This window comes from Pseudomonas sp. HMSC076A11 (genome assembly GCF_001810205.1).
In the GTDB taxonomy this organism is placed as follows: Bacteria; Pseudomonadota; Gammaproteobacteria; order Pseudomonadales; family Pseudomonadaceae; genus Pseudomonas; species Pseudomonas aeruginosa.
In genome coordinates this window covers 39,699-150,798 of record NZ_KV800269.1, presented here as the reverse complement: position 1 = coordinate 150,798, position 111,100 = coordinate 39,699, and the positions used below count along the sequence as shown (strand labels likewise).

103 protein-coding genes and 2 pseudogenes (1 of these 105 running past the window's edge) are annotated in these 111,100 nt (G+C 67.5%); 54 read left to right on the top strand and 51 right to left on the bottom strand.

Annotated features, from left to right (window positions below; translation table 11 throughout):
- From ahcY to HMPREF2716_RS03795, 5 genes and pseudogenes are all read left to right on the top strand, one after another.
- Positions 1-1,171, top strand: the 3' portion of a protein-coding gene (gene ahcY / locus HMPREF2716_RS03815) for an adenosylhomocysteinase (RefSeq protein ID WP_003099900.1). It extends 239 nt beyond the left edge of the window; the window shows 1,171 of its 1,410 coding nt (coding positions 240-1,410); its start codon lies beyond the left edge, outside the window; the stop codon is at positions 1,169-1,171.
- A gap of 40 nt (positions 1,172-1,211) precedes the next feature.
- On the top strand, positions 1,212-1,766 hold the full coding sequence (locus HMPREF2716_RS03810; protein WP_049859607.1) for an HD domain-containing protein: 555 nt from the start codon (positions 1,212-1,214) through the stop codon (positions 1,764-1,766).
- A 66-nt stretch (positions 1,767-1,832) separates the two neighbouring features.
- Positions 1,833-2,681: pseudogene (gene metF, locus HMPREF2716_RS03805) on the top strand (methylenetetrahydrofolate reductase [NAD(P)H]).
- Positions 2,682-2,750: 69 nt separating this feature from the next.
- Positions 2,751-3,821 carry a hypothetical protein gene (locus tag HMPREF2716_RS03800; RefSeq protein WP_003084637.1) on the top strand — a complete coding sequence of 357 codons (1,071 nt, stop codon included), beginning with the start codon at positions 2,751-2,753 and terminating at the stop codon, positions 3,819-3,821.
- Between the two features lie 250 nt (positions 3,822-4,071).
- Positions 4,072-5,985, top strand: a complete 1,914-nt coding sequence (locus HMPREF2716_RS03795) for an RNA helicase RhlE2 (protein ID WP_017001581.1) — start codon at positions 4,072-4,074, stop codon at positions 5,983-5,985.
- A gap of 95 nt (positions 5,986-6,080) precedes the next feature.
- Here the strand turns inward: HMPREF2716_RS03795 and oprM are convergent, their stop codons facing one another.
- From oprM to mexA, 3 genes are read right to left on the bottom strand one after another with little or no spacing between them, the layout of a single operon-like run.
- On the bottom strand, positions 6,081-7,538 hold the full coding sequence (gene oprM, locus HMPREF2716_RS03790) for a multidrug efflux RND transporter outer membrane channel subunit OprM (protein ID WP_003084633.1): 1,458 nt from the start codon (positions 7,536-7,538) through the stop codon (positions 6,081-6,083).
- Between the two features lies 1 nt (position 7,539).
- Complete coding sequence (gene mexB / locus HMPREF2716_RS03785) at positions 7,540-10,680, bottom strand: multidrug efflux RND transporter permease subunit MexB (protein ID WP_003107312.1); 3,141 nt, start codon at positions 10,678-10,680, stop codon at positions 7,540-7,542.
- A 15-nt stretch (positions 10,681-10,695) separates the two neighbouring features.
- The gene (gene mexA / locus HMPREF2716_RS03780) at positions 10,696-11,847 is read right to left on the bottom strand and encodes a multidrug efflux RND transporter periplasmic adaptor subunit MexA (protein ID WP_070621817.1); all 1,152 of its coding nucleotides are present in this window, start codon (positions 11,845-11,847) and stop codon (positions 10,696-10,698) included.
- A 274-nt stretch (positions 11,848-12,121) separates the two neighbouring features.
- Between mexA and mexR the strand changes: the two genes are divergently transcribed.
- Positions 12,122-12,565 (top strand): effux pump transcriptional repressor MexR, encoded by a 444-nt coding sequence (mexR, locus tag HMPREF2716_RS03775; RefSeq protein ID WP_003114897.1) that lies wholly within the window; start codon positions 12,122-12,124, stop codon positions 12,563-12,565.
- 68 nt (positions 12,566-12,633) lie between these two features.
- Here mexR and HMPREF2716_RS03770 read toward each other — a convergent pair whose 3' ends face one another.
- From HMPREF2716_RS03770 to HMPREF2716_RS03760, 3 genes are all read right to left on the bottom strand, one after another.
- A complete protein-coding gene (locus HMPREF2716_RS03770) occupies positions 12,634-13,209 on the bottom strand; it encodes a YceI family protein (protein ID WP_003084626.1) in 576 nt (191 codons plus the stop codon).
- An 11-nt stretch (positions 13,210-13,220) separates the two neighbouring features.
- Positions 13,221-13,790: a cytochrome b gene (locus HMPREF2716_RS03765; RefSeq protein WP_003106133.1), complete on the bottom strand. Its 570-nt coding sequence runs from the start codon at positions 13,788-13,790 to the stop codon at positions 13,221-13,223.
- Between the two features lie 180 nt (positions 13,791-13,970).
- Entirely contained in the window at positions 13,971-15,461 is a 1,491-nt protein-coding gene (locus tag HMPREF2716_RS03760; RefSeq protein ID WP_003118815.1) for a flavin monoamine oxidase family protein, read from the bottom strand.
- 173 nt (positions 15,462-15,634) lie between these two features.
- Between HMPREF2716_RS03760 and HMPREF2716_RS03755 the strand changes: the two genes are divergently transcribed.
- From HMPREF2716_RS03755 to HMPREF2716_RS03745, 3 genes are all read left to right on the top strand, one after another.
- On the top strand, positions 15,635-17,038 hold the full coding sequence (locus HMPREF2716_RS03755) for an adenosylmethionine--8-amino-7-oxononanoate transaminase (RefSeq protein WP_003117900.1): 1,404 nt from the start codon (positions 15,635-15,637) through the stop codon (positions 17,036-17,038).
- A gap of 92 nt (positions 17,039-17,130) precedes the next feature.
- On the top strand, positions 17,131-17,853 hold the full coding sequence (locus tag HMPREF2716_RS03750) for a 16S rRNA (uracil(1498)-N(3))-methyltransferase (RefSeq protein ID WP_023518292.1): 723 nt from the start codon (positions 17,131-17,133) through the stop codon (positions 17,851-17,853).
- Between the two features lie 34 nt (positions 17,854-17,887).
- Complete coding sequence (locus tag HMPREF2716_RS03745) at positions 17,888-19,303, top strand: hypothetical protein (RefSeq protein WP_003121759.1); 1,416 nt, start codon at positions 17,888-17,890, stop codon at positions 19,301-19,303.
- A 7-nt stretch (positions 19,304-19,310) separates the two neighbouring features.
- On the opposite strand, the gene HMPREF2716_RS03740 is transcribed toward HMPREF2716_RS03745, so the two are convergent.
- From HMPREF2716_RS03740 to pilG, 10 genes and pseudogenes are all read right to left on the bottom strand, one after another.
- Positions 19,311-19,922, bottom strand: coding sequence for a LysE family translocator (locus HMPREF2716_RS03740; RefSeq protein ID WP_003084610.1), 612 nt, complete (start codon positions 19,920-19,922; stop codon positions 19,311-19,313).
- 75 nt (positions 19,923-19,997) lie between these two features.
- Positions 19,998-20,792, bottom strand: coding sequence for an AraC family transcriptional regulator (locus tag HMPREF2716_RS03735; RefSeq protein ID WP_023085699.1), 795 nt, complete (start codon positions 20,790-20,792; stop codon positions 19,998-20,000).
- Between the two features lie 7 nt (positions 20,793-20,799).
- The gene (locus tag HMPREF2716_RS03730; RefSeq protein WP_003106119.1) at positions 20,800-21,306 is read right to left on the bottom strand and encodes a chemotaxis protein CheW; all 507 of its coding nucleotides are present in this window, start codon (positions 21,304-21,306) and stop codon (positions 20,800-20,802) included.
- Complete coding sequence (locus HMPREF2716_RS03725; protein ID WP_003084598.1) at positions 21,303-22,334, bottom strand: chemotaxis protein CheB; 1,032 nt, start codon at positions 22,332-22,334, stop codon at positions 21,303-21,305. Before HMPREF2716_RS03725 ends, HMPREF2716_RS03730 begins: the two co-directional genes overlap by 4 nt.
- Positions 22,327-29,745: pseudogene (gene chpA, locus HMPREF2716_RS03720) on the bottom strand (chemotaxis signal transduction system protein ChpA). Before chpA ends, HMPREF2716_RS03725 begins: the two are co-directional and overlap by 8 nt.
- A gap of 11 nt (positions 29,746-29,756) precedes the next feature.
- Positions 29,757-30,632 carry a type 4 fimbrial methyltransferase PilK gene (gene pilK, locus HMPREF2716_RS03715; RefSeq protein ID WP_003084594.1) on the bottom strand — a complete coding sequence of 292 codons (876 nt, stop codon included), beginning with the start codon at positions 30,630-30,632 and terminating at the stop codon, positions 29,757-29,759.
- 60 nt (positions 30,633-30,692) lie between these two features.
- Positions 30,693-32,741 (bottom strand): chemotaxis chemoreceptor PilJ, encoded by a 2,049-nt coding sequence (gene pilJ, locus HMPREF2716_RS03710; protein WP_003084592.1) that lies wholly within the window; start codon positions 32,739-32,741, stop codon positions 30,693-30,695.
- A gap of 84 nt (positions 32,742-32,825) precedes the next feature.
- Positions 32,826-33,362 (bottom strand): chemotaxis protein CheW, encoded by a 537-nt coding sequence (locus HMPREF2716_RS03705; protein WP_003084590.1) that lies wholly within the window; start codon positions 33,360-33,362, stop codon positions 32,826-32,828.
- Between the two features lie 50 nt (positions 33,363-33,412).
- Positions 33,413-33,778: a twitching motility response regulator PilH gene (pilH, locus tag HMPREF2716_RS03700; RefSeq protein ID WP_003084587.1), complete on the bottom strand. Its 366-nt coding sequence runs from the start codon at positions 33,776-33,778 to the stop codon at positions 33,413-33,415.
- Positions 33,779-33,824: 46 nt separating this feature from the next.
- Positions 33,825-34,232: a twitching motility response regulator PilG gene (gene pilG, locus HMPREF2716_RS03695; RefSeq protein WP_003084583.1), complete on the bottom strand. Its 408-nt coding sequence runs from the start codon at positions 34,230-34,232 to the stop codon at positions 33,825-33,827.
- Between the two features lie 254 nt (positions 34,233-34,486).
- Here pilG and gshB point away from each other — a divergent pair, with 254 nt between their 5' ends.
- The 7 genes from gshB (at position 34,487) to HMPREF2716_RS03660 (ending at position 40,452) form a co-directional block, all read left to right on the top strand.
- On the top strand, positions 34,487-35,440 hold the full coding sequence (gene gshB / locus HMPREF2716_RS03690) for a glutathione synthase (protein ID WP_023518290.1): 954 nt from the start codon (positions 34,487-34,489) through the stop codon (positions 35,438-35,440).
- Positions 35,441-35,586: 146 nt separating this feature from the next.
- Entirely contained in the window at positions 35,587-36,480 is an 894-nt protein-coding gene (locus HMPREF2716_RS03685; RefSeq protein ID WP_023518289.1) for an energy transducer TonB, read from the top strand.
- Positions 36,481-36,528: 48 nt separating this feature from the next.
- The gene (locus HMPREF2716_RS03680) at positions 36,529-37,098 is read left to right on the top strand and encodes a YqgE/AlgH family protein (protein ID WP_003100947.1); all 570 of its coding nucleotides are present in this window, start codon (positions 36,529-36,531) and stop codon (positions 37,096-37,098) included.
- Entirely contained in the window at positions 37,098-37,532 is a 435-nt protein-coding gene (gene ruvX / locus HMPREF2716_RS03675; RefSeq protein WP_003084575.1) for a Holliday junction resolvase RuvX, read from the top strand. The genes HMPREF2716_RS03680 and ruvX overlap by 1 nt, the downstream gene beginning before the upstream one ends.
- 111 nt (positions 37,533-37,643) lie before the next feature.
- Positions 37,644-38,156, top strand: coding sequence for a bifunctional pyr operon transcriptional regulator/uracil phosphoribosyltransferase PyrR (pyrR, locus tag HMPREF2716_RS03670; protein WP_003084574.1), 513 nt, complete (start codon positions 37,644-37,646; stop codon positions 38,154-38,156).
- Positions 38,157-38,179: 23 nt separating this feature from the next.
- Complete coding sequence (locus HMPREF2716_RS03665) at positions 38,180-39,184, top strand: aspartate carbamoyltransferase catalytic subunit (protein WP_003084569.1); 1,005 nt, start codon at positions 38,180-38,182, stop codon at positions 39,182-39,184.
- Positions 39,181-40,452: a dihydroorotase gene (locus HMPREF2716_RS03660; protein WP_003128956.1), complete on the top strand. Its 1,272-nt coding sequence runs from the start codon at positions 39,181-39,183 to the stop codon at positions 40,450-40,452. Before HMPREF2716_RS03665 ends, HMPREF2716_RS03660 begins: the two co-directional genes overlap by 4 nt.
- Positions 40,453-40,678: 226 nt before the next feature.
- On the opposite strand, the gene HMPREF2716_RS03655 is transcribed toward HMPREF2716_RS03660, so the two are convergent.
- The 3 genes from HMPREF2716_RS03655 to HMPREF2716_RS03645 all read right to left on the bottom strand — a co-directional run bounded on the left by HMPREF2716_RS03655 (position 40,679) and on the right by HMPREF2716_RS03645 (position 43,880).
- On the bottom strand, positions 40,679-41,863 hold the full coding sequence (locus tag HMPREF2716_RS03655; RefSeq protein ID WP_053870615.1) for a cystathionine gamma-synthase: 1,185 nt from the start codon (positions 41,861-41,863) through the stop codon (positions 40,679-40,681).
- Entirely contained in the window at positions 41,860-43,233 is a 1,374-nt protein-coding gene (locus HMPREF2716_RS03650) for a pyridoxal-phosphate dependent enzyme (protein WP_003100955.1), read from the bottom strand. The genes HMPREF2716_RS03655 and HMPREF2716_RS03650 overlap by 4 nt, the downstream gene beginning before the upstream one ends.
- Positions 43,234-43,475: 242 nt before the next feature.
- Complete coding sequence (locus tag HMPREF2716_RS03645) at positions 43,476-43,880, bottom strand: NINE protein (RefSeq protein WP_003084560.1); 405 nt, start codon at positions 43,878-43,880, stop codon at positions 43,476-43,478.
- Between the two features lie 153 nt (positions 43,881-44,033).
- Here HMPREF2716_RS03645 and czcD point away from each other — a divergent pair, with 153 nt between their 5' ends.
- The gene (czcD, locus tag HMPREF2716_RS03640) at positions 44,034-44,933 is read left to right on the top strand and encodes a CDF family zinc transporter CzcD (RefSeq protein ID WP_003100957.1); all 900 of its coding nucleotides are present in this window, start codon (positions 44,034-44,036) and stop codon (positions 44,931-44,933) included.
- A 7-nt stretch (positions 44,934-44,940) separates the two neighbouring features.
- Here the strand turns inward: czcD and pilU are convergent, their stop codons facing one another.
- Both pilU and pilT read right to left on the bottom strand, forming a co-directional pair.
- Positions 44,941-46,089 carry a type IV pilus ATPase PilU gene (gene pilU, locus HMPREF2716_RS03635; protein ID WP_003100959.1) on the bottom strand — a complete coding sequence of 383 codons (1,149 nt, stop codon included), beginning with the start codon at positions 46,087-46,089 and terminating at the stop codon, positions 44,941-44,943.
- 177 nt (positions 46,090-46,266) lie between these two features.
- The gene (gene pilT / locus HMPREF2716_RS03630) at positions 46,267-47,301 is read right to left on the bottom strand and encodes a type IV pilus twitching motility protein PilT (RefSeq protein WP_003084552.1); all 1,035 of its coding nucleotides are present in this window, start codon (positions 47,299-47,301) and stop codon (positions 46,267-46,269) included.
- Positions 47,302-47,515: 214 nt separating this feature from the next.
- Here pilT and HMPREF2716_RS03625 point away from each other — a divergent pair, with 214 nt between their 5' ends.
- The 12 genes from HMPREF2716_RS03625 (at position 47,516) to HMPREF2716_RS03570 (ending at position 57,008) form a co-directional block, all read left to right on the top strand.
- Entirely contained in the window at positions 47,516-48,208 is a 693-nt protein-coding gene (locus HMPREF2716_RS03625; protein ID WP_003084549.1) for a YggS family pyridoxal phosphate-dependent enzyme, read from the top strand.
- Between the two features lie 11 nt (positions 48,209-48,219).
- Positions 48,220-49,041 carry a pyrroline-5-carboxylate reductase gene (gene proC, locus HMPREF2716_RS03620; RefSeq protein ID WP_003084546.1) on the top strand — a complete coding sequence of 274 codons (822 nt, stop codon included), beginning with the start codon at positions 48,220-48,222 and terminating at the stop codon, positions 49,039-49,041.
- A 10-nt stretch (positions 49,042-49,051) separates the two neighbouring features.
- Positions 49,052-49,645 (top strand): YggT family protein, encoded by a 594-nt coding sequence (locus HMPREF2716_RS03615; RefSeq protein WP_003084544.1) that lies wholly within the window; start codon positions 49,052-49,054, stop codon positions 49,643-49,645.
- A complete protein-coding gene (locus HMPREF2716_RS03610; RefSeq protein ID WP_031628111.1) occupies positions 49,642-49,938 on the top strand; it encodes a DUF167 domain-containing protein in 297 nt (98 codons plus the stop codon). The genes HMPREF2716_RS03615 and HMPREF2716_RS03610 overlap by 4 nt, the downstream gene beginning before the upstream one ends.
- 107 nt (positions 49,939-50,045) lie before the next feature.
- Positions 50,046-52,013, top strand: a complete 1,968-nt coding sequence (locus HMPREF2716_RS03605) for a dynamin-like GTPase family protein (protein WP_003084539.1) — start codon at positions 50,046-50,048, stop codon at positions 52,011-52,013.
- Positions 52,014-52,101: 88 nt separating this feature from the next.
- Positions 52,102-53,241 (top strand): homoserine O-succinyltransferase MetX, encoded by a 1,140-nt coding sequence (locus tag HMPREF2716_RS03600; protein WP_003084535.1) that lies wholly within the window; start codon positions 52,102-52,104, stop codon positions 53,239-53,241.
- A gap of 7 nt (positions 53,242-53,248) precedes the next feature.
- Positions 53,249-53,869 carry a methionine biosynthesis protein MetW gene (metW, locus tag HMPREF2716_RS03595; RefSeq protein WP_003084530.1) on the top strand — a complete coding sequence of 207 codons (621 nt, stop codon included), beginning with the start codon at positions 53,249-53,251 and terminating at the stop codon, positions 53,867-53,869.
- 131 nt (positions 53,870-54,000) lie between these two features.
- A complete protein-coding gene (locus HMPREF2716_RS03590) occupies positions 54,001-54,420 on the top strand; it encodes a DUF4426 domain-containing protein (RefSeq protein ID WP_003100965.1) in 420 nt (139 codons plus the stop codon).
- Positions 54,417-55,010 (top strand): RdgB/HAM1 family non-canonical purine NTP pyrophosphatase, encoded by a 594-nt coding sequence (gene rdgB, locus HMPREF2716_RS03585; RefSeq protein WP_003084527.1) that lies wholly within the window; start codon positions 54,417-54,419, stop codon positions 55,008-55,010. The genes HMPREF2716_RS03590 and rdgB overlap by 4 nt, the downstream gene beginning before the upstream one ends.
- Positions 55,011-55,130: 120 nt before the next feature.
- Positions 55,131-56,285: a radical SAM family heme chaperone HemW gene (gene hemW, locus HMPREF2716_RS03580; RefSeq protein ID WP_003117893.1), complete on the top strand. Its 1,155-nt coding sequence runs from the start codon at positions 55,131-55,133 to the stop codon at positions 56,283-56,285.
- 80 nt (positions 56,286-56,365) lie between these two features.
- A complete protein-coding gene (locus tag HMPREF2716_RS03575; RefSeq protein ID WP_003084525.1) occupies positions 56,366-56,689 on the top strand; it encodes a DUF3392 domain-containing protein in 324 nt (107 codons plus the stop codon).
- A gap of 61 nt (positions 56,690-56,750) precedes the next feature.
- On the top strand, positions 56,751-57,008 hold the full coding sequence (locus HMPREF2716_RS03570) for a hypothetical protein (RefSeq protein ID WP_003084524.1): 258 nt from the start codon (positions 56,751-56,753) through the stop codon (positions 57,006-57,008).
- Positions 57,009-57,020: 12 nt separating this feature from the next.
- On the opposite strand, the gene HMPREF2716_RS03565 is transcribed toward HMPREF2716_RS03570, so the two are convergent.
- The 5 genes from HMPREF2716_RS03565 to HMPREF2716_RS03545 all read right to left on the bottom strand — a co-directional run bounded on the left by HMPREF2716_RS03565 (position 57,021) and on the right by HMPREF2716_RS03545 (position 60,891).
- Positions 57,021-58,367: a DUF1329 domain-containing protein gene (locus HMPREF2716_RS03565; protein ID WP_070621816.1), complete on the bottom strand. Its 1,347-nt coding sequence runs from the start codon at positions 58,365-58,367 to the stop codon at positions 57,021-57,023.
- Between the two features lie 162 nt (positions 58,368-58,529).
- Positions 58,530-59,201, bottom strand: coding sequence for a tRNA (guanosine(46)-N7)-methyltransferase TrmB (gene trmB / locus HMPREF2716_RS03560; RefSeq protein WP_003118800.1), 672 nt, complete (start codon positions 59,199-59,201; stop codon positions 58,530-58,532).
- Positions 59,202-59,354: 153 nt separating this feature from the next.
- The gene (locus HMPREF2716_RS03555; RefSeq protein WP_003084517.1) at positions 59,355-60,152 is read right to left on the bottom strand and encodes a thiazole synthase; all 798 of its coding nucleotides are present in this window, start codon (positions 60,150-60,152) and stop codon (positions 59,355-59,357) included.
- Between the two features lie 58 nt (positions 60,153-60,210).
- Positions 60,211-60,411 (bottom strand): sulfur carrier protein ThiS, encoded by a 201-nt coding sequence (thiS, locus tag HMPREF2716_RS03550; protein ID WP_003084514.1) that lies wholly within the window; start codon positions 60,409-60,411, stop codon positions 60,211-60,213.
- A 102-nt stretch (positions 60,412-60,513) separates the two neighbouring features.
- A complete protein-coding gene (locus HMPREF2716_RS03545; protein ID WP_003084513.1) occupies positions 60,514-60,891 on the bottom strand; it encodes a DUF423 domain-containing protein in 378 nt (125 codons plus the stop codon).
- A 36-nt stretch (positions 60,892-60,927) separates the two neighbouring features.
- On the opposite strand from HMPREF2716_RS03545, the gene mtgA reads away from it, so the two are divergent.
- Positions 60,928-61,659, top strand: a complete 732-nt coding sequence (gene mtgA / locus HMPREF2716_RS03540) for a monofunctional biosynthetic peptidoglycan transglycosylase (RefSeq protein ID WP_003100972.1) — start codon at positions 60,928-60,930, stop codon at positions 61,657-61,659.
- 4 nt (positions 61,660-61,663) lie between these two features.
- Here the strand turns inward: mtgA and HMPREF2716_RS03535 are convergent, their stop codons facing one another.
- The 5 genes from HMPREF2716_RS03535 to ftsY form a co-directional block, all read right to left on the bottom strand.
- Positions 61,664-62,269, bottom strand: a complete 606-nt coding sequence (locus tag HMPREF2716_RS03535; protein WP_003084511.1) for a hypothetical protein — start codon at positions 62,267-62,269, stop codon at positions 61,664-61,666.
- 64 nt (positions 62,270-62,333) lie between these two features.
- Positions 62,334-63,188, bottom strand: a complete 855-nt coding sequence (gene rpoH, locus HMPREF2716_RS03530) for an RNA polymerase sigma factor RpoH (protein WP_003084510.1) — start codon at positions 63,186-63,188, stop codon at positions 62,334-62,336.
- A 113-nt stretch (positions 63,189-63,301) separates the two neighbouring features.
- The gene (gene ftsX, locus HMPREF2716_RS03525) at positions 63,302-64,309 is read right to left on the bottom strand and encodes a permease-like cell division protein FtsX (RefSeq protein ID WP_003084508.1); all 1,008 of its coding nucleotides are present in this window, start codon (positions 64,307-64,309) and stop codon (positions 63,302-63,304) included.
- On the bottom strand, positions 64,309-64,980 hold the full coding sequence (gene ftsE, locus HMPREF2716_RS03520) for a cell division ATP-binding protein FtsE (protein WP_003084505.1): 672 nt from the start codon (positions 64,978-64,980) through the stop codon (positions 64,309-64,311). Before ftsE ends, ftsX begins: the two co-directional genes overlap by 1 nt.
- Positions 64,977-66,317: a signal recognition particle-docking protein FtsY gene (gene ftsY, locus HMPREF2716_RS03515; protein WP_017001594.1), complete on the bottom strand. Its 1,341-nt coding sequence runs from the start codon at positions 66,315-66,317 to the stop codon at positions 64,977-64,979. The genes ftsE and ftsY overlap by 4 nt, the downstream gene beginning before the upstream one ends.
- Before the next feature lie 120 nt (positions 66,318-66,437).
- On the opposite strand from ftsY, the gene HMPREF2716_RS03510 reads away from it, so the two are divergent.
- The 6 genes from HMPREF2716_RS03510 to HMPREF2716_RS03485 all read left to right on the top strand — a co-directional run bounded on the left by HMPREF2716_RS03510 (position 66,438) and on the right by HMPREF2716_RS03485 (position 71,988).
- Positions 66,438-67,835 (top strand): M16 family metallopeptidase, encoded by a 1,398-nt coding sequence (locus tag HMPREF2716_RS03510; RefSeq protein WP_003084498.1) that lies wholly within the window; start codon positions 66,438-66,440, stop codon positions 67,833-67,835.
- The gene (locus HMPREF2716_RS03505; protein WP_003110404.1) at positions 67,828-69,315 is read left to right on the top strand and encodes a M16 family metallopeptidase; all 1,488 of its coding nucleotides are present in this window, start codon (positions 67,828-67,830) and stop codon (positions 69,313-69,315) included. Before HMPREF2716_RS03510 ends, HMPREF2716_RS03505 begins: the two co-directional genes overlap by 8 nt.
- Positions 69,315-69,911: a 16S rRNA (guanine(966)-N(2))-methyltransferase RsmD gene (gene rsmD / locus HMPREF2716_RS03500; protein ID WP_003102864.1), complete on the top strand. Its 597-nt coding sequence runs from the start codon at positions 69,315-69,317 to the stop codon at positions 69,909-69,911. The genes HMPREF2716_RS03505 and rsmD overlap by 1 nt, the downstream gene beginning before the upstream one ends.
- Positions 69,912-69,913: 2 nt before the next feature.
- Complete coding sequence (locus HMPREF2716_RS03495; RefSeq protein WP_003084491.1) at positions 69,914-70,480, top strand: hypothetical protein; 567 nt, start codon at positions 69,914-69,916, stop codon at positions 70,478-70,480.
- Positions 70,481-70,516: 36 nt separating this feature from the next.
- Entirely contained in the window at positions 70,517-71,515 is a 999-nt protein-coding gene (locus HMPREF2716_RS03490) for a hydrolase (RefSeq protein WP_003084490.1), read from the top strand.
- Between the two features lie 62 nt (positions 71,516-71,577).
- Entirely contained in the window at positions 71,578-71,988 is a 411-nt protein-coding gene (locus tag HMPREF2716_RS03485) for a GNAT family N-acetyltransferase (RefSeq protein WP_003102866.1), read from the top strand.
- Here HMPREF2716_RS03485 and HMPREF2716_RS03480 read toward each other — a convergent pair.
- Positions 71,973-72,620 (bottom strand): TetR/AcrR family transcriptional regulator, encoded by a 648-nt coding sequence (locus HMPREF2716_RS03480; RefSeq protein ID WP_003084488.1) that lies wholly within the window; start codon positions 72,618-72,620, stop codon positions 71,973-71,975. The genes HMPREF2716_RS03485 and HMPREF2716_RS03480 overlap by 16 nt on opposite strands.
- Before the next feature lie 288 nt (positions 72,621-72,908).
- Between HMPREF2716_RS03480 and HMPREF2716_RS03475 the strand changes: the two genes are divergently transcribed.
- The 6 genes from HMPREF2716_RS03475 (at position 72,909) to ggt (ending at position 79,457) form a co-directional block, all read left to right on the top strand.
- Positions 72,909-74,339 (top strand): coniferyl aldehyde dehydrogenase, encoded by a 1,431-nt coding sequence (locus HMPREF2716_RS03475; RefSeq protein ID WP_070621815.1) that lies wholly within the window; start codon positions 72,909-72,911, stop codon positions 74,337-74,339.
- A 54-nt stretch (positions 74,340-74,393) separates the two neighbouring features.
- The gene (locus HMPREF2716_RS03470; RefSeq protein ID WP_003084486.1) at positions 74,394-74,942 is read left to right on the top strand and encodes a hypothetical protein; all 549 of its coding nucleotides are present in this window, start codon (positions 74,394-74,396) and stop codon (positions 74,940-74,942) included.
- Positions 74,943-74,997: 55 nt separating this feature from the next.
- Positions 74,998-76,593, top strand: coding sequence for a GMC family oxidoreductase (locus HMPREF2716_RS03465; protein WP_023115994.1), 1,596 nt, complete (start codon positions 74,998-75,000; stop codon positions 76,591-76,593).
- Between the two features lie 151 nt (positions 76,594-76,744).
- A complete protein-coding gene (gene coaD, locus HMPREF2716_RS03460) occupies positions 76,745-77,224 on the top strand; it encodes a pantetheine-phosphate adenylyltransferase (protein WP_003084466.1) in 480 nt (159 codons plus the stop codon).
- A 120-nt stretch (positions 77,225-77,344) separates the two neighbouring features.
- The gene (locus HMPREF2716_RS03455) at positions 77,345-77,596 is read left to right on the top strand and encodes a YfhL family 4Fe-4S dicluster ferredoxin (protein ID WP_003084462.1); all 252 of its coding nucleotides are present in this window, start codon (positions 77,345-77,347) and stop codon (positions 77,594-77,596) included.
- A 127-nt stretch (positions 77,597-77,723) separates the two neighbouring features.
- Entirely contained in the window at positions 77,724-79,457 is a 1,734-nt protein-coding gene (gene ggt / locus HMPREF2716_RS03450; RefSeq protein ID WP_070621814.1) for a gamma-glutamyltransferase, read from the top strand.
- Between the two features lie 104 nt (positions 79,458-79,561).
- On the opposite strand, the gene HMPREF2716_RS03445 is transcribed toward ggt, so the two are convergent.
- The 5 genes from HMPREF2716_RS03445 to HMPREF2716_RS03425 form a co-directional block, all read right to left on the bottom strand.
- Positions 79,562-80,548, bottom strand: coding sequence for a tetratricopeptide repeat protein (locus HMPREF2716_RS03445; RefSeq protein ID WP_003102873.1), 987 nt, complete (start codon positions 80,546-80,548; stop codon positions 79,562-79,564).
- A 269-nt stretch (positions 80,549-80,817) separates the two neighbouring features.
- Positions 80,818-81,162, bottom strand: coding sequence for a hypothetical protein (locus tag HMPREF2716_RS03440; RefSeq protein ID WP_003084452.1), 345 nt, complete (start codon positions 81,160-81,162; stop codon positions 80,818-80,820).
- Positions 81,163-81,244: 82 nt separating this feature from the next.
- Positions 81,245-81,823 (bottom strand): lysophospholipid acyltransferase family protein, encoded by a 579-nt coding sequence (locus HMPREF2716_RS03435; protein WP_003084450.1) that lies wholly within the window; start codon positions 81,821-81,823, stop codon positions 81,245-81,247.
- A 76-nt stretch (positions 81,824-81,899) separates the two neighbouring features.
- Positions 81,900-82,712 carry a bifunctional DNA-formamidopyrimidine glycosylase/DNA-(apurinic or apyrimidinic site) lyase gene (mutM, locus tag HMPREF2716_RS03430; protein ID WP_003102876.1) on the bottom strand — a complete coding sequence of 271 codons (813 nt, stop codon included), beginning with the start codon at positions 82,710-82,712 and terminating at the stop codon, positions 81,900-81,902.
- 58 nt (positions 82,713-82,770) lie between these two features.
- Positions 82,771-83,595, bottom strand: coding sequence for an HDOD domain-containing protein (locus HMPREF2716_RS03425; protein WP_003118789.1), 825 nt, complete (start codon positions 83,593-83,595; stop codon positions 82,771-82,773).
- A gap of 215 nt (positions 83,596-83,810) precedes the next feature.
- On the opposite strand from HMPREF2716_RS03425, the gene pfpI reads away from it, so the two are divergent.
- The 5 genes from pfpI to HMPREF2716_RS03400 all read left to right on the top strand — a co-directional run bounded on the left by pfpI (position 83,811) and on the right by HMPREF2716_RS03400 (position 90,012).
- Positions 83,811-84,350, top strand: coding sequence for a protease PfpI (gene pfpI / locus HMPREF2716_RS03420; RefSeq protein ID WP_003102879.1), 540 nt, complete (start codon positions 83,811-83,813; stop codon positions 84,348-84,350).
- Between the two features lie 72 nt (positions 84,351-84,422).
- Positions 84,423-85,619, top strand: a complete 1,197-nt coding sequence (locus HMPREF2716_RS03415; RefSeq protein WP_031801206.1) for a class I SAM-dependent rRNA methyltransferase — start codon at positions 84,423-84,425, stop codon at positions 85,617-85,619.
- A 327-nt stretch (positions 85,620-85,946) separates the two neighbouring features.
- Positions 85,947-87,785, top strand: coding sequence for a dihydroxy-acid dehydratase (ilvD, locus tag HMPREF2716_RS03410; RefSeq protein WP_003084436.1), 1,839 nt, complete (start codon positions 85,947-85,949; stop codon positions 87,783-87,785).
- Positions 87,786-88,014: 229 nt separating this feature from the next.
- Entirely contained in the window at positions 88,015-89,400 is a 1,386-nt protein-coding gene (locus HMPREF2716_RS03405; protein ID WP_031800098.1) for a nucleobase:cation symporter-2 family protein, read from the top strand.
- Positions 89,401-89,538: 138 nt separating this feature from the next.
- On the top strand, positions 89,539-90,012 hold the full coding sequence (locus HMPREF2716_RS03400; protein WP_003102894.1) for a metallophosphoesterase family protein: 474 nt from the start codon (positions 89,539-89,541) through the stop codon (positions 90,010-90,012).
- 15 nt (positions 90,013-90,027) lie between these two features.
- On the opposite strand, the gene HMPREF2716_RS03395 is transcribed toward HMPREF2716_RS03400, so the two are convergent.
- The 3 genes from HMPREF2716_RS03395 to HMPREF2716_RS03385 all read right to left on the bottom strand — a co-directional run bounded on the left by HMPREF2716_RS03395 (position 90,028) and on the right by HMPREF2716_RS03385 (position 92,748).
- Positions 90,028-90,534: a dihydrofolate reductase gene (locus HMPREF2716_RS03395; RefSeq protein ID WP_003084430.1), complete on the bottom strand. Its 507-nt coding sequence runs from the start codon at positions 90,532-90,534 to the stop codon at positions 90,028-90,030.
- A gap of 82 nt (positions 90,535-90,616) precedes the next feature.
- The gene (locus HMPREF2716_RS03390; RefSeq protein WP_023120154.1) at positions 90,617-91,657 is read right to left on the bottom strand and encodes a hypothetical protein; all 1,041 of its coding nucleotides are present in this window, start codon (positions 91,655-91,657) and stop codon (positions 90,617-90,619) included.
- Complete coding sequence (locus tag HMPREF2716_RS03385) at positions 91,654-92,748, bottom strand: hypothetical protein (RefSeq protein WP_083318184.1); 1,095 nt, start codon at positions 92,746-92,748, stop codon at positions 91,654-91,656. Before HMPREF2716_RS03385 ends, HMPREF2716_RS03390 begins: the two co-directional genes overlap by 4 nt.
- Before the next feature lie 209 nt (positions 92,749-92,957).
- On the opposite strand from HMPREF2716_RS03385, the gene HMPREF2716_RS03380 reads away from it, so the two are divergent.
- The gene (locus tag HMPREF2716_RS03380; RefSeq protein ID WP_003102904.1) at positions 92,958-94,109 is read left to right on the top strand and encodes a glycerophosphodiester phosphodiesterase; all 1,152 of its coding nucleotides are present in this window, start codon (positions 92,958-92,960) and stop codon (positions 94,107-94,109) included.
- Between the two features lie 36 nt (positions 94,110-94,145).
- On the opposite strand, the gene HMPREF2716_RS03375 is transcribed toward HMPREF2716_RS03380, so the two are convergent.
- On the bottom strand, positions 94,146-94,508 hold the full coding sequence (locus HMPREF2716_RS03375) for a hypothetical protein (RefSeq protein WP_003102907.1): 363 nt from the start codon (positions 94,506-94,508) through the stop codon (positions 94,146-94,148).
- Positions 94,509-94,699: 191 nt separating this feature from the next.
- On the opposite strand from HMPREF2716_RS03375, the gene HMPREF2716_RS03370 reads away from it, so the two are divergent.
- Genes HMPREF2716_RS03370 through HMPREF2716_RS03360 form a run of 3 tightly spaced genes read left to right on the top strand, consistent with a single transcriptional unit; the run spans position 94,700 to position 98,289 of the window.
- Positions 94,700-96,085, top strand: coding sequence for a DUF2868 domain-containing protein (locus tag HMPREF2716_RS03370; RefSeq protein ID WP_070621813.1), 1,386 nt, complete (start codon positions 94,700-94,702; stop codon positions 96,083-96,085).
- Positions 96,078-97,457 carry a GTPase/DUF3482 domain-containing protein gene (locus HMPREF2716_RS03365; protein ID WP_003117881.1) on the top strand — a complete coding sequence of 460 codons (1,380 nt, stop codon included), beginning with the start codon at positions 96,078-96,080 and terminating at the stop codon, positions 97,455-97,457. Before HMPREF2716_RS03370 ends, HMPREF2716_RS03365 begins: the two co-directional genes overlap by 8 nt.
- A 34-nt stretch (positions 97,458-97,491) precedes the next feature.
- Positions 97,492-98,289 (top strand): FkbM family methyltransferase, encoded by a 798-nt coding sequence (locus tag HMPREF2716_RS03360; protein ID WP_031799850.1) that lies wholly within the window; start codon positions 97,492-97,494, stop codon positions 98,287-98,289.
- Positions 98,290-98,315: 26 nt separating this feature from the next.
- On the opposite strand, the gene HMPREF2716_RS03355 is transcribed toward HMPREF2716_RS03360, so the two are convergent.
- The 3 genes from HMPREF2716_RS03355 to HMPREF2716_RS03345 all read right to left on the bottom strand — a co-directional run bounded on the left by HMPREF2716_RS03355 (position 98,316) and on the right by HMPREF2716_RS03345 (position 100,932).
- Positions 98,316-99,110, bottom strand: coding sequence for a thymidylate synthase (locus tag HMPREF2716_RS03355; protein WP_003110588.1), 795 nt, complete (start codon positions 99,108-99,110; stop codon positions 98,316-98,318).
- A 208-nt stretch (positions 99,111-99,318) separates the two neighbouring features.
- A complete protein-coding gene (lgt, locus tag HMPREF2716_RS03350) occupies positions 99,319-100,119 on the bottom strand; it encodes a prolipoprotein diacylglyceryl transferase (RefSeq protein WP_003112963.1) in 801 nt (266 codons plus the stop codon).
- A gap of 9 nt (positions 100,120-100,128) precedes the next feature.
- A complete protein-coding gene (locus HMPREF2716_RS03345) occupies positions 100,129-100,932 on the bottom strand; it encodes a sulfite exporter TauE/SafE family protein (RefSeq protein ID WP_003110587.1) in 804 nt (267 codons plus the stop codon).
- A 121-nt stretch (positions 100,933-101,053) separates the two neighbouring features.
- Between HMPREF2716_RS03345 and HMPREF2716_RS03340 the strand changes: the two genes are divergently transcribed.
- Complete coding sequence (locus HMPREF2716_RS03340; RefSeq protein ID WP_003112962.1) at positions 101,054-101,809, top strand: NRDE family protein; 756 nt, start codon at positions 101,054-101,056, stop codon at positions 101,807-101,809.
- Between the two features lie 3 nt (positions 101,810-101,812).
- On the opposite strand, the gene HMPREF2716_RS03335 is transcribed toward HMPREF2716_RS03340, so the two are convergent.
- The 3 genes from HMPREF2716_RS03335 to HMPREF2716_RS03325 form a co-directional block, all read right to left on the bottom strand.
- Complete coding sequence (locus HMPREF2716_RS03335) at positions 101,813-102,850, bottom strand: sensor domain-containing diguanylate cyclase (protein ID WP_003084406.1); 1,038 nt, start codon at positions 102,848-102,850, stop codon at positions 101,813-101,815.
- A 118-nt stretch (positions 102,851-102,968) separates the two neighbouring features.
- Positions 102,969-105,248, bottom strand: a complete 2,280-nt coding sequence (gene ptsP, locus HMPREF2716_RS03330; protein WP_045107930.1) for a phosphoenolpyruvate--protein phosphotransferase — start codon at positions 105,246-105,248, stop codon at positions 102,969-102,971.
- 22 nt (positions 105,249-105,270) lie between these two features.
- On the bottom strand, positions 105,271-105,750 hold the full coding sequence (locus HMPREF2716_RS03325) for an RNA pyrophosphohydrolase (RefSeq protein WP_003084400.1): 480 nt from the start codon (positions 105,748-105,750) through the stop codon (positions 105,271-105,273).
- Between the two features lie 203 nt (positions 105,751-105,953).
- Between HMPREF2716_RS03325 and HMPREF2716_RS03320 the strand changes: the two genes are divergently transcribed.
- A complete protein-coding gene (locus HMPREF2716_RS03320) occupies positions 105,954-106,607 on the top strand; it encodes a histidinol-phosphatase (RefSeq protein ID WP_003110585.1) in 654 nt (217 codons plus the stop codon).
- A gap of 49 nt (positions 106,608-106,656) precedes the next feature.
- Positions 106,657-107,898, top strand: coding sequence for an MFS transporter (locus HMPREF2716_RS03315; protein ID WP_031643146.1), 1,242 nt, complete (start codon positions 106,657-106,659; stop codon positions 107,896-107,898).
- Here HMPREF2716_RS03315 and HMPREF2716_RS03310 read toward each other — a convergent pair.
- From HMPREF2716_RS03310 to ilvA, 4 genes are all read right to left on the bottom strand, one after another.
- The gene (locus tag HMPREF2716_RS03310) at positions 107,871-108,338 is read right to left on the bottom strand and encodes a DUF2269 family protein (RefSeq protein WP_003158448.1); all 468 of its coding nucleotides are present in this window, start codon (positions 108,336-108,338) and stop codon (positions 107,871-107,873) included. The two genes, HMPREF2716_RS03315 and HMPREF2716_RS03310, sit on opposite strands and share 28 nt — an antisense overlap.
- Positions 108,335-109,606: an SDR family oxidoreductase gene (locus HMPREF2716_RS03305; protein ID WP_003158447.1), complete on the bottom strand. Its 1,272-nt coding sequence runs from the start codon at positions 109,604-109,606 to the stop codon at positions 108,335-108,337. The genes HMPREF2716_RS03310 and HMPREF2716_RS03305 overlap by 4 nt, the downstream gene beginning before the upstream one ends.
- Positions 109,607-109,656: 50 nt before the next feature.
- Positions 109,657-110,124 carry a DUF2269 domain-containing protein gene (locus HMPREF2716_RS03300; RefSeq protein WP_003112958.1) on the bottom strand — a complete coding sequence of 156 codons (468 nt, stop codon included), beginning with the start codon at positions 110,122-110,124 and terminating at the stop codon, positions 109,657-109,659.
- A 119-nt stretch (positions 110,125-110,243) separates the two neighbouring features.
- Positions 110,244-111,100, bottom strand: an 857-nt coding sequence (gene ilvA / locus HMPREF2716_RS03295; RefSeq protein WP_070621812.1) for a threonine ammonia-lyase, biosynthetic, incomplete at its 5' end; no start/stop codon positions are given.

Genomic DNA, 111,100 nt, shown 5'->3' with positions numbered 1-111,100 from the left:
CCGCTGGTCGAGCTGCAACATCTTCTCCACCCAGGACCAGGCCGCCGCCGCCATCGCCGCAGCCGGCATCCCGGTGTTCGCCTGGAAGGGCGAGACCGAGGAAGAGTACGAATGGTGCATCGAGCAGACCATCCTCAAGGACGGCCAGCCGTGGGACGCCAACATGGTGCTGGACGACGGCGGTGACCTGACCGAGATCCTGCACAAGAAATACCCGCAGATGCTCGAGCGCATCCACGGCATCACCGAAGAGACCACCACCGGGGTCCACCGCCTGCTCGACATGCTCAAGAACGGCACCCTGAAAGTCCCGGCGATCAACGTCAACGACTCGGTGACCAAGAGCAAGAACGACAACAAGTACGGCTGCCGCCATAGCCTCAACGACGCCATCAAGCGCGGCACCGACCACCTGCTGTCGGGCAAGCAGGCCCTGGTGATCGGCTACGGCGACGTGGGCAAGGGCTCCTCGCAGTCGCTGCGCCAGGAAGGCATGATCGTCAAGGTCGCGGAAGTCGACCCGATCTGCGCCATGCAGGCCTGCATGGACGGCTTCGAAGTCGTCTCGCCGTACAAGAACGGCATCAACGACGGAACCGAGGCCAGCATCGACGCCGCGCTGCTGGGCAAGATCGACCTGATCGTCACCACCACCGGCAACGTCAACGTCTGCGACGCCAACATGCTCAAGGCGCTGAAGAAACGCGCGGTGGTCTGCAACATCGGCCACTTCGACAACGAGATCGACACCGCCTTCATGCGCAAGAACTGGGCCTGGGAAGAGGTCAAGCCGCAGGTGCACAAGATCCACCGCACCGGCAAGGATGGTTTCGACGCGCACAACGACGACTACCTGATCCTTCTCGCTGAGGGCCGCCTGGTCAACCTGGGCAACGCAACCGGCCATCCGAGCCGGATCATGGACGGTTCCTTCGCCAACCAGGTGCTGGCGCAGATCCACCTGTTCGAGCAGAAGTACGCCGACCTGCCGGCCGCCGAGAAGGCCAAGCGCCTGAGCGTCGAAGTGCTGCCGAAGAAGCTCGACGAGGAAGTGGCCCTGGAGATGGTCAAGGGCTTCGGCGGCGTGGTCACCCAGCTGACCCCGAAACAGGCCGAGTACATCGGCGTGAGCGTGGAAGGCCCGTTCAAGCCGGACACCTATCGCTACTAAGCGGACCACGGGGCAGGCGCCATGCGCCTGCCCCGTTCGCATGAGCGCTCCCACGATGTCCACGCACCTCGCCGATCGCTACAACCAGGCCTGGCTGTTCGCCGCCCGCGCCCACCGCAACCAGACCCTCAGCGGCTCGCCGCTGCCTTATCTGGTGCACCTGGGCATGGTCGCCAACGAGCTGCTGGCCGCCGATCGCGACGGTGCCATCGAACGGCTCGGGGAAACCCTGCAGATCGCGGTCCTGCACGACACCCTGGAAGACACGGTGACCTCACCCGAGGAGCTGCGGCAACAGTTCGGCGAGTTCGTCTGTGCCGGCGTGCAGGCCCTGAGCAAGCGCGTCGGCGACGGCCCCAAGCGTTCCCTCGACGACTATCTCCAGGCGCTTGCCGAGGGCCCGGCGCAGTACGCCCTGGTCAAGCTGTGCGACCGCATCACCAACCTGCAGCCACCGCCGCAGACCTGGAACCAGGACAAGATCGCGAACTACCACCAGGAGTCGCAGCTGATCCTCGCTCGCCTCGGCCATGCCCACGCCGCGACGGCCCGACGCCTGCGGGAAAAAATCGAGCACTACCGCCAGTACTACTGAAGTACCCGGCGCTAGTCGGAATCAACAAGAAGAGGCGCGGCCGTGGTCGCGTCCAAGGAACCGATCATGAGTCAGAGCGAACGCCGTTTCAGCTTCGAGTTCTTCCCGGCGAAGACCGAGGCCGGCCATGAAAAGCTGTTGGCCACCGCCCGCAACCTGGCGGGCTACAAGCCCGACTTCTTCTCCTGCACCTACGGCGCCGGCGGATCCACCCGCGACCGCACGTTGAGTACCGTGCTGCAACTGGACGGCGAGGTGAAGGTGCCGACCGCGCCCCACCTGTCCTGTGTCGGCGACTCGAAAGCCGAGTTGCGCGAACTGCTCGGCCGCTAGCGCGAGGCCGGCATCCGCCGCATCGTCGCCCTGCGCGGCGACCTGCCGTCGGGCATGGGCATGGCCAGCGGCGAACTGCGCTACGCCAACGAACTGGTGGACTTCATCCGCACCGAGACCGGCGACCACTTCCACATCGAGGTCGCCGCCTATCCGGAGGTCCACCCCCAGGCGCGCAGCTTCGAGGATGACCTGGCGAACTTCGTGCGCAAGGTGAAGGCCGGCGCCAGCAGCGCCATCACCCAGTACTTCTTCAACGCCGATGCCTATTTCTACTTCGTCGAGCGGGTCGCCAAGCTCGGCGTGGACATCCCGGTGGTCCCCGGCATCATGCCGATCACCAACTACTCCAAGCTGGCGCGCTTCTCCGACGCCTGCGGCGCCGAACTGCCGCGCTGGATCCGCAAGCAACTGGAAGCCTACGGCGACGACAGCCGCAGCATCCAGGCCTTCGGCGAGCAGGTCATCAGCGAGATGTGCGAACGCCTGCTGGAGGGCGGCGCACCGGGACTGCATTTCTATACTTTGAACCAGGCCGATCCGAGCCTGGCGATCTGGAAGAATCTCCAGCTGCCACGCTGATACCGCCTACGCGGTTCGGCCCGGCAGCGTATACCGGCAGGGAAGCCTCTCACGCGATCCACGACAGACATGGCCAACTCACGCAAGCATCTGATCTACCTGGTCTACGGGCGACAGACCTACCACCAGGAAGCCCTGTTCAGCATCGCCAGCGCCTTCGCCCACCTCCGCGACGGGGCGGCGCATGGCCTGACGGTCAGGGTCTATACCGACGACCCCAGTCCCTACGCCGGCCTGCCGGTGCAGGTCCGCGAAGTGACGGCCGAGGAGCTGGTCGCCTGGTGCCAACCGCACGGCTATCACTTCCGCGCCAAGCACGTGGCCCTGCGCGACGCCCTGGAAGACGCCGACCAGGCATTGCTGATCGACACCGATACCTTCTTCCACAGTTCGCCCCTGCGCCTGTTCGACCGCATCCAGCCCGGCAGCCTGCTGTGCAACGCGATCGGCGCGCGCTATGGCGAACACCGTAACTTCCCGCTCTACCGCGACCTCTCGCCCTACCTGTTCGAGCGCGGCTGGGCCGACGACGAGATGCACCAGCTCAACTCCGGCGTCATCGGCCTGCCTCGGGAAGAGGCGAAAATACTCGACCGTTCGTTGGAATTAATGGATGAACTCTATCCAATTGCCAACGGTGCCTATACTCTTGAAGAATTCGTCCTGGCCGTCGCCGCCCACAAGCGGCTGGAGCTGGTGGGTTGTACCGACCTGATCCACCATTACTGGAGCCGGAAACAGCTGTTCCGCGCGAAGATCCAGGCCTGGTTGTGCAAGCACGGTTCCTCCCTTCTCAGCGCTGCAGCCCTCGACGACACCCTCAAGGTGACCGATCGACTGCCACGCCCACCGCGTGCCAAGCGTCTGCTGTACAAGCTGGGAACCCTGCCGTTGCCGGCTCCGATGCGCCAGTTCAGTATCGAACTGCTCTACGGTTGCCACGAATACAGTAACGAGTTCGACCGGGCCTGCGGCCCCGTCTGGTGGGAGAAAGCCGCGACCAATGCCATCGAACGCTATCCGCAGGAACCGATTGCGGAACAAATCGAGGATTGGCTGAATCACAGCTTGCTGCGCAACCTCCTTGGCTCCCGGGCCAACGAGATCCGCCAGCATTTGCGCCAGCGTGACCTGCTCTGACCGCAGCCCTCCGTTGACGCTGCCCCCGGCCCCCCCACCCAGGGCCGGGAGCGAACCGGCCAGCGCCCCCGACCAGGTGCGCGGCCATGCCCGCGAGGGCACCCGTTCGACACCGGCCACCGAGCGCATACGCAGCGCCGCGGCCAGACCTTCCGCCCTGGCCGACAGGGCCCGAAGGTAGACAGGAGTTCGCAGAACTTGGTGATTTCACAGCAGCCGGCCTCGCCCCGGCCCATATAGGAAAACCCGCATGTCCTTTTCTTCCCTCGGACTCTCCGAGGCGCTTGCCCGCGCTGTGGAGGCTGCGGGCTACAGCCAGCCCACTCCCGTGCAACAGCGGGCGATTCCCGCCGTGTTGCAAGGTCGCGACCTGATGGTTGCGGCACAGACCGGCACCGGCAAGACCGGTGGTTTCGCCCTGCCGGTACTGGAGCGCCTGTTCCCCGCCGGTCATCCCGACCGCGAACACCGCCACGGCCCGCGCCAGGCGCGCGTGCTGGTACTGACCCCGACCCGTGAGCTGGCCGCCCAGGTGCATGACAGCTTCAAGGTCTACGCCCGCGACCTGCCGCTGAACAGCACCTGCATCTTCGGCGGCGTTGGCATGAACCCGCAGATCCAGGCCCTGGCCAAGGGCGTCGACGTACTCGTCGCCTGCCCCGGCCGCCTGCTCGACCTGGCCGGGCAGAACAAGGTCGACCTGTCCCACGTGGAAATCCTCGTCCTCGACGAAGCCGACCGCATGCTCGACATGGGCTTCATCCACGATGTGAAGAAGGTTCTCGCCAAGCTGCCGCCCAAGCGCCAGAACCTGCTGTTCTCGGCTACCTTCTCGAAAGACATCGTCGACCTCGCCAACAAGCTCCTGCACAACCCGGAACGCATCGAGGTAACGCCGCCGAACACCACGGTCGAGCGCATCGAGCAACGCGTGTTCCGCCTGCCGGCGCCGCAGAAGCGCGCCCTGCTGGCGCACCTGGTGACCGTCGGCGCCTGGGAACAGGTGCTGGTCTTCACCCGTACCAAGCACGGCGCCAACCGTCTCGCCGAGTACCTGACCAAGCACGGCCTGCCGGCCGCCGCGATCCATGGCAACAAGAGCCAGAACGCGCGGACCAAGGCGCTGGCCGACTTCAAGGCCAACGACGTGCGCATCCTGGTGGCGACCGACATCGCCGCCCGCGGCCTGGATATCGACCAGTTGCCCCATGTGGTCAACTACGAGCTGCCCAACGTCGAGGAAGACTACGTCCACCGCATCGGCCGTACCGGCCGAGCCGGACGCAGCGGCGAGGCGATCTCGCTGGTGGCGCCGGACGAAGAGAAGCTGCTCAAGGCCATCGAGAAGATGACCAGACAGCGTATTCCCGATGGCGATGCCCAGGGTTTCGACCCCGAGGCCGTGCTGCCCGAGGTGGCCCAGCCGGAGCCCCGCGAAGCGCCGCAGAAGCAGCCGCGCCGCGACAAGGAACGGCGCAGCAGCCGCGAGCGCAAGCCGAAAGACGCCCAGGCGAGCAACCCCGACAGCAATGTCGCTGCGGCCCAGGACGGTACCGAGAAGCCGGCTGGAAAGCGCCGCCGTCGCGGTGGCAAGAACAAGGAAAACCGCGAGGCCGGCCAAGCGCAGCAGCCGCGGCAGAGCCGCGAAGCGCGTCCGGCCAAGCCCAATCGGCCGCCGGAAGTCGACGGTAATCGCGATCCGGAAGAGTTCCTCGACGACGACTTCGACAATTTCGGCAACCGCGCCGACTACGTCAGCCCCTACCAGGGCCAGGAAAACAAGGGACGCGGACGCCGCGGTGGCCAGCAGAAACCCCAGGGCGGCACCGGCCAGCAGGGTCGTGGCCAGGGCCAAGCTCGCGGCAAGAGCCAGGGCGCCGCTCAAGGCGGCGCTCGCGGTCAGGGTGCCGGCCAGGGCAAGGCGAAGAAACCGCGCGCCGGCAAGCCGCGCGGCCAGGGTCGCGAGAATGCCTCGCGGATGAGCGACGCGCCGCTGCGCGAGCCGTCCGAGTATGGCACCGGCAAGCAGCCGAGCCGCCAGCCGGTGGTGATCAACAAGCGCGACCTGGTGCGCATGGATCGCTTCCCCACCGCCGAGCAGCTCGACGAGCTGGAACCGCGGCGCAAGGGCGAGCGCCCCGCACTGCTGACCCGCAACCGCTAAGGCCGAGCGGGTCCGTGACGCGGACCCGCCGACTTCCGCGAGGATAAAAAAACGCCGACCCTAGGGTCGGCGTTCTTGCATGGCGCGGAAGGCGATCAAGCCTGGGGATCTTCCTTCTTCGCGGTCTGCTGCTGGGTCACGGTCTGCTGGTTCCAGCCGCCGCCAAGGGCCTTGTACAGGTTGACCTCGCTGGTCAGCTGATTGAGGCGGTCGGTGATCAGTTGCTGCTGCGCGGTGAACAGCGAGCGTTGCGCGTCGAGCAGGGTCAGGTAGTTGTCCACCCCCGTGCGATAGCGCTTGTCGGCGAGCTGGTAGTACTCGTCGCTGGCCTTGACCAGATCGCGCTGCGCCTGCAACTGCTCGGTGAAGGTACCGCGCGCGGCCAGGCCGTCGGCGACTTCCTGGAACGCCGTCTGGATCGCCTTCTCGTACTGCGCGACGTTGATGTCCTTCTGGATCTTCGCGTAGTCCAGGCTGGCACGCAGGCTGCCGGCGGTGAAGATCGGCAGGTTGATCGACGGCTGGAACAACCAGGAACCCGAACCGGCGTCGAACAGGCCGGACAGTTGGCGGCTCATGGTGCCGGCGTTGGCGGTCAGGCTGATGCTCGGGAAGAACGCCGCGCGCGCGGCGCCGATGCTGGCGTTGGCAGCCATGAGCTGGTGCTCGGCCTCGAGGATGTCCGGGCGCCGTTGCAGCAGGTCCGACGGCAGACCCGCCGGCACTTCGGTCAGCAGGGTCTGGTCCAGGCCCAGGCCTTGCGGCAGGTTCGCCGGGATCCCGGAACCCAGCAGCAGGACCAGTGCATTCTGGTCCTGGGCTACCAGGCGGGTGTACTGCGCCAGGGTCGCGCGGGCGCCTTCCACGGCGGTCTGCGCCTGGCGCAGGTCGAGCGCGGAGGCGACGCCGACGTCGTAGCTGCGCTGGGTCAGGTCGAAACTCTTCTGGTAGGTGCCCAAGGTGTCCTTGGTCAGCTGCAACTGCGCCTGGTCGGCCTTCAGCGTCAGGTAGGCGGTCGCCACGCTGGCCACCAGGGTGGTCTGCGCGCTGCGCTGCGCCTGTTCGGTCGCCAGGTACTGCTCCAGGGCCTGGTCGCGCAGGCTGCGCAGGCGGCCGAAGAGATCGAGTTCCCAGGCGGTAGTGCCCAGGGTCACCCCGTACTGGCTGGAAATCGCCGGACTGCCGGTGGTCGACAGGTCGCCCGGCAAACGCTGGCGGGTGCCGCTACCGTCCACGCCGATCCGCGGGAACAGGTCGGCCCGCTGGATGCGGTACTGCGCCCGGAAGGCCTCGACGTTCAGCGCGGCGACCCGCAGGTCGCGGTTGTTTTCCAGCGCCACGCCGATCAGTTGCTGCAACTGCGGGTCGCGGAAGAACTCGCGCCAGCCGATGTCGGCGGCCGGAACGGCCGCCGCGCCGGTGTTCTGCCCGTAGGCCTGCCCTTGCGGGTAGGCCGCGGCTACCGGCGCCTCGGGGCGCTGGTAGTCGGGGATCAGCGAGCAGCCGGACAGAACGACAGCGGCTACCGCCAGGGAAAGGAAGGACCGTTTCATATCATTGCCCCTTTTCGACGGACGCTTGCTGCTTGGACGCCTCGTCCTTGAACAGCGTGCTGACCGCCACGTAGAACAGCGGTACCCAGAAGATCGCCAGGACGGTCGCAGTGACCATGCCGCCGATCACGCCGGTACCGATCGCATGCTGGCTGCCCGAGCCGGCGCCGGTGGAGATCGCCAGCGGGACCACGCCGAGGATGAACGCCAGGGAGGTCATCACGATCGGCCGCAGACGCATGCGGCAGGCTTCGATGGCCGCCTCGACGATGCCCTTGCCCTGCTCGTGCAGCTCCTTGGCGAACTCCACGATGAGAATGGCGTTCTTCGCCGACAGGCCGATGGTCGTCAACAGGCCCACCTGGAAGAACACGTCGTTGGACAGGCCGCGCATGGACGTCGCCAGCAGCGCGCCGATCACGCCCAACGGCACCACCAGCATCACCGAGAACGGAATCGACCAGCTTTCGTACAGGGCCGCCAGGCAGAGGAACACCACCAGCAGCGACAGCGCATACAGCGCCGGCGCCTGCGAGCCGGACAAGCGCTCCTCGTAGGACAGGCCGGTCCAGGAGTAGCCAACGCCTTTCGGCAATTGCTTGACGATCTCCTCGACCGCCGCCATGGCGTCACCGGAACTCAGGCCGGGCGCCGGCTCGCCGAGGATCTCCATCGCCGGCACGCCATTGTAGCGCTCCAGCTTCGGCGAACCGTATTCCCACTTGCCGGTGGCGAAGGCGTTGAACGGCACCATCTCGCCCTTGTCGTTGCGCACGTACCACTTGCTCAGGTCGTCCGGGTTCATCCGCGCGTCCGGCCTGCCCTGCAGGTAGACCCGCTTGACCCGGCCACGGTCGATGAAGTCGTTGACGTAGCTGGAACCCCAGGCGATGGACACGGTGCTGTTGATGTCGGCAAGGGACACGCCGAGGGCGCTGGCCTTCTCGTCGTCGATCTCCAGCTTGTACTGCGGTTCGTCGCTCATGCCGTTGGGGCGCACGCGTTGCAGCGCCGGGTTCTGCGCGGCGAGCATGAGGAACTTGTTGCGCGCCTGGAGCAGGACTTCGTGGCCGACGCCCGCCTGGTCCTGGAGGAACAGGTCGAAGCCGGTGGCGTTACCCAGTTCCAGTACCGACGGCGGCGCGAAGGCGAACACCATCGCGTCCTTGAAGCTGAAGAAGTGCATCTGCGCGCGCTTGGCCAGTTCGAACACGCTGTTCTCGCCACCGGGACGCTCTTCCCAGGGCTTGAGCATGATGAACGCCATGCCCGAACTCTGGCCGCGGCCGGCGAAGTTGAAGCCGGTCACGGTGAACACCGAGCTGACCGAAGAGCTTTCCTTCTCCAGCAGGTATTCGCGCATCGAGTCCACCACCACCTGGGTACGCTCGGCACTGGAGCCCGGCGGGGTCTGTACCTGGGCGAACAGTACGCCCTGGTCCTCGTCGGGGAGGAACGCGGTGGGAATGCGGGTGAACATCCAGATCATCCCGGCCACGATCACCACGTAGATCAGCAGGTACGGCGCGCGATGCTTGAGGATCGACGCCACGCCCCGCTCGTAGCCGTGGGTGGTGGAAAGGAACATCCGGTTGAACCAGCCGAAGAAGCCGCCCTTGTGCTCGCCATGGTCGCCTTTCTCGATCGGCTTGAGCATGGTCGCGCAGAGCGCCGGGGTGAGGATCAGCGCCACGATCACCGAGAGGGCCATGGCCGACACGATGGTGATGGAGAACTGCCGGTAGATCACCCCGGTGGAGCCGCCGAAGAACGCCATCGGCAGGAATACCGCCGAGAGCACCATGGCGATACCGACCAGCGCGCCCTGGATCTGGCCCATGGACTTGCGCGCCGCCTCCCTTGGCGACAGGCCTTCCTCGGCCATCACCCGCTCGACGTTCTCCACCACCACGATGGCGTCGTCCACCAGCAAGCCGATGGCCAGCACCATGCCGAACATGGTCAGGGTGTTGATCGAGAAGCCGAACGCGGCGAGCACGCCGAAGGTCCCCAGCAGCACCACCGGTACGGCGATGGTCGGGATCAGCGTGGCGCGGAAGTTCTGCAGGAACAGGTACATCACCAGGAACACGAGGAGGATCGCCTCGCCGAGGGTCTTCACTACCTCATGGATCGAGGCCGAGACCACCGGGGTGGTGTCGTACGGGTAGACCACCTTCATGCCCTGCGGCATGAACGGTTCCAGGTTGGCGATGGTCTGGCGGATCGCCTTGGCGGTATCCAGCGCGTTGGCGCCGGTGGCCAGCTTGATCGCGATACCGGACGCCGGGCTGCCGTTGAACTGCGCGTTGATGCTGTAGTCCTGGCCGCCCAGGCCTACATCGGCGACGTCCTTCAGGCGCACCTGGGAACCGTCGGGATTGACCTTGAGCAGGATGTTCTCGAATTGCTCCGCGGTCTGCAGGCGGGTCTTGCCGATGATGGTGGCGTTGAGCTGCTGGCCCTTGACCGCCGGCAAGCCGCCGAGCTGGCCGGAGGAAATCTGCACGTTCTGCGCCTGGATCGCGCTGCTCACGTCGCCGGGGGTCAGCTGGTAGCTGTTCAGCTTGGCCGGGTCGAGCCAGATGCGCATCGAGTACTGCGAGCCGAACACCTGGAAGTCACCGACGCCCTTGGTCCGCGAGAGCGGGTCCTGGATGTTGGAAACGATGTAGTTCGACAGGTCTTCCTTGGTCATGCTGCCGTCGGTGGAAACCACACCGACCACCATGAGGAAGTTCTTCACCGCCTTGGTCACCCGGATCCCCTGGCGCTGCACTTCCTGCGGCAGTAGCGGGGTGGCCAGTTGCAGCTTGTTCTGCACCTGGACCTGGGCGATGTCGGGGTCGGTGCCCTGTTCGAAGGTCACGGTGATGGTCATGCTGCCGTCGGAGTTACTCTCCGAGGAGATGTAGCGCAGATTGTCGATCCCGTTCATCTGCTGCTCGATCACCTGGACCACGGTGTCCTGCACCGTCTCGGCCGAGGCGCCCGGGTAGCTCACCTGCACGGCGATGGCCGGCGGGGCGATGGCCGGGTACTGGTTGACCGGCAGACTGAGGATCGACAGGCCGCCCGCGAGCATGATCACCAAGGCGATCACCCACGCGAAAATGGGCCTATCAATGAAAAACTTCGACATTACGAATCCCCTTGATCAGCCCTTGCTGTCGGTTTTCGCCGGAGCGGCGTCGGCCTTCTGCGCGGACGCGACATTCTTCGCCGGCACGGTCTTCACCTCGACACCCGGCTGCACGAACTGCAGGCCTTCGGTAATGATCTTGTCGCCGGCGTTCAGGCCTTCGGTAACCAGCCACTTGTCGCCGATCACCCGGTCGGCCTTGATCACCCGCAGCTCGACCTTGTTCTGCGCGTTCACCACCAGCGCGGTAGCCTGGCCCTTGAGGTCGCGGGTCACGCCTTGCTGCGGAGCGAGGATGGCCTTCTGCTTGACGCCTTCCTGCAACTGCGCGTGAACGAACATGCCGGGCAGCAGCTCGTTGTTCGGGTTGGGGAACACGGCGCGGATGGTGACCGAGCCGGTGCCTTCGTCGACGGAAACCTCGGAGAATTCGAGGCGACCTTCCAGCGGGTATTGGCTACCGTCCTCCAGCTTCAGGGAGACCTTCGCCGCGTTGTCGCCGGCGCGCTCCAACTGGCCGCTGGCCAGTTCGCGGCGCAGGCGCAGCAGGGCGGTGGACGGCTGGGTGACGTCGACGTAGATCGGGTCGAGCTGTTGCACGGTGGCCATCGCGTTGGCCTGGCCGTTGGTCACCAGGGCGCCTTCGGTCACCGCGGAACGGCCGATGCGGCCGGAGATCGGCGACAGCACCTTGGTGTAGCGCAGGTTGATCCGCGCCTGCTCCACCGCCGCCTTGGACTGCAGGTAGGCGGCATTGGCGTCGGCGTACTGCTGCTTGCTCACGGCCTGGTCGGCGACCAGCAGCTTGTAGCGCTGGGCCTGCTCCTGGGTCGAAGCCAGGTTGGCCTGGGCGCTCTGGTAGTCGGCCTCGTAGGTGGCGGGGTCGATCTGGTAGAGCTGCTGCCCGGCCTTGACGTCGCTGCCTTCCTTGAACAGGCGCTTGAGGATGATGCCGTTCACCTGGGGACGCACCTCGGCGATGCGGAACGCATTGGTCCGGCCCGGCAGCTCGGTATTCAGGGTCACCGTCTGCACTTCCAGGGTCACGATCCCGACCTCCGGCGTTTGCGCCGGCGGCGGCGCCTCGCTTTTTCCGCACCCGGAAAGGGCCGAAATCGCGACCAGCAGGGCCGGAACCAGTACACGCATGGCTGGCGTTCGTTGCATAGCGTTGTCCTCATGAGCGAAAGCGGCCGATGCAGCGTGAAGGCGCTGCACCGGCTCGAAGAAGGCAGGCAAAATACTTACATTCATAGGTGTTTGTAAACGTCCGAAAGCCTCGCGTGAAAACACCTGAAACGTTTTAGCTCGATGGCCGGTTATCCACCCGGCGCCATGGCCCATATTCAGAACCTGAAACAAGGTTGATAAGGTCAACTAAAATAAGCAAAATAGTTGACTGGATCAACCACATTTACATTAGGTTTACTCGGCCAAACCAATGAACTACCCCGTGAATCCCGACCTGATGCCCGCGCTGATGGCGGTCTTCCAGCATGTGCGGACGCGCATCCAGAGCGAGCTCGATTGCCAGCGACTCGACCTGACCCCGCCCGACGTCCATGTATTGAAGCTTATCGACGAACAACGCGGGCTGAACCTGCAGGACCTGGGACGCCAGATGTGCCGCGACAAGGCACTGATCACCCGGAAGATCCGCGAGCTGGAGGGAAGAAACCTGGTCCGCCGCGAGCGCAACCCCAGCGACCAGCGCAGCTTCCAGCTCTTCCTCACCGACGAGGGGCTGGCCATCCACCAGCATGCGGAGGCCATCATGTCACGCGTGCATGACGAGTTGTTTGCCCCGCTCACCCCGGTGGAACAGGCCACCCTGGTGCATCTCCTCGACCAGTGCCTGGCCGCGCAACCGCTTGAGGATATTTAAGAACATTCTTTTCGAAGCACAATGAAAAACGCCGGCGATCGCCGGCGTTTTTCGTTTCAGGTATCCGCTTACTGGCGAATGCCTTCGACGGAGAGCAGCAGCTCGACTTCCTGGGATGCCGGGCCGAGGTCCATCTTGATGCCGAAGTCTTTCAGCTTCAGGGTGGCGCTGCCTTCGAAGCCGGCACGGTAGCCGCCCCACGGGTCGTCGCCCTGGCCGATCAGCTTGGCCTTGATGGTGACCGGCTTGGTCACGCCGTTCAGGGTCAGGTTGCCGGTGATGTCGGCGCTGTCGCCGTTGGCCTTCACTTCGGTGGATTCGAAGGTAGCGGTCGGGTTCTTGCTGACGTTGAGGAAATCACCGCTGCGCAGGTGCTTGTCACGCTCGGCATGGTTGGTGTCCACGCTGTTGGTGTTGATGGTCACCTTGACCTTGTCGGCCGACGGGTTCTTCTCGTCGAAGGTGAAGCTGCCGTCGAAGTCGTTGAAGCGGCCGTACAGCCAGCTATAGCCCAGGTGCTTGATGCGGAACTCGATGAAGGCGTGCTGGCCTTCCTTGTCGATCTTGTAGTCCGCGGCCATTGCCTGGCCGGCGGTGAACAGTGCGGAGCCGAGCGCCAGCGCGGCAAGGGTCTTCTTCAGCATGGACATTCTCCTTAACGTGGTTGTTGATCATTCGACGAGCGACCGAGCATGCGCTTTAGGGTCGGGTCGCGGTCGACGAAGTGATGCTTGAGGGCGGCCAGGGCATGGAGGACGGCGAAGACCACCAGCGCCCAGGCCAGGTAGAGATGGATTTCACCCGCGACGTCCGCCTGGTCGGGCAGCCCGCTGAGGGTTGCCGGCACGGAGAACCAGCCGAACACGCTGATCGGTTCGCCGTCGGCGGTGGAAATCAGATAGCCCGCGACGATCACCGCCAGCAGCAGCCCGTACAGCGCGAGGTGGCCAAGCTTGCTCGCTACCCGCGTGAGCGGACCGTGGTTGGCCGGCGCCGGCGGCGGCGGGCTGACGAAACGCCAGACGATCCGCACCAGCAGGGCAATGGCCAGCAGGATGCCGATGCTTTTATGCAGGGCCGGCGCGGGGTGGTACCAGGGGTCGTAATAGCTCAGTTCGCGCATCCACAGGCCCAGGCCGAACAGGCCGAAGACCACCAGCGCGCTGCCCCAGTGCAGGAACAGGCTGAATACGCCGTAACGGGATGAGGTATTGCGCCACTGCATGAAAAACTTCCTTGAAAAGCGAAGCCTCAAGACTAGCGGCAAATCCATCGAGTTAAAGCAGAAAATTCTGCTTTGAAACATCGATTCACAAGATAGGTTCGCAGGCTAAGAAAAAACCCCGGATTGCGCTGCGAACCGGGAAGCGCAAGGCGCCGGAGCTTCCGGCGCCGGCGAAGGGGATCAATCGAACAGGCGGGTGAACCAGGCGAACGGGTTCTTCTTCTCGCCGCCGGTCGTCGGTGCGGCCACCTTCTCGGCCTTCGCCACCATCGGCGCGCCCTCGATCACCGGCGTCTTGCCGGCATACAGGTCGCGCACCTGGCTGGCCGCGCGCTTGCCGCTACGCAGCGCGCCCTCGATGGTGCCGGGGTACAGCGCATCGGTGTGCTCGCCGGCGAAGGCGACCCGCGACAGCGGCTGTTCCCAGATCCGCCAGAAACGCGTCACCTGGCCCGGACCGTAGGCCAGGTAGGAACCACCGGTACCCGGATCGGCGCTGTAGCGACGAATTTCGTAGCCGGCGAAGGCACCGCGCATCTTCGGATAGAACTTGTTCATGCGGATCAGCACCTGATCGACCATCTGCCGGTCGCCGAAAGCCTGCAGCACGCGGGCGTTGTCGCCGGACAGGTTGATCAGCACGTTGGCGCCGCCTTTCAGCGCCGGCTCGACCCAGATCATGCCCAGGCCCTGGTCGCTGAAGATCTCGCCGGAGAGGCGCGACTTGTCGTCCCACACCGGACGCTTGAACTTCAGCAGGATCTGGTCGCGCCAGCCATAGTTGGTGCCCTTCAGCGCGGACATCTGGGTACCGCTCAGGGACGGGGTCATCTGGATCTGGCCGAGCGCCTTCAGCGGCACGGCGAGAACCACGTAGTCGGCCTTGTAGGTCTCGCTGCCGGCCTTGACGGCGACGCCGTCCTTGGCCTGGACGATGCTCGACACCTTGGATTTGGTCTTGATCGTCTTGATCTGCTTGACGAAGGCTTCCGCCAGCACCTGGCTGCCGCCGGGCAGGCGCGCCGCGCGCAGGTCGCGGTCGTCGACGCCACGGTAGGCGCGGCCCTGCTGGGCGAGGTAGAGCAGCGACAGGCGCGACGGTTCGTCGTAGCGCGAACGGATACGCTGGTTGACCAGCAGGCGCGCGGTCGGCGACAGGTTCAGCTTGTCCAGCCAGCGCGCGGCGTTCATCTGGTCGAGGGCGAACAGGGTATTGCTCGAGGCAGGGTTGAGCGGGTCGGAGATCGATGCCGAGAGATCGTCCAGGGTCGACTCGAAGCGCTTGAGGTCGGCGGCGACGTTCGGCTGCTTGAGCGCGAGATCGCTGCTGCTGTAGTACAGGCCGTCGATCAGGTAGCTGGGGGTGCGGACGAAGTCCGGTGCCGGCACCGGCTTCAGCTTGAAGGTGTCCAGGTAGGCATTGAGCGTGGGCTGGACCTTCTGGTTGCCGACCCATTCGCTGGTGGCCAGGCCGGAACGCCCGCCCACCTGCGGCCGCGCTTCGAGCACCGTGACCTGCCAGCCGTCCTTCTGCAATTCGTAGGCCGCGCTCAGGCCTGCCAGGCCCGCGCCGACGACGATCGCCGTAGGCTGTTTATCCTTGCCCAGCGCCACCGCGCTGAACACCCCCAACATGAGAAACGCCGCGGCGCGCAGCCACCTTAACGACATACCGGACTCCCCAGGAAAAAAGCAAAGACGCAACGGCGCGCAGCATACGCCAGAGCCGTTTGGGCCACCATAGGAGTCCGTCGGCGGCTGCTGTCGGATGTGTCCCAACCCGCCGGGTTGTTCATCTCACCCCCATTGCATAGGCTTTGCCGATCGATCCGAGGAGACAGCCCATGGGCCTTAACGCCGACTGGATGCAGCGCGACCTGAACGTACTCTGGCATCCCTGTACCCAGATGAAAGACCACGAACGCCTGCCGGTGATCCCGATCCGCCGCGGCGAAGGCGTCTGGCTGGAGGATTTCGAAGGCAAGCGCTACATCGACGCGGTCAGTTCCTGGTGGGTCAATGTGTTCGGCCACGCCAACCCGCGCATCAACCAGCGCATCAAGGACCAGGTCGACCAGTTGGAGCACGTGATCCTCGCCGGATTCAGCCACCAGCCGGTGATCGAGCTGTCGGAGCGACTGGTGAAGATCACCCCGCCGGGGCTCGACCGGGTGTTCTACGCCGACAGCGGCTCGGCGGGCATCGAGGTCGCGCTGAAGATGAGCTACCACTTCTGGCTCAATAGCGGCAGGCCGCGCAAGAAGCGCTTCGTCACCCTGACCAACAGCTACCACGGCGAAACCATCGCGGCGATGTCGGTGGGCGACGTGGCGCTGTTCACCGAAACCTACAAGTCGCTGCTGCTCGACACCATCAAGGTGCCCAGCCCGGACTGCTTCCTGCGTCCGGACGGCATGTGCTGGGAAGAACATTCGCGGAACATGTTCGCCCACATGGAGCGCACCCTGGCCGAAGGGCACGACGAGATCGCCGCGGTCATCGTCGAACCGCTGATCCAGGGCGCCGGCGGCATGCGCATGTACCACCCGGTCTACCTCAAGCTGCTGCGCGAAGCCTGCGACCGCTATGGCGTGCACCTGATCCACGACGAAATCGCGGTGGGCTTCGGCCGCACCGGGACGATGTTCGCCTGCGAGCAGGCCGGCATCGCCCCGGATTTCCTCTGTCTGTCCAAAGCCCTCACCGGTGGCTACCTGCCGATGTCCGCGGTGCTGACCAGCGAGACCGTCTACCGGGGCTTCTACGACGACTACCAGACCCTGCGCGCCTTCCTCCACTCGCACACCTATACCGGCAACCCGCTGGCCTGCGCCGCCGCCCTGGCGACCCTGGACATCTTCGAGGAAGACAAGGTGATCGAGGCCAACCGCGCGCTGTCCACCCACATGGCCAGGGCCACCGCGCACCTGGCCGACCACCCGCATGTCGCCGAGGTGCGCCAGACCGGGATGGTCCTGGCCATCGAAATGGTCCAGGACAAGGCGTCCAGGACGCCCTACCCCTGGCAGGAGCGCCGCGGCCTGAAGGTCTTCCAGCATGGCCTGGAGCGCGGCGCGCTGCTGCGCCCGCTGGGAAGCGTGGTGTATTTCCTGCCGCCCTACGTGATTACCCCGGAGCAGATCGACTTCCTCGCCGAGGTGGCCAGCGAAGGCATCGACATCGCCACCCGCGACGCGGTCAGCGTGGCGGTCAGCGACTTCCACCCGGACCACCGCGATCCGGGCTGAACATCGCCGCCCCTTCGTCCCGAGGGGGCCGGTTCCAGCGCCCCGCGGCAGGCAGTAAACTGCGCGCCTGTCGCCACTACCCTCGAATCGCCATGCGCCTGTCCCGCTTCTTCGTCGACCAGCCCCTCGCCCTCGGCCAGCACGACCTGCCCGAGACCCAGGCCCACTACATCGGCCGCGTGCTGCGGCACGCCACGGGCGACGCCGTGCAACTGTTCGACGGCAGCGGCCGGGAATACCTCGGCGAGCTGGTCGAGGTCGGCAAGAAGAATGTCCGCGTCGAACTCCGCGAGCAGTTCGCCGGCCAGCCCGACTCGCCCCTGCGTATCCACCTGGGGCAAGGCCTGTCGCGCGGCGAGCGGATGGACTGGGCGATCCAGAAGGCCACCGAGCTGGGGGTGGCGGAAATCACCCCGATCGTCAGCGAGCGTTGCGAAGTGCGCCTAAAGGACGAGCGCGCCGACAAGCGCCTGCAACACTGGCGCCAGGTGGCGATCAGCGCCTGCGAGCAGTGCGGCCGTTCGAGCCTGCCGCTGATCCATTCGCCGCTGGCCCTGGAGGACTGGCTGCGCGGGCGGGACGATGACCTCAGGCTGGTCCTGCACCCAGTAGCCGCCCCCCTGGTCAGCCATGCGCCGCCGTCGCGCCTGGCCTTCCTGGTGGGTCCCGAAGGCGGCCTGAGCGATGCCGAGGTGGAGCAGGCTCAGGCGGCCGGTTTCCACTCCGCGCGCCTCGGCCCGCGAGTGCTGCGCACCGAGACCGCTCCGGTGGTAGCGTTGGCGGTGGCCCAGCAACTCTGGGGCGACTTCGCCTGATATCCCTCCCGCCGCTTTACAACGGCGACAGCCAGTGAATACCGTTGCGCAACCCACTTCGCAACGGATCGCACGCATGGACACGCCCGTTACCTTCGATTGGAAGATCCGCCTGCCCGACGTGCTCGGCGTACTCCGCCGAGACTATGCCGGACGCTTCCCGCAGTTGGCCTCCGCCGCACTGGAGACGCTGCTGGAGCGCCTGCGCGACGACCTTCCCGAGGATTTCCTGCCAGCCCTCGGCCAGGAGCTGGAATCCCTCGGACTGGCGTTGGTGGAACGCCTGGACGAAGACGACAGCCTGAACCTGTACGTGGTCGGCGCCCCCCACAGCCAGCGCCTCCTCGATGCGCTCGCAGCGCAGGGCCACAACGCCCGCACGCTGCGCCAGGAAAACGCCCCCGAGGGCGCCCGGGCGGCCCTCCCCGCCGCCGCGCCGGCCGGCCTGGCGCCGGCTTCGGCCTACATCTGCCTCGAACACGCCGAGCACCTGGCGCCCGGCCTGGCCATCGCCCGCCTGCCGGGCGAGGACAGCCGCGACCTGCTGGACCTGCGCCAATGGCCCAGGCTGCAACGCCTGCCCGATGGCGCGGAGGAAACCCAGGGCGCGTTGCTCTGCCGGGCCAGTTCGGCGGACGGCCTGCACGCCTGGGTCAGGATGACCCGTTCGGGAAGCCCCTACGCCTGGCTGCATCGCTCCCGCGACCTCGCCTCGTTGACGCCCGAACTACCGCCCTTGCCGCTGCCGCCGGCGCAGTCGTTGCGCCAACGCCGCACCCCGGAACTTGCCATCGGCCTGGCCGGGGACGACCTGCTCCTGGCCGACCGCGGCCTGTTCTTCCTCTATCCGGGCTTCGCCCAGGGCAACGACGAACCGCGGTTGCTCTTCGACGTGCCGCAAGCGCGGCGCTCCATCGAGAATCCGCCGGCGGTCTTCACCACTCCGGACCAGCGCGTCTGCCTGCTCTCCCGCGGGCAGTTCTTCGAATGGCGCGAGGCACGCATCCAGCCCCTGCCGTTCCCCGTCGGCAAGGATCTGCCCGCCGATCCGGCGCAACCGACCTCGGCGGCGCCCGGGACCATCGTCTGGCTGGAGCGTGAAACGCTCTGCGAAGGCCGGCTCGACAGCGGCGAGATCCGCAGCCACTCGCTGGACGGCCTGGCCGAAGGCCCCTACCTGAAGCTCCAGGCCCTGGACGGAGGCTGGCTGCTCCTGGCGCCGTGGCTGGAACCGCATCGCTCGCGGGACCTCGCCCAGCTCTGGCACCTCGAATCCGGCCGGGCGCTGCGCATCCGCTACGGCGAACTGGACCTGGAGGGCGGACTACAGCACTGGGCGGAGCTGCCCGACGGCCGGATCGTCGTCGGCGACCATGCCCGGCATGTCGACCTCGGCAGGTTCGAAAGCCTGCGCCAACGCCTGCTGCGGCGGCGCCTGGCGCCGGCCTGAGGCGCGTCTACAGCCCGCGCAGCGCCAGTCCCGCCAGGCCGAGCAGGAGCACGCCGCAACCGGCGTAGCTGACGCGGTGCCAGAACAGCGAGGTGTTGCGCCGCAGCCAGTCCACCAGCGCCGCGCAGCAAAAGCACCAGATCAGCGACGAGAGCATGAAACCGGCGAAGAACACCAGCGACTGCGCCTGGTTCGGCGTGCCGTCGACGATCCCCGCCAGGGCGCTGCCGAGGGCACCCCAGTAGACCACGTTCTTCGGATTGGACAGGGAGATCGCCGCGCCGGCGCCGAAGGCGTTGCGCCCCTGCTCGCCGGCATCCTCCGCCGCCAGCGGCGGACTCCAGGCGTCGCGCAAGCCTTGCACGCCGAGCCAGGCCAGGTAGGCGGCACAGGCCAGGGTCAGGGGAATCCGCACCTGTTCGTAGCCCAGCAGCAGCGCCAGCCCGGTGAGCCCGAGCAGGGCCCAGACGGCATCGCCGATCAGCGACCCCAGTTGCACCAGCAACGCCGGGCGGAAGCCGCCGGTCAAACCGCGGCGCAGCGTTTCGCTGAACACCGCGCCAGGGGAAACATTGAAGGCGAAACCGAATAGCAAGGCGGCGAGGAAGATGGCGAGCATGGAACGACGACTCCGTGGTGGGACGTCGGATTATCCCGGCCGGCGGCTCCGCCGACTTGAACCGGATTGCGCAGTTCAGCCGCGCACGGCGCGCTGGTAGCGGCCCGGCGAAATGCCGTAGGCGCTGGTGAAGTAACGGGTCAGGTGGCTCTGGTCGGCGAAGCCCAGGGCGTGGGCCACCTCGCCCACCGCCAGGCCACGGCGCAACAGGCCGAGGGCGCGGCGGGTGCGCAGTTGCATGCTCCACTGGCGCGGGCTGAGCCCGGTGGCCTTCTTGAACGCCCGCAGCAGGTGGTATTTCGACAGGCCCACCTGCTCCGCCATCTCATCCAGGTCCGGCGGTTCGGCCAGGCGCTCGGCGAGCAGCGCCTGCAGGCGGGCGACAGCCGGGCGCCCAGGATCGGCCCTCTGCGGCAGGCGGGTGCCGCTCGCCGCCAGCAGGCGGCCAAGGAAATCCAGCAGGCGCTCCTCGCCCCGTTCGCGGGCGAAGCGGTCGCTGGCCAGCAAGGCTTCGATGCTGGCGGCCAACTCGCGGCCCAGCGCCGGATTGCGCAGCAGCGGGCGGTCGAACTCGACGGAGGAAAGATCCAGGCTGCTCGCCAGTTCGGCGGCAGGCAGATAGAGGCTGGCGAAGCGCCAGGGCTGGCCGTCGCGGACGCCGCCGCCCTGGATCTGCCCCGGGTTGTAGAGGGTCAGGTCGCCGCTGTCGGCCTGGAAGGTACGGCCATCCAGCCAGACATCTTCCAATCCGCAGAGGTTGGCGCTGATGACGAACTCGTCGTGGCTGTGCTTCTCGAAGCGGTGCCCGGCCAGGCTGGCGCTGGCGACCTCGAGGGAGGCGCCGATCCGCGCGTGCTGCAGGCCGGCCATGGACGGCTCAGATCAGGCCGGCGTCGGCGAGCTTCTCTTCGAGCCCGGCCAGGTCCGGAATCCGTGCGGTTTCGCCGCCGATGTCCACCGCCGCCAGTTCCAGCGCCGCCAGCGGCGCGGCGGTGCTCGCGAGATTGGCGTCCAGCCGCACCGAGCGCGGAATGCCCTGCACCAGCAGGGCGAGGAACTTCACATGGGGTCGTCCGCCGAGGGCGTTGATGACCACCACCCGCGCGCTGCTGCCGAGCACCGGCTGCTGTTCGCCGCTGGAGGCCGCCTCGAAGGACAGCAGCGGCAGGCGCAGGTCGCGCCAGGCCACCTGGCCCAGGTACCACTGCGGCAGGCCGGCGGCGACCTGCGGGTTGCGATAGGCGATCAGTTCGGCCACGGCGACGTTGGGCAACAGCAGGGTGCGGTCGCTCAGCGGCAGGAGCAGCCCGGTGAGGCTGTCCGGGGTCGGGTTGGCTGGGGTGTTCCGGCTCATGCCATCCTGCTCGATCACGGCCTGGTTCATGTTTCGACTCCTGTCGGCGCGCAGCGTGCGGCCAGATGCTTGACCAATGCCTCGGCCAGTTCGCGGGGGCTGGCATTGAAACTGCTGTAACCGGCTTCGCGCAAGCTGTCCGGCATGCTCGAACAGACGCAACTGTCGGCGCGCTGGGTCCATACCTCGCCACCCTGGCGCCGCACGTAGGCGGCAGCGGCGCTGCCGTCGCTACCCATGCCGCTGAAAACGATCACCCCGCAGTCGGGCCCGAACTGCTGGGCCAGGTTGAGCATCATCTGGTCGATGGACGGGGTGTAGGGTTCCGGCCAGGGACGCTGGCTGCATTTCAGTCGCCCGTCGTGGTGGAAACCGAGCTCGTGCAGCACCGGCACCACCATGACCTCGCCGCAACGCAGCGCTTCGCCGTCGCGGACGTTCTTCACATGCCACTGGCTGTGCCGGCCGACTGCCTGCGGCAGGTTCTGCTCGAAGCTGGCATCGATGTGCTGGGCATAGAGGAAGCCGATCGGCAGGCCGCCAGGCAAGGCGTCGAGAAATGCCTTCACCGCCGCCGGGCCGCCGAGCGAGGCCGCCAGCAGCCACACCTCGCGGGCCGCTTCGCCGGCCTGCAGCGGCATCGCCGCGAGGTCGCCGGGAATCTCCAGGCGCGGCGGACGCTCCTCGTCGAGCAATGCGCCGAGGCTGTCGCCAACGCCATCGCTGGGGTCGCCGATCAAGCGCTTCAGCTTGCCGATCAGCCGCCGTTCCCAGCGCGGGTAATGTTCGGTATGCCGCTCCGGCGCGTGGCCCTCGCCGAACAGCACCGGCGCACGGTCCTGCTCCAGCAGGCTGTCCAGCAGCGGCGAGTCGTCCTGCTGGGTCAGGTCCACCAGCCACAGGTCGGGCGCGCACTCCAGCGCGGCGTCGTCGACCCTGGCCGGGTCGGCGTTGAGCACCACCTCGTAACCATGGCCGAGCAGCGCCTGTTGCAACACGTGGCGCTGCAACGAGGTGTCGGCGATCACCGCGACCCGTGGCGTGGCGCGCTCACTCATGCTGGCCGACCAGGGACTGGATGGCTTCGAGCAGCTCGGTTTCCTGGTAAGGCTTGCCGAGGTACTGGTTGACGCCGATGCCCAGCGCGCGCTCGCGGTGTTTCTCGCCGGTCCGCGAGGTGATCATGATGATCGGCAGGTTGCCCAGGCGTTCGTCGTGACGCACCAGGGTGGCGACCTCGAAACCGTCCATGCGCGGCATCTCGATGTCCAGCAGGAGGATATCCGGACGGTGCTCCTGGAGCTGGGCGATGGCGTCCACGCCGTCCTTCGCGGTCAACACGTTCATGCCGTTGCGCTCCAGCAGGCGGGTGGTGACCTTGCGCACGGTGACCGAGTCGTCCACCACCATGACCAGCGGCGGCCGCTGCTGCTCGCTTTCGCTCGCCGCCATTTCCTGGCGCAGCGCCAGGCGTTCGCGACGGCTTTCCTGGCCGAGCAGCGCGTGCCGGGAGCGGATGGTCGCCAGCAGGTCGAGGATCACCACCACCCGGCCATCGCCGAGCAGGGTCGCCCCGGAAATCCCGGCGACCCCGGCGAACTGCGGACCGAGGCTCTTCACCACGATCTCGCGGGAACCGGCCAGCGAGTCGACCTGCACCGCCACCGCATGCTCCGAGGAACGCACCAGGATCACCGGCAAGGGCAGCGACTGGCCGACCAGCTTGGGTTCCTGGCCGTTGTTCAGCAGCTCGCCGAGGTACTTCAGTTCGTAGGACTGCCCGGCGTATTCGAAGCTGGGCGTATCCAGCCCCGCCTCGCCGCGCTGGTCGTAGAGCGCCTCCAGTTCGTAGGGCGAAACCCGCACGATGCCCTCGATGGTGTTCAGCGGCACCGCGTAGAGATCCTCGCCGGATAGCACCATCAGCGCCCGGTTCACCGACACGGTGAACGGCAGCCGCACGTTGAAGCGGGTGCCCTGGCCCGGCTCGGTCTGGATGCTCACCGAGCCGCCGAGCTGCTTGACCTCGGAGTTGGCCACGTCGAGGCCGACGCCGCGCCCGGAGATCTGGGTGACCTTTTCGGCGGTGGAGAAACCGGACTCGAGCACGAACTGCAGCACTTCATGATCGCTGAGGTCGCTGTCGGCGCTCATCAGGCCACGCTCGATGGCCTTGCGCCGTACCGCGTCGAGGCGGATGCCGGCGCCGTCGTCGGAGAGGGTGAGGAGGATGTCGCCGCCCTCGCGGCCGATGTTCAGGCGGATCGTACCGTGCTCCGGCTTGCCCGCCGCGCGGCGCGTCTCGCCGGACTCGATGCCGTGGTCCACGGCGTTGCGCAGCATGTGCTCCAGCGGCGCGACGATGCGTTCGAGGACGGTACGATCCATCTCGCCGTCGGCGTTGCCGACCACGAATTCGACCTGCTTGCCAAGCTCGCCGGCCACCTGCCGGACGATCCGCCGCAAACGCGGTACCAGCCGATCGAACGGCACCATGCGGGTGCGCATCAGGCCTTCCTGGAGTTCGGTGTTGACCCGCGCCTGTTGCAGCAGCAGGGTCTCCGCGTCGCGGTTCTTCGCCGCCAGGGTTTCCTTCAGGTCGAGAAGGTCGGAGGCCGATTCGAAGAGTGCGCGCGAGAGCTGCTGCAACTGCGAATAGCGGTCCATTTCCAGCGGGTCGAATTCTTCGTAGCCGGCGCGTTCGGCATCGGCCTGGTGACGCGAGAGGATCTGCGCCTGGGTCTCGGTGTCGAGGCGGCGCAACTGGTCGCGCACCCGCTCGATGGTGGACTCCATCTCGCCGAGGGTGAAGCCGACGTCGCTCACCTGCTGCTCGACCCGGCCGCGGAAGATCGAGGTCTCGCCCGCCAGGTTGACCAGGTTCTCCAGCAGTTCCGCCGGCACCTTCACCAGCTCCTGCGGGGCACGTCGGGAAGCGGCCTCCTGGGCCGCCTCCTAGGCCTTGCGCACGAACGGCAGGGTGGTGGCCGGGGCGGCCGGAGGCGCCGCCTCGGCCGCCATGATCGCGCCGGCCGCCGGGGCCAGGCGGGTCAGCTCTGCCAGCGCGGAGGCCACCGCGCGGTCGGTATCGTCGGCCTGGACCAGCGCCTGGGCGGGCTCGGGCCGCTCACCGGCCTCGTCGTCCTCGGCCAGCCGCTCGCGCAACAGGTCGACCTGCCGCTGCAGGCCTTCCAGCCCCGACTGCGCATCCAGCAGCAGGCTGTCCGGCCACGGCGCGCCCTGTTGCTGCGCATCGGTGAGATGCTGCTCGAGGTCGTGGGCCAGGTTGCCCAGCTCGGTCTGTCCGGCCAGGCGCGCACCGCCCTTGAGGGTGTGCAGGATCCGCAGCAGGTCGTCCAGCGGCTGGGCGTCGCCGTTGCCGCCGTCCCAGCGGCCGAGCGCCAGTTCGAGGTTCTCCAGCAGGTCGTCGGCTTCCTCGAGGAAGATGTCGAGGATCTCGCTCTCGTCGGCCGCCGCGCCCTTCGCCGCCAGCGGCTTGAGGCTGACGCTGGTGGGTACGCTCAGTTGCTCGTCGGGATCGCTGCGCAGGCGCCTGATCTCCGCGATCAGCGCCTGCCCGTCGGGCAGCGTACGGTGGCCACGCACCGCCTCGAGCATCTCGGCCAGCTCGTCGTGGCAGCGCTGCAGCAGGCCGAACAAGGCCGGGCTGGCGCGCAGGCGTCCACCGCAGAGGCCTTCGTAGAGGAATTCAAGCTCATGGGCGAGGTCGCCGATCTCGCCGATCTCGGCCATCCGCGCACCGCCCTTGAGGGTATGCAGGTCGCGCTGCAAGGCTTCCAGTTCGATGGTGTTGTCGACGTCGTCGATCCAGCGCTGCAACGCGGCGGCAGCGCTGTCGAGGATATCGAAGCCTTCCTCGAGGAAGATCTCCACCAGTTCGGGATCGCGCTCTTCGAACGCCTCCGCAGCGGGCGCGGCGGGCTCCTCGACGGTAGGTGCAACGAGTTCCTCGACAGGGCTTTCCGCCTCGCCCGGTGTCGCGGCCTCGGCCACCGGACCCTGGCGGAACCGGCGGATCGACTGGATAAGGTCGTGCGGGTCGGCCAGGGGCTGGCCGGCGCTCAACTGGTCGAGCTGTTCGGCCAGGCGGTCGTGACAGGCTTGCAGCAATCCGGCCAGTTGCGGAGAGTGCTGGTAACGGCGGTCGACCAGTCCTTCGTAGAGGGCCTCCAGCTCGTGGGCCAGGTCGCCGATCTCGGCGATCTCGGCCATCCGTGCGCCGCCCTTGAGGGTGTGCAGGTCGCGCTGCAGGGCGCTGAGCGAAGACAGCGCGCCCGGCTCGGCCTGCCATTGGGCCAGTGCCTGGCCGGCGCTTTCGAGGATGTCCACCGCCTCTTCGAGGAAGATCGACACCATTTCCTCGTCCAGCTCGCGGCCGGGAGCCGGTGCAGGCGCTGCCGGTACGGTCTCCTCGGCAGGCGTCCCGGCCTCTTCGAAGACCGCCTCGGGGAGGGCCGGTTCTTCGTCTTCCGGGGGGAAATCGTCGGCGCCGAGGCTCTCCGGGTCGATGAACGGAACGGCCTCGGCGGCGGGCGCTTCCAACAGCTCCTGCAGGGCCGCGACCCGCTCCGGACGCGGCGTGACCTGCAGGCCGGCGGCGACCTGGTCCATCATCCCGATCAGCGCCTCGTGGGCCTGGCGGGCTTCCTCGAAGAACGCCGGGCTGACCGCCAGGCGGCCTTCCTCGACGGCATCGTAGAGCGCCAGCAAGGCCTGGCAGAGTTCTTCCACCTGTGGCAGCTCGGCATGCCGGGCGCCCCGGTCCAGAGTGCTGAGCTCCTCGCGCAGCGCACTCAGTTCCTGGCGCTCCTGCGGATGCTCGTGCCAGCGCTCGAGCAGGTCCTCGGCGTCCAGCAGGATGTCCATGCCTTCGACGAGGAACGCCTCGATCAGCAACGGATCGCGGCGCTCGCCGGCATCGCTGTAGCGCTCGGCCTCGAGCGAGGCGATGCGTTCCTGGTGCAGTGCCTCGATACGCTCCAGCAACGCGTCGCTGCCGGGGATCGGGTTCAATGGCCGTTGCGCGCCGACCTGCTCCAGGCCGATGCGGAACAGTTGCTCGGCGTCGTGCAGCAACTCCGCTTCGCGCAGGTCGAAGGCGAGCAGGTTGGACTTGTATTCCTTGACCAGTTTTTCCAGCGGCGTGGCGATCTCCGCGATCGGCAGGATGCCGGCCATGTGTGCGCTGCCCTTGAGGGTATGTAGGGCACGCTGCAAGGCATCGGTGACCGGCTGCGGCAGTTCGCGGGCGCAGTCGGCGAGGAAGCCGACCAGGGCCTCGAGATGGGTTTCCGCCTCGTTGGTGAAGATCTCCAGCAGTTGCGGATCGAGCAGTTCGACGTCGCTCTGCGCCTCGGCAGCGGCCTGCGGCGCGTCGGCCAATGGCGGCGCCTGGACGCCGTTGTCCAGGCTCGACGGCTGCTCCGCCCCGGCTTCCGGCGGTACTCCGCCGTCGTCCGGCGCCGGCGGTTCCGGCAGCGGCTCGCCCTTGGCCAGGGCATGCGCGGTGGCCGCCAGCAGGTCGACATCGTCGCGCTGGCGCTGGGCATTGGCGGCGAACTCCTCGACCAGCTCCGGCAACAGGGCCACGACCTGGTCCACCACTCGCTGCACCGGCTCGCTGGCGGCGATGCTGCGATCGAGCACGCGGTTGAACAGGTTCTCTATCGACCAGGCCAGTTCGCCGATCACCAGGGCACGGACCATCCGTCCGCTACCCTTGAGGGTATGGAAGGCACGGCGTACCTCGGTCAGCGCTTCGCGGTCGTCGTGGTCGGCTTTCCAGGCCGGCAGGTAGCGGCCGATGGTCTCCAGGACCTCGCCGGCCTCCTCGATGAAGACCTCGCGCAGTTCCTCGTCCACCGGTTCCTCGTCGGCCGGCGGTGGCAGCAGGCTGACCGGAACGTTCTGCGCCGGCGGGTTGATCGGCTGCACCGGCGCAGCCATCACCTCGGCCAGAGACAGGGCCGGCGCTTCGCTGGCGAGCGCCTCGGCGGCAGGCGGCGCCTCGGCCTCAGCCTCGGGCAATTGCACCTCGGGGAGATCGAGGTCGGAAAGATCCAGTTCCTCCAGGCTCGAGCCCTCCCAGGCGGACACCTCGCCCTCCGCCTCCGGCAAGGCTACATCCAGCGGCAGCGGATCGAGCGCATCGAGAACCAGCTCCTGTTCAGCGGAGCCGTCGAAAGGCTCCAGCGCCGGCAACGGCTCGAGGCTTTCCAGCGGCGCGTCGAAGGACAGCGCCGGCTCCTCCAGGCTCAGATCCAACGTCTCGCCGGCCTGCGCCGGCTGCGCCAGGTCATCGCCGAGCCCCCACTGCTCCGGCAGCGACCAGTCCGCCAGGGCCGCCGGCCCGGAGGCCGGGGCCGCATCGGCGGGCAGGTCGAGGCCGGAGAGATCGATCTCGTCGAGGCTGAAATCGTCCAGGCTGCGGGCAGGCGCCGGGGTCGACTGCGGCTGGCCGCTCTCCTCGACCACCTCCGGCAACGCCGGCGGCACTTCGGCGGAATCGTCCAGCGGCAGGTCCAGGGCCAGGTCGAGGGACGGCTCGCCGGCGTCGGGCGCGACTTCGCCAAGGGTCCAGTTGTCGTCGCTGGCCAGCTGCGGGGCATCTTCCCTCGCGGCCTCGGCAGGAGCCGTGTCGGCGGGCGGTTGCTCCGCTGTCTCGGCGACCTCGACGACCGCCTCCGGCCTCTCCGGCTCGGCAGCCGGGGACTCGATGGCAGCGGGCCCGGACAGGCCAGGCTCGGCCGGGGCCGACGAATTCGGTTTCAGCGTATAGCCGAGGTTCGCCAGGCTGTCCTCGGCGACGTCGAGGATCAGGTCGCTCTGGCTGGCATGGTCCTCGCTCAGGCGCTCCAGGTAATACTCGACGCTGGTGATGGCATCGGCCAGGGTATCCAGGCTCTGCCAGTCCGGCACCGCCTTGCGCGCCAGCAGCTGTTCCTGGATATAGCGGTTGCAGGTTTCCAGCAGGGTCGCGGCGCGCTCCAGCGGGATCATCGCCAGGCCGCCGCGGACCTGGGTCAGCAGCTCCGGCACGCGGGCCAGGTGCTCGTGGTTCCACTGCGAGGCGATGAACTCGATGATCGCGTCCTTGGCCTGCTCCAGACCGTTGCGCGCTTCCTTGATCACCAACTGGTGGATCTGCGCCACATCGGTGGTGGGCAGGCGGCTTTCCTCGCTGTTGCGCTCGTCGCCGGGACCGGCCATGCCGGCCAGGGTGGCCTCGACGTAGAGCAACGCGCCGGCGACGTCCATCAGGATCGCGTCGCTCGGCTCGCGGCGGCCCTGGGCCAGGGCGTGGATGACGTCCAACTGGTCGAGGATGACCTTGCGCGGTTGGCCGAAGCCGAGTACCGCCAGGGTATCGGCGATCTGCTTGAGCGGCGCCAGGAGGGCGTCCAGTTCCGAGGGGTGGCCACGGTCGCTGCGCACGAACAGGTCGAGGCTGTCCTTGATCCGCACCAGTTCCTCGCACAAGGCACCGACCACCGAACGCATCGCGTCGCGGTCGGGTCCGGCGAGGCGGGCGCGCTCGGCGTCCACCGTCTCGTGGTCGGGCAGCGCCTCGTCGAGGCGGTACTGTTCCTTCAGAGCGCGGATCCGCGGCGACTGCGAAGGCGCCTTGGCCACGTAGAACAGCAGGTTCTTCACCAGCTCGTCCGGCGCGGCCTGGTTCAGGCCGTCGGCGCCCTGCTCGACCAGGCGCTTGAGTTCGCGGTCGAGCTGGCGCAGCAGGGTGCGCACCGAGGCGCTGTTGACCACGCTACCGTTGGCCAGGCCCTCGACCAGGCCGGAAGCGATGCTCCACAGCGGTCCCAGCGGTGCCTCGCGGCACAGGCCCTCCAGGCGCGCATAGACACGCGCCAGGTAGCCGAGGCTAGTGGCCACGTCCTGGTTGCGCAGCAGGCCGACCAGGGCCATCTGCTGGGTCTGGCGCAGCTTGCGCAGCAAGCCGCCGAGTTCGTCGGTGCGCAGTTGCGCGATGGCCTCGCCGTCCAGTTGCGGCTGGCGCTGCGACAGGTCGGGCGCGAACAGGCTGGTTTCCGAGAGCAGCTTCTCGCCGCGCGCGGCGCGCAGGTCGTTGAGCAGCGGCAGGACCACCATCGGCAGGTCGCGCCGGGCGGTCTGGATCCGGTCGAGGTAGACCGGCAGTTGCAGGATCGCCTGCATCAGCACTTCCAGGGCCTCGCCCTGGTTCGGCACGCGACCGTCCAGCAAGGCCTGGACCAACTGCTCCATTTCCTCGGCGAGCAGGGCCGCGCCGTAGAACTCGACCATCTGCAGGGTGCCCTGCACCTGGTGCACGTAGGTCAGGCAGAACCGCATGCGGGTCGGGTCCTGCGGGTTCTCGACGAACGCTTCCAGCGCCTGGCGCGCCTGTTTCAGGGTTTCGGCGATCTCGCCTTTCACCCATTCCAGAGCGACGTAGTCGTGCCGGTCACCCATAGCCACTCCATTCATGTGCCTGAGTACCCCTTACGGGTAAAGGCCAGGACCCGCTCGTCGGCGACCGGCTCGAGCTCCGGATGGCTCCAGTCGACCACTTCGCCGACCCCGATCACCAGCAAGCCTCCCGGCGCCAGCCGTTCGGCCAACCGGTTGAGGATCTCGCGCCGTCGCCAGCGACGGAAGTAGATCAGCAGGTTCTGACAAAAAATCACGTCCATGCCGGACCAGGGCGCCTTCGCCAGGTCCAGCACATTCAGCCGGGCGCAGCAGACGCGCTCGGTCAGTATCGTTTTCACGCTGAAGCTGCCGTCGGCCTGGCGTTCGCAATAGCGTTCGACCAGTCCGGCCTCCAGTTGCTCCAGCTTGCGGGCCGGATAGTTCGCCTGCCGCGCCCGCTGCAGGGCGTGAAGGCTGATATCCGTCCCGGTGACGCCGAAAAAATCTTCCCGTTCCTGCCCGCGCAACGCCTGCGCGGCGCACATCGCCAGCGAGTAGGGTTCCTCGCCGCTGGAGCAGCCGACGCTCCACAGGGCCCAGGGCCGCGGCATGCCTTCGCGGCGCAGGCGCTCGCCCAGGTAGCGCTCGAGCAGCTCGAAAGACGGGGGATGACGGAAAAAACGGGTTTCCTGGACGGTCAGGCGGTCCAGCAGGGTCGCCCACTCCACTGCGCCACGCGGACCGTCGGTCACCTGGCGGTAGTAGCTGTGGTAGTCGCCGATGCCCAGTTCACGCATGCGCGCGGTCAGGCTGGCCTGCAGGAACGTCCGGCGCTGCTCGTTGAGCACCACGCCGGTGCGGTTCTCCAACAGGACCTGCCAGTCGCGGAACTCCGCTGCCGACATATCGGCCAGCGGCTGCAGTGACCAGACGCCGTTCGCCTGCATGCCGTGCCCCTCGTCCAAGGTGTCGACGCGGCGCCCGCCAGGCGGCCGCCGCGCCTATGCTCAGGCCTGCTCCACGCCCTCCGGCAGTTTGAAGCCGGATACCGAGTTGCGCATCTCGCTCGCCATCTTCGCCAGGTTGCCGATGCTCCGCGCGGTGGCGGTGGTACCGGCGGAGGTCTGCGAGGTGATCTCCTGAATGACGTTCATGGTGTTGGAAATGTGGCCGGCCGACGATGCCTGCTGACGGGCGGCGTTGGAGATGTTCTGGATCAGTGCCGCGAGGGTCTTGGATACCTTCTCGATCTCCTCCAGGGCCACACCGGCGTCCTGGGCCAGGCGCGCGCCGCGGACCACCTCGGAGGTGGTCTGCTCCATCGAGATCACCGCTTCGTTGGTGTCGGTCTGGATGGTCTTCACCAGCGCCTCGATCTGCTTGGTCGCCGCCGAGGAACGTTCCGCCAGTCGCTGTACCTCGTCCGCTACCACGGCGAAGCCGCGGCCCGCGTCCCCGGCCATCGACGCCTGGATCGCGGCGTTCAGGGCGAGGATGTTGGTCTGGTCGGCGATGTCGTTGATCAGGCTGACGATGTCGCCGATCTCCTGGGACGATTCGCCGAGGCGCTTGATTCGCTTCGAGGTGTCCTGGATCTGCTCGCGGATGTTGTCCATGCCGGTGATGGTGTTGTGCACCACCTCGTTGCCCTTGTTGGCGATGGCTACCGAACGTTCCGCTACCGCCGAGGATTCCGAGGCGTTCGCCGATACCTGGTCGATCGACACCGCCATTTCGTTGATCGCCGCCGAGGCGCCGGCGATTTCCTGCGCCTGGTGCTCGGAGGCTTCGGCCAGGTGCATCGCGGTGGACTGGGTTTCCTGGGCCGCTGCGGCCACCTGCACGGCGGTCTGGTTGATGGTCTCCACCAGTTCGCGGAGCTGGTCGATGGAGTAATTGATCGAGTCGGCGATGGCGCCGGTGAAGTCCTCGGTCACGGTCGCGGCCACGGTCAGGTCGCCGTCCGCGAGGTCGGCGATCTCGTCGAGCAGACGCAGGATCGCGGCCTGGTTGCGGTCGTTCTTCTCGGCGGTCTCGGCCAGCCGGCGGTTGGTCTCGCGCACCATCACCAGGCCGATCAGGATGATCGAGGCCAGGGCCAGGGCGCCGAGGACGTAACCGGCGAACAGGTTGATGCTACGCCCGCCGGCCAGGTTCTCGAAGCCGTCGGCCAGTTGCGAGGCCTTGTCCAGCAGGGTCTGCGAAACGCTGAAGATGTTGTTCGCCGCTTCCCGGACCTGGAACAGGTCGGGCGAGGTCTCGAGGATCTCGTCCACCGAGCCGGAGACGAACTCGAAGAGTTCGGCGATCTCGTTCAGGCGATCCACCGCCTCGGCGTTGGTCACCTTGGAGATGCTCATCGCCGCGTTGCCTTCCTGCATGCCCTTCAGTACGCGGCCGAACAGGCTGGCGTCGCGGCCGAAGCTGTCGGCGGCCTGCACCGAGTTCTCGTCGCCGGCCAGCACCTTGTTCACCGAGCCGAGGATACGTTCGGCGAGCAGCGACTGGCGCTGGGCGACCGCGACCTGGTCGGCCGGGGCACCGTTCTCCAGCAGGATGTCGACCACCTCTTCGTATTCCACCTGCAGCTGCGGGATGGTTTCGGCGAGGGTCGAGGCCACCTGGTGCAGGGACAGTACAGTCTGTTCGCTGGCGAGGATGGAGTCGGCGTTCTTGCGCAGGCCATCCCAGTCCTGCTGCACCACGTCCATCTGCGGCTTCACCGCTTCGGGGCTGGGCGGCAGGGATGTGCTCTCGTCGCCATTGACCAGGATGTTCCAGCGTTTCTCGAAGTCGTTGCGCGCATCCTTCAGGAGCTTGAACGCCTCGCCCTTGCCCGCCGCCGCTTCGGTGGCGTTCTTCGCGATCCGCTGCGACAGGACGCGCAGTTCGCCGGCATGGCCGATGTACTGCTTGTCATGGTTCGACTGGGTGTTGAGGTAGGCAAAGTTGGCGAACAGCAACACGATCGAGACGATGAGGACGATGAACAGCCCCGCGATCACCGAGCTGCTGCGCATGCCCGCGAAAAGATTGCCTGCGTTGATTTTCTTCATATTTGGCCCCCGCCCGGACCGACCACGATTACGATTTCCATGTCACGACACGGGCCGGCAGACCGGCCCAACCGGTGAAGCTGTTTATACGGCGACGTCGAGGAAGCCCTGGTGTTGCGCCAGCGCATGCGGGCTGAACACCAGCCACGGCTGCTCTCGATGGAAGACGCCATGAATGAAGGGTTGCAGTGCCGCTTCTAGTGGCGGCAGCTGTTCGCTGAAGGTGTCCACCGGGAAGTGCTGCATGCCGAACACCTCATCGACGATGAGGCCGGCGAACACGTCCAGGTGCTCCACCACCAGCACCCGCCGCTGCTTGCGCAAGGGCGACAGTTCGGTGCCGAGGAAACCGCAGAGGTCCATGATCGGCAGCAGGCGGCCACGTACGTTGGCCACCCCCTTGACCCAGGTCTTCACGCCCGGCAGCTGGGTGTAGCGCGGTTCGTGCAGGACTTCGCCGACCTCCCCCATGGGGGCGACGAAGAACCGCCCGCCCATGCGGAAGCCGATCCCGCTCCAGCTCTGCACCGCCTCCTGCTGGGCCGGCAGGCCGGCGGCCAGGCGTCGGCAGCGCTGATCGATGTCGACGAGGAGCTGGAAGGGGGTCTGAACGTCCGACATGCGGGGCCTGGTCTTTCCGGGGTCAGGGTGAGCGATGCGCTGCGACGGGCTCAGCCCGCCAGCACCGCATTGATGGTTTTCAGCAGGGTCTCTTCGTCCACCGGCTTGGTCAGGTAGTCGCGAGCGCCCTGGCGCTTGCCCCAGACCTTGTCGGTCTCCTGGTCCTTGGTGGTGACGATGATCACCGGGATGGCGCTGGTCTCGGCGTCCTTGGTCAATTGACGGGTCGCCTGGAAGCCGTTGAGGCCGGGCATGACGATGTCCATCAGGACCACGTCGGGCTTTTCCTGGCGGGCCAGGGCGACGCCGTCGCCGCCGTTCTCGGCCTTGAGTACCTGGTGACCATGCTTTTCCAGCATGGCGGTCAGCTTGTACATCTCGGTCGGAGAGTCATCAACAATCAAAATACGAGCCATGGGATCCCCATCACGAAATAAGCATCAACGGCCATGCGGCCGGATATCAGGAAACGGCGTCCACCGGGGTGAAGCTGGGTACGTGTGCCTTGATCGCGCCCAGCAGCTCTTCCTTGCTGAACGGCTTGGTGAGGTACTGGTCGGAGCCGACGATGCGCCCCTTGGCCTTGTCGAACAGGCCGTCCTTGGAGGACAGCATGATCACCGGGGTGGACTTGAACGCGCTGTTGTTCTTGATCAGGGCGCAGGTCTGATAGCCATCCAGGCGCGGCATCATGATGTCGACGAAAATGATGTTCGGATGGGTATCGGCGATCTTCGCCAGGGCATCGAAGCCGTCGATTGCCGTGATCACGTCGCAACCGACCTTTTTCAGCAGTGTTTCGGCGGTGCGACGAATCGTTTTCGAATCGTCGATCACCATCACTTTCAAACCGTCGGATTGCTGTTCCATGTTCGCCCTATATCGACTCGGTGAATCATTCTTCTGTGTTTTCTTCAGTGCGCTAACGCCCTGTCACCGACGGGCTGCGACCCAATCGCGGGCCTTTTTAGCACACTCGACGCAACTCTATCCATAATGCCCGGAACAGGCCGGCTTTTTCCTTGACCAAGCGCAAACGGGGCGCCAACCTGAGCGTCAAACCCGCTTGCCACGCGGCCTCCCCGCCGCGACCGGACAACCCACCCCCTTTCGGAGGAATTCCCATGAGCGTACGCCTCGGGATCGTCATGGACCCCATCGCGCGCATCAACTTCAAGAAGGACAGCTCGCTCGCCATGCTGCTGGCTGCCCAGGCCCGCGGCTGGTCGCTGTTCTACATGGAACAGCAGGACCTCTACCAGAAGGCCGGCGTCGCGCGTGGACGCATGCGCCCGCTGAAGGTCTTCAACGATGCCTCCCGCTGGTTCGAACTGGAAGCGGAAAGCGACCAACCGCTGCACGAACTGGACGTGATCCTGATGCGCAAGGACCCGCCCTTCGATAACGAATTCGTCTATTCGACCTACCTGCTGGAACAGGCCGAGCGTGCCGGCGCCCTGGTGGTGAACCGGCCGCAGAGCCTGCGCGACTGCAACGAGAAGTTCTTCGCCACGCAGTTCACCCAGTGCACTCCGCCGACGATGGTCAGCCGGCGATCCGATATTCTGCGCGAGTTTGCCGCCGAGCATCGTGACATCATTCTCAAACCCCTGGACGGAATGGGCGGTTCGTCGATATTTCGTCACCGCGAAGGCGACCCGAACCTCTCGGTGATCCTTGAGACCCTCACCCAGCATGGCAGCCAGCAGATCATGGCACAGCGCTATCTGCCGGAAATCAAGGACGGCGACAAGCGCATCCTGATGATCGACGGCGAACCGGTGCCCTACTGCCTGGCGCGCATCCCCGCCCAGGGCGAGACCCGCGGCAACCTCGCCGCCGGCGGCCGCGGCGTGGCCCAGCCGCTGAGCGAGCGCGACCGCTGGATCGCCGCCGAGGTCGGCCCGCACCTGCGCGAGCGCGGCCTGCTGTTCGTCGGCCTCGACGTGATCGGCAATTATCTGACGGAAATCAACGTCACCAGCCCGACCTGCATCCGCGAGATCGACCAGGCCTTCGACACCCGCATCGGCGACAAGCTGATGGACGCCATCGCCGCCCAGCTGGCTGCCCGCTGAATCGCGCGGGCGGGCCTCGGCCCGCCCGCCTCGGCCCGGCCGATGCGCCACGGCGAGCGACCGCGTGTCCAAGGCGCGGAGTGCGTCATAGACTTTTCCGCCCCCCATCGGCAGACTTCGCCCCACGCCAGCCACCACGATCCGCAATGAACGCCGCCGTCCTCAAGTCCCCCTCCGCCGCTGCCGGCGTCCGCCCGGCGGACCGTTTGGGCTTCACCCTGTTCATCGCAGCCATCCTGCACGTCGCCCTCATCCTCGGGGTGGGCTTCTCCATGCCCGCGCCGAGCCAGATCAGCAAGACCCTGGAAATCACCCTGGCCACCTTCAAGAGCGACAAGGCGCCGGAGAAGGCCGACTACCTCGCGCAGATGAACCAGCAGGGCAGCGGTACCCTGGAGCACAAGGCCGCGCCGAAGACCACCGAGGTCGCGCCATTCCAGGACAACCAGGTGAAGAAAGTCGCGCCGCCGGCAACGCCGAAGCAGGCCAGGAGCGAAGAGGCGCCCAAGGCCGCGGTGACCACCACCCGCCAGCGCCAGCAGAAGGCACCGAGCAAGACCGAGGCACAGAAGGCCGAGCAGGTCGCCAAGCCGGCGCCGCATTTCGACTCAACCCAGCTGTCGGCGGAAATCGCCAGCCTCGAGGCCGACCTGGCCAAGGAGCAGCAGGCCTACGCCAAGCGCCCGCGCATCCACCGCCTGAGCGCCGCCTCGACCATGCGCGACAAGGGCGCCTGGTACAAGGAAGACTGGCGCAAGAAGATCGAACGCATCGGCAACCTCAACTACCCCGACGAGGCCCGCCGGCAGAAGCTCTACGGCAGCCTGCGGCTGCTGGTGTCGATCAACCGCGACGGCACCATCTACGAGGTGCAGGTGCTGGAGTCTTCCGGCGAGCCGATCCTCGACCAGGCCGCCCAGCGTATCGTCCGCCTGGCAGCGCCCTATGCGCCGTTCAGCGGCGACCTGGCCGACATCGACCGGCTGGAGATCATCCGTACCTGGCGCTTCGAACGCGGCGACCGGCTGTCCAGCAAGTAGCGCCGGCAAGGCTGGCTTTCTCGCGTCCGAAGCAGGACACTAGCGGCCATGAAACAGAGCAGCCCAACCTACCTCAAGCATCATTTCCTGATCGCCATGCCGCACATGGCCGACCCCAATTTCGCCCAGACCGTGACCTACCTGGTCGAACACAACGAGCAGGGCGCCATGGGCCTGGTGATCAACCGTCCCAGCGGCCTCAACCTGGCGGAAGTCCTCGAACAGCTCAAGCCGGACGCCCTGCCGCCGGCGCGCTGCCAGCACATCGACATCTACAACGGCGGCCCGGTGCAGACCGACCGTGGCTTCGTCCTCCACCCCAGCGGCCTGAGCTACCAGTCGACCCTGGAACTGGGCGAGCTGGCGATGTCCACCTCGCAGGACGTGCTGTTCGCCATCGCCGCCGGCACCGGCCCGGAAAAGAGCCTGATCAGCCTTGGCTATGCCGGCTGGGAAGCCGGCCAGCTGGAGGCCGAACTGAGCGACAACGCCTGGCTGACCTGCCCGGCGGACCCGGCGATCCTCTTCGACCTGCCGCCCGAGGAGCGCCTCAGCGCCGCCGCCGCGCGCCTGGGCGTCAACCTCAGCCTGCTCACCGCCCAGGCCGGTCACGCCTGATGGCCAGCGACAAGCCGCTGCGCCTGCTGCTGGGCTTCGACTACGGCACCCGGCAGATCGGCGTCGCCGTCGGCCAGGCGGTGACCGGCCAGGCCCGCGAGCTGTGCGTATTGAAGGCGCAGAACGGCGTGCCGGACTGGAACCGGGTGGAAGCGCTGATCAAGGAATGGCAGCCGGACGCCATCGTCGTCGGCCTGCCGCTGAACATGGACGGCAGCCCAAGCGAGATGAGCGAGCGCGCGGAAAAGTTCGGCCGCCGCCTCAACGGCCGTTTCAACCTGCCGGTCTTTACCCACGACGAACGCCTCACGACCTACGCCGCCAAGGGCGAGCGCCTGGCCCAGGGCCAGCGCGACGGCTACCGCGAGCGACCGGTGGACGCCCTGGCCGCCGCCCTGCTGCTGGAAGGCTGGCTGGCCGAACACCCGGATTGACCCATGGCAGCCGGCACGCCGCCGTTTGCCATTATGCTTTCGCCACCGCGGGCGCCTCCCTACAGCGGGCTCTCCCGGCGGCCATCCCATCGATGTCAGCGAGGAGCCACCATGAGCCTACCCAATCCCGCCGAACTCCTGCCGCGCATGGCCAGCGACCTGCGCGCCCATCTCGCCGAGCGCGGCATCGAGCGGCCGCGCTTCGTCGGCATCCATACCGGCGGCATCTGGGTCGCCGAGGCGCTGCTGAGGGAACTGGGCAACCAAGAGCCGCTGGGCACCCTCGACGTCTCCTTCTACCGCGACGACTTCACCCAGAACGGCCTGCATCCGCAGGTCCGCCCGTCGGCGCTGCCGTTCGAGATCGACGGCCAGCACCTGGTCCTGGTGGACGACGTGCTGATGAGCGGCCGCACCATCCGCGCCGCGCTCAACGAACTGTTCGACTACGGCCGTCCGGCCAGCGTGACCCTGGTCTGCCTGCTCGACCTGAACGCCCGGGAGTTGCCTATCCGCCCCGACGTGGTCGGCCAGACCCTGTCCCTGGGTCGCGATGAACGGGTAAAATTGGTCGGTCCCGCACCGCTCGCCCTCGAGCGCAAGGTCCTTTCCTCCGCTTCCTGATCCTCTTCACTAGGGCCTGCCCCATGCCGACAGACGCCAAGCGCCCGCTGCAGCTCAACGACCAGGGCCAGCTGCGCCACTTCATCTCGCTCGACGGATTGCCCCGCGAGCTGCTCACCGAAATCCTCGATACCGCCGACTCCTTCCTGGAAGTCGGCGCCCGCGCGGTGAAAAAGGTCCCGCTGCTGCGCGGCAAGACCGTCTGCAACGTGTTCTTCGAGAACTCCACGCGCACCCGCACCACCTTCGAGCTGGCCGCCCAGCGGCTGTCGGCCGACGTGATCAGCCTGAACGTATCCACCTCTTCCACCAGCAAGGGCGAGACGCTCACCGACACCCTGCGCAACCTGGAGGCGATGGCCGCCGACATGTTCGTGGTGCGCCACAGCGACTCGGGCGCGGCGCACTTCATCGCCGAGCACGTCAGCCCCAACGTGGCGGTGATCAACGGCGGCGACGGCCGCCACGCGCACCCCACCCAGGGGATGCTCGACATGCTGACCATCCGCCGGCACAAAGGGAACTTCGAGCAGCTATCGGTGGCGATCGTCGGCGATATCCTGCATTCGCGAGTAGCCCGTTCGAACATGCTGGCGCTCAAGACCCTGGGTTGCCCGGACATCCGCGTGATCGCCCCGCGCACCCTGTTGCCGATCGGACTGGAAGAGCAGTACGGCGTGCGCGTGTTCACCAACGCCGACGAAGGCCTGAAGGACGTCGACGTGGTGATCATGCTGCGCCTGCAACGCGAGCGCATGCAGGGTGGCCTGCTACCCAGCGAGGGCGAGTTCTTCAAGCTCTACGGCCTGACCGAGAAGCGCCTGAAGCTGGCCAAGCCGGATGCCATCGTCATGCACCCTGGCCCGATCAACCGTGGCGTGGAGATCGAGTCGGCGGTGGCCGACGGTGCCCAGTCGGTGATCCTCAACCAGGTCACCTACGGCATCGCCATCCGCATGGCGGTGCTGTCCATGGCCATGAGCGGCCAGAACACCCAACGCCAGCTGGAACAGGAGGACGCCGAATGACCATCAGTATCCGAGGCGCCCGTGTCATCGACCCGGCCAGTGGCCTGGACCAGGTCGGCGACCTCCACATCGAGGCTGGCAAGATCGTCGCCATCGGCGCCGCGCCGGCCGGCTTCAGCGCCCAGAAGACCCTCGACGGCGCCGGCCTGGTGGCCGCGCCGGGACTGGTCGACCTCAGCGTCGCCCTGCGCGAGCCGGGCTATGGACGCAAGGGCAACGTCGAAAGCGAGACCCGCGCCGCCGCGGCCGGCGGCACCACCAGCCTGTGCTGCCCGCCCTACACCCGGCCGGTGCTGGACACCCCGGCGGTGGCCGAGCTGATCCTCGACCGCGCCCGCGAGGCCGGCAACGCCAAGGTCTACCCCATCGGCGCGCTGACCCGCGGCTTCGGCGGCGAGCAACTGTCGGAACTGGTGGCCCTGCGCGACACCGGTTGCGTGGCCTTCACCAATGGCCTGCATGGCTTCGCCAGCAACCGCATCCTGCGGCGCGCCCTGGAGTACGCGGCGACCTTCGACCTGACGGTGATCTTCACCTCGCAGGACACCGATCTCGCCGAAGGCGGCCTCGCCCACGAAGGCCCGACCGCCAGCTTCCTCGGCCTCGCGGGGATCCCGGAGACCGCCGAGACCGTGGCCCTGGCCCGCAACCTGCTGCTGGTGGAACAGAGCGGCGTGCGCGCGCACTTCAGCCAGTTGACCAGCGCCCGCGGCATCGAACTCGTCGCCCAGGCCCAGGCCCGTGGCCTGCCGGTGACCTGCGACGTGGCGCTGTACCAGTTGATCCTCACCGACGAAGCGCTGGTGGGCTTCTCCAGCCTCTACCACGTGCAACCGCCGCTGCGCACCAGGGCCGACCGCGAAGCCCTGCGCGAGGCGGTGAAGAACGGCGTGGTACAAGCCATCGCCAGCCACCACCAACCCCACGAGGCGGACGCCAAGAACGCGCCGTTCGCCGCCACCGAGCCGGGCATCAGCGGCGCCGAGCTGCTGCTGCCGCTGGCGATGACGCTGGTGCAGGACGGCCTGCTCGACCTGCCGACCCTGCTCGCCCGCCTCTCCCACGGCCCGGCCCAGGCACTACGCCTGCCTGCCGGGCGCCTGGCGGTCGGCCAGGCCGCCGACCTGGTGCTGTTCGACCCGCAGGGTTCGACCCTGGCCGGTGAGAGCTGGTACTCGAAGGGGCAGAACAGCCCGTTCGTCGGTCACTGCCTGCCGGGACGAGTGCGCTACACCCTGGTGGACGGACACCTGACCCACGAGGGCTGATCCCTGCCACCACGAAAAAGCCCGCCATCCGGCGGGCTTTTTCATCTTCGCGTTCGCGATTCCGGGGGCGTATCCGTTGCCGGGGTGGGCGCCCTATCCCAGCCTCTGCCACCAACCCGCCTCAACGGCAGGGCGAATAACGCGGAGCGTTATCCACCGAGGCATGCTCGCCGGGAACACCCGATGGCCGGCAGCCGCGCCGGTCGGCGCCGCTCCCTGCGGAGCCTCAGATCTTCGCCAGCGCCTGCGCCAGGTCGGCCTGCAGGTCCTCCAGCGCCTCGACACCCACCGACAGGCGGATCAGCGAGTCACCGATGCCCAGGTCGGCGCGGGTTTCCGCCGGGATGCTGGCGTGGGTCATGATCGCCGGATGCTCGATCAGGCTTTCCACCCCGCCCAGGCTCTCCGCCAGGGAGAAGATCCGCACGTTCTCCAGGAAGCGCCGGGCGCCGGCCAGGTCGCAACGCAGGTCGAGGGAGATCATCCCGCCGAAGCCACGCATCTGCCGTTTCGCCAGCTCATGCTGCGGGTGCGAAGCCAGGCCGGGGTAGTAGACCCGCGCCACTTGCGGCTGGCGCTCCAGCCACTGGGCCAGGGCCAGGGCGTTACTGCAATGGCGCTCCATGCGCAGCGCCAGGGTCTTCACCCCGCGCAGGGTGAGGAAGGCGTCGAACGGCCCGGAGATGGCGCCCACCGAGTTCTGCAGGAAGCCCAGGCGCTCGCGCAGGTCCGGGTTGTCGCCGACGATGGCGATGCCGCCGATCACGTCGGAATGGCCGTTCAGGTACTTGGTGGTGGAGTGCACCACCACGTCGAAGCCCAGCTCCAGGGGGCGCTGGATGTAGGGGCTGGCGAAGGTGTTGTCGGCCACGCTGATGATGCCGCGGGCGCGGCAGAGCTGGGCGATGGCGCGCAGGTCGGTGAGGCGCAGCAGCGGGTTGCTCGGGGTTTCCACCCAGACCATGCGGGTTTCCGGGGTCAGCGCGGCCTCGAAGGCCTGCAGGTCGGTCGGGTCGACGAAGCTGAAGCGATGCCCGGCGCTGCGCCGGCGGACCCGCTCGAACAGGCGGAAGGTACCGCCGTAGAGGTCATTGCCGGAAACGATGTGGGAACCGGCGTCGAGCAGCTCCAGCACCGAGGAGATCGCCGCCAGGCCGGAGGCGAAGGCGAAGGCCTGGGTGCCGCCCTCGAGGTCGGCCACGCAGCGCTCCAGGGCCCAGCGGGTCGGGTTGTGCGAGCGGCCGTAGTCGAACCCCTTGTGTACCCCGGGGCTTTCCTGGATATAGGTGGAGTTGGCGTAGATCGGCGGCATGATCGCGCCGGTCGAGGGATCGGGGGCCTGCCCGGCGTGGATGACCCGGGTCGCAAAGGCCTGGGCCGGGGCGTCGGGATGCTGGTCGTGCTGGCTCATGCGAGCTTTCTCCGCAAATGGTTCAACAGGTCGAAACGGGTGATCAGGCCGTGGAAGCCGCTGGCATCGGCAACGATCGCCACCAGGCCGCGGTCCAGGACCGCCTGCAACTGGGCCAGGCTGGCGCCGGGCGCGAGGGTCTCCGGCGCGGCGTTCATCGCGCTGCTCACCGCATCGCGGAAGCGTGGCGCGTCGGCGTGGACACCGAGCAGGATATCCGACTCGTCGATCACACCGACCAGTTTTCCATCGTCCAGCACCGGCAATTGCGAAACGTCGGCCAGGCGCATGCGCTGGAAGGCGGTGAGCAGGGTGTCGTCCGGACCGACGCTGATCACCCGGCCCTCCTCGAAGCGCCGCGCGATGATGTCGCGCAGGTCGCCGTAGTGCTTGCGTTGCAGCAGGCCCTGGTCGGTCATCCACTGGTCGTTGTAGATCTTCGACAGGTAGCGGGTGCCGGTGTCGCAGACGAAGCTGACCACCCGCTTCGGCTCCTTCTGCTCGCGACAGAAGCGCAGCGCCGCGGCCAGCAGGGTGCCGGTGGAGGAGCCGCCGGGAATGCCCTCGACGCGCAACAGTTCGCGGGCCATGGCGAAGCTTTCCTCGTCGCTGATGGAATAGGCATGGCGCACGCTGGAGAGGTCGGCGATGGCCGGTACGAAGTCCTCGCCGATGCCCTCCACCGCCCAGGAACCCGGCGTACCCAGGGTGCCGGAGCGGGAGTACTCGGCCATGATCGAGCCCTCGGGATCGGCGAGCACCATCTCCAGCTCCGGCTGGACCTTCTGGAAGAACCGGGTAAGGCCGGTCAGGGTACCGGAGGAGCCGACGCCGACGACGATGGCGTCGAGATCGTGGCCGGTCTGCGCCCAGAGCTCCGGGCCGGTGCCGCACTCGTGGGCCAGCGGGTTGGCCGGGTTGTTGAACTGGTCGGCGAAGAAGGCGCCGGGAATGTCCTGCGCCAGGCGCGCGGCAACGTCCTGGTAGTACTCCGGATGGCCCTTGCCGACGTCCGAGCGGGTGATGTGCACCTCGGCGCCCATGGCGCGCAGGTGCAGGACCTTCTCGGTGGACATCTTGTCCGGCACCACCAGCACCACCCGGTAGCCCTTGGCGCGGCCGACCAGGGCCAGGCCAAGACCGGTGTTGCCGGCGGTGGCCTCGACGATGGTGCCACCGGGCCGCAGGCGGCCGTCACGCTCGGCGGCCTCGATCATGGCGACACCGATGCGATCCTTGATGGAGCCGCCGGGGTTCTGCGATTCGAGCTTGAGGTACAGGGTGCAGGGGCCGGTATCGAAGCGCGTCACGCGAACCAGCGGGGTGTTGCCGATCAGGTCGAGCACGGCGGGACGTGAGTCGGAAGTCATCTTTTCTCCTTTCGGTGTTTCCGCACGGAGCGATACGGTGCGCGGCCTCGTGAGCCATTGCACCTATCCGTTCTGGGGCTTGCAGACCATAGGGGCTGGCGCGCGCGGGCGCCAATAACCTACAGGTAGAACGTTAGAACCTTTGGTTCCTTAAGTCCCGCCGGAGGAATTCCCTGCCGACCGTGGCGCCACCCATGAAAAAGCCCGCCGGATGGCGGGCTTCTCGCACCTGGCGACGAGCCTCAGATGCGCTGCGGCCCGTTGCGCTCGGACACCTGTCCGTTGAGGGTCCAGAAGTCGTAGAGCACGCCGAGGAAGAACAGGCCGCCGGTGAACAGGTAGATGATCCCGGTGATCCACTTGCCCATGTACATCCTGTGCACGCCGAGCACGCCGAGGAAGGTCAGCAGGATCCAGGCCACGTTGTAGTCCAGGTTGCCGCCCTGGAAGCGCCGGTCGGCCTCGCGGTCCATCGACGGGATGAGGAACAGGTCGATGATCCAGCCGATGAAGAACAGGCCGAAGGTGAAGAACCAGATCGTCCCGGTGATCGGCTTGCCGTAATAGAAGCGGTGCGAACCGGTGAAACCGAAGATCCACAGCAGGTAGCCGATGGCCTTGCTATGGGTGTCGTGCTGTTGAGTCATGCGTCCCCCTCGTTCCGTGCGCGGCTGCGGCCGCGCCTGAGCCGCAGGTTAGCGGAGCGGCGGACGCCGCGCCAGAGCGGTCCGGCGCATGACAGTTTTGCAATTGCCTATCCTGTAGGCTGGTGCTGCCGCCACCGCCCCACAGGAGCCGCCATGAGCGCCGGACACGAGCACAGCTTCGCCCAGACCAACTCGACCCGCCTGAAATGGGCGTTGCTGCTGACCGGAAGCTTCCTCGTCGCCGAGGTCGTCGGCGGCATCCTCACCGGCAGCCTGGCGCTGATCTCCGATGCCGCGCACATGCTCACCGACGCCGTGGCCCTGGCCATCGCCCTGGCCGCGATCAACATCGCCAGGCGCCCGACCAACGATCGCCTGACCTACGGCTACCACCGCTTCGAGATCCTCGCCGCGGCGTTCAACGCCTTCCTCCTGTTCGGCGTGGCCTTCTATATCCTCTACGCGGCCTACGAGCGGCTCAACCAGCCGGCGGAGATCCAGTCCGTGGGCATGCTGGTGATCGCCGTGCTCGGCCTGCTGGTGAACCTGGCCAGCATGCGCCTGCTGGCGCCGGCCCAGGGCAACAGCCTGAACGTCAAGGGCGCCTACCTGGAGGTCTGGAGCGACATGCTCGGCTCGCTGGGGGTGATCGTCGCCGCGATCGTGATCCGTTTCACCGGCTGGGCCTGGGTCGACTCGCTGGTGGCGGTGCTGATCGGTTTCTGGGTCCTGCCGCGCACCTGGATCCTGCTGCGCGAGAGCCTGCATGTGTTGCTCGAAGGGGTGCCGAAGGAAATCCAGTTGGCCGAGCTGCGCGAAGCGCTGCTGGGGATTCCCGGCGTGACCGGGCTGCACGACCTGCATGTGTGGTCGATCACCAGCGGCAAGATCAGCCTGACCAGCCATCTGGTGTACGACCCGGCCCTGGTCGATGCCGAGGCGCTGCTGGGAACGGTGAAGGCGCTGCTGCACGACCGCTACGAGATCGAACACAGCACCCTGCAACTGGAAACCTCGGCCTGCGCCCAGGCCGAGGAGCCGCTGGCCTACTGAAGACGGTTCAGCGGAAGCGCCGGCCGGCAGGGTCGTCGTCGGTGATTTCCAGGCTCAGGCCCTGGGTCAGGCTCGACAGGTGGTCGGCGTCGCTTTCCGAACCGAGCTTGATCATCAGGCGCAGGTCGTTGGCCGAGTCGGCGTGGGCCAGGGCGTCCTCGTAGGTGATCTCGCCCTGGGTGTAGAGCTGGTACAGCGCCTGGTCGAAGGTCTGCATGCCCTGCTCGGTGGAGCGCTTCATCAGCGGCTTCAGCTCGTGCACCTCGCCCTTGCGGATCAGGTCGGCGGCCAGCGGGGTGTTCAGCAGCACCTCGATCACCGCCCGCCGCCCCTTGCCGTCGGGGGTCGGCACCAGTTGCTGGGCGACGATGGCCTTGAGGTTCAGCGACAGGTCCATCCACACCTGGCCATGACGGTCGGCCGGGAAGAAGTGGATGATCCGCTCCAGCGCCTGGTTGGCGTTGTTCGCGTGCAGGGTCGCCAGGCACAGGTGGCCGGTCTCGGCGAAGGCCACGGCGTGGTCCATGGTCTCCCGCGAGCGCACCTCGCCGATCATGATCACGTCCGGCGCCTGGCGCAGGGTGTTCTTCAGCGCCACCTCGAAGGAGTCGGTGTCCAGCCCCACCTCGCGCTGGGTGACGATGCAGCCCTGGTGCTGGTGGATGTACTCGATCGGGTCCTCGATGGAGATGATGTGCCCGGTGGAGTTCTTGTTGCGGTAGCCGATCATCGCCGCCAGCGAGGTGGACTTGCCGGTGCCGGTGGCGCCGACGAAGATCACCAGGCCGCGCTTGGTCAGCGCCAGCTTCTTGAGGATTTCCGGGAGCTTCAGCTCTTCCAGGGTCGGGATGTTGGTCTCGATCCGGCGCAATACCATGCCCACCAGGTTGCGCTGGTAGAAGGCACTGACCCGGAAGCGGCCGATGCCGCGGGCGCTGATGGCGAAGTTGCACTCATGGTTCTCGGCGAAATCGCGGCGCTGCTGCTCGTTCATCACGCCTAGCACGGTCTCGCGGGTCTGCTCCGGCGACAGCGGCGTCTTGGTCACCGGCATCACCCGGCCGTTGACCTTCATCGACGGCGGTACGCCGGCGGTGATGAACAGGTCGGAGCCGCCCTTTTCCACCATCAGGCGCAGCAGCTTTTCGAATTCCATGATGTTCTCGCTCACTCAGGGGCGCGCCGCGACGGCGAGCCGGATGCGGACGAGCGGGCGCTGGACGCGCTCGCCGGCAAGGATAGGTAGGAATGCGCCTACGGTACCGCTCTCCCGTTCTTGAATCCTAGACGCAGTTCCGGGATTCGGGCGAAGCGCGGCGGATCGGCGCCAGGATCAGAAGTTTTCCGGGATCTTCGCCTTCTCGCGGGCGTTCTCGCGGCTGATCAGGCCCTTGGCGACCAGGCCCTTGAGGCACATGTCGAGGGTCTGCATGCCCAGCGAGCCGCCGGTCTGGATCGCCGAATACATCTGCGCGACCTTGTCCTCGCGGATCAGGTTGCGGATCGCCGGGGTGCCGATCATGATCTCGTGGGCCGCCACCCGGCCGCCGCCGATCTTCTTGATCAGGGTCTGCGAGATCACCGATTGCAGCGACTCGGAGAGCATCGAGCGAACCATGGCCTTTTCCTCGGCCGGGAACACGTCGACCACCCGGTCGATGGTCTTCGCCGCCGAGGTGGTGTGCAGGGTGCCGAATACCAGGTGGCCGGTCTCCGCCGCGGTCAGGGCCAGGCGGATGGTTTCCAGGTCGCGCATCTCGCCGACCAGGATGATGTCCGGGTCCTCCCGCAGCGCCGAGCGCAGCGCTTCGCTGAAGCCGAGGGTGTCGCGATGCACCTCGCGCTGGTTGACCAGGCACTTCTTCGATTCGTGGACGAATTCGATCGGGTCCTCGATGGTGAGGATGTGGTGGTACTTGGTGTTGTTCAGGTAGTCGAGCATCGCCGCCAGGGTGGTGGACTTGCCCGAACCGGTCGGCCCGGTGACCAGTACCAACCCGCGCGGGACGTCTGAAACACGTTTGAACACTTCTCCCATGCCAAGCTCCTCCATGGTCAGTACCTTGGAGGGAATGGTCCGGAATACCGCGCCGGCGCCACGGTTCTGGTTGAAGGCGTTGACCCGGAAACGCGCGACGCCCGGCACCTCGAAGGAGAAGTCGGTCTCGAGGAATTCCTCGAAGTCCTTGCGCTGCTTGTCGTTCATGATGTCGTAGATCAGCGCATGCACCTGCTTGTGTTCCAGCGGTGGCAGGTTGATCCGGCGTACATCGCCATCCACCCGGATCATGGGTGGCAGGCCGGCGGAGAGGTGCAGGTCCGAAGCGCCCTGTTTGGCACTGAAGGCGAGCAGCTCGGTAATATCCATGGGACTCCCCAATTACAAGCAAGCAGGTAGAATGCCGCCAAAGCCGCCGTCTCGGACAAGGAAAACACCGGATGAGCCAGGGTGCTTCCAGGACACGCGTGGTGTCCTGCGCCAGACGCGGAACCTCGACACTGGAACAGGAAGATGGCCATCGAGGCCGGCGGTTTCGAGGGCGTCGAGCCGACGCCGACCGCACTTCCATAGGGCGCAGGTAATGTCCACGATAGCAGAGAATATTGCAAAGGTTGCCGCGCGCATCCGTGAGGCAGCGCAAGCTGCGGGGCGCGATCCGGCCACGGTCGGCCTGCTCGCCGTGAGCAAGACCAAGCCCGCCGCCGCGGTGCGCGAGGCGCACGCCGCCGGCCTTCGCGACTTCGGCGAAAACTACCTGCAGGAGGCCCTCGGCAAGCAGGCCGAACTGGCCGACCTGCCCTTGAACTGGCACTTCATCGGCCCCATCCAGTCGAACAAGACGCGGCCCATCGCCGAGCATTTCCAGTGGGTGCACTCGGTGGACCGGTTGAAGATCGCGCAGCGCCTGTCGGAGCAACGCCCGGCCGGGCTGCCGCCCCTGAATGTCTGCCTGCAGGTCAACGTCAGCGGCGAAGCCAGCAAGTCCGGCTGCGCCCCCGAGGACCTGCCGGCCCTGGCCGAGGCCGTGAAGCAACTGCCCAACCTCCGATTGCGTGGCCTGATGGCCATCCCCGAACCCACCGCCGAACGCGCCGCGCAACACGCCGCGTTCGCCCGCCTGCGCGAACTGCTGCTGGACCTGAACCTTGGCCTGGACACCCTGTCCATGGGCATGAGCGACGACCTCGAGGCAGCCATCGGCGAAGGTGCGACCTGGGTCCGCATCGGTACCGCCCTGTTCGGCGCCCGCGACTACGGCGCGCCGGCTTCTTGAAGGAATCCCCTATGAGCACACCCCGCATAGCGTTCATCGGCGCCGGCAACATGGCCGCCAGCCTGATCGGCGGCCTGCGCGCCCAAGGCGTGCCGGCGGCGCAGATCCGCGCCAGCGACCCGGGCGCCGAGCAACGCGCGAAGATCGCCGGCGAGTTCGCCATCGACGTGGTCGAGTCCAACGCCGAGGCCGTGGCCGACGCCGACGTCGTGGTCCTGTCGGTCAAGCCGCAGGCCATGAAAGCCGTGTGCCAGGCCTTGGCGCCGGCGCTGAAGCCGGAGCAACTGATCGTCTCCATCGCCGCCGGCATCCCCTGCGCCAGCCTCGAAGCCTGGCTCGGCCAGCCGCGCCCGGTGGTCCGCTGCATGCCCAACACCCCGGCGCTGCTGCGCCAGGGCGCCAGCGGGCTGTACGCCAACGCGCAGGTCAGCGCCGCGCAACGCGAGCAGGCCGGGCAGTTGCTGTCTGCGGTAGGCATCGCCCTGTGGCTGGACGACGAAGCGCAGATCGACGCGGTGACCGCAGTGTCGGGTAGCGGCCCGGCGTATTTCTTCCTGCTGATGCAGGCCATGACCGACGCCGGCGAGAAGCTCGGCCTGTCCCGCGAGACAGCCTCGCGCCTGACCCTGCAGACCGCCCTCGGCGCGGCGCAGATGGCGCTGTCCAGCGAGGTCGAGCCGGCCGAACTGCGGCGCCGGGTGACTTCGCCCAACGGCACCACCGAGGCGGCGATCAAATCCTTCCAGGCCAACGGCTTCGAAGCACTGGTGGAGCAGGCCCTGAACGCCGCCAGCCAGCGCTCCGCCGAGCTGGCCGAACAGCTTGGCCAATAAGGAGTAGTCGATGATCGGCCTCAACACCGCTGCTATCTATATCCTCCAGACCCTCGGCAGCCTCTACCTGCTGATCGTGCTGCTGCGCTTCATCCTGCAGTTGGTCCGCGCGGACTTCTACAACCCCCTCAGCCAGTTCATCGTGCGCGCCACCAAGCCGCTGCTGAACCCGCTGCGGCGGATCATCCCCGGCTTCGGCGGGATCGACCTGGCCTCGCTGGTGCTGGCGATCCTGATCCAGCTGGTGCTGATGATCCTGATCCTGATGCTGATGGGCTACGGCGTCGGCGGCTTCATCATGCAACTGCTGATCTGGTCGATCATCGCCGTCACCTCGCTGTTCCTGAAGGTGTTCTTCTTCGCCCTGATCATCAGCGTGATCCTTTCCTGGGTCGCCCCGGGCAGCTACAACCCCGGCGCGCAACTGGTGAACCAGATCTGCGAACCGCTGCTGATGCCGTTCCGCAAGCTCCTGCCGAACCTCGGCGGACTGGATCTCTCGCCGATCTTCGCGTTCCTCGCGCTGAAGCTGATCGACATGCTGGTGATCAACAACCTGGCGGCCATGACCGGCATGCCCCAGCAGTTGAGCATTTTCCTCTGAGCTTCTACCGCTGGGACGGCGAGGACCTGCTCCTCGATTGCCACCTGCAGCCCAAGGCGAGCCGCGACGAGTTCGCCGGGCTGCACGGCGAGCGCCTGAAGATCCGCCTCACCGCACCGCCGGTGGAGGGCAAGGCCAACGCCCATCTGCTGGCCTTCCTCGGCAAGGCCTTCGGCGTGGCCAAGAGCCTGGTGAGTCTCGAAAGCGGCGAGCTGAACCGGCAGAAACGGGTGCGCATCCGCCGTCCGACCCGATTGCCGGAGGAACTGGGGATCGCCGCTCGACCCGCTTGACCGACCTTACGTGCAGGAATGTGAAGCAGGCCAATTGACGCTCCCCCGCTCCCCCGCATAATCCACGCCATCCTTCCCCCGCCGGTCCCGCGCCCTGGAGCCCCTGGATGAGCATGGAAAGACTCAGCCATCAAATCGACGCCTACGTCGCCTGGAAGCGCGAGCTGATGCGGGAAATCACCCGCTATCGCGGCTGGCTGGAGCGCAGCCGGCTGAACAGCCCGGCGGTCGAGGCCAAGCTCGAACGCGCACTGCGCCAACTACGCGCGGACCACATCACCCTGGCCTTCGTCGGCGAGTTCTCGCGTGGCAAGACCGAGCTGATCAACAGCCTGTTCTTCGCCGGCTACGGCCAGCGCATGCTGCCGTCCCACGCCGGGCGCACCACCATGTGCCCCACCGAGCTGTTCCACGATCCGCGCGCCGAGCGCAGCTACATCCGCCTGCTGCCGATCGAGACGCGCCTGGCCGACGCCAGCGTCGCCCAGTTCAAGCGCGTGCCGCGCCACTGGGTGAACATTCCGCTGGACACCGGCGACCCGGAGGGCATGGCCCAGGCCTTCGCCCAGGTCGCCAAGACCAAGGCGCTGCCGGTGGAACAGGCGATCCAGCTCGGCTTCCACCCGGACGCCCTGGAAGCCGCCGACGAGCCCGACCAGGTGCGCGTCCCGGCCTGGCGCCACGCCCTGGTCAACTTCGACCACCCGCTGCTGCGCCAGGGCCTGCGGATCCTCGACACACCCGGCCTGAACGCCCTCGGCAGCGAGCCGGAGCTGACCCTGTCGATGCTGCCCAACGCCCAGGCGATCCTGTTCCTGCTGTCCGCCGACGCCGGTGTCACCGCCTCGGACATGGAAATCTGGCAGAAGTACATCCAGCCACTGCGCGAGGACGGCCACAGCAGCCTGTTCGCCGTGCTGAACAAGATCGACGTGCTCTGGGACGACCTTTCCGGCGAGCGCTTCGTACAGAACGCCATCCGCCTGATCCAGGACGGCACGGCCCGCCAGCTCGGCCTGCAGCGCGGCGACGTGCTGCCGCTGTCGGCGAAGCAGGCGCTGCTGGCCAAGGTCCGCGGCGAACCGGCGCTGCTCGAACGCAGTCGCCTGGATCGGCTGGAAGCGCTGCTCTGCGAGCGCATCGTCGCGCAGAAGGAAGCGCTGCTGGAGAACGCCGTGCTCGGCCAGGTCCTTGGCCTGCTGCACAACAGCCAGCATCTGCTGCGCCTGCGCCTGGAGAAGGTCGAGGAACAGCGCGCGCTGCTCGACGACAAGCAGCGCGACAGCGGCCAACTGCTGTTCGAACTGACCGCGAAGACCAAGGACGACCACGGCCGCCACCACCGCCGCCTGCTCAACCTGAAGACCAACCAGCGCCTGCTGCAGCACCAGGGCGCGACGCTGCGCGAGACGATCCGCAGCGAACGCATGGAACAGCACCTACAGAAGGTGCGGCGCAACCTCAACGGCAGCCTGACCACGGTCGGCATCAACCAGGCGATCCTGGCGTTCTTCCGCGCGGTGGAGCACGACCTCGACAACCTCGAGCACGAGGCCGGCATGGCCAACCGCATGGTCGCCGCCATCTACCGCCGGCACAACGAGGAGAACCCGCTCTACGCCCTCGACGCGCCGCAGCTGCGGGTCCAGCGCTACCAGCGCGAACTGTTGCAACTGAAGAAGAAGGGCGACCAGTTCCGCCTGCAGCTGAAGACCGTGCTTACCGAGCAACGCCTGCTGACCCGGCGCTTCTTCGCCACCCTGGTGCAGGAGGTGGTCGGCCTGCACCAGCGCCTGCGCGAGGAAACCGAGCGCTGGGCCAACGACGCGCTGATGCCGCTGATGCAGCACACCCTGGAAAACAAACAGTTGCTCGAAAGCCACATGCTCCGCCTCAAGGGCCTGGCCCAGGAGACCCAGCAGGTACGCCAGCGCAGCCAGGCCTTCGCCGGGTTCGCCGAGGAATTGCAGGAACAGTTGCGCGAAGCCGGCGACATCCTCCGCCAGTTGCGCCGCCCCTCGCCCCTGCAGCGCCAGGCCAAGGTGGTCAACCTGCCCGGCTCGCAGCGCGCCTGACCCCGCTCCCACGGCGCGCGCCAGCGCGCTTGCCGCTGGGGGCGACGCTCTTTAGACTGGCGCCCTCCTTTGTTCGAGAGCAGGGTCGATGCCCACAGTCTTCCCCGACGACTCCGTCGGTCTGGTCTCCCCCCAGACGCTGCACTTCAACGAACCGCTCGAGCTGACCAGCGGCAAGTCCCTGGCCGAGTACGACCTGGTGATCGAAACCTACGGCGAGCTGAATGCCACGCAGAGCAACGCGGTGCTGATCTGCCACGCCCTCTCCGGCCACCACCACGCCGCCGGCTACCACAGCGTCGACGAGCGCAAGCCGGGCTGGTGGGACAGCTGCATCGGTCCGGGCAAGCCGATCGATACCCGCAAGTTCTTCGTCGTCGCCCTCAACAACCTCGGCGGTTGCAACGGTTCCAGCGGCCCCGCCAGCATCAATCCGGCGACCGGCAAGGTCTACGGCGCGGACTTCCCGATGGTCACGGTGGAAGACTGGGTGCATAGCCAGGCGCGCCTGGCAGACCGCCTCGGCATCCGCCAGTGGGCCGCGGTGGTCGGCGGCAGCCTCGGCGGCATGCAGGCGCTGCAATGGACCATCAGCTACCCCGAACGCGTCCGTCACTGCCTGTGCATCGCCAGCGCGCCGAAGCTGTCGGCGCAGAACATCGCCTTCAACGAAGTCGCCCGGCAGGCGATTCTTTCCGACCCTGAGTTCCTCGGCGGCTACTTCCAGGAACAGGGCGTGATTCCCAAGCGCGGCCTCAAGCTGGCGCGGATGGTCGGCCATATCACCTACCTGTCCGACGACGCCATGGGCGCCAAGTTCGGCCGCGTACTGAAGACCGAGAAGCTCAACTACGACCTGCACAGCGTCGAGTTCCAGGTCGAGAGCTACCTGCGCTACCAGGGCGAGGAGTTCTCCACCCGCTTCGACGCCAATACCTACCTGCTGATGACCAAGGCGCTGGACTACTTCGACCCCGCCGCCGCCCACGGCGACGACCTGGTGCGCACCCTGGAGGGCGTCGAGGCGGACTTCTGCCTGATGTCCTTCACCACCGACTGGCGTTTCTCGCCGGCCCGCTCGCGGGAAATCGTCGACGCCCTGATCGCGGCGAAAAAGAACGTCAGCTACCTGGAGATCGACGCCCCGCAAGGCCACGACGCCTTCCTCATGCCGATCCCCCGGTACCTGCAAGCCTTCAGCGGTTACATGAACCGCATCAGCGTGTGAGGACCCGATGCGCGCCGATCTCGAAATCATCCAGGAATGGATTCCCGCCGGCAGCCGCGTCCTCGACCTCGGCTGCGGCGACGGCGAACTCCTGGCCTGGCTGCGCGACCACAAGCAGGTCAGCGGCTACGGCCTGGAGATCGACCCCGACAACATCGCCCGTTGCATCGAAAACGGGGTGAACGTGATCGAGCAGGACCTCGACAAGGGCCTGGGCAACTTCGCCAGCGACAGCTTCGACGTGGTGGTGATGACCCAGGCGCTACAGGCCGTGCACTATCCGGACAAGATCCTCGAAGAGATGCTGCGGGTCGGCAAGACCTGCATCATCACCTTCCCCAACTTCGGCCACTGGCGCTGCCGCTGGTACCTGGCGCGCAACGGCCGGATGCCGGTCTCCGAGTTCCTGCCGTATACCTGGTACAACACGCCGAACATCCATTTCTGCACCTTTCAGGACTTCGAGCGCCTGTGCCGCCAGTTGCGCATGCGCGTGCTCGACCGTCTGGCCGTGGACCGTGACCACCGGCATGGCTGGGCCAGCCGGCTGTGGCCTAATCTATTGGGTGAGATTGGAATCTACCGGGTCACCGGACCCGGAGTGCAGACCCGCAACCTCGCCGTCTAGGAACGCGCCAGGCTGCGGGCCAGGGCCGGGCGCCCCTCCGCTCGTCCTCGGGAGAGCGCTGCCGAAGCCGGCCAAGGCCGCCGGCAGCAGACCATGGACAACGTCCATGCCACCTTTCAGGAGAAACCACCATGCGCCGCTTCACCGCTTTCGTCCTCGGCCTCTGCCTGAGCCTGCCGGTCCTCGCCGAGCAGGTGCAGCGCTTCGGCGACCTGGACGTCCACTACAACGTGTTCAACTCCAGCTTCCTCCAGCCCAACGTGGCCAGCGCGGTCGGCCTGGTACGCAGCAAGGCGCAGGGCGTGATCAACGTGGTGCCGATGGAGAAAGGCAAGCCGGTAGAGGCCGCCGTGACCGGCTCGGCCAAGGACCTGACCGGCAAGGTCATCCCCCTGGAGTTCCGCCGAGTCAGCGAGGAAGGCGCCATCTACAACCTGGCGCAATTCCCGATCAGCCAGCGCGAGACCCTGGTCTTCACCATCAAGGTCGAGGCCAAGGGCGAACCTGCGCAAACCTTCAGTTTCAACAAGGAAATCTTCCCGGACGAATGATCAAGCTCGAACAGCTGGTGCTGGCCAGCCACAATGCCGGCAAACTCAAGGAACTCCAGGCCATGCTCGGCGCCAGCGTGAAGGTGCGCTCGATCGGCGAGTTCAGCCAGGTGGAACCGGAGGAAACCGGTCTTTCCTTCGTCGAGAACGCCATCCTCAAGGCACGCAACGCCGCACGCCTCTCCGGCCTGCCGGCGCTGGCCGACGACTCCGGGCTGGCGGTGGACTTCCTCGGCGGCGCGCCGGGCATCTACTCGGCGCGCTATGCCGACGGCCGGGGCGACGCGGCGAACAACGCCAAGCTGCTGGAGGCCATGAAGGATGTCCCGGACGCCGAGCGCGGCGCACAGTTCGTCAGCGTGCTGGCGCTGGTGCGCCACGCCGACGACCCGCTGCCGATCCTCTGCGAGGGCATCTGGGAAGGCCGCATCCTCCGCGAAGCCCGCGGCGCCCACGGCTTCGGCTACGACCCGCTGTTCTGGGTGCCGGAACGCGACTGCTCCAGCGCCGAGCTGGCGCCCGAGGAGAAGAACCGCCTCAGCCACCGAGCCCGCGCCATGGCCCTGCTCAAGCAGCGCCTGGGTCTCTGAGCCGCAACCGCCGGCGCCGCCCCCGGGCGGCGTCGGCACGGCGTTTCGTCCGGCCGCCTTGGAGGTTGGCCGAACTCATGCCACGATAGCGCCCCGAAACCGCCTCCACCCCGCCCCGCCGTGACCCAAGCCACCCCGTTCCAGCTCCCGCCCCTGGCCCTGTACGTGCACATCCCGTGGTGCGTGCGCAAGTGCCCGTATTGCGACTTCAACTCCCACGCCGCTGGCCCGGAGCTGCCCGAAGAGGCCTATGTCGACGCCCTGCTCGCCGACCTGGAGCAAGACCTGCGCCATGTCCACGGCCGGCGCCTGGGTTCGATCTTCTTCGGCGGCGGCACGCCCAGCCTGTTCTCGGCCAAGGCCCTGGGCCGGCTACTGGAAGGCGTCGAGCGCAGGGTCGGCTTCGCCGACGGCATCGAGATCACCCTGGAAGCCAATCCCGGCACCTTCGAACAGGTCAAGTTCGCCGACTACCGGCGCCTCGGCATCAATCGCCTGTCCATCGGCGTGCAGAGCTTCCAGGCCGACAAGCTGCAGGCCCTGGGGCGCATCCACGACGGCGCCGAGGCAGTGCGCGCCGCCGACATGGCGCGCCAGGCCGGCTTCGACAACTTCAACCTCGACCTGATGCACGGCCTGCCCGGGCAGAGCCTCGACGACGCCCTGGCCGACCTGCGCCAGGCCCTCGCCCTGGCCCCCACGCACCTCTCCTGGTACCAACTGACCATGGAGCCGAACACGGTGTTCTGGAGCCAGCCGCCGGAGCTGCCCGAGGACGACATCCTCTGGGACATCCAGGAAGCCGGCCAGGCCCTGCTCGACGAGCACGGCTACCGCCAGTACGAGACCTCCGCCTACGCCCGCGACGGCCTGCGCGCCCGGCACAACCTGAACTACTGGAGCTTCGGCGACTTCCTCGGCATCGGCGCCGGCGCCCACGCCAAGCTGAGCGCGCCGGACGGACGCATCGTGCGGACCTGGAAGACCCGCCTGCCGAAGGACTACCTCAACCCGCAAAAGGCCTTCCAGGCCGGCGAGCGCCCGCTGGAAGCGGCCGACCTGCCATTCGAGTTCATGATGAACGTGCTGCGCCTGGTCGACGGCGTCCCCGCCGCGCTCTACCCACAGCGCACCGGCCAGCCACTGGCGGCGATCGCCGATGCCTGCGCCGCCGCGCGCGACGCCGGGCTGCTCGCCGACGACCCGCAGCGCCTGCGCCCCAGCGAACGCGGCCAGCTGTTCCTCAACGACCTGCTGCAACATTTCCTGCCGTGACGACGGATGCACGCCCATCCGTGCCGGCAGGCAGGTAAACTCCGCCGACCGACACGCCGATTCGTTACAAGGAACCCTCGATGGATTACGCGCTGGACCTGATCGCCACCCTGTCGCGCTGGAGCCGCAGCCACCTGTCGGACATTTCCCTGGCCATCATGGCCACCCTGCTGGTGCTGTTCGGCCCGGCGATCAACGCCTGGGTACAGCAGCGCATCGGCAGCCTCAACTTCGTCTTCCGCACCCTGCTGTTCGTGTTGATCTGCGCGGTCGGCTACGGCCTGGCGATGGTCTTCGTCACCCCCTGGCTGGCCAAGGGCCTCGGCTACTTCAACAACTACACCCTGGCGCCCGTGCTCCTGCTAGTGTTCTTCGTGATCGGCATGATCGCCGATCGCAGCTGAGCCCCCGGTCTCCCGGCGGCCAGCGCCGTCCCCAAGAGCGTCATGGCCTCCGGGAGCCCGCATGAAACCGATCAAGCACCTCTACCTGCATTTCACCGACGGCCAGCGCCTGTCGCTGCGCTTCCCGCGCCAGCAGGACGACCCGGCCGAGGTTGCCCGCAGCATCCGCCAGCAACTGGACACGCCCTATCTCAGCGTCGAGGTCGACGGCGACCTGCTGCTGATTCCGCGGGACAGCATCAAGTACCTGCAGATCAGCCCGGCGCCGGCGCGCCTGGACGACGACGGCACGCTACGCGGCGCCGAGCTGATCGTCTGAGGGCCGTCCGCCTCAGTTCCCCTCCCGGCGCAGCACCTGCGGGGTGAAGTCGCGCGGCCCAACCTGCACGCCGAAGTCGTACATCGGCTCGTTGTTGTCCAGCCCATCGACGAAGTAGCGGCCGCCCTTGAAGTCGTAGATCGCTTCCAGGGTGCTGGAGACCAGCGGCACATCGTAGTAGTTGATCGGATGGACCTCCTGGGCCCGGGTCAGCACGCCATCCTTGTCGTAGATGTCGGCGGCGAGGATCTGCCAGCTGTCTTCGTCGAGGTAGAAGCGGCGCTTGGCGTAGGGATGGCTGAAGCCCTTGCGCAGGGTCGCCTCGACCACCCAGACGCGATGCAGCTCGTAGCGCAGCAGGTCGGGATTGATGAAGCGGCTCTTGAGGATGTCGCCATAGGCGAGGCCCTTCTGGTGCACCGCGTAGCTGTTGTAAGGCACCAGCATCTCGCGCTTGCCGAGCAACGCCCACTCGTAGTGGTCCGGTGCGCCGTTGTAGACATCCACGGTGTCCGCCGTGGCCATGCCGTTGGTATCCGGCTGCAGGCTGTCGTAGGCCAGGGTCGGCAAGCGCCGCACGCGCCGCTCGCCACGGTTGAAGCGCCAGGCCTTGCGGATCGACAGCACCTGGTCGAGGGTTTCCTGCACCACCAGCGCCGAACCGGCCAGGCGCGCCGGCGCGACCACCTTGTACTTGTAGTAGAACAACGTGTTGTCGAGGTTCTCCGGGATCATCCCCTCGCGGCCATAGACGAAGTACAGGTAGCGGTCGAGCTTGAGCAGGTTGTAGCTGCCGTTGGCCAGCACCGCCGCCTGGTTGGTCTGCAGGTGCAGTTGCTCGCCGCGGTAGCGCATGATGTGGTTCCAGATCGCTTCCTGGCCGCTCTGCGGCAGGGGGAAGGGCACGCCGGCGGCAGCGCCCTGCACGCCGTTGCCGTCGGCGATCAGCTCGGCGCGGCTGGCGTTGGCGCGGGTAGCGTCGTACAGGCGCTGCGGCAGGGATGCGCTGCGGCGGGTGGGGAAGACCCGCAGGTGGTAGTCCGGGTTGGCCTGCAGCAAGGCCTGGGTGCCCGGCGTCAGCAGCGCCTGGTAGGCGGCCATGTTGCGGCTGTCGAGGACCAGGCGCGGACGATCGGCGGCGAACGGGTCGAGGTGATGCATGCCGGGCCGGTAGCCGGCCGGCGCCTGGGTGATGCCGCCGGTCCAGGGCGGGATGCTGCCATCGGCGTTGCCGGCCCGCTCCGCCCCCAGCGGGGTCAGGTCCTGGTCCAGGCGTGCGGCCTGGACTTCGTCTACCTTGGCCTGCGCCGCCCAGGCGCAACCGGCCCCGAGCAACAGGATGCCCAGTTTCTTCAACACAGCAGTCTCCTTTGCAGCCGGCCGAGCCGTGCCGCTCTTATTATTGGATCCGGCCGAAGCCGGGAAACGTGCAGCTTGAAGGTGAGGTCCGCCGGGTGTTCCCGGTCTGCTTGGAGTCCCGGCGCCGGTTCGGCGCCAGGGGTACGTCGCTGGTGCGGTGGATCAGTCGACGCGCTCGAACTTGAGGTCCCAGACGCCATGTCCCAGGCGCTCCCCGCGCCGCTCGAACTTGGTCACCGGACGCTCTTGCGGGCGCGGCACGAAGCGGCCGTCTTCGGCCTGGTTGCGGTAGCCCGGCGCCGCGCTCATGACGTCCAGCATATGCTCGGCATAAGGCTCCCAGTCGGTGGCCATGTGCAGCACGCCGCCGACCTTCAGCTTGCGCCGCACCAGTTCGGCGAATTCCGGCTGGACGATCCGCCGCTTGTGGTGGCGCTTCTTGTGCCAGGGATCGGGGAAGAACAGCAGCAGCCGATCGAGGCTGGCGTCGGCCACGCAGTGGCGCAGCACTTCCAGCGCGTCGCAGCTATACACCCGCACGTTGCCCAGGCCCTGGGTCAGCAGGCCGTTGAGCAGCGCGCCGACGCCCGGCTTGTGCACCTCGACGCCGATGAAGTCGATGTCAGGCGCGGCGGCGGCCATTTCCAGGGTGGAATGGCCCATGCCGAAGCCGATCTCGAAAGTCCGCGGCGCCTGGCGACCGAAGATCGCGTCGAAGTCCTGAACCTCATCGCTCAGTTCCAGGCCGAACTTCGGCCAGCCCAGGTCGAGGCCACGCTGCTGGCCTTCGGTCATGCGCCCGGCGCGCATCACGAAGCTCTTCACGGTGCGCATCGGCCGTGCTTCGTCGTGTTCCGCCAGGGAGTCCTGGGCCGGGGATTGCGGGGTATCGCTCATGGAAAAGAAAACCTTGCTAGAGACAGAAGGGCGGGCTGCCTGCCGGACGCTTCCCGCATCCGGCGGACAGCCCGCCCCAGGTAGTCGGTATCAGTCGATCAGGCCGTCCAGCGGCGACGAGGCGCTGGCATACAGCTTGCGCGGCATGCGTCCGGCCAGGTAGGCGAGACGACCGGCGACGATCGCGTGCTTCATGGCCTCGGCCATCATCACCGGGTCCTTGGCATGGGCGATGGCGGTGTTCATCAGCACCGCCTCGCAACCCAGCTCCATGGCGATCGCTGCATCGGAAGCGGTGCCAACGCCGGCGTCGACCAGCACCGGGACCTTGGCTTCCTCGAGGATGATGCGCAGGTTGTAGGGGTTGCAGATGCCCAGGCCGGAGCCGATCAGGCCGGCCAGCGGCATCACCGCGATGCAGCCGATCTCGGCCAGTTGGCGGGCGATGATCGGGTCGTCGCTGGTGTACACCATCACGTCGAAGCCGTCCTTCACCAGTTGCTCGGCGGCCTTGAGGGTCTCGACGACGTTGGGGAACAGGGTCTTCTGGTCGGCGAGGACTTCCAGCTTGACCAGGTTGTGCCCGTCCAGCAGCTCGCGGGCCAGACGGCAGGTGCGCACGGCCTCGACCGCGTCATAGCAGCCGGCGGTGTTCGGCAGGATGGTGTAGCGATCCGGCGGGATCACATCCAGCAGGTTCGGCTCGTCGGGATTCTGCCCGATGTTGGTGCGCCGCACCGCCACCGTGACGATCTCCGCTCCGGAGGCCTCGATGGCCCGGCGGGTCTCGTCGAGGTCCTTGTACTTGCCGGTCCCCACCAGCAGGCGCGAGCCATAGGTACGGCCGGCGATGACGAAGGGGGTATCGGTACTGGATGCTTGGCTCATCGGATGACTCCTGGATGGAAAGGCTTGCGGGGCCGATGGAAGGGTTCGGGGGCCAGGCCTAGCCGCCGCCGATGGCGTGGACGATCTCCACGCGGTCGCCATCCTTGAGCGCGGTGCTGGCGTGCTGGCTGCGCGGCACGATATCCAGGTTCAGCTCGACGGCCACGCGGCGGCCGCCAAGCTCCAGGCGGGCCAGCAGGTCCGCGACGCTCTGCGCGTCGGGCAGCTCGAAGGGCTCGCCGTTCAGTTGAATCTGCATGGCTGGACGGTCACGAAAGTGAAAGGGAGCGGCATTCTAGCCCGATCCACCCCGATGACCAAGGCGCCTTGTCGACAAGTGCGCCGCCTGAGGCAACCGGTCTCAGGCGTTGCCCAGGCGCCAGGCGGCCAGCCCCAGGCACAGCCAGCCGGCGAGGAAGGAGACGCCGCCGAACGGGGTGACGATGCCGAGCTTGCCGATGCCACTGAGGGTCAGCAGGTAGAGGCTGCCGGAGAACAGCAGGATGCCCAGCGTGAACAGGCCACCCGCCGCGCTCACCAGGCGGCCGTCCAGGCGGGTGGCGAGCAGCGCCACGCCGAACAGCGCCAGGGCGTGGATCAACTGGTAGTGCACGCCGGTCTGGAATACCGCCAGGTACTCGGCGCTGAGCTGCTTCTTCAGGCCGTGGGCGGCGAACGCCCCGAGGGCCACGCCGGTGAAACCGAAAAATGCCGCCAACAACAGGAAGGGACGAAGCATGGACAAGACTCCGGTGATAGCATCCAGCCCGCTATAATGGCCGCCCCCTTCTTCCAAGCCAAGCCGCGCATGTTGCGATCCCTGTTCCGCCGCCTGTTCAAGTACCTGCTCTGGTTCATGGCCGCCAGCGTCGTGCTGGTCGCGGTCCTGCGCTGGGTGCCGCCACCGGGGACCATGGTCATGGTCGAACGCAAGGTCGGCTCCTGGGTCGACGGCCAGCCCATCGACCTGCAGCGCGACTGGCGCTCCTGGGAGCAGTTGCCGGACAGCCTGAAGGTCGCGGTGATCGCCGGCGAGGACCAGCACTTCGCCGAGCACCACGGCTTCGACCTGCCGGCCATCCAGCAGGCCCTCGCGCACAACGAGCGCGGCGGCAGTATCCGCGGCGCCAGTACGCTCAGCCAGCAGGTGGCGAAGAACGTCTTCCTCTGGTCCGGGCGCAGTTGGCTGCGCAAGGGCCTGGAGGCCTGGTTCACCCTGCTGATCGAGACGCTCTGGACCAAGCAACGGATTCTCGAGGTCTACCTGAACAGCGCCGAATGGGGCCCGGGCGTCTTCGGCGCGCAGGCTGCGGCACGCTATCACTTCGGCCTCGACGCCGAGCGCCTGAGCCGCACCCAGGCCAGCCAGCTCGCCGCGGTGCTGCCCAGCCCGCTGAAATGGAGCGCGGCCAGGCCGGGCCCCTACGTACGCCAGCGCGCGGCCTGGATTCGCCAGCAGATGTGGCAGTTGGGCGGCGACGACTACCTGCTGCGCCTGGAGCGCTGAAAGCTCAACGCGGCGGTTTTTCCAGGGCCTGGCGCGGCACCGCGAGCATCAGTCGCAAGTCGTCGTCCGGCAGGTGCGCGGTCAGGCCCAGTTGCGGATAGACCCAGGCCTCGCCCTGGGCCAGTTGCAGGCGCAGGCGCGGCTGGCCGAGACTGGCCAGCAGCCGCTCGGCACCGACCCTGCCTTCGGGAATCATGCTCAGCGCCACGATCGGCTTGTCGCCCAACTGTCCTTCCAATCCGGCGCTCAATGGCTGCGGCGCGCTGCCAGGCTGCAACGCAGATGCCCGCTGCAGGCTCAGTTGCTCCTCGGCGCTCAGGCCCAGCTCGCCTTCCACCTGCCAGGGGCCGCCGTCGCCCAGCAGGCGGCCACGGAAGGCCAGGCGCACGCCATCCAGGCGCGGGTCCACCCACAACTCGCCATCCACCGCGTCGTGCAGCTGGCGCAGGGTCAAGGCGTTGTCCGCCAACGGCGCCAGCACCTGCTCCTGCCAGTCGGCCAGCCACGGCAACGGTCGCGCCGGTTCCGGCGTACGGACCAGCCAGGCGCCGACGACGAAGGTCAGGACCGCCAGCGACAAGTAGAACAGCCAGCGGGTATTGCGCGGCATGGGATTCCTCCGGGCAGAAAAAAACCGCACCCTTGCGGGGTGCGGTTTTCGCGAGGCGCGGCGATCAGGCGAGAATCCGCCCTTTCAGCTTGCTCATGGCGTTCTTTTCCAGCTGCCGGATACGCTCGGCGGAAACGTTGTACTTTTCCGCCAGGTCGTGCAGCGTGGCCTTCTCCTCGGACAGCCAGCGCTGCTGGAGAATGTCGCGGCTGCGCTCGTCGAGGCCTTCCAGCGCCTCGTGCAGGTTGGCGCTGGAGCTGTCGCTCCAGTCGGCGTCTTCCAACTGGCGCGCCGGGTCGTAGCGGTGGTCTTCGAGGTAATGCGCCGGCGACTGGTAGGCGCTCTCGTCGTCCGCGTCGGCGGCCGGGTCGAACGCCATGTCCTGGCCGGTCAGGCGGCTTTCCATCTCGCGCACTTCGCGGGGCTCGACCCCCAGGCTCTCGGCGACGCGATGGACTTCCTCGTTGTTCAACCAGGCCAGGCGCTTCTTCTGGCTGCGCAGGTTGAAGAACAGCTTGCGCTGCGCCTTGGTGGTGGCGACCTTGACGATCCGCCAGTTGCGCAGGATGAACTCGTGGATCTCCGCCTTGATCCAGTGCACGGCGAAGGACACCAGGCGAACGCCCATTTCCGGGTTGAAACGCTTCACGGCCTTCATCAGGCCGACGTTGCCTTCCTGGATCAGGTCGGCCTGGGCCAGGCCGTACCCCGAATAACTCTTGGCGATATGAACAACGAAGCGCAGGTGCGCCAACACCATCTGCCGCGCCGCTTCCAGGTCTTGCTGATAGAAGAGGCGTTCGGCCAGTTCACGCTCCTGTTCCGGCGACAACAGCGGAATGCTGTTCACCGAGTGCACGTAGGCTTCCAGGTTTGCGCCTGGAACCAAGGCATGTACAGGTTGCAAAGAAGTGGTCATGCGAATCCTCCGATTCACGAAACTCGCGCAGTGTAGCACTCGGATATCTGACTGCAAGCGGGTGTATAAGTTCCTTTACAACGACCCGCTGGCTGGTCGTGATCCGCCTGTCCTCAGCGCGGCGCCAGCTCGCGCAGGTGGCGGGCCACGGCCAGCCAGGCGCCGACCCAGCCAAGCAGCACCGCGCCCACGGTCAGCGACAGGCCGTCGTCCAGCGGCACGCCCTGCAGGCCGAAGTCGCTGCCGTACAGCCCTGAAAGGTTGACCACCGAACCGTTCAGCCAGTTCAGCGAATAGGCCAGCAGCGCCCAGGACAGGATGCCCGCGCCCAGGCCGTACAACGCGCCCATGTACAGGAATGGCCGGCGCACGTAACCGTCCGTCCCGCCGACCAGCTTGATCACCTCGATTTCGTTACGGCGATTTTCGATGTGCAGGCGGATGGTGTTGCCCACCACCAGCAAGAGGGTCAGCACCAGCAGGATGGTCAGGCCGAAGACGAAGCGTTCGCCGAGCTTGAGGATCGCGCTCAGGCGCTCGACCCATACCAGGTCGAGCTGCGCCTGCTGCACATGAGGCAGCTCCGCGAGCTGCTGGCGCAGTGCCTCCAGGCCAGCCCGGTCGATCTGCTTGGGCGTGACCGAGATCACCGGCGGCAGCGGGTTCTCCGGCAGCTCCTTGAGCGCTTCGCCCAGGCCGGACTGTTCCTGCAATTCGCTGAGCGCCTGCTCGCGGCTGATCAATTGGGCCTCGATCACGTCCGGCAGGCGCTCGATCTGCTCGCGCAGGTCCTGGCCCTGATTTTCGCTGGTCTTCAGGTCGAGGAACAGGGATATCTGCGCCGCCCGCTGCCAGGAGCCGCCGAGCCGTTCGACATTGTTCAGCAGCAGCGAGAGGCCCATCGGCAGGCTCAGGGTGATACCCATCACCAGGCAGGTGAAGAAGCTGCCGAACGGGTGGCCGAACAACCGGCGCAGGCTGTCCACCAGGCTGGCGCGATGGCTTTCCAGGTAGGCGCTGAACGAGCCGCTCCAGTCGGTCTGCTCCTGGCTCGGTTTCTCGCGGGTCTTGCGTTCCGGTGCGCCCTCTTCGGGGCCACGGGGAAGATCGTTGGCGCTCATCAGGCCTCATCCTCACGGTCAGCGATGATCCGGCCACGCTGCAGGGTCAGCATGCGATGGCGCATACGGGCGATCAGGGCCAGGTCGTGGCTGGCGATCAGTACGGTGGTGCCCAGGCGATTGATATCCTCGAACACACCCATGATTTCCGAGGCGAGTCGCGGGTCGAGGTTGCCGGTGGGTTCGTCCGCCAGCAGCAGGGCCGGCTGGTGGACGATGGCGCGGGCAATGCCGACCCGCTGCTGCTGGCCGGTGGAAAGGTCGGAAGGCAACGCCTCGCCCTTTTCCTTCAGGTTCACCCGCTCCAGGGCCGAGGCCACGCGCTTGGCGATCTCCGGCTTGGGCATGCCGAGGATCTGCAGCGGCAGGGCGATGTTGTCCGCCACCGTACGATCGGTGAGCAGTTGGTGGTTCTGGAACACCACGCCGATCTGCCGGCGCAGGAAAGGGATCTGCGCGGTGGTGATGCGCCCCAGGTCCTGGCCGCCGAGCAACAGCTTGCCGCTGGTCGGTCGCTCCATCGCCAGGATGAGGCGCAGCAGGGTGCTCTTGCCGGCGCCGGAGTGGCCGGTGACGAAGAGGATCTCGCCACGGTGCACGCGGAAGGACACCTCGTGCAGGCCTACGTGGCCGTTGGGATAGCGTTTGCCGACCTGCTCGAAGCGGATCATGCGTTCTCCCGCTCTGCGAAGAGTGCCTGGACGAAGGCGTCGGCCTCGAAGGTACGGAGATCGTCGATCCCCTCGCCGACACCGATATAGCGGATCGGCAGGCCGAACTGCTTGGCCAGGGCGAAGATCACCCCGCCCTTGGCGGTGCCGTCCAGTTTGGTCAGGGCCAGGCCGGTCAGCTCCACCGCGAGGTTGAACTGCTTGGCCTGGTTGATGGCGTTCTGCCCGGTGCCGGCGTCGAGCACCAGCAGGACCTCATGGGGCGCCGTCTCGTCCAGCTTGCCGATCACCCGGCGCACCTTCTTCAGCTCCTCCATCAGGTTGTCCTTGGTATGCAGGCGTCCGGCGGTATCGGCGATCAGCACGTCGATGCCGCGGGCCTTGGCGGCCTGCACCGCGTCGAAGATCACCGAGGCGGAGTCGGCGCCGGTGTGCTGGGCGATCACCGGGATGCGGTTGCGCTCGCCCCAGACCTGCAACTGCTCCACGGCGGCGGCGCGGAAGGTGTCGCCGGCGGCCAGCATGACCTTCTTGCCCTCGAGTTGCAGCTTCTTCGCCAGCTTGCCGATGGTGGTGGTCTTGCCCACGCCGTTCACCCCGACCACCAGGATCACATAGGGCTCGCGCGCGACGTCGACCTGCAACGGCTGCTCCACCGGGCGCAGCAGGCTGGCCAGCTCTTCCTGCAGCGCCTTGTACAGCGCGCCGCTGTCGGCCAGCTCCTTGCGCGCCACGCGCTTGGTCAGGTTCTGCACGATCAGGGTGGTGGCCTCGACGCCGACGTCGGCGGTCAGCAGGCGCGTCTCGATGTCGTCGAGCAGGTCGTCGTCGATTTCCTTGCGACCGAGGAACAGGCTGGCCATGCCTTCGCCGATGCTGGCGCTGGTCTTGGACAGCCCCTGCCGGAGGCGGGCGAAGAAGCCCGGCCTGGTCGCCGGCTCGCTGACTGCCGGCGCGGCGGCCAGCGGCGCAACGGGCTCGGGCTCGGGCTCGGGCTCGGCAGCCAGGATAGGCTCGGGTTGCGCGACGGGCGCCTCGGGCCGGGGCGAATGCTCCTCGGCCGACGCTGGCTCGTCACTGGCGAGCGGTGCTTCGGCAACCGGCGCCGGCTCGGCCGGCTCGGCAGCGGAGGGCTGCTGCCGACCTGGCTGTTCTGTCAGGGATTGCGCCACGTCATCGGCAGGCGCGCGCTGCTCGGCGGCCGCTGTCTCGGAGACCGGCTCGACAGGCTGATCGGCAGGCTGCTCGCCGGCTTGCGGCTTTTTCCGCCACCAGCCGAACAGACCTTTCTTTTCCCCGCCCTGCGGGGCCTTCTTGTCGTCGTTGGAACCAAACATGAATGCTTGTATCTCAAGGGAGCGGCACGGGACGTGGCCGCCCGGAAAACGGATGGGTATCCTAGCATCTCCTCGCCCGACGGGGCTAAGGGTCCTGCCCCGCAGTGACCTGAGACCCCGGTGGCGGCACGAAAGGTCCAGATCACCATGAAAACCCCAGCTCGCCGCCGCGTCGGCCTGCTCCTAGCCAGCCTTTGTCTCCCGCTTTTCGCCCAGGCGGCGGAAACCCAGCCCACCCACGAGTTCAGCCTCGACAACGGCCTGAAGGTCATAGTGCGTGAAGACCACCGCGCCCCGGTGGTGGTTTCCCAGCTCTGGTACAGGATCGGCTCCAGCTACGAGACACCCGGGCTCACCGGCCTGTCCCACGCCCTCGAACACATGATGTTCAAGGGCAGCCGCAAGCTCGGCCCGGGCGAAGCCTCGCGGGTGCTGCGCGACCTGGGTGCGGAAGAGAACGCCTTCACCACCGACGACTACACCGCCTATTACCAGGTCCTGGCCCGCGACCGCCTGCCGGTGGCGCTGGAGATGGAAGCCGACCGCATGGCCCACTTGAGCCTGCCGGCCGACCAGTTCAAGAGCGAGATCGAGGTGATCAAGGAGGAGCGCCGCCTGCGCACCGACGACAATCCCAACGCCCTCGCCTTCGAGCGCTTCAAGGCCGCCGCCTACCCGGCCAGCGGCTACCACACCCCGACCATCGGCTGGATGGCCGACCTGCAGCGCATGACCATCGACGACCTGCGCCACTGGTACGAATCCTGGTACGCGCCGAACAACGCCACCCTGGTAGTGGTCGGCGACGTCACCGCCGACGAGGTCAAGACCCTCGCCAAGCGCTACTTCGGCGAGATCCCCTGGCGCCAGCTGCCGCCGGCGCGCAAGCCGCTGGAACTGGCCGAGCCCGGCGAGCGCCGGCTCAAGCTGTACGTACGCACCCAGCTGCCGAACCTGATCATGGGCTTCAACGTGCCCAGCCTGGGCAGCAGCGAGAACCCTCGCGAAGTCAACGCCCTGCGCCTGATCGGCGCGCTGCTCGATGGCGGCTACAGCGCCCGCCTGGCCTCGCGCCTGGAGCGCGGCGAGGAGCTGGTCGCCGGCGCCTCCACCTACTATGACGCGTTCAACCGCGGCGACAGCCTGTTCGTCCTCTCGGCCACGCCGAACGTGCAGAAGGGCAAGACCCTCGAGCAGGTCGAGGCCGGTCTGTGGAAGCAGCTCGATGACCTCAAGCAGAACCCGCCCAGCGCCGCGGAGATCGAGCGCGTGCGCGCGCAGATGATCGCCGGGATGGTCTACGAGAAGGACTCCATCGCCGCCCAGGCCAGCAGCATCGGCCAGTTGGAAAGCGTCGGCCTGTCCTGGAAGCTGATCGACCAGGACCTGGAGGCCCTCAAGGCAGTGACTCCGGACGATATCCAGAAAGCCGCCCGCACCTATTTCACCCCGTCGCGCCTGACCCTGGCGCAAGTGCTGCCTGTGAAGGCCGAGGAAAAGGAGGCCCGTCATGAGTGAGCGCACAGGGCTGCGTTATGGCCTGCTCGGCCTGATCGTCATCGCGTTGCTGGCCGCGCTGGCCTATTTCGTCGCGCGTCCCCCCCAGACCCCGGCGGCGGCCCATGCCGCGGCGGTCGAGGAAAACCAGTTGCAGTCGCTGAAGGACGTCGCCAAGCAGGCGCCGGTCCATCGCAAGCTGGACATCCAGGAATGGAAGACCGCCGAAGGTGCCAAGGTACTGTTCGTCGAAGCCCATGAACTGCCGATGTTCGACCTGCGCCTGACCTTCGCCGCCGGCAGCAGCCAGGACGCCGGCACCCCCGGCCTGTCGATGCTGACCAACGCCATGCTCAACGAAGGCGTGCCGGGCAAGGACACCACTGCCATCGCCGCCGGCTTCGAGGACCTCGGCGCCTCGTTCAGCAACGGCTCCTACCGCGACATGGCGGTGGCCGGCCTGCGCAGCCTGTCCGATGCCGACAAGCGGACCCAGGCGCTGAAGCTGTTCGAACAGGTGATCGGCCAGCCGACCTTCCCCGAGGACGCTCTGGCACGCATCAAGAACCAGGTCCTGGCCGGTTTCGAGTACCAGAAGCAGAACCCCGGCAAGCTGGCCGGCCTGGAGCTGTTCAAGCGCCTCTATGGCGAGCATCCCTACGCGCACTCCAGCGACGGCGACGAAAAGTCCGTTCCACCGATCAGCCGCGAACAGTTGCAGGCGTTCCACAAGAAGGCCTACGCCGCCGGCAACGTGGTCATCGCGCTGGTCGGCGACCTCTCGCGGCAGGAGGCCGAAGCGATCGCCGCGGAAGTCTCCAAGGCGCTGCCCCAGGGCCCGGCGCTGGCCAAGACCGTCCAGCCGGAAACGCCCAAGCCCGGCCTGACGCACATCGACTTCCCCTCCGAGCAGACCCACCTGATGCTCGCCCAGCTTGGCATCGACCGCCAGGATCCCGACTACGCGGCGCTCTACCTGGGCAACCAGATCCTCGGCGGCGGCGGCTTCGGCACCCGCCTGATGGACCAGGTGCGAGAAAAGCGCGGCCTGACCTACGGCATCTATTCCGGCTTCACCGCCATGCAGGCACGCGGTCCGTTCATGATCAACTTCCAGACCCGCGCCGAACTCAGCGAGGGGGCGCTGAAGCTGGTCCAGGACATCGTCCGCGACTACCTGGCCAACGGCCCGACCCAGAAGGAACTGGACGACGCCAAGCGCGAACTGGCCGGCAGCTTCCCGCTGTCCACCGCGAGCAACGCCGACATCGTCGGCCAGCTCGGCGCCATCGGTTTCTACGGCCTGCCGCTGGACTACCTGGAAAGCTTCCTCAAGCAGGTCGAGGGACTCAGCGTCGAACAGGTCAGGACCGCCATGGCCAAGCACCTGGACGCCGACGCCTTCGTCATCGTCAGCGCCGGCCCGAGCGTGCCGCAGAAACCCCTGCCGCCACCCACCGCCAAGCCGGCCCAGCAACCCAGCGGCGTTCCGGAGCATTGATGAGCAAACCTACTGCGAAAGCCCCCGGCCGCCACGGCGGCCAGGGACAGCTGCGGATCATCGGTGGCGAATGGCGCAGCCGGCGTTTCGTCTTTCCCGACGGGCCCGGCCTGCGACCGACCCCGGACCGGGTCCGCGAGACCCTGTTCAACTGGCTGGCACCCTATGTCGAAGGCGCACGGGTGCTCGATCCCTTCGCCGGCAGCGGCGCGCTGTTCCTCGAGGCGTTGTCGCGCGGCGCCCGCGAAGGGCTGGCCCTGGATACCAACGGCGAAGCGGTGGCGGCCCTGCGCAACCACCTCGACGCGCTCAAGTGCGGCACCGCCCAACTGGTCCTCGGCGATGCCGTGCGCTACCTGGGAAACCAGGCTCCGAGCGCCTTCGACCTGGTGTTCCTCGACCCGCCGTTCCATCAGAACCTGCTGCAGGACGCCTGCCGCCTGCTCGAAACCCGCGGCTGGCTGAACCCCGACGCCTGGATCTATACCGAGAGCGAGAGCGTCCCCTCGTCCCTCGGCCTGCCCGGAAACTGGCGGCTGCACCGGGAAAAGAAAGCCGGCAACGTACATTACGCGCTCTGGCAGCGGGGAGCCTGAGGATGAGCCCGGCTTCCGCGAGCATTCGCCAACGCCTGCTGGCGCTTGGCGAGCCTTGCGCGGCGCAACCCGCCGCCGACTGGCAGGGCGATATCGCCCTGCCCGCCGAGCTGGAGCGTTTCTACCGCGAGGTCGGCCCACTCGACTGCACCCTGGAGAGTGCCGGCAACCCATTTTTCCTGCCGTCCCTGGCCCGCCTCTGGCAGCGCCAGGCCGGCTATCGCTGGCACGGCATCAGCGGCGAGCGCCTGTCGGGCTGGCAGGACGACTGGCTGGTGGTGGCCGACCAGGGCGCCGACCCGTTCATCCTCGAGACCGGCAGCGGGCGCATACTCTTCGACCTGCATGGCGGCAGGGGCTGGGACCCGGCCCCGTGCTTCGACGACCTGTGGCAGATGGCGGCCAGCCTGGCCTGCTTCGGCGAGGTCTGGAGCGGCGCCGGCGAGGACATCCTGCTGGACGACTGCAGCGTCGCGCCCCGCTATCGGCAGCAGCTCGTCGACGAACTGCAACCGATCCTCGGTTCGCGCCAGCGGGCGGAGGACCTCGCCGACGAGTTCGGCTGGTAAGCTGGTGGCCACACCACCACCGCCCATGACCTGCGCATGACCGCGTCCCCGACCTTCCAGCCCGCCTGGTGGCTGCCCAATCCGCACCTGCAGACCCTGTGGAGCCCGTTCTTCCGCCGCGGGCCGACCCTGGAACGGCAGCGCGAACGCCTGTGGCTGGCCGATGGCGACTTCATCGACCTCGACTGGGCCGGCCCGCACGATGCCGAGACCCCGCTGGTGCTGGCGCTGCACGGCCTCACCGGGTCATCCTCGTCGCACTACATCCTCGGTCTGCAGCGCGCCCTGCTGGAGCGCGGCTGGGCCAGCGTGGCGCTGAACTGGCGCGGTTGCTCGGGGGAGCCGAACCGCCTGCCGCGCGGCTACCATTCCGGGGTCAGCGACGACCTCGCCGAGGTGGTCGCGCACCTGCGCGCCAGGCGCCCGCAAGCGCCGCTGTACGCGGTCGGCTATTCGCTGGGCGGCAACGTGCTGCTCAAGTACCTGGGCGAAACCGCTGGGGACTGCCCGCTGCTCGGCGGCGTCGCGGTGTCGGTGCCGTTCCGCCTGGACGAGTGCGCCGACCGCATCGGCCTGGGCTTTTCCCGGGTCTACCAGGCGCACTTCATGAAGGCCATGCTGGCCTACGTGCAGGACAAGCAGCGGCTGTTCGGCGAGCAGGGCCAGGCGGAAGGCCTGGCCGCCCTGCAACGCCTCGGTCCGCTGGAGGGCATGCGCACCTTCTGGGACTTCGACGGCCGGGTCACCGCGCCGCTGCACGGCTTCGCCGACGCCAGGGATTACTATCGGCGCGCGTCCAGCCGCTACTACCTGCCGGACATCCGCACGCCGAGCCTGATCATCCATTCCAGCGACGACCCCTTCGTGTTCGCCCGCAGCCTGCCCGATCGCAGCGAACTGGCACCCTGCACCGAGCTGGAGCTGCACGCCCGCGGCGGTCACGTCGGCTTCGTCGACGGCTCTCCGCGCCAGCCCACCTACTACCTGGAACGACGCATCCCCGACTGGCTGGAGGCCCGCCTGCGGCAGCACTGAGCTGGCCGGCGTCCGGCGACGGGCGGCAGAATAGGAACAGGCTGAAGGAAAAAGGGGGGCGAATGGAACTGACGCTGCGGCACAACCCGATGCTCGACGACGCCGACTGCGAGGCGATCCTGGCGATCCACGCGGCGGTCGGCTGGGACCGGCGCATGCCGCCTGCCGAGCTACGCACGCTGTACCAGCATTCCGGCTATTCCCTGCTGGCCGAACGCGATGGCCGCCTGGTCGGCCTGCTGCGCGCCGAGGAAGAAACACCGATTCGCGTCTGGCTGGCGGAAATCGCCGTGCTGCCCGGCGCACAGAGCAGCGGCGTCGGCGCAGCCCTGCTGCGGCGCTTCGCCGAGGATCACCGCGGCGCCTACCTGTTCACCGACGCCACCCTCGGTACCGAAGCCTTCTTCCGCCGCCACGGCATCCACATCCAGCAGGTGCTGGAGAAAACCCTGCGCGATCAGAGCGGCACGTAGAGCCGCTCGGAAATCCCGTCCACCGCATCCTGGGCCTGCGCCTCGATGTGCCCGCTCTCCAGCGCCAGCACCTGGTAGATGCCGCGACGCAGTTGCGCCTCGCTGAGGTCGCCGTCGAGATCGAGGGTGGTGCAGAGGAAGCGCACCCAGGAGGTGAGGATGATCCAGGCGTTGAGGGTCAGGGCCTCCAGCTGGGTCTCGTTCATCCGCAGGATGCCGGCCTCGGTGAAGCCCCGGTAGATCGCCTTGGCGTTGACCAGGCAACGCTGGGCGAAGGCGCGGTAGCGCGCCGCCAGCTCCGGGTCGCTTTCCAGCAGGTGCTCGAGGTCGCGGTGGAGGAAGCGGTAGCGCCACATCGCGGCCAGTAGCGCTTCCAGGTAGAAGGTCTTGTCGTCCACCGTCAGACCCCGCCCTTCGGGCAGGCGCAAGAAGCTCTCGACGTGGCTTTCGTACTCGGCGAACAGCTCGGCGATGATCGCCTGCTTGTTCGGGTAGTGGTAGTAGAGGTTCCCAGGCGATATACCCAGGTGGGTGGCGATATGGTTGGTGGTGACGCTGCGCTCGCCCTGGGCGTTGAACAGTTCCAGGCTGGCCTGGGCGATGCGATCGCGGGTCTTGATGCGTGGTGCCATGGGGACGACGGGCTCGTTCGGGTAACAGTGCGGGGCGCGCCCCGCCGTGACAGCGTAGAAGGTACACAAAGCTGGCCGCCCGGGTCAGCCCCCGGGGTGGCGGCCGGCGACCGGCCCGCCTTTCGTTGGGTACGCAAGCGCCGGGCTGGCAGGCATGCTGTTTGACACTTTAGAGTATTTACTCTAGAAATCCAGCGACGCAGCGAAATTCATCGGACCGAACCAGGTCCGCCATAACGACAGACGCGCGGCCACGCAGCCGCCCACGCTTCGCCGAGGAGCCAGCCCATGGTCGCCGATATCGCCTACCTGCAGCAGAGCCAGCAGGAAATCAACCAGCTCGAAGCCCTCTTCGCCCGCCAGCGCGCCGCCTACCTGGCGCAGCCGATGCCCGACGCCACGCAGCGCGTGCAGTGGCTGAAGGCCCTGCGCGACCTGCTGTTCAAGGAACAGCAGGCACTGATCGAGGCCATCGACCGGGACTTCAGCGCGCGCTCCGCCGACGAGACCCTGCTCGCCGAGATCATGCCCAGCCTGCACGGCATCCACTACGCCGCCAAGCGCGTGAAGAAATGGATGAAGCCCGCGCGCCGCGCGGTCGGCCTGCAATTCCAGCCGGCCTCGGCCCAGGTGGTGTACCAGCCGCTGGGCGTGGTCGGGGTGATCGTGCCTTGGAACTATCCGCTGTTCCTCTCCATCGGCCCGCTGACCGGGGCCCTCGCCGCCGGCAACCGGGTGATGATCAAGATGAGCGAGTCGACCCCGGCCACCGGGCGCCTGCTCAAGGACCTGCTGGCGCGGATCTTCCCCGAGGACCAGGTCGCCGTGGTGCTAGGCGAGGTAGACGTCGGCGTGGCCTTTTCCAAGCTGCCGTTCGACCCCCTGCTGTTCACCGGCGCCACCAGCGTCGGCAAGCACGTGATGCGCGCCGCCGCCGAGAACCTGACCCCGGTCACCCTGGAGCTGGGCGGCAAGTCGCCGGCGATCGTCTCCGACAGCGTGCCGATGAAGGACGCCGCCGAGCGGATCGCCTTCGGCAAGAGCCTCAACGCCGGGCAGACCTGCGTCGCGCCCGACTACGTGCTGGTACCGAGCCGGCGCGTCGAGGAATTCGTCAGTCAGTACAAGGAGGTGGTCCAGGGCTTCTTCCCGCGTCTTTCGGACAACCCCGACTACACCGCGATCATCAACGAGCGCCAGCTCGGCCGCCTCCGGGGCTATCTCGACGACGCCCGCGAGAAGGGCGCGACCCTCGTCCCGCTGTTCGCCGAAGGCCAGCAACGGCGCCTGCCGCAGACGCTGCTGCTGAACGTCAGCGACGACATGACAGTGATGCAGGAGGAAATCTTCGGCCCGCTGCTGCCGGTGATCCCCTACGAGCGCCTGGAAGACGCCCTGGCCTACGTCAACCAGCGCCCGCGACCGCTGGCCCTGTACTACTTCGGCTACGACAAGACGCAGCAGCAGCGCGTGCTGCACGAGACCCACTCAGGCGGTGTGTGTCTGAACGACACCCTGCTGCATGTCGCCCAGGACGACATCCCGTTCGGTGGCGTCGGTCCCTCCGGCATGGGCCACTACCATGGCCACGAAGGCTTCCTCACCTTCAGCAAGGCCAAGGGCGTGTTCAGCAAGCCGCGCTTCAACGCCGCGCGAATGATCTACCCCCCCTACGGCAAGTCGATCCAGAAGCTCGTCTACAAGCTGTTCGTGCGCTGAACCGGGGCGCGTGCGGCGCCCCCTCATTCCTACGCTGCAGGTGACATAACAACAATGAGCGACACCACCCTTGAAAGCGCCGGCCTGTCCCGACGCAGCCTGATGAAAGTCGGCCTGATCGGCGGCGCCTTCCTCGCCACCGCGGGCGTCACCGCCAGCCTCACCGGCTGTTCGGCGGAGAAACCGGCGAGCGGCCTGGAAAAGGTCCGCGAATCCGACCTGCCGTTCCTCCGTGCGCTGCTGCCGGTGATGCTGCTCGGCGCGGTTTCCGCCGAGCAGATGCCGAAAGCCGTGGAGGGCGCGATCCAGAGCCTCGACCACAACCTGGCGCGGCTCTCCCCGGAGATGTTCAAGCTCACCCAGCAACTCTTCGACGTGCTCGCCCTGCCGCTCACCCGTGGCCCGCTCACCGGTATCTGGGGCAGTTGGGAGAACGCCAGCGGCGACGACGTGCGGGCATTCCTTTCGCGCTGGGAAAACAGCTTCATCGGCCTGTTGCGGATGGGCCACAGTTCGCTGATGCAACTGGCGATGATGGCCTGGTACGCCCGCCCCGAGGCGTGGGCCCATTGTGGCTACCCCGGACCGCCGAAGATCGCTTGAGCCGCCCCCGGAACAATACGAAGAGCCCAAAGCCGCCTAGCCTGAGAGTGCATTCATGCCTGTACCCGATCTGTTCGCCGAGGGCCTCGCCCGCGGCTGGAAAACCTACAACGGCTCGCGCCTGGACGACGACCTGGAGCTGGAGGCCGACGTGGTCGTGGTCGGCACCGGCGCCGGCGGCGGCACCACCGCGGAAATCCTCAGCGCCGCCGGCCTGAAGGTGCTGCTGGTGGAAGAAGGCCCGCTGAAGACCAGCAGCGATTTCAAGATGCAGGAGGCCGACGCCTACCCCGAGCTGTACCAGGAAGGCATCGGCCGGATGAGCAAGGACGGCGCCATCACCATCCTCCAGGGCCGCGCCGTGGGCGGCACCACCCTGATCAACTGGACCAGCAGCTTCCGCACCCCGGAACCGACCCTGCAGCACTGGGCCCAGGTCTACGGGGTCAAGGGCCACAGCGCGGAGGACATGGCGCCCTGGTTCGAGAAAATGGAGCAGCGCCTGCACGTGGCGCCCTGGGCGCTGCCGCCGAATGCCAACAACGACGTGATCCGCCTGGGCTGCGAGAAGCTCGGCTATCACTGGAAGGTCATCCCGCGCAACGTCCTCGGTTGCTGGAACCTCGGCTACTGCGGCATGGGCTGCCCGGTCAACGCCAAGCAGTCGATGCTGGTCACCACCATCCCGGCGACCCTCGACAAGGGTGGCGAGCTGCTCTACCTGGCGCGCGCCAACCGGCTGCTGCTGGACGGCGACAAGGTGACGGGCCTCGAATGCCTGGGCATGGATGAGCGCTGCGTGGCGCCCAACGGCCGCCGGATCAGGGTCCGGGGCAGGCACTACGTGCTCTCCGGCGGCGGCATCAACACCCCGGCGATTCTTCTCCGCTCGAAGGCGCCTGATCCGAGCCAGCGGGTCGGCAAGCGCACCTTCCTGCACACGGTGAATTTCAGCGCAGGGCTGTTCGACCGGGTGATCAACCCCTTCTACGGCGCACCGCAGTCGATCTACTCCGACCATTTCCAATGGGACGACGGTGTCACCGGACGCATGTCCTACAAACTGGAGGTGCCGCCGCTGCAACCGTCGCTGGCCTCGGTGCTGCTCGGCGGCTTCGGCAGCGACAACGCCCTGCGCATGGAACAGCTACCGCATACCAACATGATGCTCGCCCTGCTCCGCGACGGCTTCCACCCGGACAGCGCGGAGGGCTCGGTCGGCCTGCGCGGCGACGACACCCCAGTGCTCGACTACCGGATGACCGACTACACCTGGGACGGTATCCGCCGTGCCTTCCATACCATGGCGGAGATCCAGTTCGCCGCCGGCGCCCGGGAAGTGCGGCCGGTGCACAGCGACGCGCGTAGCGCGAAGAACCTGCAGGAGGCGCGCGGGATCATCGACGGCCTGCGCCTGGAGATCTACCGCACGCGCCTGGGCAGCGCCCACGTCATGGGCGGCTGCGCCATGGGCGAAGACCCGGCCGTGGCGGTGGCCGACAGCCTCGGCCGCCATCACCACCTGCGGAACCTGTCGATCCACGACGGCTCGCTGTTCCCCACCAGCATCGGCGCCAACCCGCAGCTCTCGGTCTACGGTCTTACCGCGCAACTGGCCAGCGCGCTGGCCGAACGCCTGGCCAGGGCCTGAACCGCCGCCGCCGGGCCGGCCGCGCGCCGCGGCAGCCGGCCCGGCGCCATCAGACCTATGGGCTAAAGGCCGATGGCCCGTGCGTCTTGGCCGCACGGGCATCCCTGCGCTACCATCCGATTCCCTTACGAAACCCTGCCAGGACGTAGCGATGAACCGAGTGCTGTACCCAGGCACCTTCGATCCCATCACCAAGGGTCACGGCGATCTGATCGAACGTGCTTCACGGCTTTTCGACCATGTGATCATCGCGGTCGCCGCCAGCCCCAAGAAGAACCCCCTGTTCAGCCTGGAACAGCGGGTTGCGCTGGCCCAGGAGGTCACCAAGCACCTGCCGAACGTCGAGGTGGTGGGCTTCTCCACCCTGCTGGCGCACTTCGTCAAGGAGCAGAAGGCGAATGTCTTCCTCCGCGGCCTGCGCGCGGTTTCCGACTTCGAGTACGAGTTCCAGCTGGCCAACATGAACCGCCAGCTCGCCCCCGACGTGGAAAGCATGTTCCTCACCCCGTCGGAGAAGTATTCCTTCATTTCCTCGACGCTGGTCCGGGAAATCGCCGCTCTCGGCGGGGATATCAGCAAGTTCGTGCATCCGGCCGTGGCAGACGCCCTGGCGGAACGTTTCAAACGCTGATCCGCGTCTCTCCGCCGGCCTCCCGTCGGCGTCCCGCGTGCACTGCGGGCGCCGATGCGGCACAATTCCGCTATTCCCGTTACCGATGCCGTGGCTGTCCGTCGCGGTTGGAGTTGTTAGATGTCCCTGAAAATCACTGACGATTGCATCAATTGCGACGTCTGCGAACCCGAATGCCCGAACGGCGCGATCTCGCAAGGCGAAGAAATCTATGTGATCGATCCCAATCTCTGCACCGAGTGCGTCGGCCACTACGACGAGCCGCAGTGCCAGCAGGTCTGTCCGGTGGACTGCATTCCCCTTGACGACGCCAATGTCGAGAGCAAGGACCAGTTGATGGAGAAATACCGGAAGATCACCGGCAAGGCCTGATCCCCGCCGGCGCCTGTCCTTCAGGGACGGTTCGCGCCCCGTCCGACGCGCTTTTGGCTATCCTTGGCAATCCAGTCTGAGGCGTTCGCGGTCCCGTCCCGCGAACGCCGCTGAACAGTGAGCCGCCATGTCCTTCCTGAACCTGCCCGTCCGTACCCTGGTCGCCGCCTGCGGCCTGTCCCTGCTCAGCCTCGCGGCGCATGCCGACAGCTTTCGCGGCGACGCCCACGCACCGCAGCAGGCCGCCGTCGCCACGCCACATCCGGCCGCGACCGTCGCCGGCCTGGAAACCCTGGCCAATGGCGGCAACGCCTTCGACGCCGCGGCGGCCATCGCCGCTGCCCTGGCGGTAGCCGAGCCTTACGGCTCGGGACTCGGCGGCGGTGGATTCTTCCTTCTGCGCCAGGCCGGCGCGCAGCCGACCTATCGCTTCCTCGACGCCCGCGAGCGCGCACCGAAGGCCGCCTACGCCGACATGTACCGGCGCAACGGCAAGGTCGACCCCAGGCTGTCCGTCGACGGCCCGCTGGCGGCGGCGATCCCCGGCTTGCCGGCGGCGCTGGTCGAATTGAGCGGCCGCTACGGACGCAAGCCCCTGGCCGACAACCTGGTGCCGGCCATCCGCCTGGCGGTGGATGGCGTATCCGTCGACCGGGTCTACCGCGACCGCGCCGCCATGCGCCTGGAAGCGATGCGCAAGGACCCGGAAACCGCGCGGATCTTCCTCGACAAGGGCGGAATCCCCGACGAATGGAACCTGCTCCGCCAACCGCAGTTGGCGCGTACCCTGGAACGCCTCGGGCGCTACGGGCGGATCGGCTTCTACGAAGGCGAGACAGCGGACAAGCTGCTCACCGAGGTCCGCGCCGGCGGCGGCATCTGGAGCGCGGCCGACCTGCGCGACTATCGGGTGATCGAACGCCGCCCGCTGGAGGTGAAGCTGGCCAACGGCCGCGAACTGATCAGCGCACCGCCGCCCTCGGCCGGCGGCGTCGCCCTGGCGCAGAGCCTGCAGATGCTGGAACAGCTGCCGTGGCAGAAGGCCGAGCCGGTACAGCGCGCCCATTACGTGCTGGAGGTCCTGCGCCGTGCCTACCGCGATCGAGGCCTGCTCGGCGACCCGGACTTCGTCGCCAACCCGCTGCCCAGCTTGCTGGCGCCGGACTACCTGAAGCGCCTTGCCGCCGGCATCGACCCGCGCCGCGCCACGCCCAGCTCGGCGCTGCCGGAGGCGCCGGCCTGGCGCGAAGGCGACCACACCACCCACTTCGCGGTGATCGATGCCCAGGGCAACGCGGTGGCCGCCACCCTCTCGGTGAACCTGCCGTTCGGCGCCGCCTTCACCGTTCCCGGTACCGGCGTGGTGCTGAACAACGAGATGGACGATTTCGCCGCCGACACCCAGGGCGCCAACAGCTACGGCCTGGCCGGCAGCCAGGCGAACGCGGTGGCGGCCGGCAAGCGCCCGCTGTCGAGCATGAGCCCGAGCTTCCTGGAAAGCCCGACCGACTTCGCCGCCTTCGGCACCCCTGGCGGCAGCCGCATCCCGAGCATGGTTCTGATCTCCATGCTGCAGTACTTCGACGGTCGCCCGGTCGGCCAATGGGTCGCCGCGCCGCGCTACCACCACCAGTACAAGCCGGACGTCGTCGAGTACGAACCGCGCGCCTTCAGCGATGCCGAGGCCGCCGAACTGCGCCGGCGCGGCTATCAGCTCAAACGCCTGGAGCGCAGCTACGGCAACCAGCAGGTGCTCTACTGGGACAAGCGCAGCGGCCGCGTCGACGCCGCCAGCGACCCGCGCGGGATCGGCTACTCGTCTCTGTCCCTGGAGGCGCAAGCGCAGCCTCGGCCGCACTGAACAAACGAGAGACAGCGCTCAAAAAATGTTCGACGATCTCACCCAGATAGGCGCCGCGTAGGGATTTCGCCGACGAGTCCGGCTGGCAATCCAGGCGGCGTGCCTCACTGGCTCGCCGCTTCAACCGCCTGCTGCGCATCCTCCGCACTGGCTTCCACCGCCTCCGGGTCAGACGGGGCGCCCTCCATGCCTCGGCCGGAGTGCCGGCGATCGGCGGCACCGGAGCAGTCGGCGACGCCGGACAGCTCTCCATCCAGCGCAGCGTGAATCCAGTTTTCCAGGCGGGTGTACCAGGCTGCGTTCGCGGCGCTCTCCAACCAGGCGATGGCATCCGCATCCTGCTGCTGTGCGGCCTTTTCCAGCCAGAGCCGCGCTTGCAGCTTGTTCATCCCGGCACCGGAACCGTTCCAGTAGGCCTCGCCCACCTTGAACTGGGCACGGGCATCTCCCTGGGTCGCAGCCTTGCAGAACCAGTGGAAGGCCTTTTCCCGGCTGCCGGCATAACGGTCCAGCAGGGCGGCTTCCTCGTCTGAAGTGGCGGAATAGACGCCTTGCGAGTCGTCCAGGTAGAACCATCCCAGATTGGTTTCGGCGTCTTCGCTACCGCTGGCCGCCGCGCGTTCGAACCAGGTCCCGGCCTTCACCCGGTCCTGGTCGACCCCTTCGCCTCTCCAGTAGAGAACGCCCATTTCATTCTGGGCGGCGGCATCCCCCTGCTCCGCGGCCTTCCGGAACCAGCGTGCCGCCTCGGTCTTGTCCTGTGGCCCGCCGTCACCATCGCGATAGAGCATGGCCAGTTGGATCTGCGCGCGGACCATCCCCGCAGCGGCCGCCTTGCCCCACCATTCGCGCGCGCTGGCGTAGTTCTGTTGCTGGTAGAAGTAGGCGCCGAAATCGAACAGAGCCTGCGGCTCCCCCGTCTCGGCGGCCTGGCGGAGGCGGGTGAATTCGGCGAACAGTTCATCGCCGCGCTTGTCGCCCTGCTCGGCCTTGGACTGCTCCTTGGCAAGGTCGGACACCGCATCCTCCGCCCAGGCGAACGAGGGTACGGCAAGAGCAAGGACGGACAGGAACACCCACTGACTGAACATACGCGAAATCCTTATCTTGGTTGAGTCGGTCGGCCACCCCTGGTCGACCTTGTGACCTTGCTGGTCAGCAGGACACTGTCACCATCGGAGAGTCCGATCAAGTGCCGCGAACGGTCCGTGCGGAACATCTGTCATCGGCCGATGCGGCGCTATAGCTGCCGCCTGCCGTGGCGGAAGAAAAGACTTAGCCCAATCTCCGTGCCCCCTGCAATGCATCGAGAAAACAAAAAGCCGGTCGATGACCGGCTTTTTTTCATTCCGTTGGAAACTCAGCTTTCGTCGTGGTTATAGCCGCTGGTGGTGCAGCCCAGGCAACGGACGAAGGCTTCCTTGCCCGGATCGACCACCAGCGCCTGGCCGGCCTTGCCGACGCTGCCGCTGGCCGCGGTGAACGGCAGGCTGACCACGAAGGCCACCGCCCCGACGGCCGTGGCGGCGATCAGGAAGGGACGGGCGATGAGCAGATCGCCGATCATGGCGTACGCGGGGGGCGCTTCGACGGTGTACATCGGGTCGCCGCTGGCGTTTTCCTGCACGGCATCCGCCAGCGCGGGCATGGACGAGAGCCCGGTGGTCAGCGCCAGCACGAGCGCGGTGGTGCGAAACAGGTTCATGGAGGCGGTCCTTTCTGGTTTTTGGTTGGGCAGATATCGCCTAACTATAACAGCGCTGCGGGTAGTGCCAGCGTGACCGCCTTCAATCGCCGAGGAATGCGTAGTGCGGCTTTTTCGGGATGAACGGCCGGTAGAAGCCGATCAGGCTGCACAGGTCGGCGTCCTCGTTGCCGGTCGGCCAGAAGGGTTCGCCGATGACGATCCGCCGGTTTTCGTAGTCCAGCGCCGCCGGCACCACCGGTACGCCGGCGCCACGGGCGATGTGGTAGAAGCCCATGCGCCAGCGGTCGACCTTCTTGCGCGTGCCTTCCGGAGCGATGATCAGCATGAACTCGCGGTGCTCGCGGAAGGCCTGGATCGCCTGGTCCACGGTATTCAGCTTCAGGTGGCGCTGGATCGGGATGCCACCCCAGCGCCGCATCAGGCCGCCCAGCGGGCCGTTGAACAGGGTGTGCTTGCCGAACCAGCGGGCGTTCAGGCGCAGGACGAACTTGGCGGCAAGGAAGGCCACGAAGTCCCAGTTCGAGGTGTGGTGGGCGCCGATCACCACGAACTTGTCGAGCGCGGGCAATTGGCCCTCGATCTTCCAGCCGGAGAGTTTCAGCATGGCATGGCCGAGCGACTCGACCAGGGTGTTGCGAGGCAGGTAATTGCCGGACATCGTGCACCTTTCTTATGGCAGGCCGCTCACCGTGGCGGCCCTTCTTGTGGCGGTAGAGTATGCGCGGCGCGGCGCTTCAGCGTTGGCAGCGCGGGCAGTACACGCTGGCGCGCTGGCCTAGGCGGATCTCGCGCAGGGTGCTGCCGCAGACCTTGCAGAACTCCCCGCCACGGCCATAGACGAACAATTCCTGCTGGAAGTAACCGGGCTGGCCGTCGCCGCCGACGAAATCGCGCAGGGTGGTGCCGCCGCGCTCGATGGCGATCGCCAGGATCCGCTTGATCTCCTCCGCCAGGCGCAGGTAGCGCGCCTTGGAGATGCTCCCGGCGGGCTTGCGCGGATCGATGCCGGCGGCGAACAGCGCTTCGCTGGCGTAGATGTTGCCGACCCCGACCACCACCGCGTTGTCCATGATGAACGGCTTGACCGCCATGCTCCGCCCGCGCGACAGCTCGAACAGACGCTGGCCGGCGAAAGCGTCGGTCAGCGGTTCCGGGCCGAGGTTGCGCAGCAACTCGTGTTCCAGTGGCGCCAGGCTCCAGAGCATGGCGCCGAAGCGCCGCGGATCGGTGTAGCGCAGGGCCATGCCCGAGGCCAGCTCGATGTCGACGTGCTCGTGGCGACTGGCCGGGGTGCCGCTCTCCACCAGCCTCAGGCTGCCGGACATGCCCAGGTGGCTGATCAGCGTACCGGCCTCGGCGCCCAGCAGCAGGTACTTGGCGCGGCGCTCGACGCTGACGATGCGTTGTCCGGACAGGCGCACGTCCAGGTCTTCGGGAATCGGCCAGCGCAGGCGCCGCTCGCGCACGATCACGCGCTCGACGCGCTGGCCTTCGAGGTAGGGGGCGATGCCCCGGCGGGTGGTTTCGACTTCGGGTAGTTCGGGCATGGCGGCAGCAATCCGGTTGACCGCGGCACCTTAGCAGGAAGCGCCGCGGCGCGGCCAGTCAGTAGCTGCCCTGGCCGACGCCCAGCTCGAGGATCGAGCCCTTGAGGTTCTCGAAGTCGTAGTCGGTGAGCCCGACGTAGTCCAGCACCAGCGCACCGATGCTGTTCCATTCGTGGTCTTCCGGCTGGTTGCCGAGGACCCGGTGCGAACCGCAGATGTGTTCGGCCATCTTCAGGATCGCCAGCAGGTTCTTCAGTTGGGTATCGCGTGCCGATTCGTCGCCGAAGATCGACAACGCGTTGTGGTGGTTGGCGATCGCCTCGCAGACGTGCTCCGGCAGGCGCCAGGAGCGCGCGGTGTAGTAGCCGACCACCGCATGGTTGGTGTTCAGCACGCGGTTCTCGGTGTCCACCACCCGGCGTTCGTCGCTGGCGGCGGCGTAGGCCTCTTCCAGCACCGCCATGTAGTGCGGGAAGCGCTTGAGCATCAGCGGGATGCCGCAGTTGTGGAACAGGCCGAGAGCGTAGGCTTCGTCCACCGATTCGTAGCCGATCCGCTTGGCCAGGCTCAGGCAGCTCATGGCCACGTCCTGGGCGGTGTCCCAGAAACGGTTGAGGGTGACGATGGTGTCGTCGCTCATCTCACCCTTGATCGACTGGGCGTTGATCAGGTTGATCACCGAACGACTGCCCAGCAGGTTCACCGCGCGCTGGATCGAAGTGATGCGATTGGCCAGGCCGAAGAACGGCGAGTTCACCAGTTTCAGGAGAGCCCCGGAAAGGCCCGGGTCCTGGCTGATCAGCCTGGCAATGTTCTTCAGGTCCGGATTGGGCATGACCTGCTCCATCTGCAGGTCGACCATGATCTGGGGTTGCGGCGGCACGCTGATGCCTTGCAGGGCCTGGCGGATCTGCTCGGCGGTGAGTTCTTGGACCATGAGGACGGAGGCGAAAGTTGACGGTGCGCGCAGTTTACCCGGAGAACCCCGCCATGGGGCGGGCTTCTGCCGGAAAAGCGGCGCCAGGCAACGGACATGGAACTTTTCCCGCAGCCGCCAGGGTCGGAATGAATACCCCTTCTGATATCGGGAGACATGCCATGACCCAATCCCTGCACGGCAAGGTCGTCGCCGCCCTGGTGACCGACGGTTTCGAACAGGTCGAACTGACCGGTCCGAAAAAAGCCCTGGAAGACGCCGGCGCCACGGTAAGGATTCTTTCCGACAAGGCCGGCGAGGTGCGCGGCTGGAACCATCACCAGCCAGCCGAGGCCTTCCGCGTCGACGGCACCTTCGAAGACGCCAGCCTGGATGACTACGACGCCCTGCTGCTGCCCGGCGGGGTGATCAATTCCGACCAGATCCGCAGCCTGGCCAAGGCCCAGGAACTGGCGATCCGCGCCGAACAGGCGAGCAAGCCGGTGGCGGTGATCTGCCACGGCGCCTGGCTGCTGATCTCCGCCGGCCTGGTGCAGGGTCGTACCCTGACCAGTTGGCCGTCGCTCAAGGACGACATCAACAACGCCGGCGGCCACTGGGTGGACCAGGAGGTAGCGGTGGACGGCAAGCTGGTGAGCAGCCGCAAACCCGAAGACATCCCGGCCTTCAACCGTCGATTCATCGAAATCCTCGCCGGCTGAACGGCCCGCGTTCGCGCAGCGGCGAATCCCGTCGCTGCGCTATAATCGCGCTCTTTTGCCGGAGCCTTTCCCATGACCCTGCCCAGCTTGCGTCTCAAAGCCAACGCCGAGCGCCGCCTGCGCGCCGGCCACCTGTGGGTCTACAGCAACGAGGTGGATGTCGCCGCGACGCCGCTGAATGCCTTCGCCGCCGGCGACCAGGCGGTGCTGGAAATGGCCAACGGCAAGCCGCTGGGCATCGTCGCGCTGAGCCCGAACAATCTCATCTGCGGCCGCCTCATTTCCCGTGATACCAAGCACGTTCTCGACAAATCGCTGCTGGTTCATCGCATCAACATCGCCCTCAGCCTGCGCGTGCGGCTTTTCGACAAGCCGTTCTACCGGCTGGTCTACGGCGATTCCGACCTGCTGCCCGGCCTGGTGGTCGATCGCTTTGGCGACGTGCTGGTGGTGCAACTGGCGTCCGCAGCCATGGAACTGCGCAAGGACGAGGTGCTCGCCGCCCTGCTGCAGGTGCTCAAGCCCGCCGCCGTGCTCTGGAAGAACGACTCCAGCGCGCGCGACGCCGAGGGCCTGGAGCGCTACGTGGCCAATGCCTACGGCGAAGTGCCGGAGTGGGTCGCCCTGGAAGAGAACGGCGTGAAGTTCGAGGCGCCGGTGCTGGCCGGGCAGAAGACCGGCTGGTTCTACGACCACCGCATGAACCGCGCGCGCCTGGCGCCCTACGTGCAGGGCAAGCGGGTCCTCGACCTGTTCAGCTATATCGGTGGCTGGGGCATCCAGGCCGCCGCCTTCGGCGCCAGCGAAGTGATGTGCGTGGACGCGTCCGCCTTCGCCCTCGACGGCGTCGAGCGCAACGCGGCGCTGAACGGCGTGGCGGAGAAGGTCGCCTGCGTCGAGGGCGACGTGTTCGAGGCCCTGCGCGAGCTGAAGGCCGCCGACGAACGCTTCGACGTAGTGATCGCCGACCCGCCGGCCTTCATCAAGCGCAAGAAGGACCTGAAGAACGGCGAGGCCGCCTACCGCCGTCTCAACGAACAGGCCATGCGCCTGCTGAGCAAGGACGGCATCCTGGTCAGCGCCTCCTGCTCGATGCACCTGCCCGAGGACGACCTGCAGAACATCCTGATCGGCAGCGCCCGCCATCTCGACCGCAACATCCAGCTGCTCGAGCGCGGCGGCCAGGGCCCCGACCATCCGGTGCACCTGGCGATCGCGGAAACCCGCTACATCAAGAGCCTGACCTGCCGGCTGCTGCCCAACGGCTGAGCCCGTCCCGGCGGATGAGCGCCTGCGTTCATCCGCCCTACGGCCACCGCCGCTCATGGCGCGACGGGCGGCGCAAGACGCCAGCCGGGTCGCGACGCGCCGCTCCGCCGACCGCCAGCCTTCCCCATTCGCCCGCTCTGGGCTTAGAATCCGGGCATTCCTCGCCAATCATCCCCCGGCGGGCAGTGAGCCCAGGCCGTCGCCAATGGTGACCCCATTCAGACCCCGGCCAACTCCGTACACTCGGCTATTCCCCGTTTGCATCCGGTTCCTTCGACGCTCACGATACAGTCATAACCCGAACCTGATTAGCCGCAGGAAATCGTCATGCCCGATTACCGCTCGAAAACCTCCACCCACGGCCGCAACATGGCCGGCGCCCGCGCCCTCTGGCGCGCCACCGGGATGAAGGACGAAGACTTCAAGAAGCCGATCATCGCCATCGCCAACTCCTTCACCCAGTTCGTGCCCGGCCACGTGCACCTGAAGGACCTCGGCCAACTGGTCGCCCGCGAGATCGAGAAGGCCGGCGGCGTGGCCAAGGAATTCAACACCATCGCCGTCGACGACGGCATCGCCATGGGCCACGACGGCATGCTCTATTCGCTGCCGAGCCGGGAGATCATCGCCGACTCCGTGGAATACATGGTCAACGCCCACTGCGCCGACGCCATCGTCTGCATCTCCAACTGCGACAAGATCACCCCCGGCATGCTGATGGCCGCGCTGCGCCTGAACATCCCGGTAGTGTTCGTCTCCGGCGGGCCGATGGAAGCCGGCAAGACCAAGCTGGCCAGCCACGGCCTGGACCTGGTCGATGCCATGGTGGTGGCCGCCGACGACTCCTGCTCCGACGAGAAGGTCGCCGAGTACGAGCGCAGCGCCTGCCCGACCTGCGGCTCCTGCTCCGGCATGTTCACCGCCAACTCGATGAACTGCCTGACCGAGGCGCTCGGCCTGTCGCTGCCGGGCAACGGCTCGACCCTGGCCACCCACGCCGACCGCGAGCAACTGTTCCTGCGCGCCGGGCGCCTGGCCGTGGAACTCTGCCAGCGCTACTACGGCGAAGGCGACGACAGCGTGCTGCCGCGCAACATCGCCAACTTCAAGGCCTTCGAGAACGCCATGACCCTGGACATCGCCATGGGCGGCTCGACCAATACCATCCTGCACCTGCTGGCCGCCGCCCAGGAGGCCGAGGTGCCGTTCGACCTGCGCGACATCGACCGCCTGTCGCGCAAGGTGCCGCAACTGTGCAAGGTGGCGCCGAACATCCAGAAGTACCACATGGAAGACGTGCATCGCGCCGGCGGCATCTTCTCCATCCTCGGCGAACTGGCCCGCGGTGGCCTGCTGCACACCGACGTCCCCACCGTGCACAGCCCGAGCATGGCCGACGCCATCGCCCAGTGGGACATCACCCAGACCCGCGACGAAGCCGTGCACACCTTCTTCAAGGCCGGTCCGGCGGGCATCCCGACCCAGACCGCGTTCAGCCAGAACACCCGCTGGCCGAGCCTGGACGACGACCGCGCCGAGGGCTGCATCCGCAGCGTCGAGCATGCCTATTCCAAGGAAGGCGGGCTGGCCGTGCTCTACGGCAACATCGCTCTCGACGGCTGCGTGGTGAAGACCGCCGGGGTCGACGAGTCGATCCACGTGTTCGAAGGCAGCGCGAAGATCTTCGAAAGCCAGGACGCCGCGGTGAAAGGCATCCTCGGCGACGAGGTGAAGGCCGGCGACATCGTGATCATCCGCTACGAAGGACCGAAGGGCGGGCCGGGCATGCAGGAAATGCTCTATCCGACCAGCTACCTGAAGTCCAAGGGCCTGGGCAAGCAGTGCGCCCTGCTCACCGACGGACGCTTCTCCGGCGGAACCTCGGGCCTGTCCATCGGTCACGCCTCCCCGGAAGCCGCCGCCGGCGGCGCCATCGGCCTGGTGCAGGACGGCGACAAGGTGCTGATCGACATTCCCAATCGCTCGATCAACCTGCTGGTCAGCGACGAAGAACTCGCCGCACGCCGCGCCGAACAGGACAAGAAGGGCTGGAAGCCGGCCGCGCCGCGTGCCCGCCGCGTCAGCACCGCGCTCAAGGCCTACGCCCTGCTCGCCACCAGCGCCGACAAGGGCGCGGTACGCAACAAGGCGCTGCTGGACGGCTGAATCGTCCCGCGACGAAAAAAGCCCGGTCCCGCGCCGGGCTTTTTCATTCACGCGTACGCGCGCCGAATGGCGGATAATCGCAAGCGGTCATTCGCCCTACCGCTCACCCACGCTCCAACCGTAGGGCGCATACGCCACCGGCGTTATCCGCCGACATGCGGCGCAGCCAGGCCTGGGCGAGACCGTGTTCGCCCAGTAAAATCGCGCTCTTTTTCCCCGGACCGCCACCATGAGTTCCCTGCAAAGCCCGTCGGACGCCACCGCCCGCAACGACCTGGTCTATGGCCTGGACGACCGTCCCAGCGCTCCCATCGCCCTGCTCGCCGCCCTCCAGCACCTGCTGGCGATCATCGTGCCGATCGTTACCCCCGGCCTGCTGATCTGCCAGGCGCTGGGCGTATCGCCGCGCGACACCAATCTGATCGTGTCGATGTCGCTGGTGATCTCCGGCATCGCCACCTTCGTCCAGTGCAAGCGCTTCGGCCCGTTCGGCGCCGGACTGTTGATCGTCCAGGGCACCAGCTTCAACTTCGTCGGCCCGCTGATCGCCGGCGGGGCGCTGATGGTCAAGCAGGGCACGCCGGTGGAAAGCGTGATGGCGGCGATCTTCGGCGTGGTCATCGCCGGCTCCTTCGTCGAGATGGGCATCTCGCGCATACTGCCGTTCGTCAAGCGGCTGATCACCCCGCTGGTGACCGGCATCGTCGTGCTGATGATCGGCCTGACCCTGATCAAGGTCGGCCTGATCAGCATGGGCGGCGGCTTCTCGGCGATGTCCAACGGCACCTTCGCCAACGGCGAGAACCTGCTGCTGTCCGGCGTGGTGCTGGGCATCATCGTGGTGCTCAACCGCATCCCGGTGGTATGGATGCGCAGTTGCGCCATCGTCATCGCCCTGGCCGTCGGCTACGCGCTGGCCGGCTACCTCGGTCGCCTGGACTTCACCGGCATGCACCAGGCCGAGCTGTTCCAGGTACCGACCCCGCTGCACTTCGGCCTGGACTTCTCCTGGCCGCTGTTCATCCCGATGCTGGTGATCTACCTGGTCACCTCCCTGGAAGCCATCGGCGACGTCACCGCCACCAGCAAGGTGTCGAAGCAACCGGTGGAAGGCCCGCTGTGGATGCAGCGGATCAAGGGCGGCGTGCTGGTCAACGGCGCCAACTCGTTCCTCGCCGGTATCTTCAATACCTTCCCCAGCTCAGTGTTCGCCCAGAACAACGGGGTGATCCAGCTCACCGGCGTGGCCAGCCGCTACGTCGGCCTCTGGATCGCCGCCATGCTGGTCCTGCTCGGCCTGTTCCCGAGCGTCGCCGGGGTCATCCAGGCGGTGCCGGAACCGGTACTGGGCGGCGCGGCGATGGTGATGTTCGGCGCGGTGGCCGCTTCGGGCATCAACATCCTCGCCGGCATCCAGCTGGACCGCCGTGCCCTGCTGATCATCGCCGTATCCCTGGCCCTCGGCCTGGGCGTTTCGCAGGTGCCGGAGTTCCTCGCGCACATGCCCGCGGCGCTGCGCAACGTGCTGGAGTCCGGGGTCGCCACCGGCGGCATCTGCGCCCTGCTGCTGAACTGGTTCCTGCCGGAAAGCCCGGTCCAGAAGGCCGGACACTGATAGGCGCGGCGCCACCTCCGGGTGGCGTCGCGGTTTTCGCCGAAGGGTTTTCGTACCCGGCCAATGGTTGGGTATGATCGACGGCATGGCCATGCCCGTCGGCCACCCTCTTCCGTCCCGCAACCCGGACCCGCGCCCATGCCCCAGTCCCGCCGCCCGTTGCGCATCGGCCTGATCGCCGACACCCATGGCCTGCTCCGGCCCGAGGCGCTGGAACGGTTGCGCGGCTGCGACCAGTTGATCCATGCCGGCGACATCGGCAAGCCGGAAATCCTCGCCGAGCTGGAACGCCTGGCGCCGCTCTCGGTGGTGCGCGGCAACAACGACACCCAGGACTGGGCGGCGGACATCCCCGAGCGCCTGCTGCTAAAGATCGGCCGGCTGACCCTCTATGTGCTGCACGACCTCAAGCGACTCGACCTCGACCCGGCCGCCGAAGGCATCGACGTGGTGGTCGCCGGACATTCGCACAAGCCGCTGAAGGAAGAGCGCGACGGCGTGCTCTACCTCAACCCGGGCAGCGCCGGGCCGCGGCGCTTCAGCTTGCCGATCGGGATCGGCGTGCTGGAAGTGGCGGGGAAGAAGATCGAGGCGGAGCTGATCACCCTCTGACCCCGCCTGGAACCGTCAGCGGCGCTCCCATACCTCGAAGGCGTAGGCAGGCGCATCGTCAGCCGCGGCGTGTTCGATGCTCGACGCCAGGCGCCAGGCCGCACCATCGATCTCGGGGAAAAAGGCGTCGCCCTCCGGCGCCAGGCCAACCCGGGTCAGGTAGAGACGCGCGGCGCGCGGCAAGGCCTCGGCATAGAGCTGGGCGCCGCCGATCAGCATCAGTTCGTCGGCGTCCTCCGCCTGCGCCCACGCCTCGGCGCGCGCCAGCGCGGCGTCCAGGCTGGCGAACACTTCCGCACCTTCCAGTGCCAGGCCGGCCTGGCGGCTGACCACCAAGTTTAGCCGGCCCGGCAGCGGCCGACCCAGCGAGTCCCAGGTCTTGCGCCCCATGATCACCGGCTTGCCGAGGGTCATCGCCTTGAAATGCTTGAGGTCGGCCGGCAGGCGCCAGGGCAGGCGGTTGTCGATGCCGATCGCGCGGTTCTCGCCAAGGGCGGCGATCATCGCCAGCGGTCGTGCCATGGGGTTACCTCATCGTGGAAGGACAAAGGCGCGAGGATAAACACTCGCGCCGGCGGACTCCAGGCCAACTGTGCGGGCCGGCCTACAAGGGATTGGCATACGGCGGCACCTGCATGAAGAAGGTGCCATCCTCGTTGACCTGGGTGGTGCCGGTCGCCAGCACCTTGCGGTAGTCCTGCAGGTTGAAGGTCAGCACCTGATCCGGGGTCTCGGTCTTCAGCAGCACCTGGGCGTAGGTGATGAGGATTTCGAAGATCTTCAGGTCGCCCGACTGTAGCCAGAGGAAGGATGGGCCCGCCGCGGCCGGCGGGCTGAACACCGGCGACGGCTGGCCGGGCGCCTGGGAGAAACGCAGGTGCAGCCCCTGGTCGTCGAGCCAGGCCTCCTGTACGTGGCCGTCGATGCCCAGCAGCGGGAAGACCTTGCGGTAGTCCAGGCGCATGGCGCTGCCCACCAGGCTCGCCCCCGGCCGATCGAGGCTGACCAGCGCCGACATCGGCAGGCCGACCAGGCTCATCGCCCCGTACAGCGGCAGACCGATCACCCTCAACTGGTCGGGCCGATAGACCAGCGCGCCGCTGGCCGCGTCCACCTCCACGCCGCCGCCCAGCCGCAGCGGCAGCCAGGGCCCTACGCCGAGCGGACGCACCCGCCCCTCCACCTCCAGGCGTCCCGCCGCACTGCTCATGCGGAAGTCCTTCAACATGGTCCCGTCGTAGGCGAGGATGTGCTCGTTGAACAGGTTGGCCAGTTGCCGCGGGCTGAGCAGCACCTCGCCGTCCATCACCTGGAAATGCATGTCCTGCGGACGGTCGAAGTCCACCGGCTGGCCGGCCCGGTTCGGCACCAGCCAGCCCTTCACCTCGGGCACGTGGAAACCGATGTTGCCGCGCAGGTACATGTCCACGTTGCGCAGCAGTATGCCGACACCATCCTGGCCGGAATCCGCCGGCCCGGCCGTACGCATGGGCAGCGGCACCGGCGCCGGGGGGACCTGCCGGTACCAGCCCTCGCGCAGCAGGGCCAGTTCGCGCTGCTGCCGGTCGATGGCGCTTTCGGCCTGGGCCGCGCTGGCCGCCAACAGGCAACAGCCAAGCAGTACGCCCCACGGACGCCGGCTCACAGCCGTGCCTCCAGCGGCGCCGGCGCCTTCACCGGCGACACGGCGATCTGCACCATGCCGTCCTCGCGCAGGCGGATCACGCCGTTCTGCAGTTGCCGCCGGTAGTCGTAGAGATTGAACAGCAGCGGCTGCCCCGGGCTGAGGCTGGTGAACAGGGCATAGGCCTTGACCAGCACGGTGCGCGCCATCTTGATATCGCCGCCCTCGATGAACATGTAGCTGTCCGGCGCCCGTAATGCCGGCCATTGCAGGTCGGCCAGGGAGTCGCCGAGGGCGAGTTGCATGCCGCCGTCGGCCAGGGCCAGGCGACTGACGCGGAAGTCCAGGCGCGGCGGCGGGAACAAACCGTCGAGGTCGACGCGGATGCGGTTGCCGACCAGTTCCATGTGCCGGGTCTTCAGCTTCAGCACCTCGGACATCTCGATCGAGGCCGCCGCCAGCGACGAAGTGACCTCGACCCCGTCGACGAAGATCCGCCGGGGTACCAGGGTCACCTCCAGCGGACCGCTCAGCTCGATCTCGGTGAGCATCCGCAGCGGCCGCCAGCGCCCCTTGCGCAACAACTCGCCACGCACTTCCTGGCCGTCCTTGCGGGTGTTCATACTGAGGTTGCGCACGGCCGCGCGGGACGCGGCGAGGTCCTGGTTGAGCAGGGTCGCCAGGGTGGCGTCGCTGACGAATATCTCGCCGACCTGGATCCGCGCCACCATCGCCGTCGGATCGTCGAGCGACAAGGGCGCGCCGGGACGAGTCGGCTCCATGCGGATCAGCATGCGCTGGATGAAGAAACCGATGTCGTCGTGCAGGCGGAAGTCGGTATCGGCGATCCACAGTCGCGAACTCGCCGATCCCGAGCCGCGGGCGCCGACGCTCGCCTCCAGCGTGCGCGGCGGCACGGCGCTCATCAGGCTGTCCGGCTGGCGTCCCCAGTCATCGGTAGCGGCCGTCGGCACACGCGCTTCGACACGGGCCGGCGGCGCCACGGCCGGGCCGCCGCCGTGGGCATCGAAGGCCAGCCAGGCGCCCAGCAACAGGCAGGCCAGTTGCAACGACAGGCAGGGAAACGCGGAGGCAGGTTGCGCGGAAGCCATCACCGATCCTCTTATTGTTATGCGAGCGCCGTCACCCTATACCCTGCCCCGGCCGTCCGCCCCTTTCGTTGGATTGGCCGGGAAAACGCCGACGTCGTCACGCTGGCGGCGATTGTCACGGGAATGTCGCGAAACGGGCAAAGAAGTATCACCTGGCTGCGTCAATCTGCTGGACTGGAACACTCCCGAACCGCCGACGAGGACCCGTCATGCAACCAGCCTTCCTGCGCCGCCACCTCGGCGCCGCCTGCCTGATGCTCGCCGCTGGCCTGGCCAGCGCCGCCCACGCCGACACCGGCAACGTACAACGCGCCATCGACTGGGCCCAGGGCCAGGCCTCCGTTCGCCACCCGGCCAGCGACGAACGCTCGCCGCTGGTCATCGCCCACCGGGGCGCCAGCGGTTACGTACCGGAACACACCCTGGGCGCCTACGCCCTGGCGGTGATGATGGGCGCCGACTACGTCGAGCCGGACCTGGTGATGACCCGCGACGGCAAGCTGGTCGCCCGCCACGACAACGAGCTGGGCCTGACCACCGATGTCGCCCAGCACCCGGAATTCGCCGACCGCAAGCGCACGCAGAAAGTCGACGGAGTGGAACTCACCGGCTGGTTCAGCGAAGACTTCACCCTCGCCGAACTGAAGACCCTGCGCGCCATCGAGCGCATCCCCACGATCCGCCCGGGCAATGCGCGCCTGGACGGCACCTTCGAGATCCCCACCCTGCAGGAGATCATCGACCTGGTGAAAAGCCTGCAGATCAGCCAGCAACGCACCATCGGCCTGTACCCCGAGATCAAGCACGGCACCCACTTCCAGCGCCTCGGCCTGGCCATGGAACGCCCACTGGTGAAGACCCTGCACCGCAACGGCTACCTCGGTCCGCGCGCGCCGGTATTCATCCAGTCCTTCGAGGTGAACAACCTGAAGGAACTCAAGCGCCTCACCGGCATCCGCCTGGTCCAGCTCTACGGCAGCGGCCAGCCCTACGACCAGCAGGCTGCCGGCGGCAGCCTGACCTACGCCGAGATGGCCACCGCCAAGGGCCTGCGCCAGGTGGCGCGCTACGCCTACGGGGTCGGTCCGGACAAGAGCTACGTGATTCCCCGCGATGCCAACGGCAACCTCGGCCAGCCGACCCGCTTCGTCGGCGACGCCCACGCCGCCGGGCTGAAGGTGCATCCCTACACCTTCCGCGCGGAAAACAGCTTCCTTCCGGCGGAGTTCCGCAGCGCCGACGGCAACCCGCAGTCGCGCGGCGACCTGGCCGGCGAGATCAGGGCCTACCTCGACGCCGGCATCGACGGCCTGTTCAGCGACCAGCCGGACGTCGCCGTGCGCCTGCGCGAGCAGCGCTGACGCAGCCCGACCGGCGCTCGTACGCGGGCGCCGGCCTCATGGACACTCGATGTAGCCGTCGAAGGGCTGTGCCTTGCCTTTCTCCAGTGCCTGCCGCCTGATGTTCCGGCAGATCCGCCGATCGCGCTCGTGCATGGCGTCGATCGACGGGTTGCCAGTGGGTTCCATGCCCTTGTGGTCCTTGACGCCAAAGGTCACCAAGGGCTGCTCCGGCTCCACCCGGAAGCGCGACGGCGTTTCCTTCTCCTCCTTGCGCGACGGCGGATCCGCCGCCAGGGTCGGCAACTGGTCGGCCTGCACGCCATAGCGTTGCAGCAAGGAGCCATCGGGCAACTCGTCGGCCAGCGCGCCCGCCATCCCCAGCAACAGCGCCAGGGGGTATCGGCGTACTACCTTCATCTCAGTGTTCCTCTCGCTACCGGCGCCGAACGCTTTCGCCACGGCGCCAGTCAAAACCCCACACCCCGCCGCCAGCCGGCTGGCAAGCCAGCATGAGCCGCCGGGGCGCTTTTTGCTATGTTTGGCGCTGATCAGACGCCGTTGGCCGGGCACGATTCACGCTCGGCAGGGAAATCGACACAGGAGGTGACTTGAGTCACACGACGCATCCCGGCCTCGACGCCCTCTGGCTGACCGAGGCCGTTCGCCTGCGCGAGGAGCAGGCCGGTCCGCTGGAAGACAGCGAGGCGGTTCGCCAGGCGCTGGCCCAGGGCGGTTCCCTGCCGCGCCGTATTCTCACCCGCGCCCACTGGCTGGGCCGCCGCGAGGGCCTGCTCGACGCCCAGCGGACCTGGCGCCAGGGTTCGCGGCTGGCGCTGGCCCTGCTGCTGGTGCTGGCCCTGGCCAGCGGCGCCGGACTGGCCTTCGCCGCGCTCGGCGATGGCCAGCGCCCGGTCAACGTGTTCTGGGCGCTGGCCAGCCTCCTCGGCCTGCACCTGCTGACCCTGCTCGGCTGGGCCCTCGGCCTGCTCGCCGGCGGCGAGGCCGCGGGCGCGCTCGGCCGGCTCTGGCTGTGGCTCAGCGGCAAGCTGGCGCGCGATGCCCGCGCCGCGCACCTGGCGCCGGCGCTACTGGTCCTGCTCGGCCGGCGCCGGCTGGCGCGCTGGGGCCTCGGCGCGCTGGTCCACGGGCTCTGGCTGCTCGGCCTGCTGACCGCGCTGGCCATGCTCCTCGGCCTGCTGGCGACCCGCCGCTACGGTTTCGTCTGGGAAACCACCATTCTCGGCAGCGATACCTTCATCGCCCTTACCCAGGCGCTCGGCGCCCTGCCGGCGTTGCTTGGCTTCCCGTTGCCGGACGCCGAGCTGATCCGCGCCAGCGGCGACGCCGCCCTGGCCAGCGAAGCCGCACGGCACGCCTGGGCCGGCTGGCTGATAGGCGTACTGCTGGTCTATGGGGTCCTGCCGCGCGCGCTGCTCGGTCTGCTCTGCCTGTGGCGCTGGAAACGCGGCCTGGCCCACCTCGACCTGGACCTCGACGACCCAGGCTACAGCCTGCTGCGCGAACGCTTGATGCCGGCCAGCGAACGCCTCGGCGTCAGCGACGCGGCACCGGACTGGCTGCCGGAGCCGCAGGGCGGCCAGTCCGGCCAGGAAGCCGCCGGAGCGGTGCTGGTGGCGGTGGAGCTGGACGATCGCCGGCCCTGGCCGCCGAAGCTCGCCGAAGGCGTCGCCGACGCCGGCATCCTCGACGACGGCCAGCAGCGCCGTCGCCTGCTCGAACAACTGACCCGCTACCCGCCGGCGCGCCTGGCCATCGCCTGCGACCCGCGTCGCTCGCCGGACCGCGGCACCCTGGCACTGCTCGGCGAACTCGCCCGCTGCGCCGCCAGCACCCGCATCTGGCTGCTCCAGGCTCCGCCCGGCGAAGCGCTCGACAGCGACCGCCTGGGTGACTGGCACGCCGCCCTGGAACGCCTGCAACTGCCGCACAGCGAGACCTCGCCGCTGGCCTGGCTGGAGACCGGCCATGACTGAGCCGCTGATCCTGGCCGTGGTCGGCCACACCAATACCGGCAAGACCTCGCTGCTGCGCACCCTGACTCGCGACCGTGGATTCGGCGAAGTCTCCCATCGCCCCAGCACCACCCGCCACGTCGAGGGCGCCAGGCTGTCGGTGGACGGCGAAGCGCTGCTGGAACTCTACGACACGCCCGGCCTGGAAGACGCCATCGCCCTGCTCGACTACCTGGACGCCCTGGAGCGCCCCGGCGAGCGTCTCGATGGCCCGGAACGCATGGCGCGGTTGCTGGACAGCAACGAAGCGCGCGGGCGTTTCGAACAGGAAGCCAAGGTGGTCCGCCAGTTGCTCGCCTCCGACGCCGGGCTCTACGTGATCGACGCCCGCGAACCGGTGCTGGCCAAGTATCGCGACGAACTGGCGGTGCTCGCCGGCTGCGGCCGGCCGCTGCTGCCGGTGCTGAACTTTGTCGCCAGCCCGCAGCATCGCGAGGAGGAGTGGCGCGCCGCCCTCGCTCGCCTGGGCCTGCACGCCCTGGTGCGTTTCGACAGCGTGGCGCCGCCGCTGGACGGCGAACGGCGCCTCTACGAGAGCCTGGCGCTGCTGCTGGAGCGCGCCCGGCCGCAACTCGACCGGCTGATCGCCGACCATGAGACCCAGGCCGCCGCGCGCCTGCGCGCCGGGCAACGGCTGATCGCCGAATTGCTGGTCGACGTCGCCGCCTGCCGGCGCCTGGTGCCCGGCGGCGAAAGCGCCGTGCAGGAAGCCACCCGCGACCTGCACCAGCAGGTGCGCAAGCGCGAGCAGGCCTGCGTGGAAGCGTTGCTGCGGCTCTACGCCTTCGCCAGGGACGACGCCCGCGCCGCCGACCTGCCGCTGCTCGACGGCCGCTGGGGCGACGATCTGTTCAATCCGGAGACCCTGCGCCAACTCGGTATCCGCCTCGGCGGCGGGGTTGCGGCCGGTGCCGCGGCCGGCGCCGGCATCGACCTGCTGGTGGGCGGCGTCACCCTTGGCGCCGCCGCCGCCCTCGGTGCCCTCGCCGGCGGCGCCTGGCAGACCGTCGGCCACTACGGCTCGCGCCTGCTCGGCAAGCTCAAGGGCGCCCGCGAGCTGACCGTCAACGACGCCGTGCTGCGCTTGCTCGCGCTGCGCCAACGGCAGCTCCTGGCAGCCCTGCAAACGCGCGGCCACGCGGCGGTCGAGGCGATCCGCCTGGAAACCCCGGAGGACAAGCAGTGGCGCGAAGGCAAGCTGCCGGAAGCGCTGCGCAAGGCGCGCGCGCATCCGGAGTGGTCGTCGCTGAACGGCAGGCGGGTGGGCGGCAGCGACCGCCAGGAACAGATCGACGCGCTGGCCGAATTGCTGGAGAGCGGGCGCGGGGAATGACAGACTGGGCGACGATCGCCCAAGAGGTAGGCCCATGCCCTTCGTTTCCTACGCGCAGAACCTGGAAGACGTCCGACTCTGGCGGGCCCTGAAACTCTTCCCCAGGGGGTTCTACATCGACGTCGGCGCCAACCACCCGCGGATCGACTCGGTCACCCTGGCGTTCTACGAGCGCGGCTGGCGCGGCATCAACATCGAACCGCTGCCCCACCTGCACCGCGAGCTGGAGCGGGAACGGCCGGAAGACCTCAACCTGAACCTCGCCATTGGCGAGCGCGAAGGCCGCGCCACGCTCTACGAGATGGCCGCCTCGGGTCTCTCCACCCTGGACCCCGAGCTAGCCCGCCAGCGCCAGGCCGAGGGCTGCACAGCCACCCCGCGCGAAGTGATGGTCAGCACCCTGGACGCGATCTGCGCGGCCCATGTCGAAGGGCCGATCCACTTCCTCAAGATCGATGTCGAAGGGCTGGAAGGCGCGGTGCTCCGCGGCCTCGACCTGAACCGCTGGCGCCCGTGGCTGATCCTCGCGGAAACTCCGTTCGACCACGACCCCGAGTGGAAAGCGCCGCTGCTCGCCGCGGGCTACCGTTTCGTCCACTTCGACGGCCTCAACGGCTATTACCTGGCGGAGGAACAGGCCCGCCTGGAAGGCGCCTTCGCGCTACCGCCGAACCTGCTGGACAACTTCCAGCTCTGCCATGGCCATGCCATGAGCCATCCGGTCGCTCCTCTGGAGCAGGCCCTGGAACAGGCGCTGCAACGCGCAGAAGATGCGGAGCGGGCTTTGCGGGACTGGCGCGCGCTTCCCTGGTACCGTCGCCTGTTCGGTTGAGCGGAGCCGACGGCTCCGCCGAAGGGTCAGACCGCGACCGGTGCCTTGATGTGCGGATGGGCCTCGTAGCCGACCAGCTCGAAGTCCTCGAAGCGGAAGTCGAACAGATCCTTCACCTCGGGATTCAGCTTCATGCTCGGCAACGGCAGCGGCTCGCGGGTCAACTGCAGGTCGGCCTGCTCCAGGTGGTTGGCGTACAGGTGGCAATCGCCGCCGGTCCAGATGAACTCGCCCGGCTGCAGGCCGGCGACCTGCGCCACCATCAGGGTCAGCAGGGCATAGCTGGCGATGTTGAAGGGTACGCCGAGGAAGATGTCCGCCGAACGCTGGTAGAGCTGGCAGCTGAGTTTGCCGTCGGCGACGTAGAACTGGAACAGCGCGTGGCAGGGCGGAAGGGCCATCTCGTCGATCAGCGCCGGGTTCCAGGCGGAGACGATCAGCCGGCGCGAGTCCGGATTCTTCTTCAGCATCGCCATCAGGTTGGCGATCTGGTCGATGTGGCGGCCGTCCGGCGCCGGCCAGGAGCGCCACTGGTAGCCATACACCGGGCCGAGGTCGCCGTTCTCGTCGGCCCACTCGTCCCAGATCGAGACGCCGTGCTCCTTGAGGTAGGCGATATTGGTGGAGCCCTTGAGGAACCACAGCAGCTCGTGGACGATCGACTTGAGATGGCACTTCTTGGTGGTCACCAGGGGGAAGCCCGCGGCCAGGTCGAAGCGCATCTGGTGGCCGAACACGCTATAGGTGCCGGTGCCGGTGCGGTCGCTCTTGAAGGTGCCGTGCTCGCGCACGTGGCGCATCAGGTCGAGGTACTGTTTCATCGGAGGCTCGGATCGATATCGGTGCGGCGCCGACGTGGCGGTTCCCACCGAGGGATGACAGAAGGATGGCCAAGTCTACGGCGACGGGGCCGGCATCGCCAGTTCGGCGCGACCGGCGCAAGCCATGCGCGCCCTGGCGCGGAAAGCCGGCTGCCCGGAGCGGATGACGCCTGCGACGTTATCCACCCCGGGCATGGGAAGCAGGCCCTCAGGCCGCCTTCGGCTGCGCCGCGTCGCGGCGGTAGGCCCAGACCATCAGGGCAATGCCGGCCAGCACCATCGGTACGCAGAGCACCTGGCCCATGGTCAGCCAACCCCAGGCGAGGTAGCCGAGCTGGGCATCCGGCACGCGGACGAATTCGACGACGAAGCGGAAGATCCCGTAGCACAGCACGAACAGGCCGGAGACCGAGGCGGTCGGCCGTGGCTTGCGGGTGAACAGCCAGAGGATGACGAACAGCGCCACGCCTTCCAGGGCGAACTGGTACAGCTGCGAGGGATGCCGCGGCAGCGGGCCGCCGTTGGGGAAGACCATGGCCCAGGGCACATCGCTGACCTTGCCCCACAGTTCCGAGTTGATGAAGTTGCCGATGCGCCCGGCGCCCAGGCCGATGGGCACCAGCGGGGCGATGAAGTCCATCAGCTGGAAGAAGCTCTTGCCATGGCGCTTGCCGAACCACCAGACCGCCAGCATCACGCCGAGCAGGCCGCCATGGAAGGACATGCCGCCTTTCCAGACCTCGAAGATCAGCGTCGGGTTGGCGATGTACTCGTCCAGGTTGTAGAACAGCACGTAGCCCAGGCGGCCACCGAGGATCACGCCGCAGGCGACCCAGAAGACCAGGTCGGAAAGGCGCTCCTTGGTCCAGGTCGGGTCGAAGCGCTTCATCCGGCGCGACGCCAGCAGCCAGGCGCCGCCGATCCCGATCAGGTACATCAGCCCGTACCAGTGGATCTTCAGCGGGCCGATGGCCAGCGCAACCGGATCGATCTGGGGATACGTCAGCATCGATAACTCCTACGACAGAAAAGCGAGATCGGGGGTCAGGAAACTTATGCCCACGCTGAACAGCAGCAGGGCGAACAGTCGCTTGAGTACGCGCGGCGACAAACGATGCGCCAGGCGCGCGCCGAAGCGGGCGAACAGCATACTGGTGGCGGCGATGCCGACCAACGCCGGCAGATAGACGTAGCCCAGGCTCCACTCCGGCAACTGCGGGTTGTGCCAGCCGACCGCGATGAACGACAGAGCGCCGGAAATGGCGATAGGAAGGCCGCAGGCCGAGGAAGTCGCCACCGCCTGCTGCATCGGCACGCTGCGCCAACTGAGGAAAGGCACGGTCAGCGAACCGCCGCCGATGCCGAAGATCGCCGAGGCCCAGCCGATCACCGCGCCGGCCAGGGTCAGGCCGCCCTTGCCGGGCACCTCGCGGCTACCCTTGGGCTTGAGGTCGAGAACCATCTGCAAAGCGACCAGGATGGCGAACACCCCGATTATCTTCTGCAACAGCGGCCCCTTGATCTGCGCCGCGGTCAGCGCGCCGAGGGCACTGCCGATGAGGATGCCGAGGGTCATCCAGGCGAACACCGGCCAGCGCACCGCGCCGCGCCGATGGTGTTCGAGAATGGAATTGATCGAAGTGAAGACGATGGTCGCCAGGGAGGTGCCGACCGCCATCTGGGTCAGGACGTCGCCGCCGAAACCGTGCGCGGTGAAGCTGAAGACCAGCGCCGGGACGATGATCAGGCCGCCGCCGACGCCGAACAGTCCGGCCAGCACGCCGGCACAGGCGCCCAGCACGATATAGAGGAGAAACTCCATGCACGCCCCCGTTGGAAAGCCGGCATGGTAACGGAATTGCGCGCCGTGCGGCAGGCGTCGTGCTTGAACGGCGATGGCGGATGCCTTTAGCCTGACGGCCAGCCCATCCCAAGGATCGCGCATGTGCCTGATCGTCTTCGCCTGGCAACCGGGGCACGCCCTGCCGCTGCTGGTCGCCGCCAACCGTGACGAATTCTATGCCCGCCCGAGCCTGCCGCTGGCGGCCTGGGAGGACGCCGAGGGGGTATTCGCCGGACGCGACCTGGAGGCCGGCGGCACCTGGCTGGGGCTCGGCCCGGCCGGCCGTTTCGCCGCCCTGACCAACGTCCGCGATCCGTCGCAGGCTCTCGGCAAGCGCTCCCGTGGCGAACTGGTGGCGGACTTCCTGCGCGGCGGCGGCAACCCGGCCGACTACCTGGCGCAGGTCGCCGGGCGCGCCGCGGACTATTCCGGCTTCAACCTGCTCATTGGCGATCGCCATCAGCTCTGGCACTACAACCCCCGCGTAGGGCCACCGCGCCTGCTACCGGCGGGGATCTACGGGCTGTCCAACGCGGCCCTCGATACGCCCTGGCCGAAGCTGCTCAAGGCTCGCGCCGCCCTCGCCGAGCGGCTTGCCGAGCCGCATCCGCAGGCCCTGCTGGAGCTGCTGGCCGACGCAGCGCCGGCCGCCGACGGCCAGTTGCCGGATACCGGCGTGGGTCTGGCCACGGAACGCCTGCTCTCCAGCGTGTTCATCGCCAGCCCGAGCTACGGCACTCGCGCCAGCAGCGTCGTACGGGTACACGCCGACGGCACGCGGGAGATGATCGAGCGCAGCTTCGGGCCGTCCGGCGCCCGGCTCGGCGAGGTCAGCCTGGTGCTGCCGCCAGGCTGACCTTCAGCAACAGGCCACGCAATCGCGACGCTGCTTGGCCCGATAGAGGGCGTCGTCCACCCGGCACAGCAGCAGGTCGAGGGTCTCGCCATCATTCAGCACGCCGACGCCAAAGCTGGCGGTCAACCGCTCGCCCATCTCGAAGGACTGCGAGCGAACCCGCTGGCGCAGGCGTTCGGCCAAGGCCGCCGCGGCCTCCAGGCCGGTTTCCGGGAGCAGCAGGATGAACTCCTCGCCACCCCAGCGCGCCAGCACGTCGACCTCGCGCAGCTCGCTGGCAACCAGGCGGCCGAAGGCGACCAGCACGCGATCACCGGTGGAGTGGCCGAACAGGTCGTTGATCCGCTTGAAGTGATCGACATCGATCATCACCAGTGCCGTCGCGCGTCCATGGCGCTGCCGGCGCATCCATTCATGGTGCAGGCACTGCTCGAACTTGCGCCGGTTGTACAGCTCGGTGAGCGGATCGATTTCGCTCAGGCGCTGGGCCTCGGCCATCTTCGAGGCCAGCGCCTGGTTGACCCGGTGCAGCGCCTCGGTGCGCTCGGCCACCAGGTCCTCGAGACGCCGGTTCCAGTCGAACAGTTCCTCGTTGCGCTGCTGCAACTCCAGCTCGACCAGCTTGCGCTGATGGATCTCGTGGTGCGCACCGATCATCCGCCGTGGCTCGCCGCGCTCGTCGAACTCGACGAAACGCCCGCGATCGCTGATCCACAGGTAATCCCCGCTGTAGGTGCGGCAGCGGTATTCCTCGCAGTATTCCGGGCTTTCGCCGTCGAGGTAGGCCTGGAAGCTGGCCATCACCCGCGGATAGTCCTCGGGATGGATGATGTTCTTCCAGGTCTCCACGCTCTCCGGCAGGCTATGCGGCGGATAGCCGAGCATCAGGTACCAGCCGGCGCTGCGGCTGACCTGGTTGGTCGCGATGTTCCAGTCCCAGATCCCGTCGCTGACGATCTCCAGGGCATATCGCAGGGTTTTCTCAAGGTCTTCGCGTGACAGCGGAAGAAGACCTGGCGGCTTCGACGCCCGTTCGTCCATTTTGCGGCAATCCCTCGCACGTTCGACTGGCCAGTGGCCTCTACCGAATGGCAGGCAGTCTATACGCTTGCGGGGAAAGCGTAAGCGCCGCACGACGAAGCGTCCGGCGCGCGGGAAATCAGGGCTGGACGGTAGCCGCCGGGTTGATCACGCGACCCAGGCCGAGGTTGCGCAACGCCAGGTGCAGCGAGCTGTGGATGACCTGCGGGTTGTCGAAGGTGAGCAACTGGCCGAGCAGGTCCCGGGCCTTGTCCAGGGTGATCTGGCGCAGCAGCCACTTCACCTTGGGCAGGTTGGTGGCGTTCATCGACAGGCTGTCGAAGCCCATCGCCATCAGCAGCACGGCAGCCGCGGGATCGCCGGCCATCTCGCCGCAGATGCTCACCGGCTTGCCTTCCAGGTGGGCATCGTCGACCACCTTCTTCAACGCATGCAGCACGGCCGGATGCAGGTAGTCATAGAGGTCGGCGACCCGCGGATTGTTGCGGTCGACCGCCAGCAGGTACTGGGTCAGGTCGTTCGAACCGACCGAAAGGAAGTCGACCTGGCGGGCCAGCTCGCGGGTCTGGTACACGGCGGCGGGAATCTCGACCATCATGCCGATGGGCGGCATGGCGATGTCCACGCCCTCGTCGCGCACCTCGCCCCAGGCGCGGTGGATCAGGTGCAGGGCCTCTTCCAGCTCGTGGGTGCCGGAGATCATCGGCAGCAGGATGCGCAGGTTGTCCAGTCCTTCGCTGGCCTTGAGCATGGCGCGGGTCTGGACCAGGAAGATCTCCGGGTGGTCGAGGGTGACGCGGATGCCGCGCCAGCCGAGGAACGGGTTGTCTTCCTTGATCGGGAAGTAGGACAGCGCCTTGTCGCCGCCGATATCCAGGGTGCGCATGGTCACCGGCAGCGGGTGGAAGGCACTGAGCTGCTCGCGGTAGATCGCCAACTGTTCCTTCTCGCTGGGGAAGCGGTCGTTGATCATGAACGGCACTTCGGTGCGGTACAGGCCCACTCCCTCGGCGCCACGCTCCTGGGCGCGGGCGACATCGGCGAGCAGGCCGGTGTTGACCCAGAGCGGCATGCGGTGGCCGTCGAGGGTCTCGCAGGGCAGCTCGCGCAGGGCCGCCAGGCCCTTGCTCAGCTCGCGCTCCTCGGCGACCACGTCGCTGTACTGGCGCACCAGCTCGGCGGAGGGGTTGGTGTAGACCTCGCCGTGGTAGCCATCGACGATCAGGTCGATGCCGTCGACCTTGGAGTACGGCAGGTCGACCGCCCCCATCACCGTGGGGATGCCCATGGCACGGGCGAGGATCGCCACGTGCGAGTTGCCCGAGCCGAGCACCGAGACCAGGCCGACCAGGCGCCCTTCCGGCACCTCGCCGAGCATCGCCGGCGACAGCTCCTCGCTGACGATGATGGTCTGTTCCGGGTAGGTCAGGTTCTGCTTGCGTTCTTCCTGGAGGTAGGCGAGCAGGCGGCGACCGATGTCCTTGACGTCGGAGGCGCGCTCGCGGAGATAGGCGTCGTCCATCAGCTCGAAGCGCTGCACGTGCTCCATCACCACCTGGCGCAGGGCGCCCTGGGCCCACTGGCCGGTACGGATGATGCGCTTGACCTCGTTGCCGATGGAGGCATCGTCGAGCATCATCAGGTAGACGTCGAACAGCGCGCGTTCTTCCTTGCGCAACTGGCTGGCGAGCTTGCTCGACAGCGCGCGCATGTCGGCGCGAACGCCCTCCAGGGCCTGCTTGAACAGGGCGATCTCGGCGTCGATGTCGTCGACCTGCTTGTCCGGCACCACTTCCAGGTCGGCCGGCGGCAACACCACCACCGCCTTGCCCACCCCGACCCCGGGGGCGCCGGGCACGCCGACGAACTTGGCTTCCTGGATGCCCTTGCCGAGCTTGCCCAGGCCGCGGATCGAACCGGTCGCCTCGGCATGCGCGATGACCCCGGCGAGCTGGGCGCTCATGGTGACGAGGAAGGCCTCCTCGCCTTCGTCGAACTGGCGGCGCTCCTTCTGCTGCACCACCAGCCCCCCCATCACCCGCCGATGGTGGATGATCGGCGCGCCGAGGAACGACGCGTAGCGCTCCTCGCCGGTCTCGGCGAAATAGCGGTAGCGCGGGTGGGCGGCGGCGTTCTCCAGGTTGAGCGGCTCCTCGCGGGTGCCGACCAGGCCGACCAGGCCTTCGCTGGGGGCCATGCTGACCTTGCCGATGGAACGCTTGTTGAGGCCTTCGGTGGCCATCAGGACGAAACGCTGGGTCTCGGTGTCGAGCAGGTACACCGAGCAGACCTGGGTACCCATGGCTTCCTTGACCCGCTGCACGATGATGCCCAGCGCCGCCTTCAGATCCTTGGCGGAGTTCACTTCCTGGACGATCTTGCGCAGCGTGTTGAGCATGCTCGGGGCCTTGTCTCCGTGTTCAGTCCCGCGCCAGAAGGCGCGGGGCCAGTTCCTTCAGGGCGCGGCGGTAGACCTCGCGCTTGAAGGTCACCACCTGTCCCAGGGGGTACCAGTAACTCACCCAGCGCCAGCCGTCGAACTCGGGCTTGCTGGTGATATCCATGCGCACGCGCGCCTCGTCGGACATCAGCCGCAGCAGGAACCATTTCTGCTTCTGGCCGATGCACAGCGGCTGGCTGTGGGTCCGCACCAGGCGCTGCGGCAAACGGTAGCGCAGCCAGCCGCGGGTGCAGGCCAGGATGCGCACGTCCCCGGCCTCCAGCCCGACTTCTTCGTTCAATTCGCGATACAGCGCCTCTTCCGGCGTTTCGCGATCATTGATGCCTCCCTGCGGGAACTGCCAGGCTTCCTGATTGATACGCCGCGCCCACAGCACCTGCCCCGCCTCGTTGGCGAGAATGATGCCGACATTCGGGCGAAAACCATCGGAATCGATCACGCTGGGACATCCTCGAAATCGCATGTGCCCGCATTGTTCCATAAAGCTTGTGATAGCGGCAACGCGCGGCTTTGCGACTCGTGCGGGGAGGATACAGGGCCGGCAAAAGCCGGTAGGCTAGGGGTTTTCCCAAGGCCCGGTGGGAGCCTTCGCAAAAGGCTCTCGCGGCCCTCCCACCACCCGCCAACCGATGGAGTCACCCCGTGCGTCTGGCCCTTTTCGATCTCGACAACACCCTGCTCGCCGGCGACAGCGACCATAGCTGGGGCGAATGGCTGTGCCAGCGCGGCCTGGTCGACGCCGCCGAATACCAGGCGCGCAACGACGCCTTCTATGCCGACTACGTGGCCGGCAAGCTCGACGTCCTTGCCTACCAGGCCTTCACCCAGGCGATCCTCGGTCGCACCGAGATGGCCCAGCTGGAAACCTGGCACCGCCAGTTCATGCAGGAAGTGATCGAGCCGATCGTGCTGGCCAAGGGCGAGGCGCTGCTCGCCGAGCACCGCGCCGCCGGCGACCGGCTGGTGATCATCACCGCCACCAACCGCTTCGTCACCGGCCCGATCGCCGAACGGCTCGGGGTGGAGACCCTGATCGCCACCGAGTGCGAGATGCGCGACGGCCGCTACACCGGGCAGACCTTCGACGTGCCCTGCTTCCAGGGCGGCAAGGTGGTGCGCCTGCAACGCTGGCTCGACGAGAACGGCCTGGACCTGGAAGGCGCCAGCTTCTACAGCGACTCGCTGAACGACCTGCCGCTGCTGGAAAAGGTCAGCCGGCCGGTGGCCGTCGACCCCGATCCGCGCCTACGCGCCGAGGCGGAAAAACGCGGCTGGCCGATCATTTCCCTGCGTTGACCCACTGACAAGCGCGCCGTCCGACGGGCGGCGCCACGGCGGCCCCAGGATGCCCCACACAGCCCCCGCTCCCGGCTCGCTGCGGCCGGTCGTGATCGTCGCCCTGGTCACCGCGCTATGCCTGGCCGGCGATTCGATGCTTTATATCGCCTTGCCGATCTACTGGCACGAGGTCGGCCTGGAGGCGCTCTGGCAGGTCGGCGTGCTGCTGTCGATCAACCGCCTGATCCGCCTGCCCTTCAATCCGCTGATCGGCCGCCTGTACAAGCACCTGGCACTGAAGACCGGCCTGCTCCTGGCGGTCGTCATCGGCGTGCTGAGCACCGCCGGCTACGGCCTGGCCAGCGGTTTCCTGGCCTGGGTGCTGCTGCGCGGACTGTGGGGGATCGGCTGGTCGTTCTTCCGCATCGGCGGGCTCTCGGCGGTGGTCTACTGCGCCGCCGACCACCAGCGCGGCCGCGCCATGGGCCTGTACAACGGCCTCTACCGCCTGGGCAGCCTGGTCGGCATGCTGCTCGGCGGGCTGCTGGTGCCGGTCCTCGGCCTGCCGGCGCTGGCGCTGTCCTTCGCGATCCTGGCACTGCTCGGCCTGCCGCTGCTGGCGAGGGGTTTCGACCTGCCGGAGAGTCCCGCCGGACATGCGCGGACCTCCGCCGCAACGGCAGCCACCAGCGTCGCCAGGCGCCCGCCGCCGCGCGGCCTGGTGATCCTCAGCGGCTTCGCCACCGCGCTCCTGATCCAGGGCGTACTCGCCGCCACCCTGAGCGCGCTGATCGCCCGCAGCTTCGGCACCGAGGTCAGCCTGCTCGGCCTGGCGCTCAGCGCCGCCGGCCTCTCCGGGATCATCCAGGCCCTGCGCTGGTCCTGGGAGCCCTGGCTGGCCGGGCGCTTCGGTGCCTGGTCGGATGGCCCGCGCGGGCGTCGGCGCTTCTACGTGGCTGCGCTACTGGTCGGCGCAATGGGCTTCGGCCTGCTTTCCAGCAGGCTGCCCATTCTCGCCTGGCTGGCCATCGCCCTGCTGGTGATGCTGGTCGCCACCGCCCTCACCACCCTGACCGACGCCCTCGCCGCCGACGTGGCCCGCGCCGGCGACGTGGTCGGTTTCATGACCCGCTACTCCATCGTCCAGGACCTCGGTGCCGCGCTGGGCCCGGCCCTGGCCTTCCTCCTGCTGGAGCGGCCCGGCGGCTTCGCCTGGTTGTACTGGGGCGGCTCCCTGGCGCTCCTGGTCCTGGCGTTGCTCTGGTTGCGCCGAGCGGACTCTCAGACCGGCTTGTTGACCATCAGGTAGAAGATGACCATGAAGGCGATGAAGGCCGGCCAGCCGAGGATGAACCAGGCGTTCATGTAGCGGTACGCCAGCGGTTCGATGGGCCGCGCCTCGCGCAAGGCCGCCTCGGCCATGTCGCGTACGCGGATCTGCAACCACACCACCGGTAGCCAGCAGAGCCCGGCGAACACGTAGAGGCCCAGGCTCCACAGCAACCAGCCCTGGGCCAGCGACCAGCCGGCGACATGCACCATGGCCAGGCCGCTGAGCGGCTGGAACACCGCGGTGGTGGCGATGAACAGCCAGTCGGCGGCGACCAGGTGGCGGAAGGTCACCGCGATCACCGGCAACTGCCCGCTGCGCCAGGCGCGCAGGGCGTAGTAGGCCGACCCCAGGCCGGTGCCGAAGAGAATGGTCGAGGAAAGGATATGCAGGGTCTTCAGCAGCAGGTAAAGGTTCATCCACGGGCCTCCCTGGCTCGAGGTTCGTCGCCCAGCAGCCAGAGCGTGGCCACCATCAGCACGATGTTCTTGCCGACCGCCATGTAGGGGTCGTACCAGTAGTGCGGCAGGATCAGGCTGATCGCCAGGCTGTAGCCAAGCATCAGCCAGAACTGTGCCAGCAGCGCGCGCCGGCGCCAGCGGCGGAGCAGCAGGCCGACGCCGAGCGCGCCGTCGAGCAGGGCCCCGGCGATCACCGCCAGGCTCGCCGGCCAGCCGTGGATGCCGGCCTCGCCGAGGATCCGCAGGCCCCAACCGTAACCCGGCCCCAGGCAGGCGACCAGGGTACCCAGCCAGATCAGCACCAGGGCCGCCAGCATCAGCGGCCGCATCAGCGCCGCCAGGCTGCGTGCCGCCTGCGGCCAGCCGAGCAGGCGACTGGCCAGCGGCGCGCAACGATAGCCGCAGGCCGCATCGAGGAGTGCCGGGTCGGCCAGGTTGTCGTGGCGCACCAGCTTCAGCATCGATGGACTCAGTGTCCGCCAGCCAGCACGCCGGCCAAGCCCGCCCAACGCATCGAGAAGCGCCGCGGGCGGCACCGCATAGCGGCCGCGCGGCCAACCCTGGGCGCGGCGCAGCTCGTCCAGCAGCTCGCCCTGGGTCAGCGCCTGCGGACCCACCAGCGGAATCACCTGCGCCCGCTCCGGCCAGCGGCGCAGCAAGGCCAGCACCGCGCCGACCAGGTCCTCGACATGCAGCGGTTGCAGGCGCGCGCGATTGTCCAGCAAGGGAATCAGCGGTAGCGGCGACAGGCGTTCCAGCCAGGCGCTGCTGGCGCCGCCCGGCCCCAGCAGCAGGGACGGGCGCAGCACCAGCGCCGGGATGCCCAGTTCCAGCAGGTGGCGGTCGGCCGCCGCCTTGCTGGCGAGGAAGGCCACGTCCGGGTGCGCACCGGCGCCCAGCGCGGAAATCTGCAGGACCTTCGCCCCATGGGCTGCAGCGAGGTCGAAGAGTGTTCGCGCGCCGCTGTCCTGGACGCGAGCCATGCTCGCCTCGTCGAGGCTCATGGTGCCGGCGGCATTGATCAGCAGGTCGACCCCGGCGGGCCAGGCGAAGCTGTCCGGCCTTTCCGCAAGCCGCTCCAGGTCGAGCGCCAGCCAGCGTACGCCGGCAGGCGCATCGACCGGCGGGCGGCGCGCGGTGAGGAGCAGTTCGTGTCCGGCGGCGAGCAGCGCCGGGAGCAGGTGCCGCCCGACGAAACCTCCCGCGCCTACCAGCAGAATACGCATGCGTTCCTACAGAACCGGCGAAGGCCGGTGAAGTCCATTTCGTTGGCGTTTCAGAGCGGCTTGCTGACCATCAGTACCGCCACCGCGATGAAGCTGGCCGCACCGAGCAGGGCCATGACCAGGCCCACCTTGATCTCGCGCAGGGTCTGCTCGCCCAGCGCGGCCCCCGCCGTCTCGGCGGCGCCGGCCTGGTGCTGGACCCGCGCCAGGCGGCCGGCGAGGACCAGCCAGAAGATGCAGCCGAGCAGATAGAGGCAGGCGCCGAACAGCAGCCAGCTCTGGCCCAACGGCCAGCCGGCCAGGTGCACCAGCCACCAGCCGCTGACCGGCAGGGCCAGCAGGCTGAGCCCCAGCAGCGGCCAGCCGATCAGGCGGACCCGCTTGAAACCGCGCGCGACCCGAGCCGCGTCGCCCGTCCGCCAGCTGCGCCAGGCGTAGAACGCCAGGCCGAGCAGGCCGCCGAACAGCAGCACGGTGGCGACTCCGTGGAGAATCTTGATCTGGAGAAAATGTTCCATCAGCGCATCCTTGTCCGTGTTCCCGGCCCGTTTGAGGGGCCGGGGGCGGGCTCAGTTCCCGAGGAAGGAGATCACCTGCCCGTGAAGCTTAGCAGCCCGTGTCGGCGAGCCGCCGCGGGTCAGCCGAGGAACAGCTGGTAGGCCGGGTTGGCGGTCTCGTCCCAGTACGGATAGCCGATCGCCTCCAGGGTCTGCGGGATCAGGTGGCGCTCGTCTTCCGGCACCTGCAACCCGGCCACCACCCGGCCGTCGGCCGCGCCATGGTTGCGGTAGTGGAACATCGAGATGTTCCAGCGCCCGCCGAGCTTGGTGAGGAAGTTGAACAGCGCGCCGGGCCGCTCGGGGAATTCGAAGCGGAACACCATCTCGTCGCTGACTTTCACCGCATGGCCGCCAACCATGTGGCGGATGTGCAGCTTGGCCAGTTCGTTGTCGGTCAGGTCGAGGACCGGGAAGCCCTTCTCGCGCAGATAGGCCACCAGCGCCTCGCGCGGGTCGTTCTCCGGGTGGGTCTGCACGCCGACGAAGATGTGCGCCTCGCTGCCGCTGTGGTAGCGATAGTTGAACTCGGTGATCTGGCGCTTGCCGACCGCCTCGCAGAAGGCCTTGAAGCTGCCCGGCCGCTCGGGAATGGTCACCGCGATGATCGCTTCGCGGCGCTCGCCCAGTTCGGCGCGTTCGGCGACATGCCGCAGGCGATCGAAGTTGACGTTGGCGCCGGAGTCGATCGCCACCAGGGTCTGCCCCTCGGCGCGCTCGCGCTCGACGTACTTCTTGATCCCGGCCACCGCCAGCGCGCCGGCCGGCTCGGTGATCGAGCGGGTGTCGTCGTAGATGTCCTTGATCGCCGCACAGATCTCGTCGGTGCTGACGGTGATCACTTCGTCGACGTGGTCCTTGCAGATGTCGAAGGTGTGCTGGCCGATCTGCGCCACCGCCACGCCGTCGGCGAACAGCCCGACCTGGCCCAGCACCA

Bases quoted from the DNA above. Each gene is read 5' to 3' on its own strand.
- HMPREF2716_RS03810 (WP_049859607.1), top strand. From the start codon at position 1,212: ATGAGCGCTCCCACGATGTCCACGCACCTCGCCGATCGCTACAACCAG.
- HMPREF2716_RS03800 (WP_003084637.1), top strand. From the start codon at position 2,751: ATGGCCAACTCACGCAAGCATCTGATCTACCTGGTCTACGGGCGACAG.
- HMPREF2716_RS03795 (WP_017001581.1), top strand. From the start codon at position 4,072: ATGTCCTTTTCTTCCCTCGGACTCTCCGAGGCGCTTGCCCGCGCTGTG.
- oprM (WP_003084633.1), bottom strand. From the start codon at position 7,538: ATGAAACGGTCCTTCCTTTCCCTGGCGGTAGCCGCTGTCGTTCTGTCC.
- mexB (WP_003107312.1), bottom strand. From the start codon at position 10,680: ATGTCGAAGTTTTTCATTGATAGGCCCATTTTCGCGTGGGTGATCGCC.
- mexA (WP_070621817.1), bottom strand. From the start codon at position 11,847: ATGCAACGAACGCCAGCCATGCGTGTACTGGTTCCGGCCCTGCTGGTC.
- mexR (WP_003114897.1), top strand. From the start codon at position 12,122: ATGAACTACCCCGTGAATCCCGACCTGATGCCCGCGCTGATGGCGGTC.
- HMPREF2716_RS03770 (WP_003084626.1), bottom strand. From the start codon at position 13,209: ATGCTGAAGAAGACCCTTGCCGCGCTGGCGCTCGGCTCCGCACTGTTC.
- HMPREF2716_RS03765 (WP_003106133.1), bottom strand. From the start codon at position 13,790: ATGCAGTGGCGCAATACCTCATCCCGTTACGGCGTATTCAGCCTGTTC.
- HMPREF2716_RS03760 (WP_003118815.1), bottom strand. From the start codon at position 15,461: ATGTCGTTAAGGTGGCTGCGCGCCGCGGCGTTTCTCATGTTGGGGGTG.
- HMPREF2716_RS03755 (WP_003117900.1), top strand. From the start codon at position 15,635: ATGGGCCTTAACGCCGACTGGATGCAGCGCGACCTGAACGTACTCTGG.
- HMPREF2716_RS03750 (WP_023518292.1), top strand. From the start codon at position 17,131: ATGCGCCTGTCCCGCTTCTTCGTCGACCAGCCCCTCGCCCTCGGCCAG.
- HMPREF2716_RS03740 (WP_003084610.1), bottom strand. From the start codon at position 19,922: ATGCTCGCCATCTTCCTCGCCGCCTTGCTATTCGGTTTCGCCTTCAAT.
- HMPREF2716_RS03735 (WP_023085699.1), bottom strand. From the start codon at position 20,792: ATGGCCGGCCTGCAGCACGCGCGGATCGGCGCCTCCCTCGAGGTCGCC.
- HMPREF2716_RS03730 (WP_003106119.1), bottom strand. From the start codon at position 21,306: ATGAACCAGGCCGTGATCGAGCAGGATGGCATGAGCCGGAACACCCCA.
- HMPREF2716_RS03725 (WP_003084598.1), bottom strand. From the start codon at position 22,334: ATGAGTGAGCGCGCCACGCCACGGGTCGCGGTGATCGCCGACACCTCG.
- pilK (WP_003084594.1), bottom strand. From the start codon at position 30,632: ATGCAGGCGAACGGCGTCTGGTCACTGCAGCCGCTGGCCGATATGTCG.
- pilJ (WP_003084592.1), bottom strand. From the start codon at position 32,741: ATGAAGAAAATCAACGCAGGCAATCTTTTCGCGGGCATGCGCAGCAGC.
- HMPREF2716_RS03705 (WP_003084590.1), bottom strand. From the start codon at position 33,362: ATGTCGGACGTTCAGACCCCCTTCCAGCTCCTCGTCGACATCGATCAG.
- pilH (WP_003084587.1), bottom strand. From the start codon at position 33,778: ATGGCTCGTATTTTGATTGTTGATGACTCTCCGACCGAGATGTACAAG.
- pilG (WP_003084583.1), bottom strand. From the start codon at position 34,232: ATGGAACAGCAATCCGACGGTTTGAAAGTGATGGTGATCGACGATTCG.
- gshB (WP_023518290.1), top strand. From the start codon at position 34,487: ATGAGCGTACGCCTCGGGATCGTCATGGACCCCATCGCGCGCATCAAC.
- HMPREF2716_RS03685 (WP_023518289.1), top strand. From the start codon at position 35,587: ATGAACGCCGCCGTCCTCAAGTCCCCCTCCGCCGCTGCCGGCGTCCGC.
- HMPREF2716_RS03680 (WP_003100947.1), top strand. From the start codon at position 36,529: ATGAAACAGAGCAGCCCAACCTACCTCAAGCATCATTTCCTGATCGCC.
- ruvX (WP_003084575.1), top strand. From the start codon at position 37,098: ATGGCCAGCGACAAGCCGCTGCGCCTGCTGCTGGGCTTCGACTACGGC.
- pyrR (WP_003084574.1), top strand. From the start codon at position 37,644: ATGAGCCTACCCAATCCCGCCGAACTCCTGCCGCGCATGGCCAGCGAC.
- HMPREF2716_RS03665 (WP_003084569.1), top strand. From the start codon at position 38,180: ATGCCGACAGACGCCAAGCGCCCGCTGCAGCTCAACGACCAGGGCCAG.
- HMPREF2716_RS03660 (WP_003128956.1), top strand. From the start codon at position 39,181: ATGACCATCAGTATCCGAGGCGCCCGTGTCATCGACCCGGCCAGTGGC.
- HMPREF2716_RS03655 (WP_053870615.1), bottom strand. From the start codon at position 41,863: ATGAGCCAGCACGACCAGCATCCCGACGCCCCGGCCCAGGCCTTTGCG.
- HMPREF2716_RS03650 (WP_003100955.1), bottom strand. From the start codon at position 43,233: ATGACTTCCGACTCACGTCCCGCCGTGCTCGACCTGATCGGCAACACC.
- HMPREF2716_RS03645 (WP_003084560.1), bottom strand. From the start codon at position 43,880: ATGACTCAACAGCACGACACCCATAGCAAGGCCATCGGCTACCTGCTG.
- czcD (WP_003100957.1), top strand. From the start codon at position 44,034: ATGAGCGCCGGACACGAGCACAGCTTCGCCCAGACCAACTCGACCCGC.
- pilU (WP_003100959.1), bottom strand. From the start codon at position 46,089: ATGGAATTCGAAAAGCTGCTGCGCCTGATGGTGGAAAAGGGCGGCTCC.
- pilT (WP_003084552.1), bottom strand. From the start codon at position 47,301: ATGGATATTACCGAGCTGCTCGCCTTCAGTGCCAAACAGGGCGCTTCG.
- HMPREF2716_RS03625 (WP_003084549.1), top strand. From the start codon at position 47,516: ATGTCCACGATAGCAGAGAATATTGCAAAGGTTGCCGCGCGCATCCGT.
- proC (WP_003084546.1), top strand. From the start codon at position 48,220: ATGAGCACACCCCGCATAGCGTTCATCGGCGCCGGCAACATGGCCGCC.
- HMPREF2716_RS03615 (WP_003084544.1), top strand. From the start codon at position 49,052: ATGATCGGCCTCAACACCGCTGCTATCTATATCCTCCAGACCCTCGGC.
- HMPREF2716_RS03605 (WP_003084539.1), top strand. From the start codon at position 50,046: ATGAGCATGGAAAGACTCAGCCATCAAATCGACGCCTACGTCGCCTGG.
- HMPREF2716_RS03600 (WP_003084535.1), top strand. From the start codon at position 52,102: ATGCCCACAGTCTTCCCCGACGACTCCGTCGGTCTGGTCTCCCCCCAG.
- metW (WP_003084530.1), top strand. From the start codon at position 53,249: ATGCGCGCCGATCTCGAAATCATCCAGGAATGGATTCCCGCCGGCAGC.
- HMPREF2716_RS03590 (WP_003100965.1), top strand. From the start codon at position 54,001: ATGCGCCGCTTCACCGCTTTCGTCCTCGGCCTCTGCCTGAGCCTGCCG.
- rdgB (WP_003084527.1), top strand. From the start codon at position 54,417: ATGATCAAGCTCGAACAGCTGGTGCTGGCCAGCCACAATGCCGGCAAA.
- HMPREF2716_RS03575 (WP_003084525.1), top strand. From the start codon at position 56,366: ATGGATTACGCGCTGGACCTGATCGCCACCCTGTCGCGCTGGAGCCGC.
- HMPREF2716_RS03570 (WP_003084524.1), top strand. From the start codon at position 56,751: ATGAAACCGATCAAGCACCTCTACCTGCATTTCACCGACGGCCAGCGC.
- trmB (WP_003118800.1), bottom strand. From the start codon at position 59,201: ATGCGCACCGTGAAGAGCTTCGTGATGCGCGCCGGGCGCATGACCGAA.
- HMPREF2716_RS03555 (WP_003084517.1), bottom strand. From the start codon at position 60,152: ATGAGCCAAGCATCCAGTACCGATACCCCCTTCGTCATCGCCGGCCGT.
- thiS (WP_003084514.1), bottom strand. From the start codon at position 60,411: ATGCAGATTCAACTGAACGGCGAGCCCTTCGAGCTGCCCGACGCGCAG.
- HMPREF2716_RS03545 (WP_003084513.1), bottom strand. From the start codon at position 60,891: ATGCTTCGTCCCTTCCTGTTGTTGGCGGCATTTTTCGGTTTCACCGGC.
- mtgA (WP_003100972.1), top strand. From the start codon at position 60,928: ATGGCCGCCCCCTTCTTCCAAGCCAAGCCGCGCATGTTGCGATCCCTG.
- HMPREF2716_RS03535 (WP_003084511.1), bottom strand. From the start codon at position 62,269: ATGCCGCGCAATACCCGCTGGCTGTTCTACTTGTCGCTGGCGGTCCTG.
- rpoH (WP_003084510.1), bottom strand. From the start codon at position 63,188: ATGACCACTTCTTTGCAACCTGTACATGCCTTGGTTCCAGGCGCAAAC.
- ftsX (WP_003084508.1), bottom strand. From the start codon at position 64,309: ATGAGCGCCAACGATCTTCCCCGTGGCCCCGAAGAGGGCGCACCGGAA.
- ftsE (WP_003084505.1), bottom strand. From the start codon at position 64,980: ATGATCCGCTTCGAGCAGGTCGGCAAACGCTATCCCAACGGCCACGTA.
- ftsY (WP_017001594.1), bottom strand. From the start codon at position 66,317: ATGTTTGGTTCCAACGACGACAAGAAGGCCCCGCAGGGCGGGGAAAAG.
- HMPREF2716_RS03505 (WP_003110404.1), top strand. From the start codon at position 67,828: ATGAGTGAGCGCACAGGGCTGCGTTATGGCCTGCTCGGCCTGATCGTC.
- rsmD (WP_003102864.1), top strand. From the start codon at position 69,315: ATGAGCAAACCTACTGCGAAAGCCCCCGGCCGCCACGGCGGCCAGGGA.
- HMPREF2716_RS03495 (WP_003084491.1), top strand. From the start codon at position 69,914: ATGAGCCCGGCTTCCGCGAGCATTCGCCAACGCCTGCTGGCGCTTGGC.
- HMPREF2716_RS03490 (WP_003084490.1), top strand. From the start codon at position 70,517: ATGACCGCGTCCCCGACCTTCCAGCCCGCCTGGTGGCTGCCCAATCCG.
- HMPREF2716_RS03485 (WP_003102866.1), top strand. From the start codon at position 71,578: ATGGAACTGACGCTGCGGCACAACCCGATGCTCGACGACGCCGACTGC.
- HMPREF2716_RS03480 (WP_003084488.1), bottom strand. From the start codon at position 72,620: ATGGCACCACGCATCAAGACCCGCGATCGCATCGCCCAGGCCAGCCTG.
- HMPREF2716_RS03475 (WP_070621815.1), top strand. From the start codon at position 72,909: ATGGTCGCCGATATCGCCTACCTGCAGCAGAGCCAGCAGGAAATCAAC.
- HMPREF2716_RS03470 (WP_003084486.1), top strand. From the start codon at position 74,394: ATGAGCGACACCACCCTTGAAAGCGCCGGCCTGTCCCGACGCAGCCTG.
- HMPREF2716_RS03465 (WP_023115994.1), top strand. From the start codon at position 74,998: ATGCCTGTACCCGATCTGTTCGCCGAGGGCCTCGCCCGCGGCTGGAAA.
- coaD (WP_003084466.1), top strand. From the start codon at position 76,745: ATGAACCGAGTGCTGTACCCAGGCACCTTCGATCCCATCACCAAGGGT.
- HMPREF2716_RS03455 (WP_003084462.1), top strand. From the start codon at position 77,345: ATGTCCCTGAAAATCACTGACGATTGCATCAATTGCGACGTCTGCGAA.
- ggt (WP_070621814.1), top strand. From the start codon at position 77,724: ATGTCCTTCCTGAACCTGCCCGTCCGTACCCTGGTCGCCGCCTGCGGC.
- HMPREF2716_RS03445 (WP_003102873.1), bottom strand. From the start codon at position 80,548: ATGTTCAGTCAGTGGGTGTTCCTGTCCGTCCTTGCTCTTGCCGTACCC.
- HMPREF2716_RS03440 (WP_003084452.1), bottom strand. From the start codon at position 81,162: ATGAACCTGTTTCGCACCACCGCGCTCGTGCTGGCGCTGACCACCGGG.
- HMPREF2716_RS03435 (WP_003084450.1), bottom strand. From the start codon at position 81,823: ATGTCCGGCAATTACCTGCCTCGCAACACCCTGGTCGAGTCGCTCGGC.
- mutM (WP_003102876.1), bottom strand. From the start codon at position 82,712: ATGCCCGAACTACCCGAAGTCGAAACCACCCGCCGGGGCATCGCCCCC.
- pfpI (WP_003102879.1), top strand. From the start codon at position 83,811: ATGACCCAATCCCTGCACGGCAAGGTCGTCGCCGCCCTGGTGACCGAC.
- HMPREF2716_RS03415 (WP_031801206.1), top strand. From the start codon at position 84,423: ATGACCCTGCCCAGCTTGCGTCTCAAAGCCAACGCCGAGCGCCGCCTG.
- ilvD (WP_003084436.1), top strand. From the start codon at position 85,947: ATGCCCGATTACCGCTCGAAAACCTCCACCCACGGCCGCAACATGGCC.
- HMPREF2716_RS03405 (WP_031800098.1), top strand. From the start codon at position 88,015: ATGAGTTCCCTGCAAAGCCCGTCGGACGCCACCGCCCGCAACGACCTG.
- HMPREF2716_RS03400 (WP_003102894.1), top strand. From the start codon at position 89,539: ATGCCCCAGTCCCGCCGCCCGTTGCGCATCGGCCTGATCGCCGACACC.
- HMPREF2716_RS03395 (WP_003084430.1), bottom strand. From the start codon at position 90,534: ATGGCACGACCGCTGGCGATGATCGCCGCCCTTGGCGAGAACCGCGCG.
- HMPREF2716_RS03385 (WP_083318184.1), bottom strand. From the start codon at position 92,748: ATGGCTTCCGCGCAACCTGCCTCCGCGTTTCCCTGCCTGTCGTTGCAA.
- HMPREF2716_RS03380 (WP_003102904.1), top strand. From the start codon at position 92,958: ATGCAACCAGCCTTCCTGCGCCGCCACCTCGGCGCCGCCTGCCTGATG.
- HMPREF2716_RS03375 (WP_003102907.1), bottom strand. From the start codon at position 94,508: ATGAAGGTAGTACGCCGATACCCCCTGGCGCTGTTGCTGGGGATGGCG.
- HMPREF2716_RS03365 (WP_003117881.1), top strand. From the start codon at position 96,078: ATGACTGAGCCGCTGATCCTGGCCGTGGTCGGCCACACCAATACCGGC.
- HMPREF2716_RS03360 (WP_031799850.1), top strand. From the start codon at position 97,492: ATGCCCTTCGTTTCCTACGCGCAGAACCTGGAAGACGTCCGACTCTGG.
- HMPREF2716_RS03355 (WP_003110588.1), bottom strand. From the start codon at position 99,110: ATGAAACAGTACCTCGACCTGATGCGCCACGTGCGCGAGCACGGCACC.
- lgt (WP_003112963.1), bottom strand. From the start codon at position 100,119: ATGCTGACGTATCCCCAGATCGATCCGGTTGCGCTGGCCATCGGCCCG.
- HMPREF2716_RS03345 (WP_003110587.1), bottom strand. From the start codon at position 100,932: ATGGAGTTTCTCCTCTATATCGTGCTGGGCGCCTGTGCCGGCGTGCTG.
- HMPREF2716_RS03340 (WP_003112962.1), top strand. From the start codon at position 101,054: ATGTGCCTGATCGTCTTCGCCTGGCAACCGGGGCACGCCCTGCCGCTG.
- HMPREF2716_RS03335 (WP_003084406.1), bottom strand. From the start codon at position 102,850: ATGGACGAACGGGCGTCGAAGCCGCCAGGTCTTCTTCCGCTGTCACGC.
- ptsP (WP_045107930.1), bottom strand. From the start codon at position 105,248: ATGCTCAACACGCTGCGCAAGATCGTCCAGGAAGTGAACTCCGCCAAG.
- HMPREF2716_RS03315 (WP_031643146.1), top strand. From the start codon at position 106,657: ATGCCCCACACAGCCCCCGCTCCCGGCTCGCTGCGGCCGGTCGTGATC.
- HMPREF2716_RS03310 (WP_003158448.1), bottom strand. From the start codon at position 108,338: ATGAACCTTTACCTGCTGCTGAAGACCCTGCATATCCTTTCCTCGACC.
- HMPREF2716_RS03305 (WP_003158447.1), bottom strand. From the start codon at position 109,606: ATGCGTATTCTGCTGGTAGGCGCGGGAGGTTTCGTCGGGCGGCACCTG.
- HMPREF2716_RS03300 (WP_003112958.1), bottom strand. From the start codon at position 110,124: ATGGAACATTTTCTCCAGATCAAGATTCTCCACGGAGTCGCCACCGTG.